At 54.5% G+C, this 82,306-nt stretch carries 80 protein-coding genes, 1 pseudogene, 1 riboswitch and 1 other annotated feature; of the genes and pseudogenes, 40 read left to right on the top strand and 41 right to left on the bottom strand.

Annotation, left to right across the window (positions count from 1 at the left end; translation table 11 throughout):
- Nucleotides 1-317: 317 nt before the first annotated feature.
- Nucleotides 318-938 carry a filamentous hemagglutinin N-terminal domain-containing protein gene (locus DXX3274_RS23980; RefSeq protein ID WP_042859912.1) on the bottom strand — a complete coding sequence of 207 codons (621 nt, stop codon included), beginning with the start codon at nt 936-938 and terminating at the stop codon, nt 318-320.
- 600 nt (nt 939-1,538) lie between these two features.
- Entirely contained in the window at nt 1,539-2,789 is a 1,251-nt protein-coding gene (locus DXX3274_RS11625; RefSeq protein WP_042859913.1) for a D-amino acid dehydrogenase, read from the bottom strand.
- 333 nt (nt 2,790-3,122) lie between these two features.
- On the opposite strand from DXX3274_RS11625, the gene DXX3274_RS11630 reads away from it, so the two are divergent.
- Nucleotides 3,123-4,658 carry a SpoVR family protein gene (locus DXX3274_RS11630; protein ID WP_038922897.1) on the top strand — a complete coding sequence of 512 codons (1,536 nt, stop codon included), beginning with the start codon at nt 3,123-3,125 and terminating at the stop codon, nt 4,656-4,658.
- Nucleotides 4,659-4,751: 93 nt separating this feature from the next.
- Here DXX3274_RS11630 and fadR read toward each other — a convergent pair whose 3' ends face one another.
- The gene (gene fadR / locus DXX3274_RS11635) at nt 4,752-5,471 is read right to left on the bottom strand and encodes a fatty acid metabolism transcriptional regulator FadR (RefSeq protein ID WP_042859914.1); all 720 of its coding nucleotides are present in this window, start codon (nt 5,469-5,471) and stop codon (nt 4,752-4,754) included.
- A 258-nt stretch (nt 5,472-5,729) separates the two neighbouring features.
- On the opposite strand from fadR, the gene DXX3274_RS22845 reads away from it, so the two are divergent.
- Nucleotides 5,730-6,308 (top strand): hypothetical protein, encoded by a 579-nt coding sequence (locus tag DXX3274_RS22845; protein WP_256379571.1) that lies wholly within the window; start codon nt 5,730-5,732, stop codon nt 6,306-6,308.
- 193 nt (nt 6,309-6,501) lie between these two features.
- Nucleotides 6,502-7,032 (top strand): disulfide bond formation protein DsbB, encoded by a 531-nt coding sequence (dsbB, locus tag DXX3274_RS11645; protein ID WP_038658424.1) that lies wholly within the window; start codon nt 6,502-6,504, stop codon nt 7,030-7,032.
- 108 nt (nt 7,033-7,140) lie between these two features.
- Here the strand turns inward: dsbB and DXX3274_RS11650 are convergent, their stop codons facing one another.
- From DXX3274_RS11650 to DXX3274_RS11660, 3 genes are all read right to left on the bottom strand, one after another.
- A complete protein-coding gene (locus tag DXX3274_RS11650; RefSeq protein ID WP_022633724.1) occupies nt 7,141-7,587 on the bottom strand; it encodes a YcgN family cysteine cluster protein in 447 nt (148 codons plus the stop codon).
- A gap of 104 nt (nt 7,588-7,691) precedes the next feature.
- Nucleotides 7,692-8,348 (bottom strand): fumarylacetoacetate hydrolase family protein, encoded by a 657-nt coding sequence (locus DXX3274_RS11655; protein ID WP_042859916.1) that lies wholly within the window; start codon nt 8,346-8,348, stop codon nt 7,692-7,694.
- Nucleotides 8,349-8,723: 375 nt separating this feature from the next.
- On the bottom strand, nt 8,724-8,996 hold the full coding sequence (locus DXX3274_RS11660) for a YcgL domain-containing protein (RefSeq protein WP_013318040.1): 273 nt from the start codon (nt 8,994-8,996) through the stop codon (nt 8,724-8,726).
- 136 nt (nt 8,997-9,132) lie between these two features.
- Between DXX3274_RS11660 and minC the strand changes: the two genes are divergently transcribed.
- Genes minC through minE form a run of 3 tightly spaced genes read left to right on the top strand, consistent with a single transcriptional unit; the run spans nt 9,133 to nt 10,934 of the window.
- Nucleotides 9,133-9,816 carry a septum site-determining protein MinC gene (gene minC, locus DXX3274_RS11665; RefSeq protein ID WP_038658414.1) on the top strand — a complete coding sequence of 228 codons (684 nt, stop codon included), beginning with the start codon at nt 9,133-9,135 and terminating at the stop codon, nt 9,814-9,816.
- Nucleotides 9,817-9,836: 20 nt separating this feature from the next.
- Nucleotides 9,837-10,649 (top strand): septum site-determining protein MinD, encoded by an 813-nt coding sequence (minD, locus tag DXX3274_RS11670; RefSeq protein WP_033570809.1) that lies wholly within the window; start codon nt 9,837-9,839, stop codon nt 10,647-10,649.
- 3 nt (nt 10,650-10,652) lie between these two features.
- Nucleotides 10,653-10,934 carry a cell division topological specificity factor MinE gene (gene minE, locus DXX3274_RS11675; protein ID WP_033570808.1) on the top strand — a complete coding sequence of 94 codons (282 nt, stop codon included), beginning with the start codon at nt 10,653-10,655 and terminating at the stop codon, nt 10,932-10,934.
- Nucleotides 10,935-11,006: 72 nt separating this feature from the next.
- Here the strand turns inward: minE and rnd are convergent, their stop codons facing one another.
- The 5 genes from rnd to DXX3274_RS11700 form a co-directional block, all read right to left on the bottom strand.
- Nucleotides 11,007-12,128, bottom strand: a complete 1,122-nt coding sequence (gene rnd, locus DXX3274_RS11680; protein ID WP_042862074.1) for a ribonuclease D — start codon at nt 12,126-12,128, stop codon at nt 11,007-11,009.
- 220 nt (nt 12,129-12,348) lie between these two features.
- Nucleotides 12,349-14,019, bottom strand: coding sequence for a long-chain-fatty-acid--CoA ligase FadD (fadD, locus tag DXX3274_RS11685; protein WP_042859917.1), 1,671 nt, complete (start codon nt 14,017-14,019; stop codon nt 12,349-12,351).
- Nucleotides 14,020-14,235: 216 nt separating this feature from the next.
- Nucleotides 14,236-14,853 carry a Slp family lipoprotein gene (locus DXX3274_RS11690; protein WP_038919154.1) on the bottom strand — a complete coding sequence of 206 codons (618 nt, stop codon included), beginning with the start codon at nt 14,851-14,853 and terminating at the stop codon, nt 14,236-14,238.
- A gap of 76 nt (nt 14,854-14,929) precedes the next feature.
- Nucleotides 14,930-15,631 (bottom strand): tRNA (adenosine(37)-N6)-threonylcarbamoyltransferase complex dimerization subunit type 1 TsaB, encoded by a 702-nt coding sequence (gene tsaB, locus DXX3274_RS11695; protein WP_042859918.1) that lies wholly within the window; start codon nt 15,629-15,631, stop codon nt 14,930-14,932.
- A gap of 65 nt (nt 15,632-15,696) precedes the next feature.
- Entirely contained in the window at nt 15,697-17,616 is a 1,920-nt protein-coding gene (locus tag DXX3274_RS11700; protein WP_042859919.1) for an ATP-dependent DNA helicase, read from the bottom strand.
- 205 nt (nt 17,617-17,821) lie between these two features.
- Between DXX3274_RS11700 and DXX3274_RS11705 the strand changes: the two genes are divergently transcribed.
- Entirely contained in the window at nt 17,822-18,169 is a 348-nt protein-coding gene (locus tag DXX3274_RS11705) for a RidA family protein (protein ID WP_038658397.1), read from the top strand.
- 73 nt (nt 18,170-18,242) lie between these two features.
- Here DXX3274_RS11705 and DXX3274_RS11710 read toward each other — a convergent pair whose 3' ends face one another.
- A complete protein-coding gene (locus DXX3274_RS11710; RefSeq protein WP_038658394.1) occupies nt 18,243-18,434 on the bottom strand; it encodes a YoaH family protein in 192 nt (63 codons plus the stop codon).
- A 146-nt stretch (nt 18,435-18,580) separates the two neighbouring features.
- On the opposite strand from DXX3274_RS11710, the gene pabB reads away from it, so the two are divergent.
- The 3 genes from pabB (at nt 18,581) to DXX3274_RS11725 (ending at nt 22,183) form a co-directional block, all read left to right on the top strand.
- The gene (gene pabB / locus DXX3274_RS11715; protein ID WP_042859921.1) at nt 18,581-19,951 is read left to right on the top strand and encodes an aminodeoxychorismate synthase component 1; all 1,371 of its coding nucleotides are present in this window, start codon (nt 18,581-18,583) and stop codon (nt 19,949-19,951) included.
- Nucleotides 19,952-19,966: 15 nt separating this feature from the next.
- A complete protein-coding gene (locus tag DXX3274_RS11720; protein WP_042859922.1) occupies nt 19,967-20,590 on the top strand; it encodes a CoA pyrophosphatase in 624 nt (207 codons plus the stop codon).
- A gap of 231 nt (nt 20,591-20,821) precedes the next feature.
- Nucleotides 20,822-22,183: an L-serine ammonia-lyase gene (locus tag DXX3274_RS11725; RefSeq protein WP_042859923.1), complete on the top strand. Its 1,362-nt coding sequence runs from the start codon at nt 20,822-20,824 to the stop codon at nt 22,181-22,183.
- Between the two features lie 84 nt (nt 22,184-22,267).
- Here DXX3274_RS11725 and DXX3274_RS11730 read toward each other — a convergent pair whose 3' ends face one another.
- Together DXX3274_RS11730 and DXX3274_RS11735 are read right to left on the bottom strand one after the other, a co-directional pair.
- Nucleotides 22,268-23,848, bottom strand: coding sequence for a methyl-accepting chemotaxis protein (locus DXX3274_RS11730; protein WP_042859924.1), 1,581 nt, complete (start codon nt 23,846-23,848; stop codon nt 22,268-22,270).
- A 387-nt stretch (nt 23,849-24,235) separates the two neighbouring features.
- A complete protein-coding gene (locus tag DXX3274_RS11735; protein WP_042859925.1) occupies nt 24,236-25,789 on the bottom strand; it encodes a TerC family protein in 1,554 nt (517 codons plus the stop codon).
- 572 nt (nt 25,790-26,361) lie between these two features.
- Between DXX3274_RS11735 and manX the strand changes: the two genes are divergently transcribed.
- The 5 genes from manX to mntP all read left to right on the top strand — a co-directional run bounded on the left by manX (nt 26,362) and on the right by mntP (nt 30,567).
- Complete coding sequence (gene manX / locus DXX3274_RS11740; RefSeq protein ID WP_042859926.1) at nt 26,362-27,318, top strand: PTS mannose transporter subunit IIAB; 957 nt, start codon at nt 26,362-26,364, stop codon at nt 27,316-27,318.
- A 68-nt stretch (nt 27,319-27,386) separates the two neighbouring features.
- Nucleotides 27,387-28,184 carry a PTS mannose/fructose/sorbose transporter subunit IIC gene (locus tag DXX3274_RS11745; RefSeq protein ID WP_042859927.1) on the top strand — a complete coding sequence of 266 codons (798 nt, stop codon included), beginning with the start codon at nt 27,387-27,389 and terminating at the stop codon, nt 28,182-28,184.
- Nucleotides 28,185-28,198: 14 nt separating this feature from the next.
- Nucleotides 28,199-29,035 (top strand): PTS mannose transporter subunit IID, encoded by an 837-nt coding sequence (locus DXX3274_RS11750; protein WP_024106031.1) that lies wholly within the window; start codon nt 28,199-28,201, stop codon nt 29,033-29,035.
- Nucleotides 29,036-29,147: 112 nt separating this feature from the next.
- Complete coding sequence (locus DXX3274_RS11755; protein WP_042859928.1) at nt 29,148-29,606, top strand: DUF986 family protein; 459 nt, start codon at nt 29,148-29,150, stop codon at nt 29,604-29,606.
- A gap of 197 nt (nt 29,607-29,803) precedes the next feature.
- A riboswitch (yybP-ykoY riboswitch) is annotated at nt 29,804-29,987 on the top strand.
- Nucleotides 29,988-29,994: 7 nt separating this feature from the next.
- Entirely contained in the window at nt 29,995-30,567 is a 573-nt protein-coding gene (mntP, locus tag DXX3274_RS11760; RefSeq protein ID WP_038658363.1) for a manganese efflux pump MntP, read from the top strand.
- Nucleotides 30,568-30,603: 36 nt separating this feature from the next.
- Here mntP and rlmA read toward each other — a convergent pair whose 3' ends face one another.
- The 3 genes from rlmA to DXX3274_RS22850 form a co-directional block, all read right to left on the bottom strand.
- On the bottom strand, nt 30,604-31,416 hold the full coding sequence (gene rlmA / locus DXX3274_RS11765; protein WP_042862075.1) for a 23S rRNA (guanine(745)-N(1))-methyltransferase: 813 nt from the start codon (nt 31,414-31,416) through the stop codon (nt 30,604-30,606).
- A gap of 95 nt (nt 31,417-31,511) precedes the next feature.
- Nucleotides 31,512-31,721, bottom strand: coding sequence for a transcription antiterminator/RNA stability regulator CspE (gene cspE / locus DXX3274_RS11770; protein WP_005968829.1), 210 nt, complete (start codon nt 31,719-31,721; stop codon nt 31,512-31,514).
- A gap of 39 nt (nt 31,722-31,760) precedes the next feature.
- Nucleotides 31,761-31,877: a DUF2627 domain-containing protein gene (locus DXX3274_RS22850; RefSeq protein WP_071526204.1), complete on the bottom strand. Its 117-nt coding sequence runs from the start codon at nt 31,875-31,877 to the stop codon at nt 31,761-31,763.
- Nucleotides 31,878-32,929: 1,052 nt separating this feature from the next.
- Between DXX3274_RS22850 and DXX3274_RS11775 the strand changes: the two genes are divergently transcribed.
- Complete coding sequence (locus tag DXX3274_RS11775; RefSeq protein WP_042859929.1) at nt 32,930-33,787, top strand: fructosamine kinase family protein; 858 nt, start codon at nt 32,930-32,932, stop codon at nt 33,785-33,787.
- 46 nt (nt 33,788-33,833) lie between these two features.
- Here the strand turns inward: DXX3274_RS11775 and DXX3274_RS11780 are convergent, their stop codons facing one another.
- Together DXX3274_RS11780 and DXX3274_RS11785 are read right to left on the bottom strand one after the other, a co-directional pair.
- Nucleotides 33,834-34,382 (bottom strand): YniB family protein, encoded by a 549-nt coding sequence (locus DXX3274_RS11780; protein WP_042859930.1) that lies wholly within the window; start codon nt 34,380-34,382, stop codon nt 33,834-33,836.
- A gap of 242 nt (nt 34,383-34,624) precedes the next feature.
- Complete coding sequence (locus DXX3274_RS11785; RefSeq protein ID WP_022633697.1) at nt 34,625-34,957, bottom strand: cupin domain-containing protein; 333 nt, start codon at nt 34,955-34,957, stop codon at nt 34,625-34,627.
- Nucleotides 34,958-35,279: 322 nt separating this feature from the next.
- Between DXX3274_RS11785 and kduI the strand changes: the two genes are divergently transcribed.
- The 11 genes from kduI (at nt 35,280) to DXX3274_RS11840 (ending at nt 47,619) form a co-directional block, all read left to right on the top strand.
- Complete coding sequence (kduI, locus tag DXX3274_RS11790) at nt 35,280-36,116, top strand: 5-dehydro-4-deoxy-D-glucuronate isomerase (protein ID WP_042859931.1); 837 nt, start codon at nt 35,280-35,282, stop codon at nt 36,114-36,116.
- Nucleotides 36,117-36,297: 181 nt separating this feature from the next.
- Nucleotides 36,298-37,059 (top strand): 2-dehydro-3-deoxy-D-gluconate 5-dehydrogenase KduD, encoded by a 762-nt coding sequence (gene kduD / locus DXX3274_RS11795; RefSeq protein ID WP_013318066.1) that lies wholly within the window; start codon nt 36,298-36,300, stop codon nt 37,057-37,059.
- Between the two features lie 262 nt (nt 37,060-37,321).
- Nucleotides 37,322-38,953, top strand: coding sequence for a pectate disaccharide-lyase PelW (pelW, locus tag DXX3274_RS11800; RefSeq protein ID WP_042859932.1), 1,632 nt, complete (start codon nt 37,322-37,324; stop codon nt 38,951-38,953).
- 45 nt (nt 38,954-38,998) lie between these two features.
- Nucleotides 38,999-39,889, top strand: coding sequence for a carbohydrate ABC transporter permease (locus DXX3274_RS11805; RefSeq protein WP_038919172.1), 891 nt, complete (start codon nt 38,999-39,001; stop codon nt 39,887-39,889).
- A complete protein-coding gene (locus DXX3274_RS11810; protein ID WP_038658343.1) occupies nt 39,882-40,784 on the top strand; it encodes a carbohydrate ABC transporter permease in 903 nt (300 codons plus the stop codon). The genes DXX3274_RS11805 and DXX3274_RS11810 overlap by 8 nt, the downstream gene beginning before the upstream one ends.
- A 13-nt stretch (nt 40,785-40,797) precedes the next feature.
- The gene (locus DXX3274_RS11815; protein ID WP_042859933.1) at nt 40,798-41,925 is read left to right on the top strand and encodes an ABC transporter ATP-binding protein; all 1,128 of its coding nucleotides are present in this window, start codon (nt 40,798-40,800) and stop codon (nt 41,923-41,925) included.
- A gap of 13 nt (nt 41,926-41,938) precedes the next feature.
- Nucleotides 41,939-43,231, top strand: a complete 1,293-nt coding sequence (locus DXX3274_RS11820) for an ABC transporter substrate-binding protein (protein ID WP_042859934.1) — start codon at nt 41,939-41,941, stop codon at nt 43,229-43,231.
- A 249-nt stretch (nt 43,232-43,480) separates the two neighbouring features.
- Nucleotides 43,481-44,194, top strand: coding sequence for an oligogalacturonate-specific porin KdgM (gene kdgM, locus DXX3274_RS11825; protein ID WP_042859935.1), 714 nt, complete (start codon nt 43,481-43,483; stop codon nt 44,192-44,194).
- A gap of 272 nt (nt 44,195-44,466) precedes the next feature.
- Nucleotides 44,467-45,435 carry a pectin acetylesterase PaeX gene (gene paeX / locus DXX3274_RS11830; RefSeq protein ID WP_042859936.1) on the top strand — a complete coding sequence of 323 codons (969 nt, stop codon included), beginning with the start codon at nt 44,467-44,469 and terminating at the stop codon, nt 45,433-45,435.
- A gap of 77 nt (nt 45,436-45,512) precedes the next feature.
- Nucleotides 45,513-46,091 carry a metal-dependent hydrolase gene (locus DXX3274_RS11835; protein ID WP_042859937.1) on the top strand — a complete coding sequence of 193 codons (579 nt, stop codon included), beginning with the start codon at nt 45,513-45,515 and terminating at the stop codon, nt 46,089-46,091.
- Between the two features lie 136 nt (nt 46,092-46,227).
- Nucleotides 46,228-47,619, top strand: coding sequence for an L-cystine transporter (locus tag DXX3274_RS11840; RefSeq protein ID WP_042859938.1), 1,392 nt, complete (start codon nt 46,228-46,230; stop codon nt 47,617-47,619).
- A gap of 66 nt (nt 47,620-47,685) precedes the next feature.
- Here DXX3274_RS11840 and osmE read toward each other — a convergent pair whose 3' ends face one another.
- Nucleotides 47,686-48,015, bottom strand: a complete 330-nt coding sequence (gene osmE, locus DXX3274_RS11845; RefSeq protein ID WP_038658322.1) for an osmotically-inducible lipoprotein OsmE — start codon at nt 48,013-48,015, stop codon at nt 47,686-47,688.
- A 224-nt stretch (nt 48,016-48,239) separates the two neighbouring features.
- On the opposite strand from osmE, the gene nadE reads away from it, so the two are divergent.
- From nadE to DXX3274_RS11860, 3 genes are all read left to right on the top strand, one after another.
- A complete protein-coding gene (gene nadE / locus DXX3274_RS11850; protein ID WP_042859939.1) occupies nt 48,240-49,064 on the top strand; it encodes an ammonia-dependent NAD(+) synthetase in 825 nt (274 codons plus the stop codon).
- Nucleotides 49,065-49,171: 107 nt separating this feature from the next.
- On the top strand, nt 49,172-50,065 hold the full coding sequence (yddG, locus tag DXX3274_RS11855) for an aromatic amino acid DMT transporter YddG (protein WP_084478767.1): 894 nt from the start codon (nt 49,172-49,174) through the stop codon (nt 50,063-50,065).
- Nucleotides 50,066-50,138: 73 nt separating this feature from the next.
- Complete coding sequence (locus DXX3274_RS11860; protein WP_042859940.1) at nt 50,139-50,546, top strand: nitrous oxide-stimulated promoter family protein; 408 nt, start codon at nt 50,139-50,141, stop codon at nt 50,544-50,546.
- 18 nt (nt 50,547-50,564) lie between these two features.
- Here the strand turns inward: DXX3274_RS11860 and ihfA are convergent, their stop codons facing one another.
- From ihfA to icd, 14 genes are all read right to left on the bottom strand, one after another.
- A complete protein-coding gene (ihfA, locus tag DXX3274_RS11865) occupies nt 50,565-50,864 on the bottom strand; it encodes an integration host factor subunit alpha (protein WP_012769674.1) in 300 nt (99 codons plus the stop codon).
- A 3-nt stretch (nt 50,865-50,867) separates the two neighbouring features.
- Entirely contained in the window at nt 50,868-53,255 is a 2,388-nt protein-coding gene (pheT, locus tag DXX3274_RS11870; protein WP_042859941.1) for a phenylalanine--tRNA ligase subunit beta, read from the bottom strand.
- A 15-nt stretch (nt 53,256-53,270) separates the two neighbouring features.
- Nucleotides 53,271-54,254 carry a phenylalanine--tRNA ligase subunit alpha gene (gene pheS / locus DXX3274_RS11875; protein ID WP_042859942.1) on the bottom strand — a complete coding sequence of 328 codons (984 nt, stop codon included), beginning with the start codon at nt 54,252-54,254 and terminating at the stop codon, nt 53,271-53,273.
- A gap of 105 nt (nt 54,255-54,359) precedes the next feature.
- Nucleotides 54,360-54,484: a sequence feature (Phe leader region), on the bottom strand.
- On the bottom strand, nt 54,434-54,478 hold the full coding sequence (gene pheM, locus DXX3274_RS23750) for a pheST operon leader peptide PheM (protein WP_106120997.1): 45 nt from the start codon (nt 54,476-54,478) through the stop codon (nt 54,434-54,436). Its footprint overlaps the feature before it by 45 nt.
- A 159-nt stretch (nt 54,485-54,643) precedes the next feature.
- Nucleotides 54,644-55,000: a 50S ribosomal protein L20 gene (rplT, locus tag DXX3274_RS11880; protein ID WP_012769671.1), complete on the bottom strand. Its 357-nt coding sequence runs from the start codon at nt 54,998-55,000 to the stop codon at nt 54,644-54,646.
- Between the two features lie 43 nt (nt 55,001-55,043).
- Entirely contained in the window at nt 55,044-55,241 is a 198-nt protein-coding gene (gene rpmI / locus DXX3274_RS11885; RefSeq protein WP_012769670.1) for a 50S ribosomal protein L35, read from the bottom strand.
- A 96-nt stretch (nt 55,242-55,337) separates the two neighbouring features.
- Nucleotides 55,338-55,880, bottom strand: a complete 543-nt coding sequence (gene infC / locus DXX3274_RS22855; protein WP_012884623.1) for a translation initiation factor IF-3 — start codon at nt 55,878-55,880, stop codon at nt 55,338-55,340.
- Between the two features lie 3 nt (nt 55,881-55,883).
- Complete coding sequence (thrS, locus tag DXX3274_RS11895; RefSeq protein ID WP_042859943.1) at nt 55,884-57,812, bottom strand: threonine--tRNA ligase; 1,929 nt, start codon at nt 57,810-57,812, stop codon at nt 55,884-55,886.
- Nucleotides 57,813-58,157: 345 nt separating this feature from the next.
- Complete coding sequence (locus DXX3274_RS11900) at nt 58,158-58,436, bottom strand: YebO family protein (protein WP_371206906.1); 279 nt, start codon at nt 58,434-58,436, stop codon at nt 58,158-58,160.
- A gap of 174 nt (nt 58,437-58,610) precedes the next feature.
- Nucleotides 58,611-59,402, bottom strand: coding sequence for a DNA-binding transcriptional regulator KdgR (gene kdgR, locus DXX3274_RS11905; protein ID WP_042859945.1), 792 nt, complete (start codon nt 59,400-59,402; stop codon nt 58,611-58,613).
- 211 nt (nt 59,403-59,613) lie between these two features.
- Complete coding sequence (gene ogl / locus DXX3274_RS11910) at nt 59,614-60,780, bottom strand: oligogalacturonate lyase (protein WP_042859946.1); 1,167 nt, start codon at nt 60,778-60,780, stop codon at nt 59,614-59,616.
- A gap of 289 nt (nt 60,781-61,069) precedes the next feature.
- Nucleotides 61,070-61,954, bottom strand: coding sequence for a protease HtpX (gene htpX / locus DXX3274_RS11915; RefSeq protein ID WP_038658290.1), 885 nt, complete (start codon nt 61,952-61,954; stop codon nt 61,070-61,072).
- Between the two features lie 467 nt (nt 61,955-62,421).
- Nucleotides 62,422-64,593: an EAL domain-containing protein gene (locus DXX3274_RS11920; RefSeq protein WP_042859947.1), complete on the bottom strand. Its 2,172-nt coding sequence runs from the start codon at nt 64,591-64,593 to the stop codon at nt 62,422-62,424.
- An 822-nt stretch (nt 64,594-65,415) separates the two neighbouring features.
- Nucleotides 65,416-66,669: an NADP-dependent isocitrate dehydrogenase gene (gene icd, locus DXX3274_RS11925; RefSeq protein WP_038919185.1), complete on the bottom strand. Its 1,254-nt coding sequence runs from the start codon at nt 66,667-66,669 to the stop codon at nt 65,416-65,418.
- Between the two features lie 131 nt (nt 66,670-66,800).
- Between icd and rluE the strand changes: the two genes are divergently transcribed.
- From rluE to DXX3274_RS11965, 8 genes are all read left to right on the top strand, one after another.
- Complete coding sequence (rluE, locus tag DXX3274_RS11930; RefSeq protein WP_042859948.1) at nt 66,801-67,427, top strand: 23S rRNA pseudouridine(2457) synthase RluE; 627 nt, start codon at nt 66,801-66,803, stop codon at nt 67,425-67,427.
- A complete protein-coding gene (locus DXX3274_RS11935) occupies nt 67,420-67,878 on the top strand; it encodes an NUDIX domain-containing protein (protein ID WP_042859949.1) in 459 nt (152 codons plus the stop codon). Before rluE ends, DXX3274_RS11935 begins: the two co-directional genes overlap by 8 nt.
- A 174-nt stretch (nt 67,879-68,052) precedes the next feature.
- On the top strand, nt 68,053-69,165 hold the full coding sequence (mnmA, locus tag DXX3274_RS11940) for a tRNA 2-thiouridine(34) synthase MnmA (RefSeq protein WP_042859950.1): 1,113 nt from the start codon (nt 68,053-68,055) through the stop codon (nt 69,163-69,165).
- 390 nt (nt 69,166-69,555) lie between these two features.
- The gene (gene hflD / locus DXX3274_RS11945) at nt 69,556-70,188 is read left to right on the top strand and encodes a high frequency lysogenization protein HflD (protein ID WP_042859951.1); all 633 of its coding nucleotides are present in this window, start codon (nt 69,556-69,558) and stop codon (nt 70,186-70,188) included.
- A gap of 188 nt (nt 70,189-70,376) precedes the next feature.
- A complete protein-coding gene (purB, locus tag DXX3274_RS11950) occupies nt 70,377-71,744 on the top strand; it encodes an adenylosuccinate lyase (protein ID WP_042859952.1) in 1,368 nt (455 codons plus the stop codon).
- Nucleotides 71,745-72,016: 272 nt separating this feature from the next.
- Complete coding sequence (gene phoP, locus DXX3274_RS11955) at nt 72,017-72,685, top strand: two-component system response regulator PhoP (RefSeq protein ID WP_042862080.1); 669 nt, start codon at nt 72,017-72,019, stop codon at nt 72,683-72,685.
- A 14-nt stretch (nt 72,686-72,699) separates the two neighbouring features.
- On the top strand, nt 72,700-74,190 hold the full coding sequence (phoQ, locus tag DXX3274_RS11960) for a two-component system sensor histidine kinase PhoQ (RefSeq protein ID WP_050569866.1): 1,491 nt from the start codon (nt 72,700-72,702) through the stop codon (nt 74,188-74,190).
- A gap of 167 nt (nt 74,191-74,357) precedes the next feature.
- Nucleotides 74,358-75,479: a cupin domain-containing protein gene (locus tag DXX3274_RS11965; protein ID WP_042859953.1), complete on the top strand. Its 1,122-nt coding sequence runs from the start codon at nt 74,358-74,360 to the stop codon at nt 75,477-75,479.
- Between the two features lie 71 nt (nt 75,480-75,550).
- Here DXX3274_RS11965 and pepT read toward each other — a convergent pair whose 3' ends face one another.
- The 5 genes from pepT to DXX3274_RS11990 form a co-directional block, all read right to left on the bottom strand.
- Complete coding sequence (gene pepT, locus DXX3274_RS11970) at nt 75,551-76,819, bottom strand: peptidase T (protein ID WP_042859954.1); 1,269 nt, start codon at nt 76,817-76,819, stop codon at nt 75,551-75,553.
- A 269-nt stretch (nt 76,820-77,088) separates the two neighbouring features.
- The gene (locus tag DXX3274_RS11975; protein WP_238556035.1) at nt 77,089-77,313 is read right to left on the bottom strand and encodes a FeoC-like transcriptional regulator; all 225 of its coding nucleotides are present in this window, start codon (nt 77,311-77,313) and stop codon (nt 77,089-77,091) included.
- Nucleotides 77,314-77,348: 35 nt separating this feature from the next.
- Complete coding sequence (gene feoB, locus DXX3274_RS11980) at nt 77,349-79,670, bottom strand: Fe(2+) transporter permease subunit FeoB (RefSeq protein ID WP_042859955.1); 2,322 nt, start codon at nt 79,668-79,670, stop codon at nt 77,349-77,351.
- Nucleotides 79,671-79,692: 22 nt separating this feature from the next.
- The gene (locus DXX3274_RS11985; RefSeq protein WP_012769649.1) at nt 79,693-79,920 is read right to left on the bottom strand and encodes a FeoA family protein; all 228 of its coding nucleotides are present in this window, start codon (nt 79,918-79,920) and stop codon (nt 79,693-79,695) included.
- A 104-nt stretch (nt 79,921-80,024) separates the two neighbouring features.
- The gene (locus DXX3274_RS11990) at nt 80,025-80,264 is read right to left on the bottom strand and encodes a FeoA family protein (RefSeq protein WP_013318104.1); all 240 of its coding nucleotides are present in this window, start codon (nt 80,262-80,264) and stop codon (nt 80,025-80,027) included.
- Nucleotides 80,265-80,522: 258 nt separating this feature from the next.
- Here DXX3274_RS11990 and DXX3274_RS11995 point away from each other — a divergent pair, with 258 nt between their 5' ends.
- Both DXX3274_RS11995 and DXX3274_RS22860 read left to right on the top strand, forming a co-directional pair.
- Nucleotides 80,523-80,720, top strand: a complete 198-nt coding sequence (locus DXX3274_RS11995) for a SymE family type I addiction module toxin (RefSeq protein ID WP_042859956.1) — start codon at nt 80,523-80,525, stop codon at nt 80,718-80,720.
- A gap of 146 nt (nt 80,721-80,866) precedes the next feature.
- Nucleotides 80,867-81,040 (top strand): annotated as a pseudogene (locus DXX3274_RS22860) (SymE family type I addiction module toxin); the annotation flags it as partial.
- Here the strand turns inward: DXX3274_RS22860 and DXX3274_RS12000 are convergent.
- Nucleotides 81,035-81,496 (bottom strand): immunity 42 family protein, encoded by a 462-nt coding sequence (locus tag DXX3274_RS12000; protein ID WP_042859957.1) that lies wholly within the window; start codon nt 81,494-81,496, stop codon nt 81,035-81,037. The pseudogene DXX3274_RS22860 and the gene DXX3274_RS12000 overlap by 6 nt on opposite strands.
- On the bottom strand, nt 81,493-82,306 hold an 814-nt coding region (locus tag DXX3274_RS23375; RefSeq protein ID WP_084478770.1), incomplete at its 5' end, for a hemolysin/hemagglutinin-like protein HecA precursor. The genes DXX3274_RS23375 and DXX3274_RS12000, both read right to left, overlap by 4 nt.

Raw genomic sequence — 82,306 nt, forward strand, 5'->3', positions numbered from 1 at the left:
CCCTGCGCCTGCTGCTGGTCCTGCAGCGCCAGCGTCGCGCCCTGCGCCGTCAGGTCGCCCTGCGCTATCGCGCTGCCCACCTGCAGCCGCCCGTTCGCCGACAGCCGGATCGTCCCCCTGCCGCGCGCTCAGCCCGGCGGTCGTTCCACCCCCACCCCTGCTCCGTCGACACCAGACTGATGCGGTGGGCGTACATGCCCCCCACGCGCCCCGGTGTCCAGCGCCAGCGCCGGTGACGGCCCGTCCCCCGTCTGCGCCGTCACGCGCCGTCCATGCCACCCGGTTCGCCCCCAGCACCACCCGCGCCTCGCGCGCGCTCAGCCCGCCTGCAGGCTCGCCGTGCGCGCTATCAGCGCAAAGTAGTCGCTCCCGCCCGCGTCCAGCCCCGACCCGTCTATCAGGATGTCCCCGCCGCGCACGTCCAGCCCGCTCAGCCCCCCCGCCGCGTCGAACTGCGGGGTGCCGGTGGTCAGGGTGATGCGCGGGGTGTTGAGAAAGCCGCAGCCGCTGCAGGTGATGCCGTACGGGTTCGCCACCACCACGTTCGCCGCCTGACCGGCCACCTCCAGGTAGCCCGCCAGCCGGCTGCGGTTCGGCGACACCACCTCGTTGAGGATGGCCGTCGCCGACCGTCCGTTCAGGTTGGGGTTGTTCTGCAGCAGACCGCCCAGCTGGCTCGGATTGAGCTGGGCGGTGCCGTTGTTGAGGATGAGCCCGCGGCTGTCGACATTGAAGTCGTGGTAGCGGTTGTGCGACAGCCCCGCGGCGTCCGGCGCGGCGATGTTCACCACCGGCACCCCGTTGCCCGCCGCCTCCAGCGCCGTCGTGCCCGACGCCACCGTCACCCCCGCCGCCAGCGCCGGCAGCACCGGCTGCAGCCCCGTCAGCCATACCAGCACCCACACCAGCACCCGCTGCGACGTCTTCACCGCTTTCATCCCTGAACTCCTGAATAATAATGCACAAGGCAAACCAGTAATTTAACGGCACACATGCCTAACCCATTCAGATCGTGTGGAACGAACGCGGTTGAACAGACCTGTACCGTTTTTTATTTTTTACGCCAAAACGCTACCGCGATATCGGCTGCTGTGTATTTCCGTCGGGGTCGACGGTGAGGAAAAAGCAGGAAGTGAGAAGCAAGGAAGAATGACAGCGGGAACCGCCAACATCCTGTTACGCAGACCACATCCATGCAGTAATAATCGGCGTCATATTAATTCGTCATCTTTTCAAAAACAATACAAAAATTTACAAAACAATTTCAATTAACACATCAGAGATGAATAATGCAACTTACTGATATTAATAAGTATTATTCGTATCTCCAGCTTCTTTTCTCTGTCTCCAGGAATAAATTGACCACTTATTTATTCATGAAAAAAGTAAGCGAGAGAAAACCAGACGGAAGTCTGAATGACAACCGGATAACGAAGGCGTGTTGTTTCCACCCATGATGCTTCACGGTTTTTTAACAGGGTTTACTGATGAGCCTAACCGCCCCAATGGGGCGGTTAGCTAACGATCGGAATTACCGACTAGGCATAACGGGAGAAGGAGAGATCGTCGTATTCAATTGCCGGCGTGTTGCCGGAAATGATATCGGCCAGCAATTGACCGGAACCGCATCCCATGGTCCAGCCCAATGTACCGTGCCCGGTGTTCAGATAAAGATTTTGTAATGGCGAGCGCCCGACCAGCGGCGTGCCATCCGGCGTCATCGGCCGTAACCCGGTCCAGAACGTCGCCTGTTCCACCGGTCCGCAGTGCGGGTACAGATCGCGCACCACCATCTCCAGCGTTTCACGGCGTTTGTGATTCAGAGAAAGATCAAATCCGGCAATTTCCGCCATGCCGCCGACGCGGATGCGCTGGTCAAAGCGGGTGATGGCGATCTTATAGGTTTCATCCAGTACGGTGGAAACCGGCGCCCCCTCCTCGCTGGACAGCGGAATGGTCAGCGAATAGCCCTTCAGCGGATAGACCGGGATGTCGAACCACTTTTCCAGCAGACCGCGGGAATAAGAGCCGCACGCCATGACATACGCATCAGCCGTGATCTTTTCACCGTTGCAATACACCGCGCTGACCCGCTGACCGTCTACGTCGAGATGCTGTACCACGCTGTCGAAACGGAACGTGACGCCCGCCTCCGCCGCCATCGTCGCCAGTTGCCGGGTAAACAGCTGGCAATCGCCGGTTTCATCGTGCGGCAGGCGCAACCCGCCGGACAATTTATGGCGCACGCCAGCCAGCGCCGGTTCGACCGTGGCCAGTTGATCGGCCTCCAGCAGTTCATAAGGTACGCCGGCTTCTTTCAGCACCGCGATATCACGGTAAGCGTTTTCATACTGCTGCGGGGTACGAAACAGTTGTAATGTGCCGCCCTGACGCCCTTCATAGGCAATCCCGGTTTTGGCGCGCAGCGCCTGCAGGCAGTCACGGCTGTATTCAGCCAGTCTGACCATGCGGGCTTTATTGACGCGATAATGCGCGCTGTCGCAATTCAGCAGCATCTGCCACATCCAACGCAGTTGCGTGGCGGTAAAGTCCGGGCGAATCGCCAGTGGCGCGTGCCGCTGAAACAGCCACTTAACCGCCTTGAGCGGAATCCCCGGCGCGGCCCAGGGCGCAGAATAGCCCGGAGAAATCTGACCGGCGTTGGCGGCGCTGGTTTCCAGCGCGGGTTCAGCCTGCCGGTCAATAACGGTAACGTCATGTCCTGATTGCGCCAGATACCAGGCTGTGCTGACGCCGATAACACCACTCCCTAAAACAACCACCTTCATTATTACCGTTCTCCCCACTTCCTCCGCTAATCCCGCGGAATATGCTGCTTAACGCCGTAAACACCAAAATAAAAGTCTACTTTAGCATTTGGCCGTTAATTGTCATCTGTTGCAGATATAGCTTTTATTTATTATGAGAGAGTGAACACGGCAACGTAGGATAAGCATTGGCGGCGTGCAGCCAATCAGGCGTAGCGCTGGCAGCATGCCATCCGGTTTTTCACACGAAGGCTTCATCCAAGCTACCGATTTCACATCACTTTTCGCAAAGTAAGCTACGATTAAGTATGCCGGCGCAATGAGGTGGCGGCAGTTATAGTGAGGGGTGCGCTGATGGTTATATCGACTGATGAGCGGGTAACGAGCCCACAACGTCTGAGTGACGGACCTGACTGGACATTCGATTTGCTGCAGGTCTATCTGGATGAAATTGACCGGGTAGCCAAACTGTACCGTCTGGATACCTATCCCCATCAAATCGAGGTGATCACCTCCGAACAGATGATGGACGCCTATTCCAGCATTGGGATGCCCATCAACTATGCCCACTGGTCGTTCGGCAAGAAATTCATCGAAACCGAGCAACGTTACAAGCACGGCCAGCAGGGGCTGGCCTACGAAATCGTCATCAACTCCAATCCCTGCATCGCCTACCTGATGGAAGAGAACACCATGCCGATGCAGGCGCTGGTGATGGCTCATGCCTGTTACGGCCACAACTCGTTTTTCAAGGGCAACTATCTGTTTCGCAGTTGGACCGACGCCAGCTCAATCGTCGATTATCTGCTGTTTGCCCGTCAGTACATCGCCCAATGCGAAGAGCGCCACGGCGTTGACGAGGTGGAAAAGTTGCTCGACTCCTGCCACGCATTGATGAATTACGGCGTGGATCGCTACAAACGACCGCAGAAAATCTCGCTGGAAGAGGAAAAACTGCGTCAAAAAAGCCGCGAAGCCTATCTGCAGAGCCAGGTAAACGAACTCTGGCGTACGCTTCCCCGCCGCGAGCAGGAGACTTCGCCGGAAAAAGCCCGTCGTTTCCCGAATGAGCCGCAGGAAAACCTGCTCTATTTCATGGAGAAAAACGCCCCGCTGCTGGAACCCTGGCAGCGTGAAATCCTGCGTATCGTGCGTAAGATCAGCCAGTATTTTTACCCGCAAAAACAGACGCAGGTGATGAATGAAGGCTGGGCCACGTTCTGGCACTACAGCATCCTCAATCATCTCTATGACGAGGGCAAACTGTCCGACCGCTTTATGCTGGAGTTTCTCCATAGCCACACCAACGTGGTCTACCAGCCGCCGTACAACAGCCCTTACTATAGTGGCATCAACCCGTATGCGCTCGGCTTCGCCATGTTTCAGGACATCAAGCGTATTTGTCAGGAACCGACGGAAGAAGACCGTTACTGGTTCCCGGACATCGCGGGCAAAGACTGGCTGGATACCCTGCACTTCGCGATGCAGAACTTTAAGGATGAGAGTTTCATCAGCCAGTTCCTGTCGCCCAAAGTGATGCGCGATTTCCGTCTGTTTACCGTACTGGATGACGACCACAATAATTATCTGGAGATCGCCGCCATCCACGATGAAAAGGGCTACCGGAAGATCCGTCAGGAACTGTCTTCCCAGTACAACCTGAGCAACATCGAACCTAATATTCAGGTCTGGAACGTGGATTTACGCGGCAATCGCTCGCTGACCTTGCGCTATGTGCCGCAGAATCGCGCACCGCTGGACAAAAGCAGCCATGAGGTGATGAAGCATGTGTACCGTTTATGGGGATTTGACGTAACGCTGGAGCAGATGAATGAGGACGGCAGCGTCGAGCTGATTGACCGCTGCCCGCCACGCAACGCCGCCCTATGACGTCCCGGCGGATCGCCAGCAACAAAAACGGGTAGCCGTCTCAGCTACCCGTTTTTTTATCTAGCAAGTTTTTATAAACCAGCTTGTTATCAACTAACCGCGGCCTTCGGCCAGATCACGCGGGATGGCGTTCTGCATGCTGTGCCACAGCGCCCCGCTCTCTTTGCCGTATTGGCGAATCACGTCGGGAACCAGCTCATACAGCCCGTCACGGCTCAGCGACTCCAGACGGCGATAGAACGCCAGTGCGGTTTTGCGAGCTTCCGGATTGGAGAAATAGTAGCGTCCAACGCGGATATACAGCCCTTTCAACCCGTTGATAATCAGGCCGTAAATCGGGTTGCCGGAGGCGAACGCCAATCCGCGGAACACGTTGTAATCCAGTTCGGCGTAGGCATCCGATGTGTCCTTAACTGATTCAGTCAGCTTAAGTATTTCTACCGATTTAGCCGGGTGCAGACGAATCGCGGTGCGAATAAAAATCCCGGCGATATTGGTGCGTACCGCCAGTAGGTTGTCAATCAATTGAGGAACGCTGTCGTGATCCAGCCGGGCCAGCGTTTCAAGAATATTCAGCCCGGACGTTTCCCAAAAGTTGTTGATTTTGGTTGGTTTACCGTGCTGAATCGTTAGCCACCCATCACGGGACAGGCGCTGTAGCACCTCGCGCAACGTCGTGCGCGTGACCCCGATCAATTCGGACAGTTCCCGTTCTGCGGGCAGAATGGATCCCGGGGGAAAACGATTATTCCATATACTTTCAATAATGTACTCTTCCGCGAATCCCGCCGGACTTTGCGCCTTTATAACCATAAGTTTATATTCCGTAGCGATGTTTACTAGTGAAAGTCAACATCATCATACCAAACGAACCCTACATCACATAGCATAGCAGGACCTGAAAATCTTAATTCGATATAAAAACTGTGACTAAAGACAATTCCTGCCAGACAAACGCGAATATGCCCCGCTTTACGGTAATTTTCTTTAAACACACATCGATTGTTAAATTAAATTAACGTTAAAGAAGAAAGCCAACGGTGCGGGATCCGCCACTTCAACCGCATTCTTCTGAGAAACGTTCCTGGCAACATTCCGAATGGGTACAAGCCAGCCATTCTATTATTTCTAATTATCAATCACCTGCTGTTCTTTCTGGTCAACGCATTTGCCGCCGGCTGGTCGTCGGGTTTATTTTCATTCCGGGCATGCCCTGAAATGCGACCTGTCGAACCCGGCGAATCTGCTGGCGCGGAGGCTATTTTCACTGGCATGACCAGCCCAGATCAAGTATGGCATGACGTTACCAATAATATAAAAGTTTTGTCATTGCCGGTTTCCAATGATAACGGGAATCGCGCTTATCAAACAGCTATTGCTGCTTGTGATTACCGTGGGCGGCTGGAGATCAGTCCACCTCGGGCGGGTGCCGATTTTTGGGCAGCGCGAGGGGTTATTTTCATTTTTTCCGATGCCCCGCCGCCGCGTCGATCATTTCTCCGTACCCTATTTAGCTTTTCCACTATTTATCATCGTGTTGAGCTATCAGAAGATGATGCGGACACTTCATTGATCAATACCGTCATGCGCCAGCATAAATCGTGTATAGTAAGGGGCGGATTTTGCCATGAAACTGGCGATCCCTCATAGAAAGCGTTAAAAACAGCAGAGTATTTGTTGGCACAGCAGAATCTCCTCAGGCACTGATGCGGATTCCGTGCGGTACAAGGCGTCACTGGCGCCGCCGCAAGAAACGTCAGTTCATCCGGATCAGAGATTCAATGAGGGCAGTGAGCACGGTTATCACTGCCCATACTATCGTTTTTAGCATGGAATATTTTTTATGTTGCGATTTTTGAACCGTTGCTCCCGCGGTCGGGGCGCCTGGCTGTTGATGGCGTTCACGGCACTGGTTTTTGAACTGATTGCCCTCTACTTCCAGTACGTGATGATGCTTAAACCCTGCGTACTGTGCATTTATCAGCGCGCCGCGCTCTACGGCGTGATGGCCTCCGGCCTGGTGGGAGCCGTCGCCCCCGGCACGCTGCTGCGCTATCCGGCAATCGGGTTATGGATTTACAGTGCCTGGGAAGGCCTGTCGCTGGCCATCAAGCACACCAATATCCAGTTGCATCCGTCGCCGTTCGTCACCTGCGACTTTTTTGTCAGTTTCCCGTCCTGGTTGCCGCTGGATAAATGGCTGCCGGCGATTTTCACCGCCACCGGCGACTGCGCCGAGCGCCAGTGGAGTTTCCTGAATCTGGAAATGCCGCAGTGGATGATCGTGATTTTCGGCGCCTATCTGCTGGTCGCCGTGCTGGTACTGATCGCCCAACCTTTCCGCCCCAAACGCCGCGACCTGTTCGGTCGGTAAAAGCGCCCTGAACCGGGTCAGGCCATCGCCGGCCCGGTTTAGCTGTATCCTGCCCCAGCCGCAGAATTGAGCAAATCGGCCGTCGCCAGCGCAGCGATAAACAATGAATTATCTGGCCCACTCCGGTTTGTTCAGAATATGGTCCTGCCAGTCCATCACATCACTTTCACGCACAGCGATGTTGCGCACCGAGATCCTTTGCTGATGCATCGCCGCTTTGGAGCCAGACAGCAACGGATGCCACGGTTGCAGCCCTTTCCCTTCGTGTATCAACCGGTAAGCGCAGGTTTCGGGCAACCAGTCGAACGACAACAGGTTTTCCCGCGTCAACTTGATACAATCCGGCTCGTATTCAAACCGGCGCGCATAGTTGCGGCACTGGCAGCTTTTAATATTCAGCTGATTACAGGCCACATTGGTGAAATAGAGTTCGTCCGTGTCTTCATCGATAAGCTTGTGCAAACAGCAACGCCCGCAGCCGTCACAAAGCGCTTCCCACTCGTCGTCCGACATTTGCTCCAGGGTCTGGGTTTCCCAAAAGGGTTTTTGAGTCATAACTGCAATTCCGATGATGATAAACAGGGCGTCTGGCTGTGTATTGTAATGGGGGATGAGGCGGGATACCACCCGCGGCAACGCCGCGAGCGGTGACAGAATACTCAGATAACGTGGGTTGTCAGCGTGCGCTCGTTGAGCGTGATGGTTAATGCATCGCCCGGCTGCAGCGGCCCCACCCCTTGCGGCGTACCGGTCAGGATGATGTCGCCGGCGCGCAGGGTAAAAAAGCGGCTCATGTAGGCGATCAGCGGCAGAATCGGCGTGATCATGTCACGCGTATTGCCCTGCTGACGCACTTCGCCATTGATGCTGATGCCCAGTTCCGCCTGCTGCGGATCGCCAAATTCAGCCACCGGGATAAAACCGGATACCGGACAGGAACCATCGAACCCTTTGGCTTTTTCCCACGGTTGCCCGGCTTTCTTGAACCCGGCCTGCAAATCACGCAGCGTCAGGTCCAACGCTACGCCGTAACCGGCAATCGCTCTGGCAACCCGTTCTTCATTAGCCTGCTTGAGCGGCGTGCCGATCAATACCGCCAGTTCAACCTCGTGGTGTACCGAACCCAGCGCTTTAGGAATGGCCACCGGCTGACGCAAATCGCACAACGCGGTTTCAGGTTTGATGAACAGAACCGGTTCCGCCGATTTGGCGCTGCCCATTTCACGAATGTGCTCGGAATAGTTGCTGCCGACGCAGACCACTTTATTAACCGGAAAATCCAGTAATGCGCCCTGCCAGTCTCTGTGTTGATACATGTACCTTCTCCTGACCTTCTGTTAGCGGATGGCGCCTGCCTGTCATGACAGACTCGGCTTGCCCATCATACCGGCATCGCTATCAAAAAAGTAAGCGCGATTGATGAACAACGGTATCCGAAATTTATCATAACCCCCGTGCTATCTTTTGCGACCGCTATCAATACGCCAGCCAAAGAAAGGAATTGCGCGGGGTGGATGAAAATTCGTTTATTTAACCGCTGCGACGAATATACCTGTATATAAATCAGTATTGAGAAAATAGCATGAACAGGATTAAACCATTGCCCGGTTTATTTCTGACACCCCTGTATTAAAAAACAGCGGCCAATTCCCGTCGCGGCATCGAACATTATCTGAAAAATAATTCGGGTATTATTTTTTTACACTTGCCTGCAGTTCATCCAATAGATTTTCCGGCGGCGGCGGCAGTTGCAGATAAAAACCCTGTTCGATAAGCATCTGTTTTACTTTATCAATATCCGCTGACGCCAGTTTTTTCCTGCCATCAAGCGGTAATAACATCACCAGATGCGGCAGGCCGAAACTTTTCATCAGTTCGTCAGGCACGCGGGAAAAATCGTCTTTTTTTTCGACATAGAGATATGTTTGATCGCGTTTGGAACTTCTGTAGATCACACAATACATGTTTTTTACTCTGAACTAGGGGAATGGTGTCTTGCCTGTATTTTCATGTGACTATAACATGCTTGAAGCGCTCTGGAATATCATGCCTTAAATGCTACTCTGGGGATTTAAAGATGCTGAAACTGAGTCAGGACAGATGTCACAAACGCCAATTGAGTTGAAAGGCAGCAACTTTACCTTATCCGTTGTTCATCTGCATGATGCGCAGCCCGATATTATTCACCAGGCCCTGCAGGAAAAGATCGAACAGGCGCCGGCGTTTCTTAAAAACGCGCCGGTGGTCGTCAATGTCTCGGCGCTGCCCGTTGACGCTGACTGGATTAAGCTCCAGCAGGCGATTACCGCCGCCGGTTTGCGGGTCGTGGGGGTAAGCGGGTGCGATGATGAGCAACTCAGGTTATCTATCGCCAAAGCGGGGCTCCCGCTATTGCGCGAAGGCAAGGAACGCCGGGCGACTCAGCCTCCGGCACCGGTCGCCGCGCCGGTTAAAACCCGGGTTGTCAATACACCCGTCCGTTCCGGACAGCAAATTTACGCCCGCGACTGTGACCTTATCGTTACCAGCCATGTTAGCGCCGGTGCCGAGGTCATTGCCGATGGCAATATCCATATTTACGGCATGATGCGCGGCCGTGCGCTGGCGGGGGTTTCTGGCGATGTCAGCAGCCAGATCTTCTGCACCCATCTGGCCGCCGAGTTGGTGTCGATCGCCGGGCGTTACTGGCTCAGCGATCAGATACCGGAAAACTATTTCGGGAAGGCGGCGCGCCTGAAACTCAGTCCGCCCGACCATGTTCTGACCATACAACCTCTAGACTAGGCCCTTGAAAGGAATTATTTATGGCACGCATCATTGTTGTTACTTCAGGTAAAGGGGGCGTTGGCAAGACCACTTCAAGCGCGGCCATTGCTACCGGTTTAGCCCAAAAAGGTAAGAAGACGGTTGTCATCGATTTTGACATCGGTCTGCGTAACCTCGACCTGATCATGGGATGTGAGCGCCGGGTCGTGTATGACTTTGTGAATGTCATCCAGAACGACGCCACCCTGAATCAGGCGCTGATAAAAGATAAGCGTACCGAAAATCTGTATATCCTGCCGGCGTCGCAGACCCGCGATAAAGAAGCCCTGACCCGTGAAGGCGTGGACAAGGTACTCAAGGATCTGGCCGACATGGAGTTCGATTTCATTATCTGCGATTCCCCTGCCGGTATTGAAACCGGTGCGTTGATGGCGCTTTACTTCGCGGATGAAGCCATCATCACCACCAACCCGGAAGTGTCGTCAGTACGCGACTCCGACCGTATCCTGGGGATTTTGTCCTCCAAGTCGCGTCGCGCCGAACAGGGCCAGGAGCCGATCAAAGAGCATTTGCTGCTCACCCGTTACAATCCGGGCCGCGTCAGCCGCGGCGACATGCTGAGCATGGAGGACGTGCTGGAAATTCTGCGCATTCCTCTGGTCGGCGTGATCCCGGAAGATCAGTCGGTGCTGCGTGCGTCCAACCAGGGCGAGCCGGTCATTCTGGACAAAGAGGCCGATGCGGGCAAAGCCTATGAGGACACCGTGGATCGTCTGTTGGGAGAAGAACGGCCTTACCGCTTTATCGAGGAAGAGAAGAAAAGCTTCCTGAAACGACTCTTTGGGGGGTAAATCATGGCGTTACTCGATTTCTTTTTGTCCCGCAAAAAAACGACAGCCAATATCGCCAAGGAACGGCTACAGATTATTGTCGCGGAGCGACGCCGTGGGGACAGTGAACCGCATTACCTGCCGCAGTTGAAGCGCGACATTCTGGAAGTCATCTGCAAATACGTGCAGATTGACCCGGAAATGGTGACGGTGCAGTTGGAACAGAAAGGCGACGACATTTCCGTGCTGGAACTGAACGTTACCTTGCCGGAAGCCGACGAGCCCACGACGCCCGCCGATAAATAATCACCGTTTCCCCTGCGCCAGCAGGAAACGGTTGCGGCCGCCGCCCTTGTCTGCAAGGGCGGCATGTCGATATCAGTAATGCGCCAGAATATCTTTCAGACCGGCTCCAAACAGGCGGCCGCGCCAGCCGGTTACCAGTTCAGGTTCATTTTCCGGCAACGTCAGTTTCCAGTACCAGTTCAGCAACCGGTTAATCTGCCGCCGGGATGCCAGCAATTCGGCCGACAATCCGCTTTGCTCCGCACACTGCTGCACCAGCGCCTTGATGTCGCGGAACGCTTTCTTATAACCGGGATAGTCGATCAGATTGACCACCGGCGGCGGATAATCCGCCTCGCTCAGCGACGCGGTTTCCGCCACCAGCGCCAGCAGCGTCTTGCCGTGATAACGAATCTCCGGCCCGCTCAACCCCAGCGAATCCAGCTCGCCAAGCGAACCGGGCAGACAACGGGCCACTTGCCACAGGTTCTCTTCCCGGACAATGAAATTGACCGCGCTGTCGCGCTCCCGCGCCTTACGAAGACGCCACGCCGCCAGTTTCTGCAAACAGGCCAGATGACGGCCGCGCAGCTGCCAGGCATTGCCTACCTCCCGATACGCCAATTCCGGCGCCAGCACCTCCTGACGGCGCTGGCACAGTAACAGGCACTCGTCCAGCGCCGCTTCCAGCCGACCTGCCGTACGGGTTTCCTCCACCAGCGTTCTGGCTACCGGCAGCAGATAGAACACGTCCGCTGCGGCGTACTGGCACTGCTTTTCGCTGAGCGGACGCGCCAGCCAATCGGTACGGGATTCGCTTTTATCCAACGCGACCTGGCGGTAATCCGCCACCAGCGCGGCAAAACCATAGGACAACGGCTTACCCAGAAACGCCGCCAGAATCTGGGTATCGATGAACGGCGACGGCAGGCAGCCGAACGCATTCAGAAACACCTCCAGGTCTTCGCTGCCGGCATGCAGAAACTTGGTCACCTGCGGGTTCTGCAACAGAGCGCGAAACGGCGCCCAGTCACCGATCGCCAGCGGGTCGATCAGCGACAGATTGTCACCGTCATACAACTGAATCAGCCCCAGTTGCGGATAATAGGTACGAGTACGAACAAACTCGGTGTCCAGCGCCACCTCGGACACCGCGCACGCCTGTACGCACACCGCTGATAATCCTTCATCGGTAGTAATCAACTGATAATTCAAAACGGTATTCTCTTGGTTGCGCCCCGGAGCGGCTAGCCGCGACCGGGGCATGGAACATATTCATGGCGGACAACACATCACGTTCATGGCGGACAATACATCACGCGGGTCAGACCGCACCATCAGGGCAGGTAATGGCTTGACGCGAAAGGCGATGTTGTCCTGTGGTGCTCAGCAGGCAGGCCACCACCATACCCGTCATGACTACCACAGGCAACCTTCAGGCGGCTGACTGCTCATTACGCAGCTCACGCCGGAGAATTTTTCCCACGTTGGATTTCGGTAACTCGCTGCGGAATTCGAATAACCGCGGCACCTTATACCCGGTGAGGTTACGACGGCAGTGACTGATCAGTTCTTCCACCGTCAGCGAGGGATCGCGGCACACCACGAAGACTTTGACCGCCTCGCCCGACGTTTCGCTGGGCACGCCAATCGCCGCCGCTTCGGATACCTTCGGATGGCGCGCCACCACTTCCTCGATTTCATTGGGATAAACATTGAAGCCAGACACCAGAATCATGTCTTTTTTACGGTCGACGATTTTCAGGAACCCCTGCGCGTCCGCCGTGACAATGTCACCGGTCGCCAGCCAGCCCTCTTTCAGCACGTCGTGAGTCGCGGCAGGCTGCTGCCAGTAACCGGACATCACCTGCGGGCCGCGCACCCACAATTCGCCGGGGTCGCCGGGCGCCACATCCTGACCGTCATCATTGACGATACGCACATCGGTGGACGGCACCGGCAAGCCGATGCTGCCGCTGTAATGTTGCAGATCATACGGATTTCCCGCCACCAGCGGCGCGCTTTCCGTCAATCCATAGCCTTCCAGCAGATGGATGCCGGTCAGTTTTTCCCACCGTTCGGCCACCACCTGTTGCACCGATGCGCCGCCGCCTACCGACAGCCGCAGCGTGGAGAAATCCAGCCGGCTAAACGCATCGTTGTTCAGCAAGGCGTTGAACAACGTATTCACCCCGGTAATGGCGGTAAACGGATAGTGCGTAAGCTCTTTGATCATGCCGGGAATATCGCGTGGGTTGGTGATCAGCAGGTTTTTTCCGCCGATTTCGACAAACAACAGGCAATTTACCGTCAGCGCAAAAATGTGATAGAGCGGCAGCGCCGTCACCACCAGTTCCTGCCCCTCCTGCAATACCGGGCCATAAGCGGCTCTGGCCTGCATCAGATTGGCCTGCATATTCCGGTGAGTCAGCATCGCGCCCTTGGCGACGCCGGTGGTGCCGCCGGTATATTGCAGAAACGCCAGATCCTGATTGCTCACCTCCGGCTTCACATACGGCATCCGTTTGCCCTGCTGCAACACCTGGCGGAACGAAATGGCGTCCGGCAGATGATATTTCGGCACCAGACGCTTGATGTACTTGACCACAAAGTTAACCAACGTGCCTTTAGCCGGCGCCAGTTGATCGCCCATGCGGGTCAGGATCACATGTTTCACCGGGGTGTTGTACACCACCTTTTCCAGCGTATGGGCAAAATTGGAGACGATAACGATGGCCGAGGCGCCGCAGTCTTTCAACTGGTGCTCCAGCTCACGCGGCGTATACAGCGGATTGACGTTGACCACCACCAGACCGGCCCGCAGGACGCCGAATAGCGCGATCGGATACTGCAACAGGTTCGGCATCATCAACGCGACGCGCTCGCCCTTTTTCAGTTTCAACTGATGTTGCAGGTAAGCGGCAAAAGCCCGACTGCGCTCCTCCAGCCGGCGGAAGGTCATCACCTCGCCCATATTGATAAAGGCGGGCTGGTCGGCATAACGCGACACCGCGTGTTCAAACAACTCGATTAGCGAAGTGTAGCGATCCGGGTCAATTTCCGCGGGGACATCCGCCGGATAACGCGCTAACCAGATTTTTTCCAAAACGTCACTCCCGAGATATTTTTTAAGTGGCATAATCAATCCCAACCCGAGTGATCTGTAACAACATTTTAACTCATATTAACAACTGTGAAATTCACAATGTTCAGGTTGAGAAGATGATCACTTATTTCAACTTGTTATCCGTGCCGAAAAAAAACGAGGCGACCCAGGCCGCCTCTGTTCACTGTCAGGCTATCGCCTGATTGCTGACGATCGTTACTCCGTGACGACAGACTCCACCTGAGCCGGCGCATATCCGTCGTTCCAGTCCGGGCCCCAACCGGGCCCCCAGACATGGCGGTAGCGGCGATCCCACCAGGGATCGTAAGCGCGCGGCGGCAACACCACCTGCTGCACCACGCGCCAGCGTTTATAGCCCTGCACGTTAATCACTACATACTGATATGGCCGTTCACCGATTTTACCCTGCTCGGTGCCGCTAATTGGCCCTACCACGGTGATCAGCTGGTTTTTGAAATCCACCGGCTCCAGAAACCCGTTGACGTAGGCGACCAGACGACCGCCAGACGGCTCGCCCAGTCGCGGCCGGCCGGCATCATCCAGCGGCAAACTGACAATTTCCAGCCGGGTGCGATTGGCCTCGTTGCGAATATCAGCAATCCGGCCGCCAAAGCGCGATTCCTGCCCAACGTACAGATTCGGCGCATTCATCACCCGAATCAGGTCCATCTGCGGCGTGGCCGAGGTCCCGCGGATTTCATCCGGTAACGTAACGCAGCCGGACAACACGCTCAGACTCAGCAACAACAGTCCGCACAGCCCGGTCCGGCGCAGCCGCATCGACGTTCTATTTCCGAAAGATTGGATAGTCATCACCTATACCCTGCTTGCCATCGTCAATTTATGACAGATACCTGACTTAGACTGTAGCCGATGCGATAAGTTGCTGTTATTCGCGGCCGGGTAATTTTTTCCACGCCACTTCGTTGCGCAGATAACGGGGTTCGGCCTGCTCCACGCTCACCGCTGCGCCCGACGTCCACAACCGCCACGCCAGCGGCAGCATGTCCTGCGCCTGCGGCAACAGCATATCGGTGTGATTCAGGACGATATCAGGATGGCCGACCAAGTCCGGATAGGTTTGCCAGCCGGTTCCCGCGGTGGCCCAATCGCCGTTCAGCGATGCCGCCAGTGACTGCACCTGAACCGGCGCCAGCACGGCTTCACTCGCCTCGCCGCGCCAATCGCCCTGTTCGTCGCGCTCGTAGCTTGCCCAGTAGACTTCGCCCATGCGGGCATCAATGGCGGTCAGCACCCGGCTGGCGCCGGTCAGACGGTGCGCCCCTTGCGCCAGCGTCGCCAGCGTCGACACGCCGAGCATCGGTAAGTCCGCGCCCAGCGCCAGCCCTTGTGCGATGCCGATGCCAATACGCACGCCGGTGAAGCTGCCCGGCCCGCGCCCGAATGCCAGCGCATCCAGTTGGCCAAGCGTCATGCCGTGATCGGCCAGCAATTGCCGGACCATCGGCAGTACCCGCTGGGTATGCTCGCGGGGGCAGACTTCAAACAGGGAATGGATTTCACCGTCATTCCAGAGTGCAACGGAACAGGCTTCCGTTGCGGTATCAAGCGCTAAAATTCGCGTAGACATGCCAACCTCAGGCAGGGAGAGAATATTTCAACGGCGCGCATCATAGCAGCCAGCGCCGGTGACCGTCACGGTTTGCGCGTCAGAAAATCGATGGCTCGCCGCAAATCCCGCGTTCTTGGCGCCGGCGGCAGGCTGGTGAGAAACACTTCGCCATACGGCCGCGTCACCAGCCGGTTGTCGCAAATCACCAGCACGCCGCGGTCTTCCACATCGCGGATCAATCGACCGACGCCCTGCTTCAGCGTAATCACCGCATCGGGCAATTGCACCTCGTCGAACGGGTCGCCGCCGTGCACCCGACAATCCTCCATACGCGCCTTGAGCAACGGATCGTCCGGGGAGGTAAACGGCAGTTTGTCGATAATCACGCACGACAGCGCATCGCCCCGCACATCCACGCCTTCCCAGAAACTGCCGGTCGCCACCAGCAACGCGTTGCCTGCCGCCAGAAACTGCGCCAGCAACTGCGGCTTGCTGGTTTCGCCCTGCACCAACACCGGCAACGTCAGCGACGCCCGAAACTCGGCGGCCAGGTCGCGCATCATCTGGTGCGAGGTGCACAGCATGAAACAACGCCCCTGATTAGCCTCGATCAGCGGGCGCAACATGCCCGCCAGTTGTCTGGCCGCGCCGGGCCGGTTGGTTTCCGGCAGGTAGCGCGGCACGCATAATAACGCCTGACGCGCGTAATCAAACGGGCTCGGCAGCAGCAACGTCCGGGCCTGCTCCAGCCCCAGCCGGTCAATGAAATGCGTGAGCTGATCGTTTACCGACAGCGTAGCCGAGGTGAATACCCAGCAGGCCGGTTTTTCTTTCATCACGTCCCGGAAACGGTCCGCGACTGACAGCGGCGTCAGCGCCAGCACGAAATGACGCGAGGTGCATTCGTACCAGTAGCTGTAACCGGGTTGCTGCACGTCCCGCAGTCGCTTCAGCCGGGCACGGTATATGGTCGCGCGTTCAAACGCCGCGTCCAGCAACGCGGAGCGGCCCAGCGACAGCTTGGCGACATCGCAGCACAGTTCCAGCGCGTCATCCAGCAGCGTCAGCGACCGTTGCAACAGATTATCCGTGACAATGTCACGTAAGTTGCCGCGAAATCCCGGGTCGCCCAGCGCCAGGCGAAAATCCTGGGTACTCTGGCTCAGGCGATCGGCGCTTTTCTGTAACTGGCTGGCGTCACGCACTTCGGTACGGTAGGCAATCACGATATCTTTGGCGAGGTCCAGCAACTGGCGACTGGAGAGCTGCTGGCCGAAATACTGGCTGGCGATGTCCGGGATCTGGTGGGCTTCATCAAATATCACCACGTCGCTGTCGGGGATCAGTTCGGCAAATCCGCTCTCCTTGACCACCATATCCGCCAGATAAAGATGATGATTCACCACCACCACATCGGCATCCATCGCCCGTCGGCGCGCCTTCACCACAAAGCACTCCTTGTAGTGCGGGCAGTCGCTGCCGAGACAGTTATCGTTGGTGCTGGTCACCAGCGGCCATACCGCGCTGTCTTCAGCCACATCGCCACACTGGCTGATGTCGCCGTCTTCGGTTTCGGAACTCCAGCCGCGCAGCCTCACCAGTTCGCGCAGCACGTCGCGGCCAAGATCGCCGCCCGCCAGCGATTGCTGTTCCAGTCGTTCGATGCACAGATAATTGGCACGCCCTTTCAACAGCGCCAGCTTGCCTTGAAAATTCAGCGCGTTGGCGACAGTCGGTAAATCGCGACTGTACAGCTGATCCTGCAGCGCGCGCGAGCCGGTGGAGACAATCACCTTTTTGCCGGAACGCAGCGCGGGCGCCAGGTAAGCGTAGGTCTTGCCGGTGCCGGTGCCCGCTTCCACCACCAGCGGTTTTTTGGCGTCGATCGCCTCCAGCACGGCGGCTGCCATCTGGCGCTGCGGTTCGCGCGGCTGGAAACCCCGAATCGCCTGCGCCAGTACGCCATCGGTTGCAAAATCGTCGATTGAGCTGTCTGCTGCCACGCTGCCTCTCTTGTCTGACACTGCCGTCGCCCTGATTCGGCTGGATAAAGGTGGCTGATTATGCCAAGCCTGCGCGCACGACACCACTTCGGGTCGCGTCTGCCGTCCTGCTCAGGGATCACCTGTTGGAGAGAACTGTGTTAGTCTCTGCGGTTTTAGCGCCTGTCCCGGCAGGCGCGCAGACTGAAACGAGGAGCCTGACTTCATGTCGATTACCCGCATCAATCCCGACGCACGCTGGTCCGACGCCGTGATCCACAACAACACGCTGTACTACACCAGCGTGCCGGAAAATCTGGACGACGACGCCCTCGCCCAGACCGAAAACGCGCTGGCGTCGCTGGACGCCATCCTGCAACAGGCCGGCAGCGATAAAAGCCGCCTGCTGGACGTAACCATTTTTTTGGCCGATAAAGCTGATTTCGCCGCCATGAACGCCGCCTGGGACGCTTGGGTAGTGGCCGGCAGCGCGCCGGTGCGTTGCACCGTGGAAGCCAAACTGATGAACCCGAAATTCAAAGTGGAAATCAAAGCGATCGCCGCAGTCGGCTGATCCTGCGCGGGCGGCGGTTCACGCGCCGCCCGAACGCCATTATTCCTGCTATTCCTGTATTCCTGTATTCCTGCTACTCCTGCGAAGAGGCCTCGTCGTCCTCAAAACGCGCCACCACCCGCGCCCCCTGATGATTCTGGCGCAGTTCTTCCGCCACCTGCGCGATGGCTTCGCCGCTGCTCATGCCTTCCGCCATCAGCTGTTGTATTCTTTCCACCGCCTGTTGCTGCTGCTCATGAGTCAGCGCCGGGATACCTGCAAACATCATTCTTCTCCTGAAAACCTTTTTATGCCGGCCACGCCAGCGATCCGCCACGGTTTGTGGTACGCTTGCACCGCTGCGATGCATGCTGCCGGTTCAGCGTACGGCTGCCGGCATGACCAACGCCGAGAAACCATACCAATACCGCTATGCCGACACCGATAGTCTATCACGCGCTACCGTATCAGCCGGATGCGCTGTTGCGCCTTTTTAGTTCCCTATCGCGCCAGCCCTGGGCGATGTTGCTTCATTCCGGGTTTGCCGACCATCCTCATAACCGTTTTGACATTCTGGTGGCGGAGCCGCGTCTGACCCTGCAGACCGTCGGCGAACTGACCACGATCCAACACGGCGATGCCCGGCAGACCTCCGCGGAAGACCCGTTTCACCTGCTGCAACAGCAGCTCGATGCGCTGGCGCTGGATGTGCCGCCGCACCCGGATTATCCGTTTCAGGGCGGCGCTCTCGGTTTGTTTGGTTACGATCTGGGACGACGGGTGGAGCAGTTGCCGGCCATCGCCGACCGGGATATCGACCTGCCCGACATGGCGGTGGGCATTTACGACTGGGCGTTGATTGCCGACCATCATCAACAACGCCTGACCCTGGTCGCCCACGGCGATATCGACGCCAGACTGGCCTGGCTCAACGCTCTGTCGCCTGCCGAACCGGGCGCATTTCGCCTGACCAGCGACTGGCAAGCCAACATGAGCCGGGAGCAGTACGGCGAAAAATTTCGCCGTATTCAGGATTATCTGCGTGCCGGAGACTGCTATCAGGTCAATCTGGCCCAGCGTTTTCAAGCCGGTTATCAGGGCGACGAATGGCAGGCGTTCCTGACGCTTTCCGCCAGCAACCGGGCGCCGTTTTCCGCGTTCCTGCGGTTGCCGCACAGCGCGGTGCTCAGCATTTCGCCGGAGCGTTTCCTGTGGCTGCACGATAACCACATTCAGACCCGACCGATCAAAGGCACGCTGCCGCGGCTGCCGGATGCCGACGCCGATGCCCGTCAGGCGCAACGGCTGGCTGCCTCCGAGAAAGATCGCGCCGAGAACCTGATGATTGTCGACCTGCTGCGTAACGATATCGGCCGGGTAGCGGTGCCGGGCAGCGTGCGGGTGCCGGAATTGTTTGTGGTGGAGCCGTTTCCGGCGGTGCACCATCTGGTCAGCACTATCGAAGCGCGATTACCCGCGCAGCAGCACGCCACGGATGTGCTGCGCGCCTGTTTTCCCGGCGGTTCCATTACCGGCGCGCCCAAAGTGCGAGCCATGGAGATCATCGAGGAATTGGAACCGCATCGCCGCAACGTCTATTGCGGCAGCATCGGCTATCTCAGCGTCTGCGGCACGATGGACACCAACATCACTATCCGTACGCTGATCGCCGCCAATGGCACGCTTTCCTGCTGGGCCGGCGGCGGAATTGTGGCCGACAGCGAAGAACAGGCAGAATATCAGGAAACATTCGACAAGATTGGCCGCATTCTGCCGTTATTAACCGTATCGACCACGGATTAAACAGAGCTGACCGACATGACCGACGCCACGCTGTTGCCTCTCTCAGACCGCACTGACGTATACCGTCCCTATGATCTGGACGCGTTTATTACCCGCTTTCAGTTGCAGAGCGCCCCCGGTCTGCCGATCACCCAGCACCACCGGCAAGCCGCGGTGCTGGTGCCGATCATCCGCCGCCCCGATCCTTGTCTGCTGCTGACCCGCCGCTCGCCTCGTTTGCGCAAACACGCCGGACAGGTGGCCTTTCCCGGCGGCGCGGCGGATCCGGACGATTCGTCGCTGATCGCCACCGCGCTGCGCGAAGCGCAGGAGGAAGTGGCGATTCCCCCGGCATCGGTCCAGATACTGGGAACGCTGCCGGCATTCGACAGCACCAGCGGTTATCAGGTCACCCCGGTGGTCGGTCTGCTGCCGGAGAACACGCCTTTTCATCCCAACGCCGACGAAGTGGCGGAACTGTTTGAAATGCCGCTGCGGGACGCCTTTACCCTCCAGCGCTACTATTCGCTGGATATCGAGCGCCGCCAACAGCCGCATCGCGTCTACCTATCCTGGTATCGGCAGCAGTTCGTCTGGGGGCTGACCGCCGCCATCATCCGCCAGTTGGCGTTGCAGGTGGCGACGTCGGAACCGGCGTAATCTCCCGGCGAAACGTCGAGTCTGCCATAAGTTATTTTTCGGCATAACATAACTTTATTTCATGTGAAAAGCCGAATGTGGCAGCATACTCTCCACTACAATAGCGCGATCTATCGAGTTTTATCCTGGAGCGAGTCATGTCATCGGCCATAACGCCAGATAAATGGTGGTATGCCTGATGACATCACTCGTTCCCCTATAGTAACAGGCAGTCCCTAAAGGAGTTTCAGCGTGATAAGCGTATTCGACATGTTCAAAATCGGTATTGGCCCCTCCAGCTCTCACACGGTTGGACCGATGAAAGCCGGTAAACAATTTGTCGATGAACTGCAACAACGGGATTTGTTGTCTCGCACCGATCGGGTGACGGTGGAGGTTTACGGCTCCCTCGCCCTGACCGGCAAAGGCCACCACACCGATATTGCGATTATCCTGGGGCTGGCGGGCAATCAGCCGGATACCGTGGATATCGACGCCATCCCGGCGTTTATCCGGGACGTGGAGCAAACTGAGCGGTTATCGCTGGCAGGCACGCATGACGTCGCTTTCCCTCGCGAAGGCGGTATGATTTTCCGTGGCGAAAACCTGCCGCTGCATGAAAACGGCATGACGCTGACCGCCTTTGCCGCCGACCTTCCGCTGTTTCGCCAAACCTATTACTCGATCGGCGGCGGTTTTATCGTTGATGAAGCGCACTTTGGTCAGTCTCAGGAATCCACCTTCACCGTACCGCATCCTTACCGCTCCGCGCGGGAAATTCTGGAACACTGTAAACAGAGCGGTCTGTCTATCTCCGGCATGATGATGCGCAACGAGCTGGCGCTGCATAGCCGTCAGGAGATCGAAGAGTATTTCGCCGCAGTCTGGCAGACCATGCGCGCCTGTATGGATCGCGGCATGAACACCGAGGGCGTGCTGCCCGGCCCGCTGCGGGTACCGCGCCGCGCCGCCGCCCTGCGCCGCATGCTGGTGTCCTCGGACAAGCTGTCCAACGACCCGATGAACGTGGTGGATTGGGTCAATATGTTCGCACTGGCGGTCAATGAGGAAAACGCCGCCGGCGGGCGCGTGGTCACCGCGCCTACCAACGGCGCCTGCGGCATCGTGCCGGCGGTGCTGGCCTACTACGATCATTTTATCGAGCCGGTCGGCCCCGGCATTTATCTGCGTTATTTCATGGCGGCAGGCGCGATCGGGTCGCTGTATAAAATGAACGCCTCGATTTCCGGAGCGGAAGTCGGTTGTCAGGGCGAAGTGGGCGTAGCCTGTTCGATGGCGGCGGCCGGCCTGGCCGAGCTGCTGGGCGCCAGTCCGGAACAGGTGTGCGTGGCCGCGGAAATCGGCATGGAACACAATCTGGGGCTGACCTGCGATCCGGTGGCCGGTCAGGTGCAGGTGCCTTGTATCGAGCGTAACGCCATCGCCGCGGTCAAAGCCATCAACGCCACCCGCATGGCGGTGCGTCGCACCACCGAAGCTCGCGTGTCGCTCGACAAGGTAATAGAAACCATGTACGAAACCGGTAAAGACATGAACGCCAAATACCGCGAAACCTCCCGCGGCGGTCTGGCTATCAAGGTGCAGTGCGACTGACCAAATACAACGCCGGCGGGGAGACCCGCCGGCGTTGCGCTACTCATTACAAAAACCGGTTACCACCGCTGGCGGCGATCGCCGTTACCGCCCCAGAAATAACCGGGGCTGGGCCGCTGTGGAAGCCACCTGGAATACCGCTACCGCCTGTACCAGTTGCTGGGCCTGTTCTTTCAGGTTCTCTGCCGCCGCCGCGCTCTCTTCCACCAGGGCAGCGTTCTGCTGTGTAACGGTATCGATTTGCGTGATGGCCTGTCCCACCTGTTTCACTCCCGAACTTTGCTCCAGGCTGGACGCGCTGATTTCCGACACAATATCGGTAACCTGATTGATCGCCGCCACAATCTGCGTCATGGTCGCACCAGTTTCATCCACCAGTTGACTACCCTGTTCAACCTGCCCGACGCTGTTGGTAATCAACGTGCTGATCTCTTTGGCGGCGTTCGCGCTTCGCTGCGCCAGACTGCGTACTTCGGAAGCGACAACCGCAAAACCACGCCCTTGCTCGCCCGCCCGCGCCGCTTCCACCGCCGCATTCAGCGCCAGAATATTAGTCTGGAAAGCGATGCTGTCGATCACATTGATGATGTCCGAAATCTTTTTAGAACTGTCGTTGATGCCTTTCATGGTTGCGATCACGCGTTCAACCATGTTTCCGCCTTCCGCCGCCAGCGTTGACGCGCCTAACGCCAGTTGGTTGGCCTGACGCGCGTTTTCGGCGTTATTGCTGACGGTAGACCCTAACTGTTCCATAGTGGCGGAAGTCTGTTGCAGCGCGCTGGCCTGCTCTTCCGTACGCTGACTCAGGTCCTGATTACCCTGGGATATCTGGATACTGGCGGTCGCCAGACTTTCCGCATTGCTGCGTACGCTGGTGACAATCCCCGACAGGGACGACTGCATCTCGTGCAGTTGGGCAAGCAGGCTCACCTGATCATAGTCTTTCACCGGGATCGGGCTGGAAAGATCGCCCTGCGCCATCCGGCTAACTACCTGTGCCGCGACCACCGGCTCGCCGCCCAGTTGCCGCAGCAGACTGCGTAGAATCACCGCGCCCAGTACCACTGACCCCAACGCCACGATACCTGCGGCAATCAGTGAAATGATACGCGTCGTGACATTGCTGCTTTGCTGCTCAACGACTTTCCTGTTTGCCAGCTCATCCTGATATTTTTTTAACGCGGACAATTCACCAAACGTCTTGTCTGCCGGCGCCTTGACTTCATTTTTATTAATTTCGCTGGCGTTTTTTATATCGCCAGATTCAACGGCCTGAACCTGATGTTCCATGCCTTTACGCATTAACGTGTACGACGACACCAGCCCGTCAAAAGACTGCGCCATCGTCGGGTCAATAATGGTTTTCAGTTTACTTAACAGCCCCTCCACCTTCGTGAAATTCTCGGTATTCTGACTTTTCCATCCGGCAATCGACGTCGGGTCGCCAATGGCGATCATCCGCAAGATGTTGATGTCTACACGCGTAAGCAGGCCGTCAATCTGGCCGATAATCGACGCGGCCTGATAGTCCTTTTCATACAAACGTTGTAATTCTGAGGTGGTGGCGCTCTGGCGGGAAAGCAGAAATACGGCCAATGTCATAAAGGAGATGATGATCACGGCGATCATCATGGCCAGCTTTTTTTTAACAGTCCATACATTCATAGGTTGTTCTCAAATTATAACGTTCTGATGAAGAAGTAGACACAGATGACCTTGCGGCATGCTCTGTAATGTGACGAAATTGTTTCGTACCTAAATGGTATCGACAGTCGGCAGTGGCTCTTGAACGCAAAAGATAATTAATGGCTGAAAGAGCGGGCATGAATTGTAATAAATGATGAACTGATGAGGTGGGCTTACCATAGCGAGGAAAAAAGATGATGACATCGCCGCCATCCCCTTTAGCGACCAGCCGAAAAGATAAAAAAAGCGAGCCTCAGGCTCGCTTCGGCATGGTTCGACTAACCACGCAATGAATTCAAGAAAACCACCATCATCATCCAACCGCAGAGGCCCGCCGGTCAGGCAAGCCCCTCGTGCGGCGTAGCATTACGCCTCGTCTTCCGTAGCCGTCTCAGGAATACGGACAATACGAACCAGCTCGATACGGTAGTCCGTCGCTTCCACGATCAGGAACCGTAACCGGGGCAGCTCCAGCCAGTCTCCCACTTTGGGGAACTCATCGCTGTGCGCCAGCAACAGGCCGGCCAGCGAGGTATAGTCTTCTTTCGGATCGACCAAATCCTGCACGTTGAGCACCTGCTGCAACGAATGCAGATCGGTGCCGCCGCGCACCAGCCAACCGTCGCCGTCTTCGATGATATCCAGCGTTTCATCTTCATCCGGGAATTCGCCGGCGATCGCTTCCAGAATATCCAGCGGCGTCACCAGCCCCTGCACCACGCCAAACTCGTTGGTAATCATCACCAGGCTGCCTTTCGCGCGACGCAGCACCGGCAACAGATTGATGACATCCAGCGTTTCCGGCACCACGATCGGCGGGTTGGCGGCGGCGAACTGTTCCACATCGGTGTGTTCATCCAGCGCCACCAGCAGGTCTTTGGCGCGCACTACGCCGACCAGTTCATCCAGCGAGCCGCGGCACACCGGGAACAGGCTGTGCGGCGTGTCCAGCAATTGCAGGCGAATGTCGTCCACCGAACGTTCGCTGTCCACCCAGGAGATATCGGTACGCGGCGTCATCACGCTGCGCAGGGAGCGGGAGGCCAGCGTCAGCACGCCGCTGATCATATAGCGCTCTTCTTCAGCAAACGTTTCTTCCGGTTGCTGCTGCGGCAACTCTTCCTGATCGTCATGGTTGGCTTTGCGTGACCCCATCAGGCGCAGAATCGCTTCGGCGGTGCGCTCGCGCATCGGCCGGTGCGACTGATGTTTGATAAAGTTGTGCCGGGCAATCTGGTTAAACATCTCGATGACGATCGAGAAGCCGATCGCGGCATACAGATAGCCCTTCGGAATATGGAAACCAAACCCTTCCGCCACCAGACTCAAACCGATCATCAGCAGGAAGCTGAGACAGAGCACTACCACCGTCGGATGGGCGTTCACAAAACGGGTCAGCGGTTTGGATGCCAGCAGCATCACGGCCATGGCGATCACCACGGCGGTCATCATCACGCCCAGATGGTTCACCATCCCTACGGCGGTAATGACCGCATCGAGGGAGAACACCGCGTCCAGAATAACAATCTGCACCACCACCGCCCAGAAACTGGCATGCGCGCGGTTGGCATTCGGGTCGAGCGGGCGGTTTTCCAGCCGCTCATGCAGCTCCATCGTGGCTTTGAACAGCAGGAACAGCCCCCCGGCCAGCAAAATCAAGTCTCGGCCGGAAAAACTGAACTCCCCGACAGAAAACAGCGGTCGCGTCAGCGTCACCATCCAGGAAATCAGCGATAGCAGGCCAAGCCGCATCAGCAGCGCCAGCGACAGGCCGATGATACGCGCCTTGTCACGCTGTTTGGCCGGCAGTTTATCCGCCAGAATGGCGATGAACACCAGGTTGTCGATACCCAATACAATTTCGAGTACCACCAACGTCAGTAAGCCTGCCCAGATTGAGGGATCCAGCAAAAATTCCATGTCAGACTCCGGAAAATGAACGAGCGAACGACATCAATGCAGCGGCATTGTGCGACGAAAACGAAAGGGAAGTGTCAGTGTAGGGCTGAATTCGGCCTGAATGGCCCACTGGGTAAAGAACACCACCGGCCAGCGCCGGGGCAAAAGAAATGAATCGTCGGTGACAGTCCATAGGAAGGGCGTTTGCCCGTTACTCCTCTGTAATTAAAGGGAGAACAACTTTAACAGAGTTAATGCGATTTTCCACAACGATTTTCCTTCACTCCGCGAAGCGGGTCGCATTCATCGGCATCACTGCTCTCTCTGAATATATTCCGCCACCGATTATCGACCGGTATCACATAATTTATTTCTTCGACCCCTAAAATAAATCCTGCGATATCAGGCTGGCCTGAATCGATTCATAACCCGGCGTGATGAGTGTCGTAAACGCTTTTTGTGCCATCTATCGGGCAAGAAACAGTATTACGGCCATACTGAATATCGCTCACGGATAAACGTGACTAATTTATCCAGATTATCAGACAGATTTCACTCTCAACAAAACAGTGATTCATAAAAGGAGGGAGCAAGTGAGTATTGCCATCATGCTATGCACTCACGGCGCCACTGCCGGTCCGCTGCTAAATACAGCTGAAATGATTCTTGGTGAACAGAGTAACGTTGGCTGGATTGATTTTGTTCCCGGCGAAAACGCCGAGATCCTGATGGAAAAATATCAGGCGAAGCTGGCCGAACTGGACACCTCGGAAGGTGTGCTTTTTCTGGTGGACACCTGGGGAGGCAGTCCGTTCAACGCCGCCAGCCGTCTGGTGAACGACAAGAAAAATCATGAAGTGATCGCCGGGGTCAATATTCCAATGCTGGCCGAGACGTTTATGGCCCGCGATGACAACCCTGAATTTGGCGAACTGGTCGCGATCGCGGTGGAGGCCGGTCGCGCAGGCGTCAAAGCGCTGAAGGCGCCCGACCCGGAAAAAGCGCCCCGCCCCGCGCCCGTCATCGCCAAACCGGCTGCCGCGCCGGGAGCCGGCGGGCACATGAAGATCGGGCTGGCGCGTATTGACGACCGCCTGATCCACGGGCAGGTCGCCACCCGCTGGACCAAGGAAACCAACGTCAACCGGATTATTGTGGTTAGCGATGAAGTGGCGGCGGACAATGTGCGAAAAACCCTGCTGACGCAGGTGGCCCCGCCCGGCGTCTCGGCCCACGTGGTCGATGTCGCCAAAGCGGTCAGGGTTTACGACAACCCGAAATACGCCTCTGACCGCGTCATGCTGCTGTTCACCAATCCAACCGATGTGCTGCGGCTGGTGGAGGATGGCGTCAAGATTACCTCGGTCAACATCGGCGGCATGGCCTATCGTCAGGGCAAAACCCAGGTCAATAACGCCGTCTCGATTGACGACAAGGATATCGCGGCGTTCAACAAGCTCCATGAGCGCGGTATTGAACTGGAAGTCCGCAAAGTGTCGACAGATACCAAAATCAATATGATGGATTTGATCACCAAGGTGGCGCGTTAGCACTTCCGGAGCAACGGATTGGGTAACGACGTTATTTTTCGGACCACTATTCTCACAGGAGAAGTACCATGGAGATCACCACGTTTCAAATCGTGCTGATATTTATCGTAGCCTGTATTTCAGGTATGGGTTCCATTCTCGATGAATTCCAGTTTCACCGGCCGCTGGTGGCTTGTACCCTGATCGGGCTGGTGCTGGGCGACATCAAAACCGGGATCATTATCGGCGGTACGCTGGAAATGATCGCGCTGGGCTGGATGAACATCGGGGCCGCCGTTGCGCCTGATGCGGCGCTGGCCTCTATTATTTCCACCATTCTGGTCATCGCCGGCGGGCAAAGCGTCGGCGCCGGGATTGCGTTGGCGATTCCGCTGGCGGCCGCGGGTCAGGTACTGACCATTATTGTGCGCACCATCACCGTCGCCTTCCAGCATGCCGCCGACACCGCGGCCGAGCGCGGCAATCTTTCCGCCATCAGTTGGATTCACGTTTCCGCCCTGCTGTTGCAGGCCATGCGCATCGCCATTCCGGCGGTGATTGTCGCCGTCTCGGTCGGGACTGAAGCAGTACACGGCCTGCTCTCTTCCATCCCCGAGGTGGTCACCACCGGTCTGAACATCGCCGGCGGCATGATTGTGGTCGTTGGTTATGCCATGGTCATCAATATGATGCGGGCCGGTTATCTGATGCCGTTCTTCTATCTGGGGTTCGTTACCGCTGCCTTCACCAACTTCAATCTGGTGGCGCTGGGCGTCATCGGTGTCGTCATGGCGGTGCTGTATATCCAGCTTAGCCCCAAATACAACAAGGCTCAGGGTGCAGCGGCCGCATCGTCAAACAACGATCTTGATAACGAACTGGATTAACAGGAGAGCAAGAAATGGTGGATACGACAAAGAAACTGACTCCCAGCGATATTCGCGCCGTATTTCTGCGTTCTAACCTGTTCCAGGGATCGTGGAATTTCGAACGCATGCAGGCACTGGGGTTCTGCTTTTCCATGGTACCGGTGATCCGTCGCCTTTACCCGGAGAACTCGGAAGAGCGTAAGCAGGCAATCAAACGTCATCTGGAGTTTTTCAATACCCAGCCTTTCGTCGCCGCGCCGGTATTGGGCGTGACCATGGCGATGGAAGAGCAGCGCGCCAACGGCGCACCGATTGACGACGGGGCGATCAACGGCCTGAAAGTCGGGCTGATGGGGCCGCTGGCCGGCGTTGGCGATCCGATATTCTGGGGAACCGCGCGTCCGGTCTTCGCCGCGCTCGGCGCCGGCATCGCCATGAGCGGTAGCCTGCTCGGGCCGATCCTGTTTTTCGTGCTGTTTAACCTGGTGCGTTTGCTGGTGCGTTATTACGGCGTCGCCTACGGCTATCGCAAAGGTGCGGATATCGTAAGCGACATGGGCGGCGGCCTCCTGCAGAAAATGACCGAAGGGGCATCGATTCTGGGGTTGTTCGTCATGGGCGCGCTGGTCAACAAGTGGACCCACGTCAACATCCCGCTGGTGGTATCGCGCGTAACCGGGCAGGATGGGAAAACGGCCGTCACCACGGTGCAATCGATCCTTGATCAACTGATGCCCGGCCTGGTGCCGTTACTGCTGACGTTTGGCTGTATGTGGCTACTGCGGCGCAAGGTTAATGCGCTCTGGCTGATCGTCGGCTTTTTCGTTATCGGCATCATAGGCTACTGGATCGGCCTGCTGGGGCTCTGACTCTACCGGCCGGGGCAACCCGGCCATTTTTCATCACGAATAATGCGTTCTGTTTTCATCACGCTAACCCGTTGTCTCACATCCTGTATTCACGCCACCACCGGAGTTGCTCATGACTTTCACCGACGTCGTTCTGATGGTATCTATTGCTCTGGCCCTGCTATATGCAATTTACGATGAATTCATCATGGACCGGCGGCAAGGTCAGACCCGACTCAAGGTGCGGCTGCGGCGCGCACATCGTCTGGATGCGCTGATCTTCAGCCTGCTGGTGGCAATACTCATCTATAAAAATGTCACGACTCACGGCTCGCCTTTCACCACGCTGCTGCTTTTCTCGCTGATACTGATGGCGATATATCTGACCCTAATTCGTTACCCGAAATTACTCTTCAAAGATCAGGGTTTCTTTTATGCCAATACCTATATTGCTTATCACCGCATTAAACATATGAATTTATCGGAAGACGGCATTTTGGTGATAGAACTTGAAAAAAGTCGACTACTTATCGCGGTTAATGAATTGGATGATCTGGAAAAAATATATCATTTTATGATTGAAAATCAGTAGGTTAAAATATTTTTCTTTTTCGGATAAATAATGACTCATCTCTCCATAAAAAACGTAGCTGTTATTTTGACCACATGGTTACTGATGTAATTAACACCAATTGTTTCCAATTCATTAAAGATGAAAATAATTATCAATTGCATTGATAATCCATATATTATTTATTGTTGTTTAATGTAGGAATAATATGATATCGTTGCGCCGTCATTGGGGAGTAGCCGGTTCCTGAAGCCTTAAATTCAGGAATGCTCGTATCAACATACTCGTTCTTCACTGAACGTGGTACGGGCGGCCAGGTTGGCAGGCGAGACCATAGACACGTGATCCGTCGTCTGGTTGGGGGTGGGTTACGTGGATATGGAGAACCGCCCAGCCGAGGCTATTACACATGAACTTATCAGCTACACTCATTCTTGCTTTTGGCATGTCTATGGACGCTTTTGCTGCGTCCATTGGTAAAGGTGCCGCACTGCACAAACCCCGCTTTCGTGAAGCAATTCGAACCGGCTTGATCTTCGGTCTGATTGAGGCGTTGACGCCGTTAATCGGCTGGGCGCTGGGTTTTTATGCCAGCCGTTTCATTATCGCCTGGGACCACTGGGTGGCTTTCAGTCTGCTGCTGATTTTAGGCGGCCGCATGATTATGGAAGGCCTGAAAGGCGAAGACAGCCACAACTGTGAAAAAATCTCCAAACACAGCCTGTTTGTTTTGATCTGTACGGCTGTCGCCACCAGTCTGGATGCGATGGCGATTGGCGTCGGTTTGGCTTTCCTGCAGGTAAATATCTTCCACACCGCGATGGTTATCGGCTGCGCCACCATGATTATGGTGACTCTCGGTATGATGATTGGCCGTTATGTCGGCCCGATCCTCGGCAAACGCGCTGAAATCCTCGGTGGCATCGTACTGATCGGCATTGGCTGTAACATTCTTTACGAACATCTGCTCGACCTCGCCTGATACGCACAGCGGGCAGCCCGGCTGCCCGCCTTTTGTTCACCCCTCGCGGCGATGAAAACGAATCAAAAAATCGGTTTCACACTCAAACTGCACTTCCGCCTTCAACCCTTCGTTCACGTCCGGCGTGGCTCGCCAGGCGAACGGCGTCATCTGTAGCAGACTGGCGGCATCGGCTCCCGTCATGGTCATGCGATACTGCAACCGTTCGACCGTTTCCAATACAAACCCCGCAAACACCTCTTCTACGTCGGGGTGCGGCCTGACCTCCTGATACACCCGCGCCTTCAGGGACAGCAAATGATTTGGCCCCGGAGAAACCGTCATCAGCCCGCCGCCAGGCCGGATGACTCGCGCCAGTTCGTCACCGTTACAGGGCGCGTAGATTTTCAATACCGCAGCCAGAGAATGGTCCTGAAAAGGCAGCCGCTGACTGGACGCCACGCAGAACATCACCTGAGCATAACGTTTCGCCGCACGCTGTATCGCCGCTTTGGAGACATCCAGCCCATAAACCGCCATCCCCTGCGGCGTCAGTTTATCTGCCAGCGCAGCCGTGTAATACCCTTCCCCACATCCAATATCCAGCAGCGCGCCCGGTTGCATCTGCAGGCGGGCAGCCAACTGCTCCGATACCCGATCCCGTAATGGCTGATAGTGTCCATTATCAAGAAACGCCCGCCTGGCCTGCATCATTTCGGCGCTGTCCCCCGGCTGTCTGGAACGTTTAAACTGCACCGGCAGTAAATTGACGTACCCTTCCCGCGCGCGATCGAAATGATGACGTCCGCAGGACCATCGACCAGCTTCAACATTCAGGGGTTGATGACACAGAGGGCATTGATAAGGCACTGAAGATTTTTGCATAACACTCTTGATGATTTCGCGGATAACACCAGAAAAGCAAAAAACCCGCACAAGGCGGGTTTTATGGCATGAGCTGAAAATTACAGCGCAGTAACGTTCACTGCAGAAGGACCTTTCTGGCCATCCTGAATTTCAAACTCAACATTCTGGCCTTCGGCTAAGGTTTTAAAACCGTTGCCCTGAATTGCAGAGAAGTGTACGAACACGTCTTTGCTGCCATCAGCCGGAGTGATGAAACCGAAGCCTTTAGACTCGTTGAACCACTTAACCTGACCTTTAATCTTTGCCATTTCAAAGTTTCCTTTAATAGTTTAAACCGCACAGAGGCGTTATACAGAAAAACCAGAGTCGTTACTGCTTGAGGCACTAAAATAAGGATCGGCAGAGAAGTGGTATTCAACGCTAACGTTTGTACTCAAGACTTCTTTACTGAAAATGCCATTCATATACAGAACTGTACCTCGTTTTACCCAGATGCGTTATTACATACTCTGTAATCGTTGGCAAGCCATTTTTTGCCACCGATGGATGCGTCGCACAAATTAGAGTCTTTAATGTATCATTAATATCCACTCTACAATATCCCGGGATATTGACACGCTAAAGCATTCCCTGCGGCACATCCAATCGTTTGATTATGTGCATGGTATTCCAATTACGCAAGTCGGCATGATCGACTTATTGCCCGTCACGCTATGTCATAACAAAATGATATTACCCCACTGGTCACAGGATGTATCGATTGTCCAGCCACTGTTTGTCAAAAATGTGATTAAGGCATTCTTTTTTCAGCTACCGATGATAAGAAAATCCTTTTATGACAAACAGATGCAATCAATCGAATCCTGATAGTGACCATCTGGTCATATAATAATAATGAAACATAGTAAGTATACTTTTTCGCAACTTAGAACAGAGATAACATTATTTTTGCAAAAAAATGATTTACCGATGACTTTCCTTTGCCCTATTCCGGTTTTATTTCTGTTTTTTAGCCGCTAAAAAAATGTTTATGCCGTGCTTTATGCCGCGCCCTTCCCGCTTATTTCTCAATCCTTCAATTATGTTACTGAGTTATATTCTTGCTCCCTGAATGCACGCCGTTGATTCATCTATCACGATCACATTTTATGCCTAACAAAAAATTAATCTGAGTCAATCATCAGGATCGCTGTGTCAAATAACAAATACCGGTCTGGGTCAAATCAGCCATCACGTCAGTCATACGCACAGATATCGCCTCCGTTTTTTGACATCAACCGTGACAACCCCGGCAGAGCGCGTTATTGTGTCCCTGCCGCCATCTTCCAATCACATCATACCCGGCGGACTCACACTTTTTGAGGGAAGCGGTCAGACTACGGTTGTTATGACGACCGCCCGCTTTCCCCCGTTTCGGCAGCCTCGATAGCGCTGTCAGCTGTGCGCCAGATTCCGTTTTTACACTGCACAAATCGCTAATGTAATGATAATCGGCAACATCAACGGGAGGTGACCTATGTGGCAGACGATTGATCAACTGCTGGAAGAACATCTCGGCCCCGGTGATATTCTGGATCGACGGGAATTACCTGGCGGCGAAGTGCACCCTGCCTGGCATTTGCGTTATGGTCAGCATGATGTCTTCGTCAAATGCGATGCTCGTGAACTGCTGACCAAATTTCGCGCGGAAGCCGAGCAGTTGGAACTGCTGGCCCGCAGTAAAACGGTACAGGTCCCAACGGTGTACGGCGTAGGCAGTAACCGCGATTACAGTTTCCTGCTGCTGGAATACCTCTCGCCCAAACCCGTTTCTGCCCACGATGCCTGGCGTCTGGGACAACAATTGGCACAATTGCACCAGTGGAGCGACCAGCCCCAGTTTGGCCTTGATTTCGACAACGATCTGTCCACTACGCCGCAACCCAACACCTGGCAACGCCGCTGGTCCAGTTTTTTTGCAGAGCAGCGTATTGGCTGGCAACTGCAACTGGCTGCTGAGAAAGGGCTTCATTTCGGTGATATCGATACCCTAATAGCACAGGTGGAAAAACGGCTTTCAGGTCATCAACCACAGCCTTCATTACTGCACGGCGATTTGTGGTCCAATAATTGCCTCAATACCGACCACGGTTATTACCTGTTCGACCCGGCCTGTTACTGGGGCGATCGGGAATGCGATTTGGCGATGTTGCCGCTGCATGCCGAGTTACCGCCGCAAATTTATGACGGCTATCAGAGCGTCTGGTCGCTGGAAAAGGATTTTGTCGAGCGTCAGCCGATTTACCAGATCTACTACCTGCTTAACCGGGCCAACCTGTTCGGCGGCAAACATGTGGTTACCGCCCAACAGGCGATAGAAAGTCAGTTGCTATGACGAGGGACGAAGCCGATGCCGGGGCAACATAGCCCCGGCAGTGCCGTCAGGCCAGGATACCCACGGTTTTCAGCGTGAGATAACCGATCACGGCAACGACGACCGGCAAGATATACAACGGAAAAAATTGCAGCAGAATAGTATGGCGGGGTAACTCCACCCGGGATTCCAGCTCCTCACGGGTTTTGCCTTCATCGCCTTTGACCTTCTCCAGAATCAGCTGATCTTCCAGCCCTTCACGGATATGTTTGACCTGGCGGGACAACCGGGAACCAGACACCTGCAGCGCCAGACCGACAAACATCAACAGATAGATCAGCCAGAACATGATGGTGGCTGACGCCGACAGACGACCGAAATCAGGCACCGGCGAGTTGTACCAAAAAATGTCCAGAAACGGCGTATTGAAGCGCAGCACTTCCACCACCAGATGCAAAAAATCCTGCATCACGCCATTAATCCCCTGCTTCTTCTCGGTAAAGGCATGAATAAGATTGGCCAGCGAGATAATGGTCGAGAGCAAAGCCGGGAGAAAGATGACCCATCCCGCAATGCGTTTGATCACGGCAAAAAGGCCAGCCTGTCGATACGTCATGTGTTCCCCTTGTGCGTGACGTCACACCCAGTGCCACGGTGAGCAAGAAAAGTGTAGACCCATAAAACCCGTTAGCAGGGTACTTCAGGTTTTAGCAGAGTCAACGTTTTCTTTCCCGACGGCACAGTCCTTCCGCACGTTGCAGGCTACGCCCAGCACCAGGCTGATGAAAAGCAGACTATAAAGGAAGGCGTTTCGACAAGGCGCCGGCAACATCGCCGGCACCTTATTAACAGAAGGGATCAGAGGAAGTCGGCACGTTTCGGCGAGAAGGTGTCGATCAACACGCTGCCTTCTTCCAGCGAAACCACACCGTGCATTTCATTCTTCACCGCCATATAGGCATCGCCGGTTTTCAGGATGCGTTTTTCGCCTTCGATCACCACTTCGAAGCTGCCGGCCGCCACATAGGCGATCTGATCGTGGATGTCGTGTTTGTGCGGCGTACCGATGGCACCTTTGGCGAAATGAACGCACACCATCATTAGATCATCGCTCCAGGTGATGATTTTACGTTTAATGCCACCGCCCAGCTCTTCCCACGGCGTTTCATCGTCAATAAAGTACCTTCTCATGGTTTCTCCTTAAAGATCATTCAGCGTGCTCCCTTGTGTGAACAAGGTAACACAAAGGGTAAATACCGATATTCTAGTAACATCGGCATCAGATGAAACATAAAATAAGCAAAACCATGACGCCTCTCAAGAAATAAATAAAACATTATTTCATTTTTATTGAATTCACATCTCAACCACACTATCATCGCGCCATAACACGAAAGAACCGGGCAAAAAAGGTTCAGGTGACGTTGTCACTGCCACGCAAGGTGACCTGTTCCGCCCGGCGCTTTCCTGTCAGGCCCTCAGCCTGATTTCCATCTGAAAGCGAGGAGCAACCATGCAAGTCCGTCAGAGCATCCACAGCGACCACGCCCGTCAGCTTGATACCGCTGGCCTGCGGCGCGAGTTTCTGATCGAACACATTTTTGATGCAGATGCCTGCACCATGACCTACAGCCACATCGATCGAATCATCGTGGGCGGGGTAATGCCCGTTCATCAGGCGGTCACTATCGGTGAGGATGTGGGAAAACAACTGGGCGTCAGCTACTTTCTTGAACGCCGCGAACTGGGCGCGATTAATATCGGCGGCGCCGGCGTAGTCAGCGTAGACGGCGAGCGCTATGAAATCGGCCATGAAGAAGCCATTTATATCGGCAAAGGCGCGCGCGACATCCGTTTTACCAGCGCAGACCCAACCCGGCCCGCTCGCTTCTACTATAACAGCGCGCCGGCGCACACCACCTATCCGACACGTAAAATTACCGCTGCAGAGGCATCCCCGCAGACCATCGGTGATGACGCGACCAGCAACCGTCGGACCATCAACAAGTATATCGTTCCGGATGTGTTGCCCACCTGCCAGCTCACTATGGGGTTAACCAAACTGGCGGAAGGCAGTCTCTGGAATACCATGCCGTGCCATACCCATGAGCGTCGCATGGAAGTCTATTTTTATTTCGATATGGATGAAGAAACGGCGGTGTTCCACATGATGGGACAACCACAGGAAACCCGCCACATTCTGGTACACAACGAGCAGGCGGTGATTTCACCGAGCTGGTCGATTCATTCGGGTGTAGGCACCAAACGCTACACCTTTATCTGGGGTATGGTTGGCGAGAATCAGGTTTTCTCAGACATGGATCACGTCAAAGTTAGCGAACTACGCTAACGGCTTACCCAATAATTTCGCGTTGCGGGAAAGTGGCAAGTGAGCGCATCCCCAGTCAGTGACCGGGATGAGTGAAAGTAGCCAGCAAGCCGGCAACCTGAAATATGACGGGTATAAACCGGTATTTCCCTACAGTAACAAGCTCACGACAAAACATGTCGTTTACAGAGAGATCAAGGCTATGATTCTAAATACATTCAATTTACAGGGCAAAGTGGCGCTGATCACCGGTTGCGATACCGGCCTGGGTCAGGGTATGGCTGTCGGTCTGGCTGAAGCGGGCTGCGACATCGTCGGCGTCAACATCGTTGAGCCGAAAGAAACCATCGAAAAAGTTACGGCGGTGGGCCGTCGCTTCCTCAGCCTGACCGCTGACATGAGCGATATCTCCGGTCATGCCGCGCTGGTGGAAAAAGCCGTTGCCGAGTTCGGTAAAGTGGACATTCTGGTCAACAACGCCGGCATCATCCGTCGTGAAGACGCCATCGAGTTCAGCGAAAAGAACTGGGACGATGTGATGAATCTGAACATCAAGAGCGTGTTCTTCATGTCACAGACGGTTGCCCGTCAGTTCATCAAACAGGGTCATGGCGGTAAAATTATCAATATCGCATCCATGCTGTCCTTCCAGGGTGGTATCCGCGTACCGTCTTACACCGCTTCCAAGAGCGCGGTCATGGGGATCACCCGTCTGCTGGCCAACGAATGGGCCAAACATAACATCAACGTCAACGCCATTGCCCCCGGTTACATGGCGACCAACAACACCCAGCAACTGCGCGCCGACCAGGACCGCAGCAAAGAAATCCTGGACCGTATCCCGGCGGGTCGTTGGGGTCTGCCGCAGGACCTGCAGGGTCCGGCCGTGTTCCTGGCTTCCAGCGCGTCCGATTATGTGAACGGTTACACCATTGCCGTTGACGGCGGCTGGCTGGCTCGCTAAGTTTTTCCGCAAAATTTTTTTGTGATCAAAGGCACAATACTGAATTGTGCCTTTCTTTTATCTATCAGTAAGTTATCTTCCAACATCCTTTCCCTCCCGTTTCCGAATCTTCCATAAAAAATTTTCAAAACAACGTTCCGACTTTGATCACACTTTCGATATTGAGCGCATGACGAAAATAGAAGTTGGGCAATATAATCAATCAAAACAATGTTTCTATTTATAAGGAACTGTTTCGCTCAGTTCTGAAAGAAGGTACTCCATGAGTATTTTTACTGATTTGAACACCAGCAGAAAATGGCAAATCGACCAGTGGCTATCGGCGATTAACAGCCATATTGAAAAGATTCAGCAATACGGCCACAGCGCTGTCAACCCAACGCCGTTATTAGCTGACGGATTTGAGATAAAAACACAGTCTCCAGTTGTCTGGCAGTTTCCCGACGGCCATGATGCACCGATCTCTAACTTCGCCAGCCAGCAAAACTGGTTGCGACTATTAATTTCCATGAGTGCCGTCACAGAAACAGAAAAATATCGTCAGATGGCGTTATCTCAAAGCGAATATTTTCTGAATCGCTTTGTCGATGAAAATAGCGGACTTTTTTATTGGGGCGGCCACCGTTTTATTAATCTCGATACGCTGGCCAGCGAAGGGCCGGAATCCAAATCGATGGTGCATGAATTAAAACACCATCTACCCTATTACGAATTTCTGCATCAGGTTAATCCGGAAAAAACCCGCCATTTCATTCAGGGATTCTGGAATGCCCACGTGGAAGACTGGAGTTGCCTGGATCTGGGCCGCCACGGTGATTACGCCAAGCCACGCGATCCGGACGTGTTTCTGCATTCCCGTCATGATGTGGTCACCCCGGCCAAATGGCCGGAATTGCCGCTGACTAAAGGACTGACCTTTGTTAATGCCGGCACCGACCTGATCTACGCCGCCTTCGTCTATGCGCGCCACACGGGCGACGTGCACGCGGCTGCCTGGGGCAAACACCTCTACCGTCAATATGTGCTGGCGCGGAACCCGGAAACCGGCATGCCGGTTTACCAGTTTAGCTCGCCCTTACAGCGCCAGCCGGTGCCGGCGGACGATAACCAGACCCAATCCTGGTTCGGCGACCGCGCCCAGCGGCAGTTCGGGCCTGAGTTTGGCACCATCGCCCGAGAAGCCAACGTGCTGTTCCGCGACATGCGCCCGCTGCTGATCGATAGCCCGCTGGCTATGCTCGATATTCTGCGCCATCAACCCGACGCCGAAATCCTGACATGGGTGATCGCCGGCCTGAAAAACTACTATCAGTACGCTTACGACGTTGACAGCAACAGCCTGCGCCCGATGTGGAACAACGGTCAGGACATGACCGGTTACTGCTTCAAACGCGACGGTTACTACGGCAAAGCCGGTACTGTATTGAAGCCCTTCCCGCTGGAAGGCGACTACCTGCTGCCGCTGGTACGCGCCTGGCGCCTGAGCAACGATGACGACCTGTATACGTTGATCGTCACCATGCTGTCCCGACTGGAGAAACAGGGCATCCATCAATCCGCCTCGCCTTTCCTGCTGCTGGCGATTACCGAGCTGGCGCAAGCCAAACAATCGGCGCAGTGGGCGGAATATGCCTGGCAAATGGCGGAGATTTTATTTAAGCGCTATTTCCATCACGGTTTGTTCGTACGCTCTGAGCATCATCGCTATGTACGACTTGACGATCCTTTCCCTGCCATTCTGTTGACGCTGATCGCCGCCTGCAGAAATAAATGGCCGGAAGTTCCTGCCGTCCTGACACAAGGGGGATACATCCATGGAGATTATCGAATTAATGGAGAAAGCCGGGTTATTTACGACACGGAATTTATTTACCCAGAAAAATTAATCCACTGATTTTATTTTTTACAGATTCACCATTACTAAAAGTAGGTAGGCATTATGAATGAAAACAGAATGCTGGGGTTAGCTTATATCTCTCCCTATATAATAGGGTTGATAGTTTTTACCGCTTTCCCCTTTCTTTCATCGTTTGTACTCAGTTTTACTGAGTATGATTTAATGAGTCCGCCCACATTCACCGGCCTGGAAAATTACCACCGGATGTTTATGGAGGACGATCTTTTCTGGAAATCCATGGGAGTCACCTTTGCTTATGTGTTCCTGACCATCCCGCTAAAACTGATTTTCGCACTGCTGATCGCGTTCGTGCTGAATTTCAAATTGCGTGGAATCGGTTTTTTCCGTACCGCTTACTACGTGCCGTCGATTCTCGGCAGTAGCGTAGCTATCGCCGTACTGTGGCGCGCCCTGTTCGCTATCGACGGACTGCTGAACAGCTTTATCGGCGTTTTCGGGCTCGATCCGGTCAACTGGCTGGGCGAACCGTCGCTGGCGCTGATGTCGGTAACCCTGCTGCGCGTCTGGCAGTTTGGCTCCGCGATGGTGATCTTCCTGGCTGCGCTGCAAAACGTACCGCAATCCCAGTATGAAGCCGCGATGATCGACGGTGCCTCGAAATGGCAGATGTTCATGAAAGTGACCGTGCCGCTGATTACGCCGGTTATCTTCTTCAACTTCATCATGCAGACGACGCAGGCGTTCCAGGAATTTACCGCGCCCTACGTCATTACCGGCGGTGGACCAACCCACTACACCTATCTGTTCTCGCTCTATATCTATGATACGGCCTTCAAGTATTTCGATATGGGGTACGGCGCAGCTCTGGCATGGGTGCTGTTCCTGGTGGTAGCCGTCTTCGCCGCTATCTCCTTCAAATCGTCTAAATACTGGGTGTTCTATTCCGCCGATAAAGGAGGAAAAAATGGCTGATATTCATTCCCCACTGTCTGCGCAGGCTATTGCAGCGGCAGAAGTTCGCCGTACGCTGCGCCGTGAAAAAATCAGCGCGGGCATCCGTTACACCATTCTGTTGGCTGTCGGCATTCTGATGCTCTACCCGCTGGCGTGGATGTTCTCGGCGTCGTTCAAACCGAACCATGAGATCTTCACCACCCTCAGTCTGTGGCCTGCACATGCGACCTGGGATGGCTTTATCAACGGCTGGAAAACCGGCACCGAATACAACTTCGGTCACTACATGATCAATACCTTCAAGTATGTGATTCCGAAGGTGGCGTTGACGGTGATCTCCTCCACCATCGTGGCTTACGGCTTCGCCCGGTTTGAGATTCCGTGGAAGAACTTCTGGTTCGCCACCCTGATCGCCACCATGCTGCTGCCGAGCACCGTGCTGTTGATTCCTCAGTACATCATGTTCCGCGAAATGGGCATGCTGAACAGCTACCTGCCGCTGTATGTGCCGGTTGCGTTCGCGACGCAAGGGTTCTTCGTGTTCATGCTGATCCAGTTCCTGCGCGGCGTACCGCGCGATATGGAAGAAGCGGCGCAAATCGATGGCTGCAACTCCTGGCAGGTGTTGTGGTACGTAGTCGTGCCGATTCTGAAACCGGCCATTATTTCGGTCGCCCTGTTCCAGTTCATGTGGTCAATGAACGACTTTATCGGCCCGCTGATTTACGTTTACAGCGTGGACAAATACCCGATTGCGTTGGCTCTGAAAATGTCTATCGACGTTACGGAAGGCGCACCGTGGAACGAAATTCTGGCAATGGCGAGTATCTCCATTCTGCCGTCTATCATCATCTTCTTCATGGCTCAGCGCTACTTCGTTCAGGGCGTTACCAGCAGCGGAATTAAAGGTTAATTGAGGATTTATCATGGCTGAAGTCATTTTCAACAAACTGGAAAAAGTCTACTCCAACGGTTTCAAAGCAGTTCACGGTATCAACCTGACGATCAAAGACGGCGAATTCATGGTGATCGTAGGGCCGTCCGGCTGCGCGAAATCCACTACCCTGCGCATGCTGGCCGGTCTGGAAACCATCAGCGGCGGCGAAGTTCGCATCGGCGACAAGATCGTCAACAACCTGGCGCCGAAGGATCGCGGCATTGCGATGGTGTTCCAGAACTATGCGCTCTATCCGCACATGACGGTTCGCGAAAACCTGGCCTTCGGCCTGAAACTGAGCAAGATGCCGAAAGACAAGATCGAAGCGCAGGTTAACGAAGCGGCCAAGATTCTGGAACTGGAAGAACTGATGGATCGCTTGCCGCGCCAGCTGTCCGGCGGTCAGGCCCAGCGTGTGGCGGTAGGTCGCGCCATCGTGAAAAAACCGGATGTGTTCCTGTTCGACGAACCGCTTTCCAACCTGGACGCCAAACTGCGCGCCTCAATGCGCATCCGTATTTCGGATCTGCATAAGCAGTTGAAAAAGAGCGGTCACCCGGCCACCAGCGTCTACGTTACCCACGACCAGACCGAAGCCATGACCATGGGCGATCGTATCTGCGTCATGAAGCTCGGCCACATCATGCAGGTGGATACGCCGGATAATCTCTATCACTTCCCGAAAAACATGTTCGTCGCCGGTTTTATCGGCGCACCGGAAATGAACATCAAACCGGGCAAGCTGCTGGAAGAAAACGGCCAGATCACGCTGCAGGTAGGCCAGTACACCATGGGCCTTAACCAAACCAAGCAGGATAAAGTTCGTGATTACATCGGCAAGGACATCTGCTTCGGTGTTCGCCCGGAATACGTCACGGTATCGGAAGCGCCTTTCGACGGCGGTCACTTCCAGGGCGAACTGGTGCGCGCCGAAAACATGGGCCACGAATTCTTTATGTACATCAAGGTCGATGGTTTTGAACTGACCAGCCGCATGCCTTCAGACGAAGCCCGGGTCATTATCAATAACAGAATGAATAGTAAGGTGTATTTCAAGTTTGATATGGATAAATGCCATATCTTTGATGCAAAAACAGAACAAAATATCTCTCTTTAAAGGAGTATAACCGATGAAAAAAGTAATCCTACGCACATTGATTGCCTCTTCTCTGGCGCTGATGGCACATCAGTCTTTCGCCGCTGACCAAGTTGACCTGCGCATGTCATGGTGGGGCGGCAACGGACGCCACCAGGTCACGCTGAAAGCCATCGAGGAATTCCAGAAACAGTACCCGAACATCAAAGTGAAGGCGGAATACACGGGTTGGGACGGGCACCTGTCCCGTTTGACCACCCAGATCGCCGGCAACACCGAACCGGACGTGATGCAGACCAACTGGAACTGGCTGCCCATTTTCTCCCGCACCGGTGACGGCTTCTACGACCTGAACAAGGTGAAAGACGTGCTGGATCTGTCGCAGTTTGAAGCGAAAGAACTGCAGGCCACCACGGTAGACGGCAAACTGAACGGGATTCCTATCTCCGTTACGGCGCGTGTGTTCTATTACAACACCGAAACCTGGAAGAAATCCGGTTTGACCGCCCCGAAAAACTGGGATGAGCTGCTGAACGCCGGTAAAGTGTTCAAGGAAAAACTGGGCGACCAGTCCTACCCGCTGGTGCTGGAACATCAGGACTCGCTGGCGCTGCTGAACTCCTACATGGTGCAGAAATACAACATCCCGGCGGTAGACGAGAAGAACAAGAAATTCTCTTACACCGACGCACAATGGGTGGAATTCTTCCAGATGTACAAAAAAATGGTCGATTCCCACGTCATGCCGTCTGCGAAATACTACGCGTCGTTCGGCAAGAGCAACATGTATGAAATGAAACCGTGGATTACCGGTGACTGGGGCGGCATATACATGTGGAACTCCACCATCAACAAGTACTCCGACAACCTGCAGCCGCCGGCCAAACTGGAACTGGGCGCCTACCCGATGTTGGCGGGCGCCAAGGAAGCTGGTCTGTTCTTCAAACCGGCCCAGATGTTGTCCATCGGCAAATCCACCAAGCACCCGAAAGAAGCAGCCATGCTGATCAACTACCTGTTGAACAGCAAGGAAGGCATTCAGGCGCTGGGGCTGGAACGTGGCGTGCCGTTGAGCAAAGCGGCTGTCGCCCAGTTGCGTGCCGATGCCGTCATCAAGGACAGCGACCCGTCGGTAGCCGGCCTGAATCTGGCATTGTCTTTGCCGCATGAAACCAAGACATCGCCTTATTTTGACGATCCGCAGATTGTCGCTCTGTTTGGCGATGCCATTCAATATATCGATTACGATCAGAAATCCGTGGAAGAAACGGCCAAATACTTCCAGCGTCAGGCCGATCGTATTCTGAAACGCGCCATGAAAGAATAATCTTTAATTGGCTGTCTGTTTTAAGCCCCGTGCTCTCCGCCGGGGCTTTTTTATTAAAAATGAAACAAAATGAATCATCCTGCCGATCATCGTCACAATTTGAAATCATTTTGAATTTATTGTGGTTCTAAAAGATCGAGATCACAAAACGATATTAAATAATCCATAAAATAGAACTTGTTCCATAAGAACACATCGACTTTATTTTTTTATTCTTTTCTTTATCTGTATATCTATAGGGAAAATACAATGAAGATTAAATTATTAACTTTGGCAGTTGCATCTCTGGTTAGCGTCAACGCTCTGGCTGTATCTATTGACTATCGTCATGAAATGCAGGATACCGACAAAGCTGGTCATAAAGATCGTCTGTTAATTTCTCACCGCTTTGCTAATGGTTTCGGATTATCCTCCGAAGTAAAATGGGCGCAATCCTCCAAGGATAATACGCCGAATAAACCGTTTAATGAGCAGGTGAGCAACGGCACAGAAGTTGTCGCCAGTTACGTTTACAAATTCAATGACGTCTTTTCTATCGAACCAGGTTTTTCTTTAGAATCAAGCTCATCCAGCAACAACTACCGTCCATACCTCCGGGGGCGTGCTAATGTAACCGACGATCTGTCTGTTGCTCTGCGCTACCGTCCTTATTTCAAACGTAATAGCGGTAGTATTGGTAGCGCTTCAAGCACTACCGATAAAGGTTATACGCTGACCGGTAATATCGATTATACCTTCCTGAAGGATTACACCATCGGTTACGAGCTGGAGTACAAAAAAGGCACCTCTGGCGAGACTATTCTCTCCGACAACGACAATTACGATATTACCCATGATGTGAAGTTGTCCTATAAATGGGACAAAAACTGGAAACCTTACATCGCAGTGGGCAACGTTTCTGGCTCTAAAACCACCGATGAGCGCCAGACTCGTTATCGTGTAGGCGTGCAGTACAGCTTCTGATAGCTGCCCGTGGCGCCGGAATATCGGCGCCGAATATGGATGACAAATAACCTAGCAACAAATTGTTATTTATCATCCAGGTTAATATCTGACGGGAATTAGCCAAACCATCAATTCGTCTTTTAAATTTCTGCGTCTATTTCCCTCCGAGGGGAAATAATGCCATTCGCCAATTTGGGTAAACATTTTACTCTCTTCGATGAAATGTTTACCTGTTTTTTTATCCCCACCGCCGTCATACTGATTTCTATTAATCAAATAGGTAAACTGTCATGTCACTACGAAGGGTAATTGCAGGAACGCTTATGATGTCTGTTAGTGGGTTCAGTCTCGCCGACACCATCTTCCCGGTATGGCCGCAGGGCGAAGCGCCTGGTGCGGCAACATCGTCAGTACAACAGCAGGTCGTTGAACGCAGTAAAGACCCTACTTTGCCAGACCGGGCCGTAACCGGTATCCGCAGCCCGGAAATCACGGTTTATACCCCGGAAAAACCGAATGGCACCGCGTTGTTGATTACCCCCGGCGGCTCCTATCAGCGCGTGGTGTTGGACAAAGAAGGCAGCGATTTGGCGCCCTTTTTCACCCGGCAGGGCTACACCCTGTTCGTCATGACATACCGTATGCCGGGCGATGGTCATCAGGAAGGCGCGGATGCGCCACTGGCCGATGCCCAGCGCGCTATCCGCACGTTGCGGGCCCATGCCGCGCAATGGCACATTGACCCGCAACGCATTGGCATCATGGGCTTCTCCGCTGGCGGGCATGTCGCCGCCAGCCTGGGCACCCGCTTTGCGCAAACCGTTTACCCGGCGCAGGATGAGATCGACCATCTGAGCGCCCGCCCGGACTTTATGGTGTTGATGTACCCGGTCATCTCCATGCAGGAGGACATTGCGCATGTCGGCTCCCGTAAAGCGCTAATCGGCTCTCACCCCAGCGACGCGCAAATCCAGCGCTACTCCGCGGAGAAACAGGTCAGCGCAAAAACCCCACCGACATTTTTGGTCCACGCCATTGACGATCCTTCCGTATCGGTAGACAACAGCCTGGTGATGCTGGCGGCGCTGCGCGCGCACCAGATTCCGGCAGAAATCCATCTGTTTGAACAGGGAAAACATGGTTTTGGTATCCGCGGCACGGTTGGGCTGCCGGCTGCTATCTGGCCACAGCTGCTGGATAATTGGCTAACATCGCTGTCGTCAAAGAAAAATACGGTGAATCAACCGGATAAAACATAACTAGTTACACCGTCACACCTTCCGCTGTCTATCGCAATCTCCTATACTGTATAAAATGACAGTTTTTGAGATGTTTCATGACCGCGGAAGGCCACCTCCTGTTTGCCGTAGCCAGCGCAATCTTCGCTAAAAAAGCAGAATTATCGCCCGTTCTGGCGGCCGGCGACTGGTGGCACATCATTCCCGCCGCCATGCTGACAGCGCTGCTGCCCGACATCGATCACCCGAAATCTATTCTGGGCCAGCGCCTGAAATGGATTTCGGTGCCGATCGCCAGACTGTGCGGACACCGCGGTTTTACGCACAGCCTGCTGGCGATTCTGGCCGGCGTTTATGTTATCCGCACCCAGCTACCCGCAGACTGGCCGTTGCCGGGCGATGTTTATCACGCCATGATCGTAGGGTATCTGAGCCATATCCTCGCCGATATGCTGACTACTGCGGGCGTACCGTTGTTATGGCCCTGTCGCTGGCGCTTTCGTTTTCCCATCCTTAACAGCGACAAAGGGAATCAGCTGGAGCGATTACTGTGCGTAGGGCTGATTCTGTTTATGCTATGGCAACCACAACAGCCGCTGGAATCCTGGCATTACGGCGAACCGGCGCGATGGCTGCAACAGTTAAGTCAGCAACTCCATCAGTTGCTGACGTTCTAAGCTGGCGCGTTATTCCATTCTTATCACCCGATGTTAGTTATCTCTATAACCTCGATATAAAAGACCTGCTATGCTACTGCGCTGGTTACGATTCTCTGACCGTAGCCATTTTGAACATTAAAAAAGGAGTAGTGGGATGAATTTTCCGCTGATAATAAATGTGGTTGTTTTTGCTGTGCTGCTCTTCGCACTAGGGTATGGCGGTAATAAAAACTGGAGTCTGTCTAAAAAGGTGTTGCTGGGCCTGATCACCGGCGTCCTGTTCGGGTTGGTGTTGCATCTGATCTATGGCGACGACAATCCGGTCGTAAAACAATCCATCGCCTGGTTTAACATCGTCGGCAACGGCTACGTACAATTGCTGCAGATGATTGTGATGCCGCTGGTATTCGTTTCAATTCTCAACTCGGTTGCCCGGTTGCATAACGCCTCATCGCTGGGGAAAATCAGCCTGCTGGCGCTGGGCACGTTACTGTTGACCACATTGATTGCCGCGCTGATCGGCATCTTCGTCACCAACCTGTTTGGCCTTACCGCCTCAGGACTGGTACAGGGCGCACAGGAAAGCGCTCGTCTGTCTACCATCCAGAATAGCTATGCCGGTAAAGTCGCGGACCTGAGCGTCCCGCAGTTGCTGCTGTCGTTTATCCCCAAAAATCCGTTTGCCGATCTAACTGGCGCCAACCCGACCTCGATTATCAGCGTGGTGATTTTCGCTGCGTTTCTCGGCGTCGCCGCGCTGCACCTGTTGAAAGACGATGCGGTGAAAGGCGAGCGCGTGCTGACGGCCATTGATACGCTGCAATCCTGGGTGATGAAGCTGGTCCGACTGGTCATGCGTCTCACGCCTTATGGCGTTATGGCGCTGATGACCAAAATGGTCGCCAGTTCTAACCTGCAGGACATCCTCAAGCTGGGCAGTTTTGTCGTGGCTTCCTATCTCGGGCTGGGGCTGATGTTTGGCGTCCATGCCGTGCTGCTGGCGCTGACCGGCGTGAATCCGGCCCGTTTCTACCGCAAGGTCTGGCCGGTACTGAGCTTCGCCTTCACCAGCCGCTCCAGCGCAGCCACCATTCCGCTGAACATTGAGGCCCAGACGCGCCGTATCGGCGTACCGGAATCTATCGCCAGCTTCGCCGCCTCCTTTGGCACCACTATCGGCCAGAATGGCTGCGCCGGGCTTTATCCGGCCATGCTGGCGGTCATGGTCGCGCCGACGGTAGGCATCAACCCGTGGGATCCGATGTGGATTGCCACTCTGGCAGGCATCGTGACGCTCAGCTCGGCCGGCGTCGCCGGTGTCGGCGGCGGCGCGACCTTCGCCGCGCTGATTGTCCTGCCCGCTATGGGCCTGCCGGTGACGCTGGTTGCCCTGCTGATTTCCATTGAACCGTTGATCGACATGGGGCGCACCGCGCTGAACGTCAGCGGTTCGATGACCGCAGGCACCATTACCAGCCAGTTGCTGAAGCAAACCGATAAAACCGTGTTCAATCAGGACGACGACGCCGCATTGACGCAACGTTAGTTCTTTCTGTCATGGCATAAAAAATGCCGGAGCGGTTTCCCCCTCCGGCATTTTTTTACACTCCGATCAGAGTTTCGGATTGGTGTCATATTCCTGACAGCTCTGGAATCCTTTGTTCAGCACGTGGCCGGTTTCATCAAAGCTGACGAAGTAGTATTGAATCTTGCCGTCACGAGTGCCGAGCACATAGGTATTACAGGTGCCGCGGGCGTGAATCATCGTGGCTTCCGTCGATGCGGGGCCGGCAATCCGGTTCACTTCCTGGCGGCTCATGCCTTTTTTCACATCCTTCACCACCGGTTTGGTGAGGAAATTCTCCGCACGATCATAAGCGACACAGCCAGAAAGCATCAGCGCACTTGCCGCGATACACATGAGTAAACGATTTTTCTTCATGGCATGACCTCATTGGCTATCGGTGTTGCTAAGACTAGATAGCAACCGCGGCTTTTTCAAATCGGTCGCGTCTTTTCAACAGGCTGATAGTTGGCGAAAAAGCCTCCGGTTCGATGTAAAACCGCCTGCTTTCTCTTGTTCTTTTGTTCCGCCGGAATTAACGTTACCCTCTGGTGATGTGAATAATTATTCTGGCACATCAATAGGTTCAGGAGGGGGGTGATATGTCATTACAGCAGGAAATCATTCAGGCGCTCGGGGTGAAAAGCACCATCGATCCGGCGCAGGAAGTTCGGGTGAGCGTTGATTTTTTAAAGAATTATCTGAAGGCGCATCCGTTCGCCAAAAGCCTGGTGCTGGGGCTCAGCGGCGGACAGGACTCGACGCTCACCGGCAAATTATGTCAGACGGCTATCACCGAATTGCGCGAAGAAACCGGCAAAACCGATTATCAGTTCATCGCGGTGCGCTTGCCGTATGGCGTGCAGGCCGATGAACAGGACTGTCAGGACGCCATCCAGTTTATCCAGCCGGACCGGGTGCTGACCGTTAACATCAAACCGGCGGTGGACGCCAGCGAAGCGACGCTGCGCGCCATCGGCATCGAGCTGTCTGATTTCGTCAAAGGTAACGAAAAAGCGCGCGAACGCATGAAAGCCCAGTACAGTATTGCGGGCATGAACGCCGGTCTGGTCGTCGGCACCGATCACGCGGCGGAAGCGGTCACCGGCTTCTTCACCAAATACGGCGATGGCGGCACCGATATCAACCCGATTTTCCGCCTTAACAAGCGCCAGGGCAAAGCGCTGCTCAAACTGCTGGGCTGCCCGTCACACCTTTATACCAAGGCGCCAACGGCCGATCTGGAGGACGACCGTCCATCCCTGCCGGATGAAGTCGCGCTGGGCGTAACCTACGAGAAAATCGACGACTATCTGGAAGGCAAGCAACTTGACCCGATGGATAGCGCGATTATCGAAACCTGGTATCGCAGAACTGAGCACAAGCGCCGTCCTCCCGTTACCGTCTTTGATGATTTCTGGCGTTGATGGCCGCGCTGCGTTAGACCCAGAACATTCATGCCAGACCCAAAACATTCATGCGGATACCGACTGGTATCCGCCTTTTTATGCCATGCCATAACGATAAACCCTTGATGATAGCCATAACCCCTTATCGCGCCACGCTGGCCGGCCTGTTGGCGATTATGCTCTGGAGCACCTCTGTTGGCCTGATCCGCAGCCTGACCGAGGCGCTGGGCGCGTTAGGCGGCGCAGCCATGATCTATACCACCAGCGCCCTCTTCCTGCTGTTATTCGGGCATCGACCTACATTTCGTTCCCACTCAAAAATCTACCTGCTGCTCGGCGGCGCGCTGTTTGTCAGCTACGAAATCTGTTTCTCGCTGTCGATTGGGCTGGCGCAAAACCGGATGCAGGCGATGGAATTGGGAATGATCAATTACCTATGGCCCTGCCTGACGATTCTGTTTTCACTGTTTATCAATCAGCAGAAAAGCCGGTTTTGGCTGTGGCCAGGTCTGGCCTTGTCGGTGACAGGGATCCTGTGGATTCTGAAGGGCGATGGCGACTGGTCGCCCGCGCTGATGTGGCGGAATATCAGCGCCAATCCGCTGGCCTATGGCATGGCGCTGATCGCAGCGCTGGTCTGGGCATTGTACTGTAACGTTTCACGCCGCTTCGGCAACGGGAAAAGCGGCATCCTGCTGTTTTTCATCACCGTTTCCGTCGTCCTGTGGGGAAAGTATTTGCTCAGCGACGCACCCGGTTTTTCCTTCCCGGCACAAGCCCTGCTGGAACTGTTGTTCATCGGCGGCTCAACCGCGCTGGCCTATGCCGCCTGGGATGTCGGTATTCAACGAGGCAACATGGCGCTACTGGCAACCGCGTCTTACTTTACGCCGATACTCACAACGCTGATGGCGACGTTGTGGCTGCAAACCGTGCCTACCTTCACTTTCTGGCAAGGCGTCATCATGGTGACGCTGGGATCGCTGCTTTCGTGGCTGGCCACGCGCTCAACCGGTTAATCTGCGTCAGAACACGGTTCTCGTGTTAAATTGCATATATTATGCCATTTAACACAACCACGAGAGCGCTACGATGTCCTCTTCTTCCGGCAAACGTATCCAGCGTGAGATCCAAACGATTCAGGCGATGCTCACGCTGTATGAACGCGCGTTCCCTGCTCCGGCGGATGATGCGGACTACTATGTCAAACTGCGCGATTACGCGCTGAACCGGCTGCAAAAATGCTATTACGGTGAAAACAAACCCGCCTGTAAACAGTGTCCAATCCACTGCTATCAGCCGGCAAAACGGGAAGCCATCAAAGTGGTTATGCGCTGGGCGGGACCGAGAATGCTGTTTTATCACCCGATACTGGCTATCCGCCACCTACTGGATGACCGTAGACCTGCGCCTGCTGCGCCGCAACGTCCACGCACAGGGAGAAGACCTGAATCGCCCGCTTCACTTTCAGACGATTCCGCAAAAGAAAAAGGCCGCTAATGCGGCCTTTTTGTCAAATCAAGACTCTTTGGGTGACGCGTTTTCCACCCTGCTCTTCAATTTCTGCCCTGGACGGAACGTGACGACCCGACGCGCCGTAATCGGAATATCTTCGCCGGTTTTTGGGTTACGTCCCGGGCGCTGGTTCTTGTCCCGCAAATCAAAGTTGCCAAAACCCGACAACTTAACCTGCTCACCATTCTCCAGAGCGCGCCGAACTTCTTCGAAAAACAACTCGACGAGCTCTTTGGCATCCCGTTTGCTGAGCCCAAGCTTTTCAAACAGGTATTCAGACATTTCAGCTTTAGTAAGCGCCATAGGTTAATCCCTCAAGGATGCTTGGAATCGCTGTTTTAGTGCTGCTACGCATTGCGCAACGGTAGCGGCAATTTCCTCTTCTGCCAGTGTACGAGCGGTATCCTGCAATACCAGACTAATAGCCAGACTCTTATACCCTTCCGCTACGCCCTTGCCCCGGTACACGTCAAATAAGTTTACGCCAACTAACTGATTTGCGCCAACTTTCTTGCACTCGGCCAAAACGTCGCCCGCCGGCACGCTTTCAGCCACCACCACAGCAATATCACGGCGATTCGCCGGGAAACGGGAAATGTCCGCCGCCTCAGGCACCACGCGCTCGGCAAGCTTGTCCCACAGGACTTCAAACACCACGGTGCGCCCGTTCAGATCCAGCTTGCGTTCCAGCTCCGGGTGAATCACACCGATGTAACCGATGCGCTCGCCAGCCAGATAAATGGCCGCAGTCTGTCCTGGATGCAACGCCGGATGATTTTCGGCCCGGAACTCAAGCGCAGACAGTTTCCCGGTCAATGCCAATACGGCTTCCAAATCGCCTTTTAAATCATAGAAGTCAACCGCCTGACGCGCCAGATCCCAGTGTTCTTCGTAACGGGTGCCGGTAATCACGCCCGCCAGCATGGTTTCCTGACGCACGCCCAAATCGGCGCTCTGATCCGGAACAAAACGCAGGCCGCTCTCAAACAGGCGCAGCCGGCTTTGCTGGCGGTTCTGGTTATACACCACCGCCCCCAGCAGACCGCTCCACAGCGACAGGCGCATCGCGGACATTTCCACTGAAATCGGGCTCGGCAGAATCAGCGCCTCTTCACCGGGGTGAATCAGCGACTGAATTTTGGGATCGACGAAGCTGTACGTAATCGCTTCCTGGAAGCCGTGATCGACCAGCAGGGTTTTCACGCGCTTAAGCGCCAGATCCGCCTCGCGATGTTGCGTCATCTTCAGCGGCGCCTGAGTAGGAATATTCGGAATGTTGTTGTAGCCGTAAACACGCGCCACTTCTTCCACCAAATCTTCCTCAATCGCCATGTCGAAACGCCAGCTCGGCGCCACCGCCTGCCAGCCATCGGCAGTGTTGGTTACCTGACAACCCAGACGATTCAGAATATCGCTGACTTTCTCATCGGAAATCACATGACCGATCAGACGATCCAGCTTATCGCGGCGCAGCGCGATAGTGGCGCGCGCCGGCAGGTCTTTCTCGCTGACTACTTCCACCACCGGGCCGGCTTCACCGCCGCAGATATCCAGCAGCAGGCGGGTTGCACGCTCCATCGCCTGATGCTGCAATGCCGGGTCCACGCCGCGTTCATAGCGGTGCGACGCATCAGTATGCAGGCCGTAACGACGCGCGCGCCCCGTGATCGACAACGGATTGAAGTAAGCGCACTCCAGCAGCACATCCTGCGTGTCGCCATTCACACCGGAATGCTCACCGCCGAAGATGCCGCCCATAGCCAGCGCTTTCTGATGATCGGCAATCACCAGGGTATCGGCGCTCAGCGTAGCGTCAGTGCCGTCCAGCAGGCGCAGGGTTTCCCCTTCTTTCGCCATGCGCACCACGATGCCGCCTTCCAGACGATTAAGATCGAACGCATGCATCGGCTGCCCCAGTTCCAGCAGCACATAGTTGGTGACATCCACAACCGGATCGATAGAGCGGATACCGCAACGACGCAATTTTTCGCGCATCCACAGCGGCGTGGCGGCCTTAACGTTGATTCCCTTGACCACTCGTCCCAGATAGCGCGGACATGCTTCAGTCGCATCCACCTGAATCGGGAAACGGTCGGCGATGGTGGCGCTCACCGGCTCGATAGCCGGCGCAGCCAGCGCCTGCTCATTCAGCACCGCGACGTCACGCGCCACGCCCAGAATCCCCAGGCAATCGGCACGGTTCGGGGTCACGCTGATTTCGATGGTATTGTCATCCAGCTTCAGGTACTCGCGGATGTCGGTGCCCAGCGGCGCGTCAACCGGCAATTCGATAATGCCGCTGTGATCGTCGGAGATCCCCAGTTCGGAGAAGGAGCACAACATCCCTTCAGACGGTTCACCGCGCAGCTTGGCCGCCTTGATTTTGAAATCGCCCGGCAGAACGGCGCCCACGGTAGCCACCGCGACTTTGAGGCCCTGACGGCAATTAGGCGCGCCGCAAACGATATCCAGCAAACGATCGCCGCCGACGTTGACTTTCGTCACCCGCAATTTGTCCGCGTTCGGATGCTGTGCGCACTCCACCACTTCCCCAACAACCACGCCGTGGAACGCGCCTGCAACCGGCTCAACGCCGTCCACTTCCAGACCGGCCATGGTGATTTGTTCAGATAAGGCATCGCTGCTGATGGCTGGGTTAACCCATTCCCGTAACCAGAGTTCACTGAATTTCATGTTGATATTCCTGCCTTATTTAAACTGTTTGAGGAAGCGTAAATCGTTTTCGAAGAAGGCGCGCAGGTCCGTCACGCCATAGCGCAGCATGGTCAGGCGCTCCATCCCCATACCGAAGGCAAAACCGGAGTACACTTCCGGGTCGATGCCGACGTTACGCAACACGTTCGGGTGCACCATGCCGCATCCCAGTACTTCAAGCCATTTGCCGTTTTTGCCCATCACATCCACTTCGGCGGACGGTTCGGTGAACGGGAAATAGGACGGACGAAAACGCACCTGCAAATCTTCCTCAAAGAAGTTGCGCAGGAAATCATGCAACGTTCCCTTCAGGTTGGTGAAGCTGATGTCTTTATCCACGATCAGCCCTTCCATCTGATGGAACATCGGGGTGTGGGTCTGATCGTAGTCGTTACGGTAAACACGGCCCGGCGCGATGATGCGAATCGGCGGCTGTTGTTTTTGCATAGTACGGATCTGCACCCCGGAGGTCTGGGTGCGCAGCAGACGCCTGGCGTCGAACCAGAAGGTATCGTGATCGGCGCGTGCCGGGTGATGACCCGGAATATTCAGTGCGTCGAAGTTGTGGTAATCGTCTTCGATTTCCGGACCGGACGCCACCGCGAACCCCAGTTCGCCAAAGAAGGTTTCGATGCGATCGATGGTACGGGTGATCGGGTGCAGGCCACCGTTTTCAATCGTGCGACCCGGCAACGAGACATCAATGGTTTCCGCCGCCAGACGCGCATTCAATTCAGCGCCTTCCAGCGCCTGTTTACGCGCATTCAGCGCATCCTGCACCTCCTGCTTCGCCTGATTGATAACCGCACCCGCGGCAGGACGCTCTTCAGCAGGCAGCTCGCGCAGCGAGGTCATCTGAAGGGTTAAGTGACCTTTTTTGCCCAGAAACTCGACGCGCACATTTTCCAGTGCGGCGACGTCTCCAGCCTGTTCTATGGCTGTTCTGGCTTTGGCAACCAGTTCTGCGAGATGTTGCATTGCATTCCTCTTCTTCTGCCTGTATGGCCGACAATCATGATTGGAAAGATACGGTTTTCAGTGCGCCGGACGTTAACACTACCCACGGATTCAGGAATCGGGTCCAATAAAAAAGCCTCCACAGAGGAGGCTTAGGCGCTACTTTTCGTTTCTATTCTTACGCGCAAAGCCCCCGACGTTCAGGCGCTAAAGTAAAAAAAGAAACGGAAAATAGCAGCGTTCATACTTGCGTTACCTTATCGTTGTTTAGCTAATTATTGTCTAACCCGTTGACAATATACCAATTTCGCTCTTTCTGAAAGTTTTTCGTCGGCAATTGCGGAGCGCTGTCAGCTTTCAACCGGCGTTTAAAGACGAAAAGAGGGAGACAAGCTCCCTCTCTCACTGACTTACGCCAGAGCTGATTTCGCTTTTTCAACCAGTGCGCTGAAGGCCACTTTGTCGAATACGGCGATGTCAGCCAGAATCTTACGGTCGATTTCAACAGAGGCTTTTTTCAGGCCATTGATGAATTTGCTGTAAGACAAGCCATTCTGGCGGGCTGCTGCATTGATACGTGCAATCCACAGCTGGCGGAACTGACGTTTACGCTGACGACGGTCACGGTAAGCGTACTGACCAGCTTTGATTACTGCCTGGAAGGCAACACGATAAACGCGCGAACGGGCACCGTAGTAACCTTTCGCTTGTTTCAGGATCTTTTTGTGACGTGCGCGAGCAACCACACCACGTTTTACGCGAGCCATATGCTCTCTCCTAAAGTCTTATTCTGAATTAAAAAAAGGTTACTTATGCGTAAGGCAGACATGCTGCAACCAAGCCCAGATCCCCTTTGGAGACCATTGCTTTCGGACGCAGATGACGTTTACGTTTAGTCGCTTTTTTGGTCAGAATATGACGCAGGTTAGCATGCTTACGCTTGAAACCACCGCTGGCGGTTTTTTTGAAGCGTTTAGCGGCGCCACGTACAGTTTTAATCTTTGGCATTGTTATTTCCACTTCGCATTGTTAAACAATGAATCAGATAAGGCGAACAAAAACCGCGCCACACGAAGGCAGCGCGGAACGTGTTACTTGGGTGCCTTACTGTTTCTTCTTCGGTGCCAGCACCATAATCATCTGACGCCCTTCGATCTTACTAGGGAACGACTCGACGACAGACAATTCATTCAGGTCGTCACGAATGCGATTAAGCATTTCGATGCCGATCTGCTGGTGCGCCATTTCACGGCCGCGGAAACGCAGCGTGATTTTAGCTTTGTCACCATCTTCCAGAAAGCGAACCAGGTTGCGTAGTTTGACCTGATAGTCGCCATCATCGGTACCAGGCCGGAATTTGATTTCCTTGACCTGAATAACTTTTTGCTTCTTCTTCTGTTCTTTGGTGGCCTTACTCTTCTCATAGAGGAACTTGCCGTAATCCATGATTCGGCAAACCGGCGGCTCGGCGTTCGGGCTGATTTCAACTAAATCAACTCCTGCTTCCTCAGCTTTCTCTAACGCTTCATTCAGGCTGACAATACCGATCTGTTCGCCATCAACGCCTGTCAGACGTACCTCTTGTGCGCGAATTTCTCTGTTGATGCGATTAGGACGCGCCGGTTGAACTCGTTTTCCGCCTTTAATACCTTATTCCTCCAACTGATGAAGACTACGGCTGCGAATCTCTTCCTGCAGCTTCGTGATTACTTCACTGACGTCCATGCTTCCCAGGTCCTTGCCGCGGCGGGTACGGACAGCCACTTTGCCTGCCTCCACCTCTTTGTCGCCACAAACAAGCATATAGGGAACACGCCGTAAAGTGTGCTCGCGGATTTTAAAGCCTATCTTCTCATTTCTCAAGTCTGCTTTAACGCGAATCCCCGCATCTTGCAATTTTCTTGTCAATTCGCTGACATAATCAGACTGTGTATCGGTGATATTCATCACCACGGCCTGTACCGGCGCCAGCCAGGTTGGGAAGAAGCCCGCGAATTCTTCGGTCAGAATCCCGATAAAACGCTCCATCGACCCCAATATCGCGCGGTGAATCATCACCGGCACCTGACGCTCGTTGTTTTCGCCGACATAGGATGCGCTCAGGCGGCCCGGCAGCGAGAAGTCAAGCTGTACCGTACCACACTGCCAGGCGCGATCCAGGCAGTCATGCAGGGTAAACTCGATTTTCGGACCGTAAAACGCGCCCTCGCCCGGCTGATAGTCAAACGGAATGCCGTTTTCAGTCAGCGCCGCCGCCAGATCCTCTTCCGCACGATCCCACATGTCATCGCTGCCGATACGTTTTTCAGGACGCGTTGACAGTTTCACCACGATTTTTTCAAAACCGAAAGTGCTGTACATGTCGTACACCATCTTGATGCAGCTGTTCACTTCATCACGCACCTGCTCTTCGGTACAGAAGATGTGGGCATCATCCTGTGTGAAGCCGCGCACACGCATCAAGCCATGCAGGGAGCCTGACGGCTCGTTACGATGGCAACTGCCGAACTCCGCCATACGCAGCGGCAGGTCACGGTAGGATTTCAGCCCCTGATTGAAGATCTGTACGTGGCCCGGGCAGTTCATCGGTTTGATGCAGTATTCACGGTTTTCAGACGACGTCGTGAACATGGCCTCTTTGTAGTTTTCCCAATGGCCGGTTTTTTCCCATAGCACACGGTCCATCATGAACGGACCTTTTACTTCCTGATATTGGTACTCTTTGAGCTTCATGCGCACAAAGGCTTCCAGCTCGCGGAAAATCGTCCAGCCATCGTTATGCCAGAACACCATGCCCGGCGCTTCTTCCTGCATGTGATACAGGTCCAGCTGCTTGCCGATTTTGCGGTGGTCGCGTTTGGCGGCTTCTTCAAGACGCTGCAGATAAGCGCTCAGCTGTTTCTTGTCTGCCCAGGCGGTGCCATAAATGCGCTGCAGCATTTTATTCTTGCTGTCGCCGCGCCAGTAAGCGCCTGACGTTTTCTGCAGTTTGAAATGATGGCAGAAACGCATGTTCGGTACGTGCGGTCCACGGCACATATCGATGTATTCTTCGTGGTGGTATAACCCCGGACGGTCATCATGGCTGATGTTTTCATCCAGAATCGCCACTTTGTAGTTTTCGCCACGCGCCGCAAACGTATCACGCGCTTCCTGCCAGCTGACTTTTTTCTTGATAACGTCGTAGTCTTTGCTCGCCAGCTCATGCATCCGCTTTTCAAGCAGGTCCAGATCTTCCTGAGTCAGGGTGCGGTCCAGATCAACGTCATAATAGAAACCGTTGTCGATCACCGGGCCAATCGCCATTTTGGTGTCCGGCCACAGCTGCTTGATGGCATGGCCCAACAAATGCGCGCAGGAATGGCGAATAATTTCCATCCCCTCTTCATCCTTGGCCGTGATGATGGACAGCTGTGCGTCGGACTCAATCAAATCGACGGCGTCAACCAGTTCACCATTGACCCGGCCGGCAACACAGGCTTTCGCCAGACCCGGGCCGATATCCAGTGCGACATCAAGAGGAGAAACGGCGTGGTCATAATGACGCTGACTGCCGTCAGGAAGCGTAATAACAGGCATGTAAATTCCCTTATTTGCAGTGGTGAGCCACACGAAAGCTCACGTGCAAAAGATATTTGCGTTTGATTTAGGTGTTCGGAGGAAAAGGATTTAACCCACAATTGTTAAATCAGTTCCGCCCTGTGATCAGGTGGCATGGCAACGGTCACAGCGTGACAGTTCAACGGGATAGCGCGCCAATGCCTTAACCCGACGGCGTAGAGTAGCACCATGCTTTCGGGGATGCCACCCATCCGGCCAAAACAGGCGGCAGAAATACGGATTGGCGTCATCGAGATACGAGCGAAGACCCGTCATTACTGCGGGTCTCGTTGCTACCCTCGGCACCATGCCGGGGGTGGAGAATCAACGCTCAGGAATCATGTCCTTAAACAGCGGATCAATCTCGCTTTCCTTAATTTCCGGCAAGGAAACCGGCTGCTCGGCAACAAGCTCTACCTCTACAACCTCTTGTGCCGGCACTGGCGACAGCGATTGCAACAGCGCGATTTGCTGTTTCTGCTGCTCGACAATTTCATGCAACAGCCTGATCTGTTCATTAGCCCGCACACTGGCCCGGTTGATAAAGAACCAGACCAAAATCACCAGTAGCACAATCAGCGCGACAAAAACCACTTCCAGCATGTCTGAAGCAAAACTACTCATGTCTAAAACCTGTTACGTAACCTGACTCAGTCGCGCATTCTAGCACTGTGCCCACAGACAATTCGACAGTCATGCCGAGATTCATTATCTGGAATACCGGGTTTCACCCATAAAAAAGCCTGTCACCGGGACAGGCTGATGGTCAAATTATCCTCAGAACGGATAATCGTGATATCCCATTTGATCGGAAATATTACGCGCCGCCGTATGCAACATGGCGACATACTCGTGTTTATTATCTTCCGAGAAACGAATAGTCGGGAAAGAGATACTTAAGCCGGCAATCACCACGCCAAAGCGATCAAATACCGGAACGGCGATGCAACGCAGCCCTTCTTCCTGCTCTTCGTTGTCTTCGCCGTATCCCTGCTGACGCACCAGATCAAGCTGAGGCAACAACTCTTCCGTACTACCGATGGTACGCACAGTACTGCGCTTGAATTCCACCTGAGACAGAATTTCTTTGACCTCTTCACGGTCACGCCAGGCCAGCAACACCTTGCCAATCGCCGTGCTATGCAGCGGATTCCGACGGCCGATGCGGGAATACATGCGCAAGTTGTACATGGAATCGATTTTATGGATGTAAACAATGCTGTCTTCATCCAACGCACCGAGGTGGATGGTTTCACGCGTTAACGCCGACAATTCACGCATCTGAATATCCGCACTGCGGATTAAATCAACGTTCTGCAGCGCTTTGGCGCCCAGCTCGAACAATTTCAGCGTCAGCGAGTATTTTTCTGATTCACCTTCCTGGGCAACATATCCCAGAGATTTCATCGTCTGCAGGAAACGATAAACAGTACTTTTAGACATCATCACGCGCTGTGAAAGTTCAGTAATGCCAATCTCACGCTCTTCGCCCAACGCCTGCAAAATACCAAAAACCTTTAAGACAGATGACACGGAATCGGGTTGTTTATCTAAATCTGCAATAGCCATTTTTGTGGTTACCCTACTCAGTATTTTTTGTTTTAAAAAAAATAGAACACTTGTTTTAGTATAAAGGGAACGCTTTGAATATGGCAATCAGGCATTACTATAACTGACAATATGATTAAATATTGTCCATTATAATGGCACTGCCGGATTAATAATCTTATTGTAAAAGCGAAAAAAACCGCGCCCTTGGCGGGCACGGTTGCAGGTGCTGTTATTGCCAGACGGAGTCAGGCACTTTTGCCAGATATAATGCCGGTTTGCCATCGACATCAGACGTAAACAGAATATGTTTGTCATCCGGTGTGAAGGACGGGTGCGGGTGCGTTACCTGACGGTCACCCTCCAGTACTTCCCACGAGGTGTTGTGTTGCGCGACCTGGAAATGTTTCCCGGTCTTCATATTGAACACATACAAGAACGGATCGTTTTCAATCTTGTAGCCACCGTCATCTTTCACATCTACCGGCGCATTACACCCATCTCCCACCATCAGCGCACCATCGTAGTTACTCATCAGGTGAGAACACGGCGGCATTTCAGTCAACTGACGGTTTTCCAGCGTTACCGGATCGACACTGCAAATGAAGCGGTTGGTGCTGCCTTTCAGATAGGAAACATAAGCCAGCGCAGAACCATTCGGCACCCAGAACTCGTGGGTGCAACTTTCACCCGGCGCATGTTCTTTCACCTTACGCATATTGGTGCCATCTTCATTGATGAACCACATGCGCGCATCAACTAGGTCATGCGGACCTTCATGGCAGAATGCCACCGTATTATCGTCGCCCGGACGGTAAATGGGATGACCCAGCCATTGGTTTTCCTGCAGAATGGTGTTGGCTTCGCCGGTTTTCAGATCGATACGAATCAAACGGCAGCATGGGTTGGTAAAGTAGAATTCCTGGAATTTTTTCCAGTCGGTCAGCGGTTTCCAATCCTCTTTCTTGATCTCGATGCCGACCATTTTGGTGCAATCGGAGTTGGCAACCCAGGTGCCGTAACCGACCCAATCGTCCGGTACCTGATAAATATTGGTTTCTTCCAGTGTATTCAGGTCAACGCGCATCAGATTACGAACGTTCTTCACATAATACAGCGCATCATCATCTGGAGACAGGAAACCACCGAACGTATTGTCGCCGGTACCTTCGGTCAACTGCGTTGCCTGCTGGGTTTTCAGATCCAGCAAATAGTAGTTCCACGGCCCGTCAAAGGCGCCACCAAACAGCAGCTTGCTGCCATCATTGGAAAAACACTTCTGATAGAAGTAGTTGCGGTGGCAGATAACATCGGGAGGAGTGAGACGCACCACTTCGGTGCCGGTGACTGAATCCTGGTAGGTATGGAACGAAAAAGAAAGCTTTTTACCTTTGGCCATCCGTAAATCCTTAGCGCTTATCGTGAAAAATCAGACGCCGCCAGGTGAAAGATTACCCGTCATCCCGGCCAATCGCCTTGTTATACCAGTATTGTAGAAACAATGTTTCATTTTTCCGTGATCGTGGTTTTATTTTATAAAACATTCTTTCGCTTTTCACTGACTGTTTGCGCTGACGCAAGATTATTTTGCCCGATATTGATCCAGATGCGGCAATGAAGAACCTGACCGAACGCCAGAAAAAAACAAAGGCCCCGAAGGGCCTTTGTGGATAGGACAGTCACAGCGATTATTTAAGGTACTCGCCTGCACGCAACGCTTCGATACGTTTGTCCAACGGCGGATGCGACATGAACAGCTCGCTGAGGGACTTGGATTTGCCATTGATGCAGAATGCCATCATGCTGCCCGCTTCCTGCGGCTCATAACTGGTTTTCAGACGCTGCAATGCAGCAATCATCTTCTCACGTCCGACCAGCTTCGCTGAACCGGCATCGGCATGAAACTCACGGTAACGAGAGAACCACATGGTAATGATGCTGGCCAGAATACCGAACACCAGTTCCAGCACCATGGAGACAGCCATGTAAACCAACGGGTTGCCGTTGCTGCTCTCTTCGCTGTCGTCACGATTGCCGGAAAGAAAACTGGTAACGATTTGCGCGATGATGCGGGAAATAAAGATCACAAAGGTGTTCACCACCCCCTGCACCAGCGTCATCGTGACCATGTCGCCGTTAGCGATGTGACTAATTTCGTGAGCGATAACCGCTTCAGCTTCATCACGGCTCATGTTCTGCAACAGCCCGGTACTGACCGCAACCAGCGAACTGTCGCGACGAGCGCCGGTCGCGAACGCATTAATATCGGGCGCATGGTAGATAGCGACCTGCGGCATGGCGATCCCCACCTGCTGAGACTGAGCGCGCACCGTGTCCAGCAACCAGCGCTCGGTTTCATCACGCGGTTGTTCAATCACCTCACCGCCAACGGAACGCAACGCCATCCACTTAGACATCAGTAGTGAAATAATCGACCCGCCGAAACCGAACACGCCGGCCATGATAATCAAGCCCGCCATGCTGTTGTGCTGAACGCCCGTCAGACTAAGCACCAGTCCGAATACCACCATCACCGCCAGGTTGGTGAGCAGGAAAAGCGCAATACGCATCATATGATTCAGATTTCCTCTTTCAGCAAAAGCAACAAAAGTGTTTGCAACAACCACATCGTATGGGTTGCGCCGTCATTTTCAAGCATCCATAACCTTTATGTTACCGAATTAACATAACTTTACATTTTTATTGATGGACGATCCGGGAGAAATAAGGAACGTTGCCCATGCTGAGCGAACTGTTTGCAACGACAGCCAACAGCAGGAAATCTGATGTGATTATGTTGGAAACCATGAAAGGGCCTGACATATCCGCAGGTTGAGATGTAATAAAATATAATTTGCGTAATATTTATCCCGAGCCGGCGAAAAACACCGATCAGCCTGACCGATGGCACAGGCCGCATGCTCAGAAGCGATGTAACCAGACCTGCTTTGCCGCACCTCGCCCGGATTATTCAAAATATCGTGGCACCCATGCGCATTTTCGCTACTTAACGGATGCCAGTTACATAATAACAGCACTATCAATGGGCCAACGGCGCATCCTCTAGACCCAGCAGTTTTTCGAACTCTTCTGCCGGCATCGGCCGGCCAAACAGATAGCCCTGAGCCTGTTCGCATCCTTTGTTGAGCAGTCTTTCACATTGCTCCTGTGTTTCCACCCCTTCGGCGATCACATCCAGACCGAAGCTTTTTCCCAGATAGAGAATCGCGCGGACAATCGCCGCATCCGGCGCCGACTCACACATAGCGCGCACAAAGGTTTGATCGATCTTAAGCCGCGTGACCGGGTAATGCTTCAACATGCTGAGTGAGGCATAACCTGTGCCATAGTCGTCAAAAGCGATGCCGACGCCGCTATTACGCAGCTCATTGAGAGGTTTCATCATATTCTCATCGTGCCGCAATATGATGTTCTCCGTGATTTCCAGCTCCAGCGCGCCAGGTTTAAGGCCCGTTTGCGTCAGGACTTCCTTGATTTTCTGCGCCAGCATGCCGGAACGAAACTGGGCCGCGAACAGGTTGATGCTGATACGGAAATTCCCTGCTCCAGACCGGCACCAGTCAGATGCCTGCTGGCAGGCGGACCGCACGACCCAGTCGCCAATGCGCTCAGCCCAGGGGCCTCGTTCCAGCGCGGACATAAACGCCGCCGGCCCCAGCAACCCTTTATAAGGATGGCGCCAGCGCAGCAACGCCTCAGCGCCCACGACTTTACTGTTAACCAGGCTGACCTGAGGCTGATAAAACACCTCGAACTCTTCCTGTTCATACGCCCGGATAAATTCCAGCTGGAAAGCATGCCGAGCCTGAAATACTTCTCTCAGCTCACGGGTAAAGAAGCGATAGCAGTTACGCCCGTCCGCCTTCGCCTGATATAACGCCAGATCGGCGCTGGTGAGCAGATCCTGCACGGTTGTCCCATGCGCCGGATACATCACCAGCCCGATGCTGGCGCTGGTGTTGATTTGTTTGTCATCAACCGGCACAGCTTGCGAAATATCATAAATGATTTTTTCCGCCAGCTTTGCCACCTGTGCTTCGTCATTCTGCTTCGGCAACAGAATCGCGAACTCATCGCCCCCCATACGGGCCACCAGATCGCCGGAACGGACATTATCCAGTAATCGTTTGGCGACACTGGACAGAATCTCGTCGCCGCTGGCATGACCAAGACTGTCGTTGATATCCTTGAAGCCATCCAGATCGATAATCATGATGGCGGTTGGCTCACCGTTTTTCAGCACCTGCTCCAGCGTGGACGTCAGTAGCGTGCGGTTGGCCAGCCCGGTCAGCGGATCGCGGTGCGCCTGCAGGAACAAGCGCTCTTCATAACGTTGCCTTTCGGTGATATCACGCAGAATGATGCCGTAACGCGTCTGATTGTTGTCATGCCACATCGACACCGTTAGCTCGGTTGGAATCAAAGTGCCAGGCAATGCACGCGTTTCCAGCTCGATCGAGCTACCTTTGAATATCGCAGTTTTGTCCGTCGCCAGATGATGCAACTGCACCACGAACATATCCGGTACGATAATGCTGATGTGTTCGCCGACAATCTGCTCACGGCTGTACTCCAGCATTTTTTCTGCCGATTCGTTCCAGAAGGTAATCGTACCTCTGTCGTTGACGCAGAGAATGGCATCCGGCGAGGATTCGGCGATGCTCTCAAAGCGAGCCTGACTGGCGCGGCGCGCCAGATCCAGACGCCGCATCTCCAGTTTGTCCATCACCAGCGCGGCAAAATCCTGCAAATTATGCGCATCGCGGGCGCTGAGAGAAGTTCGGGGCTTGTTATCAATGATGCATAACACACCGATGGGAAAGCCGCTCGGCGTCCGCAATGGGATACCTGCGTAAAAACGGATGTGCGGCTCACCGGTTACCAATGGATTGTCCTGGAAGCGGGGATCTTTGCGCGTATCGGGGATCACCATAATCCGTTTTTTGAGAATCGCATGCGCACAGAATGATTCGTCTCTTGACGTTTCGCACACCGACATGCCGACGCTGGCGGCAAACAATTGTCGTTCTTCCTCTATCAGCGAAATCAATACGATAGGGACGTTGAAAACGTTAGCCGCCAGATTGATCAAATTGTCAAAACCAGGATCAGACAGTGGTTTACTGATGCCGTACTCTTTCAATGCCTCAAGTCGGCTTTTTTCATCTTTATTTGCTGGGGCTCGACTCATGGGGGTTCCCCTCACATTATCCATTGTTTTTTCTTTCAGAAAAAATTGTAGCCTGTTGTCGTGACGGTGCTTACCGTAACTTTTCACGCAAAAAAAATCATCGATGAATAAAATCCATCGATCTCTTTCGATTAAATTTAAAACGATAACTGGCTACTATCCCTCTTTGCTCAGTCTCTTCCCCACACCAGGGTTCGCCTCTTTCATGCAAATTAGCGGGCAGCATCAACAGAATAGCAAAATGCAGACAAGGAGGAAGACCTGTCGCCAAGATTTTCTAAGATTCCTTGATTGCCATAAAAAATAGAGGGAAACGCAAGTGGTTAATTATCTTAATAGATCGTTATTCCCAATCGTCAATGCAAAGTTGATAACTTATCACTATAAAAATGTTCTTATTTACGACTTCTCATAACTGATAGAACAGCGGATACGTTTTCTCTGATCGGTTAAATGCCGATAAAAGACTTTCTCTTTAAGAAAATTGGCGCGTAAAACCGAAATAACAATTATACCTACCGGCGTTATATCCGATGCCAATCTCATTCTGACCCGATGCGGAAATGAACAGGAAAAACAGGCTACTGTTGATTCACTCGCTTAATGCCAGACAAGATCGACGGTTCGAACGAAGAAAATGCGTTAAAAAAGAGAAGAGAAAGTAAAGTGATAGTACAAAAATGCGGAACGGCAAGCCAAAAGACTCACAATTAATGCGGAATAGTACGTCAGAAAAACGGCAAACATCGCCGGAAAGCAACCTCACCCAGAAAACAACCTCACGGAAGCCAGAGCCGCCGTGAGGTTCGATGCAATCGTCGATTACATATTGCTGATGATGTCCTGGGCAAACTCGCTACACTTACGCAGCGTGGCGCCTTCCATCAGTCGCTCAAAGTCATAGGTGACGGTCTTGTTCTTGATCGCGCCTTCCATACCTTTCACGATCAGGTCAGCCGCTTCGAACCACTGCAAGTGACGCAGCATCATTTCAGCGGACAGAATCACGGAACCCGGGTTCACTTTGTCCTGGCCGGCGTACTTCGGCGCCGTACCGTGAGTGGCTTCGAACAGCGCGCATTCATCACCGATGTTGGCGCCCGGCGCGATGCCGATCCCGCCCACCTGCGCCGCCAGCGCATCGGAAATATAGTCGCCGTTCAGGTTCATACAGGCGATGACATCGTACTCTGCCGGACGCAGCAGAATCTGCTGCAGGAAGGCGTCGGCAATCACATCTTTAACAATGATGTCTTTGCCGGTTTTCGGGTTCTTGATTTTCACCCACGGGCCGCCATCAATCAGCTCACCGCCGAACTCTTCGCGAGCCAACTGGTAACCCCAGTCTTTGAACGCGCCTTCGGTGAATTTCATGATGTTGCCTTTATGCACCAGCGTCACGGAATCGCGATCATTGGTGATGGCGTATTCGATCGCGGCGCGAACCAGACGTTTGGTCCCTTCTTCAGAACAAGGCTTCACACCGATACCGCACTGCTGCGGGAAACGGATTTTCTTCACGCCCATTTCGTCTTGCAGGAACTTGATTACTTTGTCCGCTTCCGGCGTACCGGCTTTCCACTCGATACCGGCATAAATGTCTTCGGCGTTTTCACGGAAAATGACCATGTCGGTCAGTTCGGGCTGTTTAACCGGGCTTGGCGTGCCTTCGTAATAACGAACCGGACGCAGACAAACGTACAGATCCAGTTGCTGGCGCAGCGCCACGTTCAGAGAACGGATACCGCCGCCTACCGGCGTGGTCAGCGGCCCTTTAATGGCTACACGGTATTCGCGGATCAGATCCAGCGTTTCATCCGGCAACCAAACATCTTGACCATACACCTGAGTGGATTTCTCACCGGTGTAAATTTCCATCCAGGAAATTTTGCGCTTGCCCTGGTAAGCTTTGTTCACCGCGGCATCGACAACGTTAATCATGGCTGGCGTAACATCGACACCGATACCGTCGCCTTCGATAAACGGAATGATCGGATTAGCCGGCACGACCAGTTTACCCTGAGCGTCAACCGTGATTTTCTGCCCTTCTGCCGGTACAACTACTTTACTTTCCATTAACCTCTCCTTCGAGCGCCATTTTGTTAATGACTTGTAAGATGCGTGTCAATACTACTTGAATATTTAGCCTGAGCCAATCACAAACCATTTCGAGTATAATGGTTTTGCCATCCACAGCCAGTAATAAGATGAATAAATTCCCTGTTAAAAATCACCGACTTAAACGATTCAGCTCTCGACCGGCAAAAAATGAATCCACCGCCGTAACGAAAACGCGCATCGTGCTGTTCAATAAGCCTTTCGATGTGCTTTCCCAGTTTACCGACGAGGGCGGCCGCGCCACGCTGAAGGACTATGTCCCCTTTCGCGACGTCTATTCCGCCGGCCGACTGGACCGGGACAGCGAAGGTCTGATGATACTGACCAACGACGGCAAGCTGCAGGCGCGTCTGACCCAGCCCGGCAAGAAAACGCCCAAAATCTATTACGCCCAGGTTGAAGGCGTTCCCGACGAAGAAGCTTTGCACGCGTTTCGCACCGGCCTGATACTGAGCGACGGCCCAACCCTGCCCGCCGGTGCTGAACAGGTGGAGGAGCCAATCTGGTTGTGGCCGCGCCAGCCGCCGATCCGCGAACGCAAAAATATTCCGGTTAGCTGGCTGAAAATCACGTTGTACGAAGGGCGTAACCGCCAGGTCAGACGTATGACGGCGCATATCGGCTACCCAACGCTGCGTTTGATTCGCTACAGTATGGCGAATCAAACGCTTGATGGATTGCACCCCGGCGAATGGAGGGAGATCGACCATGTTTAAACCGCATGTGACCGTGGCCTGTGTCGTACAGGCGGAAGGCCATTTTCTGGTTGTTGAGGAAGAAATTAACCACCGGCGTCTGTGGAACCAGCCTGCCGGCCATCTGGAGGCGGACGAAACCCTGATTCAGGCGGCGCAGCGAGAACTGTTTGAGGAAACCGGTATTCACGCCACGCCGCAAAGCTTCCTGCAACTGCACCAGTGGATCGCACCGGACAAAACGCCCTTTCTGCGTTTTAGTTTCACCCTCGACCTGCCCGAACGGCTGCCCACCACCCCGTACGATAGCGACATCGCCTGCTGCCATTGGCTGAAGCCGGAAGACATTCTCCGGGCCGACTGCCTGCGCTCCCCATTGGTGGCCGCCAGCCTGATCTGCTATCAGCGCGGCCAGCGCTACCCGCTAAGTATACTGGAAGCCTTCAACTGGCCGTTTCCTGACCCGGTGTAACGCTGGAAAACCCTGTCCGGTACGGCGTTCGTCGTACCGGAACAGACAATCCCTGCGCGGGCGTCGGCCGTGCTTCCACGAGGCGAGTGTGTTATACTATTACGCCTGTTTTTCGCCTTAACGCTTTACATCATTAAGAATTAAGACGCTTTATTAAGAGTTTGCGAGACTGCCATGTCAGATAACAGCCAGAAAAAAGTCATTGTCGGTATGTCCGGCGGTGTTGACTCATCGGTATCCGCCTACCTGCTGCAACAGCAGGGGTATCGGGTAGAAGGCCTGTTCATGAAGAACTGGGAAGAAGATGACGATACGGAGTATTGCTCCGCCGCCACTGATTTGGCCGATGCGCAGGCTGTCTGCGACAAACTGGGCATTGAACTGCACACCGTCAATTTCGCCGCCGAATATTGGGACAACGTTTTTGAGCACTTTCTGGCGGAATACCGCGCCGGTCGCACTCCCAATCCCGATATTTTGTGCAACAAGGAAATCAAGTTCAAAGCTTTCCTGGAGTTTGCCGCCGAAGACTTGGGGGCGGACTACATCGCCACCGGCCATTACGTGCGCCGTAAGGATGTGGACGGTAAAAGCCGCCTGCTGCGCGGTCTGGACGGCAACAAGGACCAGAGTTATTTCCTTTATACCCTGAGCCACCAGCAACTGGCGCAGAGTCTGTTCCCGGTCGGCGAGCTGGAAAAACCGCAGGTACGCAAAATCGCGGAACAGCTGGATCTGGCCACCGCCCGGAAAAAAGACTCCACCGGCATCTGTTTCATCGGCGAGCGCAAATTCCGCGACTTTCTGGCGCGCTACCTGCCCGCACAGCCCGGCCCGATTCTGTCTGTCGACGATGGCAAGGCGATGGGCGAACATCAGGGGCTGATGTACCACACGCTGGGTCAGCGTAAAGGTCTTGGCATTGGCGGCGTGAAAGAAGGCGGCGACGATCCGTGGTACGTGGTCGACAAAGATGTCGCCAGCAACGTGCTGTATGTCGCTCAGGGTCATGAACACCCGCGTCTGATGTCCGTCGGCCTGATTGCCCAGCAACTGCACTGGGTCGATCGCGAGCCGCTGACTCAACCGCTGCGTTGCATGGTAAAAACCCGCTATCGTCAGGCCGATATTCCCTGCCTTTTAACGCCGATCGACGCGGACCGCATCGAAGTCCGTTTTGACGAGCCGGTAGCCGCGGTCACGCCGGGTCAGTCCGCCGTATTTTATCAGGGCGAAGTCTGCCTTGGCGGCGGCATCATCGAAGAACGCCTGCGCGCGGCGCAATAATCAGCCGCCGCACCGGCCAGGGGAACCGCATCGGTTCCCCTGGCATTTCTGACATCCCCATAAAAAACCAACCACACCAGTGCGCTGCGTCAAATAAAACGCGGCTCGGGCACCTTTTCCGTTTTCATGACACTAAACTTGAATTGCCGGACGATCGGGTCTGACGATTTTCAGCCTGAACAAGGTTTTACCGGGTTCATGCTGGGTTCATGCTGATTTTTATGGCATGATCACCGCCCTTTTAGGCTGTGTGAGTGACAAAGCCAGGGCATGTTCGCCGGCGTTTACTTTTCCTCTGGACCGAACCGGGAACACAGCCGAATCGGAAACCCAGATAGTACAGGTATTCCGGACTCGCACGCCGGCCAGATGATGTTGACAGGAGCAATTGTGGCTAAAAACTATCATGACATTACGCTGGCAATGGCAGGAATCTGCCAGTCTGCTCATTTGGTGCAGCAATTGGCACATCAGGGCAGTTGTGATATGGACGCGCTAAAAGCGTCGCTGAAAAGCATCATGAACATTAACCCGCCCAGCACGCTGGATGTTTTTGGCAATACGGAACGTAATCTAAAAACCGGGCTGGAAACCCTGCTGGGTATTCTCAATTCATCACGCGAAGGGCTGGGCGCGGAACTGTCGCGTTATACCTTCAGCCTGATGGTGCTGGAGCGCCGCCTGCACAATAACCGCGAAGCGATGGACGAACTGGGCAGCCGCATCAGCCAGTTGGACCGACAACTGGAGCACTACGATCTGCTGTCGGACACCTTCATTAATGTGCTGGCAGGCATTTACGTAGACGTGATCAGCAAGCTCGGCCCACGCATTCAGGTGACCGGCGCGCAGGAAGTGCTGAGGAACCCACAGATTCAGGCGAAGGTTCGGGCAGCGCTGCTGGCCGGGATTCGCGCCGCCGTACTCTGGCAACAGGTGGGCGGCAGCCGGCTGCAATTGATGTTCTCCCGCAGCAAGCTGGTGCGCCATGCGCAGGAGATCCTGGCCCGGTGCCAGGACTGACCTGAACCAATGCATCTGCTCATTGACGGCGGCCGCTTATTCCGGTTCGGCCGCCGCCATGAGATACTGTCTACCATGAAATGCTATCCGCCATGAAATACCATTCGTCATGAAATGCTATTCGCCATGCGATAAGATGACGACAAACGATGTTCTTTATTTGAAAACAATCCCAGGAGTTGCTCGCGATGGAATTATCCTCACTGACCGCCGTTTCCCCCATTGATGGACGCTATGGCGATAAAGTCAGCATGTTGCGCACTATTTTCAGCGAATACGGTTTGCTGAAATTCCGTGTGCAGGTTGAAGTACGTTGGCTGCAAAAACTGGCGGCCTGTGCAGAAATCAGGGAAGTTCCTGCATTTGACGCTGACGCAAACGCTTTCCTTGACAAAATTGTCGCCGAATTCAGCGAAGAAGACGCCGCGCGCATCAAAACCATCGAACGCACCACTAACCACGACGTCAAAGCGGTGGAGTATTTCCTGAAGGAAAAAGTGGCGGCGGTTCCGGCGCTGCACGCCGTGAGCGAGTTTATCCATTTCGCCTGTACCTCCGAAGATATCAACAACCTGTCCCACGCCCTGATGCTGGACACCGCCCGTCGCGATGTACTGTTGCCGTTCTGGCGCAACATCATTGACGCCATCAAACAGCTGGCGCTGCAGTATCGCGACATTCCGTTGCTGTCCCGTACCCACGGCCAGCCGGCCACGCCGTCCACCATCGGTAAAGAATTCGCGAACGTCGCCTACCGTATGGAGCGCCAGTTCCGTCAACTGCAGCAGGTGGAAATCCTGGGCAAAATCAACGGCGCCGTCGGGAACTATAACGCCCATATGGTGGCCTACCCGGCAGTCGACTGGCACCAGTTCAGCGAAAGTTTCGTCACTTCGCTGGGCATTCAGTGGAACCCCTACACCACGCAGATTGAACCCCACGACTACATTGCCGAACTGTTCGACTGCGTCGCCCGTTTCAACACCATTCTGATCGACTTCGACCGCGATGTGTGGGGCTACGTCGCCCTCAACCACTTCAAACAGAAAACCATCGCGGGTGAAATCGGTTCGTCAACCATGCCGCACAAAGTCAACCCGATCGATTTCGAGAACTCCGAAGGCAACCTGGGTCTGGCTAATGCGGTAATGAGCCACCTCGCCAGCAAGCTGCCGGTATCGCGCTGGCAGCGTGACCTGACCGATTCCACGGTGCTGCGTAACCTCGGCGTCGGCGTAGGTTATGCGGTCATCGCCTATCAGGCTTCCCTGAAAGGCATTAGCAAGCTGGAAGTCAACCGCGATCACCTGCTGGACGAGCTGGATCACAACTGGGAAGTGCTGGCTGAGCCGATCCAGACGGTGATGCGCCGTTACGGCATTGAGAAACCTTACGAGAAACTCAAAGAACTGACCCGCGGCAAGCGCGTGGACGCCGAAGGCATGAAAGCCTTTATCGATGGGCTGGCGCTGCCGGACGACGAAAAAACGCGTCTCAAAGCGCTGACCCCGGCCAATTACATCGGCCGCGCCGTGAAACTGGTCGACGAACTCTGACCCTGCTCCGGGCGGCATTATCCCGCCGCCCGGCTTAGAGCCTATCCCAATAGCCCTGTTGGATAGGCTCTTATTTCCTGCCTCACTGTTTAGCCTCAGTTGAGAACAACTGTGGATAATGCTGACGTACGCGCCGACAATGGCGTATTTCTACCTATGACTATCCCGGATTGCGGTAAACGTGCTGACGCAGGCTGCAAGGTCTGTACAACACGTTGATAGTTCACTAACTTTGGATAGATCCCATCAGGAAAATGACCGAGGAAAACGTCATGCGCATTCTTGTCGTTGAAGATAATGTTCTGTTACGCCATCACCTCAATGTCCAGTTGAATGAAATGGGGCATCAGGTTGACGCGGCGGCGGACGCGAAAGAAGCGGATTATTTCCTTCAGGAACATGCGCCGGACATCGCCATTATCGACCTGGGCCTGCCGGTGGAAGACGGCACCAGTTTGATTCGCCGCTGGCGCGCGCATCAGGTCAAATTACCGATTCTGGTTCTCACCGCACGGGAAAGCTGGCAGGAAAAAGTGGCGGTGCTGGAAGCCGGCGCCGACGATTATGTCACCAAACCGTTTCACATCGAGGAAGTGGTGGCGCGTATGCAGGCGCTGATGCGTCGCAACAGCGGCCTGGCCTCCCAAATCATCAGCCTGCCGCCCTTTGAGGTGGACCTGTCGCGGCGGGAATTACTGGTGAATGGCGACCCGGTGAAGCTGACCGCGTTTGAATACACCATTATCGAAACCCTGATCCGCAATAATGGCAAGGTGGTCAGCAAGGAGTCGCTGATGCTGCAACTGTACCCGGACGCCGAATTGCGGGAAAGCCATACCATTGACGTGCTAATGGGTCGACTGCGCAAAAAATTGCAGTCCGCCAATTCCCACGATGTCATCACTACCGTTCGCGGGCAGGGTTACCGCTTCGATATCTAATCATTCTGGACGGCATGTTTTATTTTGGATGGCATATTATTTTGGATGGCATATTGAAAAAATCTCCTTTTTCGCTGCGTTTTCGCTTTCTGATCGCCACCGCCGCGGTGGTGCTGGCGCTGACGCTTTCCTACGGCATCGTGGCCGTGGTGGGATACAGCGTCAGTTTCGACAAAACCTCATTCCGCCTGCTGCGCGGCGAAAGCAACCTGTTCTACAGTCTGGCGCAATGGCACGACAATCAACTGACTATCGCCACGCCGCCTGAAATCGACATCAATTACCCGACGCTGGTATTTATCTACGATAAGCACGGCAAACTGCTGTGGCGGGAGCGCGCCGTCCCGGAGCTGGAATCCCAGATCAAAGCGGAATGGCTGGAAAAAACCGACTACCACGAGCTGGACGCCGACACCAATACCAGCAATGCGGTATTGCAGGGCAGCAACCCGCAAATGCTGGACAAACTGCACGCCTACAGTTCAGAAGATAAAACGCCGTTCACCCATTCTATCGCCGTTAATGTTTACCCGGCGTCCGAGCGCCTGCCCAAAATGGTGATTGTGGTGGTGGACCGGGTGCCGCAGGAACTGCAACAGGCGGACGTAGTCTGGGAGTGGTTCCGCTATGTGTTTATCGCCCATCTGGTGCTGGTATTACCGCTGCTGTGGCTGGCGGCGCACTGGAGCCTGCGGCCGATCAAACACCTGGTACATCAGATCAGCGAGCTGGAGCACGGATCCCGCGAGCATCTGGACGAAAATCCGCCGCGGGAACTGAACAGTCTGGTGCGCAACCTGAATACGTTGTTGAGCAATGAGCGCCAGCGCTATCACAAATACCGCACCACCCTCACCGACCTGACCCACAGCCTGAAAACGCCGCTGGCCGTACTGCAAACCACGCTGCGCTCGTTACGCACCGGTAAGGAACTGACCATCGAGCAAGCCGAACCGATCATGCTGACGCAAATCAGCCGTATCTCGCAGCAAATCGGCTATTACCTGCACCGCGCCAGCGTGCGAACGGAACATCTGGCCATCACGCGGGAAGTGCACTCCGTTCCGGCGCAGCTGGACGCGCTCTGCTCTGCGCTGAACAAAGTGTACCAGCGTAAAGGCGTGGTGCTGACGATGGACATCGCCCCGGAGCTAACCTTCATTGGCGAGAAAAACGATTTTATGGAGGTGATGGGCAACATTCTCGACAACGCCTGTAAATACTGTCTGGAGTTCGTGGAAATCAGCGCTCGCTACTCCGGCCAGAAACTGCATCTGGTGATTGAGGACGACGGCCCCGGCATTCCCGACAGCAAACGGGAAGTGATTTTCCAACGCGGACAACGGGCGGACACATTGCGCCCCGGTCAGGGCATCGGACTGTCGGTCGCGGCGGAAATCATCGAGCAGTATCAGGGGGAAATTCTGATCGGCGCCAGTGCGCTTGGCGGCGCCAAGGTGGAAGCTATTTTCGGCCGCCAGCATCTTGGTCAGAATGAGAACTGACACCGTCTGGCGTTAACCGTCTACAATACAGGGAAAACCACCGTCTGCCGGTCGATACGGTTCAGGGACTTTTTAACCCCGCCGCCTCGCCCGTGAATTAAGGACGGGACACCATCACGGCGACTTCGTTATAATCGCCGACAGCTCCCTGTTACTGGAAATGCGTTATGGACTACCAACTTAATCTCGACTGGCAGGATTTCCTGACCCACCACTGGCAAAAAAAACCGGTAATCATCAAAGGTGGTTTCCGCCATTTCATCGATCCAATTACCCCCGACGAATTAGCCGGGCTCGCTATGGAAAACGAGGTGGACAGCCGGCTGGTCAGCCATCAGGACGGCCGCTGGGATGTCAGCCACGGTCCGTTCGAAAGCTACGACCACCTGGGAGAAAGCAACTGGTCTCTGCTGGTGCAGGCGGTCGATCACTGGCATGAACCTTCCGCCGCGCTGATGCGCCCCTTCCGTCAGTTGCCTGACTGGCGCATTGACGACCTGATGATTTCCTTCTCGGTGCCGAGCGGCGGCGTCGGCCCGCATCTTGACCAGTACGACGTGTTTATCATTCAGGGCACCGGCCGCCGTCGCTGGCGCGTAGGCGACAAAGTGCCGATGAAGCAGCACTGCCCCCATCCTGACCTGCTGCAGGTCGACCCGTTCGACGCCATTATTGATGAGGAGCTGGAGCCCGGCGATATTCTCTATATTCCGCCCAGTTTCCCGCATGAAGGCTATTCGCTGGAAAATTCGCTCAACTACTCGGTAGGCTTCCGCGCACCCAGCTCCCGTGAACTGGTAAGCGGTTTCGCCGACTATGTGCTGTCTCGTGAACTGGGCGGCCAACGCTACAGTGACCCGGATATCCCCTCGCGCGCGCACCCGGCGGACATACTGCCGCAGGAGCTGGATAAACTGCAGCACATGATGCTGGATCTGGTGCAGCATAAAGACGCTTTCCGCCAATGGTTCGGCGAGTTTGTCTCCCAGTCGCGTCATGAATTAGACCTGGCACCGCCAGAGCCGCCTTATCAGCCGGGCGAGATGTACGATCTGCTGCAACAGGGCGAGGCATTGCGTCGTCTTGGCGGGCTGCGGGTTGTGCGTATCGGCGAGGACTGCTTCGTGAACGGCGAGCATCTGGACAGCCGCCAGTCGCAGGCCATTGCCGCGCTGGCGCACTATGACGTGCTGAATGCCGAACGCCTTGGCGATGCGCTGGACGATCCCTCGTTCCTTGCTCAGTTGACCGCGCTGGTCAACAGCGGCTACTGGTATTTCGTCGACTGATTATCGGTTTTCCGGTCATCAGAAACGCAAGAGACGCCATTCGGCGTCTCTTTTTTTACCCTAAACCACCATCAGGCTTTAACCGACATGCTCTCGCTGTTGGTCTGCCGGGTTTTGGCACGCAGCGCGGTCAACTCGGCGATACGCATAATCACCGCCACCGCGCTTTCCATCCCTTCCAGCGTGACAAACTCGTGCTTACCGTGAGCATTGTAGCCGCCGGTGAACAGATTAGGGCACGGCAGCCCCCGGAAGGAAAGCTGCGCGCCATCGGTGCCGCCGCGAATCGGTTGCATCAGCGGCGTAATGTCGCAATCGCGCATCGCCTGCTGCGCCAGCGCGATAATATGCGGGTACTGCTCTACCTGCTCGCGCATGTTGTAGTAGCTGTCGGTAATCGTAACCTCGATATAACAATCCGGGTGCAACCCTTTACCCACCGTTTCGGCGATATCCAACAGGTTTTTCTTGCGCCGCTCAAAACCGTCGCGCTCAAAATCCCGGATGCTGTAATGCAGCTCAGCCCGCTCCACGGTCCCTTTCGCGCTGTGCAGGTGATAGAACCCCTGATAGCCTTCGGTCTGTTCCGGGGTCTCATCAGCCGGCACCAGTTGGTGGAAACGCGTCGCCAGCGACAGCGCATTAACCATCACCCCTTTGGCCCAACCAGGATGCACATTGTTGCCGACAATCTTCACCACTGCCGACGCGGCATTGAAGTTTTCATACTCCAGCTCGCCCACGCCGCCGCCGTCCACCGTGTACGCCCACTCGGCCCGGAACGCCTCGACATCAAAATGCTGCGCGCCCTTGCCCACTTCCTCATCCGGCGTAAAGGCGACGCGAATATCGCCATGTGGGATCTGCCGCTTTTTCAGCCGCACCAGCGCGGTAATGATCTCCGCGATCCCCGCCTTGTCATCGGCGCCCAACAGCGTTTTGCCATCGGTCGTAATCAGCGTCTGCCCCAACAGATGGTGCAACACCGGGAACATCACCGGCGACAGCACCTCATCGCCCACGCCCAACGCGATATCACCGCCGCGGTAATTCTCCACAATCTGCGGATTGACGTGCTTGCCGCTGAAATCCGGCGCGGTATCCATATGGGCGATAAACCCCACCGACGGCACCGACCAGGCCACATTGGCCGGCAACGTCGCCATCACGCAGCCGTGCTTGCTGACGGATACCTGCTCAAACCCCAGCTCGGTCAATTCCTGTTGCAACACCTGCGCCAGTTTTAATTGCCCTTCGGTACTCGGCACCTGCCGTACACCCTGCTTAGACTGGGTGTCAAACGCGACATAATTCAAAAAACGATCAAGTAATTTTTCCATCACCACCCCCTCCGATGGATTACGTGTTTCATTATGTAGAGGGTGTCAGCGTTAGATATTGCGTCAGGTCAGTTTTTATTGGTTTTCCCCCTGGCGCCCCCGCTCAGGCCGCCAGCGCCGCAGGGCAGCGAACATGCCGGCATGCCGGTCGCGCCATGAGGCTCAGCAATTACGTAACAAACCACTAACACATAGAGACTGGCGAGCGCGTGTCGCCACAAGGCAGGAGCGATGGGGCCGACGGCTTGACGCCCGCCGGCCTGCGTAGGTCACAACCACTCGTAATACTGGCCCTGGCTTTTATCGCAGCCGCAGCAGCTGCCGCATTTTGGCGCGGCTTCGCCGCTGTGAAAGCGAATTTTGCCTTTCTGCACCCACACCGCCAGCATCCCTTCCACCACGCCGGGATCCGCCTTAAAAGCCGTGCTGATGTCCTGCAGCGACACCTTTTTTCGTTCGCGGACAAAATCCCGCAATTCCAATAGCGTCATCATATTCTCCCCGGCGGGCGGCAGGCCCGCCCGACTGGTTACTTCACTTCACCCACCGCCATACGCTGGCGTTGCAAGCCATTACGGCGCAGCATCATCACCGTGACGCACAGCATCGCGGCAACGCCCAACAGCGCGCATAACGAATACAGCGGATGCTGGGCAAAACGTCCGACCTGATACACCACCACCGCGGTGCTATACCCGACCTGAATGGTCCACCCGGCGCAGAACAGCGTCCAGGCGGTTCCCACTTCACGCCAGATAGCCGACACCGCCGCCACGCACGGGATGTACAGCAGCACCATCAGCAAGTAGCTGAATGCGCCCAACCGGCCGTCAAACAGCTGACTAATCACGGTCAGCGAGGTGACGGAAAACTTGTTGTCTTTGGCGATGGTGTCGGTATCGGTCAAATCCCCGACGTTGATCCCCATCGGGTTAAGCAGCGCGTCGCCCAGCTTGCCCAGGTTTTCCGGAATGGTCGCCAGCGCGCCGTGAATACCATCGATCAGGCTGAAGGTTTTTTCCTCCTTCGCGCCGCCGCTCTGCGAGGCCGCCATGGCGCCATACAGTGAATCCAGCGTACCGACGACCGCCTCTTTGGCGAAGATCCCGGTGAAGACACCCACCGCCGCCGGCCAGTTCTCTTCCCGAATCCCCATCGGTTTGAATACCGGCACGATGGCTTGACCCACTGCCGACAGCACCGACTTCTGGGTATTCTGGTTGCCGAACGAACCGTCCGTCCCCATCGAGTTAAGGAAACCCAACACCGTCACCACCACCACAATCAGCCGGCCGGCGCGCAACAGGAATCCTTTCAGGCGCTCCCAGGTACGGATCAGCACGCTGCGCAGACTGGGCAGATGGTAAGGGGGAATCTCCATGACAAAGGCGGAAGCATCGCCTTTCAGCGCGGTATTTTTCAGCAGAAAACCAGTGGCAATGGCGGCGGCAATCCCCACCAGATACAACCCGAACACCAGATTCTGCCCGCCTTCGACAAACAGCGCCGAGGCAAACAACACGTATACCGGCAGCCGTGCGCCGCAAGACATAAACGGCGCCATCATCACCGTGACCACGCGATCGCTGTGGCGTTCCATCGTGCGGGTCGCCATCACCGCGGGCACGTTGCAGCCAAAGCCGACGATCAGCGGCACAAACGCCTTACCCGGCAAACCGATGCTGCGCATGAATCGGTCCATCACGAACGCCGCCCGCGCCATGTAACCGGAGTCCTCCAGCCAGGACAGGAACAGATACAGACAGCCAATCACCGGAATAAAGGTGGACACGGTCTGAATACCGCCGCCCACGCCATCCGCCAGCAAGGTTTTCAGCCATTCAGGGGTGTGCAGCGCCAGCAGCAGTTCGCCGAACCCATCCACCAGCAACGTGCCGAACAGCTTGTCGAAAAAGTCGATAAACGCGCTGCCGACATTGATGGTGAAGACAAACATCAGGTACATCACCAGCAGAAAGATCGGAATACCGAAAAAGCGATGCAGCACAATGCGGTCGATCTTGTCGGTCAGGGTGGCGGAGACTTCGCCGCGCCGGGTGATCACCTCACGAGCCACCGCTCCCACAAACTGATAACGCGCGTCCGCCAGAAAGATATCCAGCTCATCTTCATATTCCGCCACCAGCCGGGTCACCTGCGCATCGGCAAACGCCAGCGCGTCGGCAGGCACCCGGTTACGCACGGTAACATCGCCTTCCAGCAACTGAATCGCCAGCCAATGCGGATTGCGAATGGCACTCTGCCCCTGCAACTGTTCCGCAATCGCCTGCGCAGCCTGGCTCAGCGGCGCGTCGTAAGGAATCGACACCGGTGGAATGACCGGTTGCGCCAGCGCCGCCTGACACACCTCGCGCAGCATCTCGATGCCTTTCTTCTGGCTGGCGGTAATCGGGATGACCGGACATCCCAATCGCTGCTGCAAACCGGCGATATCAATGTCCAGTTTGCGGGCGATGGCGATATCCATCATGTTGACGGCCACCACCATCGGCACCTGCATATCCAGCAACTGCGCGGTGAGATACAGGTTACGCTCCAGATTGGAAGCATCGACGATATTCAGCACCAGGTTGGCTTCACCGGACAGGATGTAATCGCGTGCCACCCGCTCATCTTCCGAACTCTCGGAAGACGGGTTCAGCGAGTAGACCCCCGGCAGATCCACCAGCGTCACCTGTTGCTGCTGATAGCGGTAGCTCCCGACCTTCTTTTCCACCGTCACGCCCGGCCAGTTGCCGACAGTTTGCTTACCGCCGGTCAGGACGTTGAATAACGTCGTTTTGCCACAGTTCGGGTTACCCACCACGCAAATTACGGATTGCGTACTCATAAAAAATCCTTACCTGCCCGGATTAACATTTTTCCAGAATCAAAATCTGCGCTTCGCCTTTACGCACGCTGATCGCCGCGCCGCGCAGACGCAGCTCAATCGGGTCGCCCAACGGCGCCACGCGCGACACCGAAAACTCCACCCCCGGCGTAACGCCCAGCGCCAGCAGACGCTTGCGGTAATCCGCCGAGCCCTTCTGAAACCCCAGCACACGCCACTGTGTGCCCACCGCCAATGCTTCCAGTGTCATCGCTGTGTTGACCTCATACCCATTGTTGCGTCAGAAGAACGACCGTTGTCGTAAACCTGTTGTTATAGATTGATTGCTATAAATCATAAATCTATTGATGCTGATTATTGCTGTGGCGACACCCACACCTGCTTGCCCATCTCCCAGTTGATCGCCACCCGGCTGTCGCCGGAGGCCAGCATCAACGGCTGATTGGCGTCGCGCTGAATCACGCGCACCTGCCCGCCGACGCGGATGCCAAGCTCGGTCAGCCGTTGCTGGTATTCGCCCGTTGAACGGATACGCGCCACCACGGCATTCACGTTAAGAGGGAGATCAAGCAGCGTTTGAAGACTCAGGGCCATACGACATTCCTTCACTGACAGTACGCGGCATTCCGTCAACTCACAGACGGCAATGCATCAAAGCAAGTAATAACGATTATCAATCATATTCCTGTCTGCGGGTCGTCCCTTGACGTGCGTCAAGGGAGGTGAAGATTGGTGGAATGGCGGGAAGGTACGGAGTTTATGCGTTGAGCAGCAGCGAGGAAAACTATGCCATCGGTTCCCCTGATGGAATGGAGAACACATTGCTGCCGCAGCTCATGCTCAAGACAAGGGATGTGGCTCACCGAGGCCGGGTTTACCGACGGAATGCCGTTAAAAATACGCATCATGCCCGGCTGCATGGTGATCACCGCCCAGAACACCCGCGAGCTGTGGCACTGTCTCGAAGGGCTGAGCATCGAACCCTTTGACCCGGACGCCGCCGCCAACTGGATCAAGCATTACCCCGGCGGCCTGACGTTTGCCGAGTAACCAACACTACCCCCGGCCCGCGCCGGGGGTTTTTGTTTTAACGCTGGGGTGTCGGGGCATGACCCTGACCGGGTGGTTTTGGGGACACGGCCAACTGGCGGTGGCCACAAAACATTTCCTATCCGGGGGTTGAAGCATTTTCGGGCAACCCGCCGCCGCAACTCACCCTCAAGGGTCGCTGGCTGGAAGATCTCGGTTTTAACACCGAACAGCCCGTTACCGTCACCGTGGAGCGCGGGCGGCTGGTGATTGAGGCGGAGCTTAGGATCTTACAAGCAGATAAAAAATCCCAGCCTGTTAAGGGCCGGGATTCTTTATAAGTTAACATCTCGTAGATCATTAATTACATTACATATTGTACCTGATGGAAGAAGCACCTCATGGATTTCTTTTCCATCATCAATACTCCATACCAAACGATCACTAGAACTCGTTTTCATAAAATAAAGATAATATCCATTATCGCCCATAGCTGTGCATGTCAAATCAAACAACCCATCAATAAGAACATCACCGTCGCCAGTAAAATAACTCTCTGCATTCCTATATAGGGTTACTGCATCCACAATTAAATCATTAACAATCAACCCATCCACGGGCGACTTGGAATAAAAACCAAACGTAGTTTTTAACTCAAATACATCAACAACATCAAAGATCCTCCTTCCATCAAGATACAAAGAAAACAGTCCATTTTTCCAAATATCACCAGGAGAAGTCCAATGTTCAACAACGTCGAACTGGAGCGCAAAATAGAATGGATCACCATAAATCATTTTATCCTAACCCCCAACTGCTTCTGAATATCACTTGGTATCTGCTTGCCTGTCAGTTTATTTTTTTCATCACCAGAACTACCATTCCAGTGATATTCACCATTAGTACCTTCAAAACGATGAACATTACCTTGACCATCCACAGAGAACCGAACTTCTTTATTTGGATATTGCTTTGAACTTGAAATAGATTGCGCAAAAAGATCCAATGAATCTCTCGGCTCAATTCCTGCGTTAGGGCGATTGCCATCACCCCCCAGAGTATGTTTAGGATTAGATTTATATTTTAATCCATTTGAAGCCATTACTGACTCAGGAACAGGTATTGCGCTTCCTGTTCCCGATTGCCCTTTACCTGACGATCCAGCCTTACTGACACCCCCAGCAATTCCTGCCGCACTGGCGATTCCGGCATGCCCCATGATATTGGCAACTTCTGCCGAGGTATCCTCAGAACCACCCAGCAACTGAGCACGGTTCACCAGCAAATTGCGCGATGCATCAATATTCGACATCGCACCACGCAGGTTAGCCCATTCCTGAACCTCCGCCTCAGTTAGTGCACTTACTCCCTCATTCCGCTCTTTATTTTCCAGCTCGGTCATGCGAGCGCTGTAATCCCCTTGCCATCCTTTTAACTCTTTTGCCAAGGCAACACACTGTTCTGGTGAGGAACAATTCGCTATCTCATTCTGTAACTTGTCGTATTCAGCCGCGTATTTCTCCCTGACCTCGGCACGGCAGGTGGCATTTCCGTTACAGGCAACCAGCTCTTCGCTGCGGCTTTGCTGCTGAGGCTGACTCAGATGG

Origin of the sequence: Dickeya sp. NCPPB 3274 (assembly GCF_000406205.1) — a bacterium.
Taxonomy (GTDB): Bacteria; Pseudomonadota; Gammaproteobacteria; order Enterobacterales; family Enterobacteriaceae; genus Dickeya; species Dickeya fangzhongdai.

Bases quoted from the DNA above. Each gene is read 5' to 3' on its own strand.
- DXX3274_RS23980 (WP_042859912.1), bottom strand. From the start codon at position 938: ATGAAAGCGGTGAAGACGTCGCAGCGGGTGCTGGTGTGGGTGCTGGTA.
- DXX3274_RS11625 (WP_042859913.1), bottom strand. From the start codon at position 2,789: ATGAAGGTGGTTGTTTTAGGGAGTGGTGTTATCGGCGTCAGCACAGCC.
- DXX3274_RS11630 (WP_038922897.1), top strand. From the start codon at position 3,123: ATGGTTATATCGACTGATGAGCGGGTAACGAGCCCACAACGTCTGAGT.
- fadR (WP_042859914.1), bottom strand. From the start codon at position 5,471: ATGGTTATAAAGGCGCAAAGTCCGGCGGGATTCGCGGAAGAGTACATT.
- dsbB (WP_038658424.1), top strand. From the start codon at position 6,502: ATGTTGCGATTTTTGAACCGTTGCTCCCGCGGTCGGGGCGCCTGGCTG.
- DXX3274_RS11650 (WP_022633724.1), bottom strand. From the start codon at position 7,587: ATGACTCAAAAACCCTTTTGGGAAACCCAGACCCTGGAGCAAATGTCG.
- DXX3274_RS11655 (WP_042859916.1), bottom strand. From the start codon at position 8,348: ATGTATCAACACAGAGACTGGCAGGGCGCATTACTGGATTTTCCGGTT.
- DXX3274_RS11660 (WP_013318040.1), bottom strand. From the start codon at position 8,996: ATGTATTGTGTGATCTACAGAAGTTCCAAACGCGATCAAACATATCTC.
- minC (WP_038658414.1), top strand. From the start codon at position 9,133: ATGTCACAAACGCCAATTGAGTTGAAAGGCAGCAACTTTACCTTATCC.
- minD (WP_033570809.1), top strand. From the start codon at position 9,837: ATGGCACGCATCATTGTTGTTACTTCAGGTAAAGGGGGCGTTGGCAAG.
- minE (WP_033570808.1), top strand. From the start codon at position 10,653: ATGGCGTTACTCGATTTCTTTTTGTCCCGCAAAAAAACGACAGCCAAT.
- DXX3274_RS11690 (WP_038919154.1), bottom strand. From the start codon at position 14,853: ATGACTATCCAATCTTTCGGAAATAGAACGTCGATGCGGCTGCGCCGG.
- tsaB (WP_042859918.1), bottom strand. From the start codon at position 15,631: ATGTCTACGCGAATTTTAGCGCTTGATACCGCAACGGAAGCCTGTTCC.
- DXX3274_RS11705 (WP_038658397.1), top strand. From the start codon at position 17,822: ATGTCGATTACCCGCATCAATCCCGACGCACGCTGGTCCGACGCCGTG.
- DXX3274_RS11710 (WP_038658394.1), bottom strand. From the start codon at position 18,434: ATGTTTGCAGGTATCCCGGCGCTGACTCATGAGCAGCAGCAACAGGCG.
- pabB (WP_042859921.1), top strand. From the start codon at position 18,581: ATGCCGACACCGATAGTCTATCACGCGCTACCGTATCAGCCGGATGCG.
- DXX3274_RS11720 (WP_042859922.1), top strand. From the start codon at position 19,967: ATGACCGACGCCACGCTGTTGCCTCTCTCAGACCGCACTGACGTATAC.
- DXX3274_RS11730 (WP_042859924.1), bottom strand. From the start codon at position 23,848: ATGAATGTATGGACTGTTAAAAAAAAGCTGGCCATGATGATCGCCGTG.
- DXX3274_RS11735 (WP_042859925.1), bottom strand. From the start codon at position 25,789: ATGGAATTTTTGCTGGATCCCTCAATCTGGGCAGGCTTACTGACGTTG.
- DXX3274_RS11745 (WP_042859927.1), top strand. From the start codon at position 27,387: ATGGAGATCACCACGTTTCAAATCGTGCTGATATTTATCGTAGCCTGT.
- DXX3274_RS11750 (WP_024106031.1), top strand. From the start codon at position 28,199: ATGGTGGATACGACAAAGAAACTGACTCCCAGCGATATTCGCGCCGTA.
- DXX3274_RS11755 (WP_042859928.1), top strand. From the start codon at position 29,148: ATGACTTTCACCGACGTCGTTCTGATGGTATCTATTGCTCTGGCCCTG.
- mntP (WP_038658363.1), top strand. From the start codon at position 29,995: ATGAACTTATCAGCTACACTCATTCTTGCTTTTGGCATGTCTATGGAC.
- cspE (WP_005968829.1), bottom strand. From the start codon at position 31,721: ATGGCAAAGATTAAAGGTCAGGTTAAGTGGTTCAACGAGTCTAAAGGC.
- DXX3274_RS22850 (WP_071526204.1), bottom strand. From the start codon at position 31,877: ATGAATGGCATTTTCAGTAAAGAAGTCTTGAGTACAAACGTTAGCGTT.
- DXX3274_RS11775 (WP_042859929.1), top strand. From the start codon at position 32,930: ATGTGGCAGACGATTGATCAACTGCTGGAAGAACATCTCGGCCCCGGT.
- DXX3274_RS11780 (WP_042859930.1), bottom strand. From the start codon at position 34,382: ATGACGTATCGACAGGCTGGCCTTTTTGCCGTGATCAAACGCATTGCG.
- DXX3274_RS11785 (WP_022633697.1), bottom strand. From the start codon at position 34,957: ATGAGAAGGTACTTTATTGACGATGAAACGCCGTGGGAAGAGCTGGGC.
- kduI (WP_042859931.1), top strand. From the start codon at position 35,280: ATGCAAGTCCGTCAGAGCATCCACAGCGACCACGCCCGTCAGCTTGAT.
- kduD (WP_013318066.1), top strand. From the start codon at position 36,298: ATGATTCTAAATACATTCAATTTACAGGGCAAAGTGGCGCTGATCACC.
- pelW (WP_042859932.1), top strand. From the start codon at position 37,322: ATGAGTATTTTTACTGATTTGAACACCAGCAGAAAATGGCAAATCGAC.
- DXX3274_RS11805 (WP_038919172.1), top strand. From the start codon at position 38,999: ATGAATGAAAACAGAATGCTGGGGTTAGCTTATATCTCTCCCTATATA.
- DXX3274_RS11810 (WP_038658343.1), top strand. From the start codon at position 39,882: ATGGCTGATATTCATTCCCCACTGTCTGCGCAGGCTATTGCAGCGGCA.
- DXX3274_RS11815 (WP_042859933.1), top strand. From the start codon at position 40,798: ATGGCTGAAGTCATTTTCAACAAACTGGAAAAAGTCTACTCCAACGGT.
- DXX3274_RS11820 (WP_042859934.1), top strand. From the start codon at position 41,939: ATGAAAAAAGTAATCCTACGCACATTGATTGCCTCTTCTCTGGCGCTG.
- kdgM (WP_042859935.1), top strand. From the start codon at position 43,481: ATGAAGATTAAATTATTAACTTTGGCAGTTGCATCTCTGGTTAGCGTC.
- paeX (WP_042859936.1), top strand. From the start codon at position 44,467: ATGTCACTACGAAGGGTAATTGCAGGAACGCTTATGATGTCTGTTAGT.
- DXX3274_RS11835 (WP_042859937.1), top strand. From the start codon at position 45,513: ATGACCGCGGAAGGCCACCTCCTGTTTGCCGTAGCCAGCGCAATCTTC.
- DXX3274_RS11840 (WP_042859938.1), top strand. From the start codon at position 46,228: ATGAATTTTCCGCTGATAATAAATGTGGTTGTTTTTGCTGTGCTGCTC.
- osmE (WP_038658322.1), bottom strand. From the start codon at position 48,015: ATGAAGAAAAATCGTTTACTCATGTGTATCGCGGCAAGTGCGCTGATG.
- nadE (WP_042859939.1), top strand. From the start codon at position 48,240: ATGTCATTACAGCAGGAAATCATTCAGGCGCTCGGGGTGAAAAGCACC.
- yddG (WP_084478767.1), top strand. From the start codon at position 49,172: ATGATAGCCATAACCCCTTATCGCGCCACGCTGGCCGGCCTGTTGGCG.
- DXX3274_RS11860 (WP_042859940.1), top strand. From the start codon at position 50,139: ATGTCCTCTTCTTCCGGCAAACGTATCCAGCGTGAGATCCAAACGATT.
- ihfA (WP_012769674.1), bottom strand. From the start codon at position 50,864: ATGGCGCTTACTAAAGCTGAAATGTCTGAATACCTGTTTGAAAAGCTT.
- pheT (WP_042859941.1), bottom strand. From the start codon at position 53,255: ATGAAATTCAGTGAACTCTGGTTACGGGAATGGGTTAACCCAGCCATC.
- pheS (WP_042859942.1), bottom strand. From the start codon at position 54,254: ATGCAACATCTCGCAGAACTGGTTGCCAAAGCCAGAACAGCCATAGAA.
- rplT (WP_012769671.1), bottom strand. From the start codon at position 55,000: ATGGCTCGCGTAAAACGTGGTGTGGTTGCTCGCGCACGTCACAAAAAG.
- rpmI (WP_012769670.1), bottom strand. From the start codon at position 55,241: ATGCCAAAGATTAAAACTGTACGTGGCGCCGCTAAACGCTTCAAAAAA.
- thrS (WP_042859943.1), bottom strand. From the start codon at position 57,812: ATGCCTGTTATTACGCTTCCTGACGGCAGTCAGCGTCATTATGACCAC.
- DXX3274_RS11900 (WP_371206906.1), bottom strand. From the start codon at position 58,436: ATGCTGGAAGTGGTTTTTGTCGCGCTGATTGTGCTACTGGTGATTTTG.
- kdgR (WP_042859945.1), bottom strand. From the start codon at position 59,402: ATGGCTATTGCAGATTTAGATAAACAACCCGATTCCGTGTCATCTGTC.
- ogl (WP_042859946.1), bottom strand. From the start codon at position 60,780: ATGGCCAAAGGTAAAAAGCTTTCTTTTTCGTTCCATACCTACCAGGAT.
- htpX (WP_038658290.1), bottom strand. From the start codon at position 61,954: ATGATGCGTATTGCGCTTTTCCTGCTCACCAACCTGGCGGTGATGGTG.
- DXX3274_RS11920 (WP_042859947.1), bottom strand. From the start codon at position 64,593: ATGAGTCGAGCCCCAGCAAATAAAGATGAAAAAAGCCGACTTGAGGCA.
- icd (WP_038919185.1), bottom strand. From the start codon at position 66,669: ATGGAAAGTAAAGTAGTTGTACCGGCAGAAGGGCAGAAAATCACGGTT.
- rluE (WP_042859948.1), top strand. From the start codon at position 66,801: ATGAATAAATTCCCTGTTAAAAATCACCGACTTAAACGATTCAGCTCT.
- DXX3274_RS11935 (WP_042859949.1), top strand. From the start codon at position 67,420: ATGTTTAAACCGCATGTGACCGTGGCCTGTGTCGTACAGGCGGAAGGC.
- mnmA (WP_042859950.1), top strand. From the start codon at position 68,053: ATGTCAGATAACAGCCAGAAAAAAGTCATTGTCGGTATGTCCGGCGGT.
- purB (WP_042859952.1), top strand. From the start codon at position 70,377: ATGGAATTATCCTCACTGACCGCCGTTTCCCCCATTGATGGACGCTAT.
- phoP (WP_042862080.1), top strand. From the start codon at position 72,017: ATGCGCATTCTTGTCGTTGAAGATAATGTTCTGTTACGCCATCACCTC.
- phoQ (WP_050569866.1), top strand. From the start codon at position 72,700: ATGTTTTATTTTGGATGGCATATTATTTTGGATGGCATATTGAAAAAA.
- DXX3274_RS11965 (WP_042859953.1), top strand. From the start codon at position 74,358: ATGGACTACCAACTTAATCTCGACTGGCAGGATTTCCTGACCCACCAC.
- pepT (WP_042859954.1), bottom strand. From the start codon at position 76,819: ATGGAAAAATTACTTGATCGTTTTTTGAATTATGTCGCGTTTGACACC.
- DXX3274_RS11975 (WP_238556035.1), bottom strand. From the start codon at position 77,313: ATGATGACGCTATTGGAATTGCGGGATTTTGTCCGCGAACGAAAAAAG.
- feoB (WP_042859955.1), bottom strand. From the start codon at position 79,670: ATGAGTACGCAATCCGTAATTTGCGTGGTGGGTAACCCGAACTGTGGC.
- DXX3274_RS11985 (WP_012769649.1), bottom strand. From the start codon at position 79,920: ATGACACTGGAAGCATTGGCGGTGGGCACACAGTGGCGTGTGCTGGGG.
- DXX3274_RS11990 (WP_013318104.1), bottom strand. From the start codon at position 80,264: ATGGCCCTGAGTCTTCAAACGCTGCTTGATCTCCCTCTTAACGTGAAT.
- DXX3274_RS11995 (WP_042859956.1), top strand. From the start codon at position 80,523: ATGTGGCTCACCGAGGCCGGGTTTACCGACGGAATGCCGTTAAAAATA.
- DXX3274_RS12000 (WP_042859957.1), bottom strand. From the start codon at position 81,496: ATGATTTATGGTGATCCATTCTATTTTGCGCTCCAGTTCGACGTTGTT.